The organism is Pseudoalteromonas aquimarina (assembly GCF_049257255.1).
Taxonomy (GTDB): domain Bacteria; phylum Pseudomonadota; class Gammaproteobacteria; order Enterobacterales; family Alteromonadaceae; genus Pseudoalteromonas.
This window is the reverse complement of the sequence record NZ_JBMMUG010000005.1, coordinates 1-115343: the sequence shown is the minus strand read 5'-3', so window position 1 is coordinate 115343 and position 115343 is coordinate 1. Positions and strand designations below refer to the sequence as shown.

The following is a 115343-nucleotide window of genomic DNA, read 5'->3' as shown; positions in this document are numbered from 1 at the left end:
ATTTCATTTATCGCAAGATTGGCGTCCGTTAATCTTGCATTTCACTCCTCCTACCAATTATTTCTATCTAAAATGATTGAAAATTGCCCTTTGAAGTATGAAATAAGCGATTAGTCACTGATATTTATTGCTTAAATTGTAAATAACTGTAAATGGAATTTTTTAACTGTAAATTTAGATTTACTGTTGTAACGCTATAACCTATTGTTTTTAATTGTTTATTTTTTTTGTTTTTATCCTGCATTTAATTTAGTTTGTTTTTTATAAAAATGTTGTTTGTCGATAACGGCTCACCTTTTGTAATTTTTGTGTTAAAACAATGGTGTTCAAATTACATTTTGAAATAATTTGAAATACATTTGTGTAATTTGTAACGCATAACATTTAGAAAACTTCAGGGAAATCTCATTTTGAAAAACTTAAGCTTATTAGCGCTTGGTATAAAAGGCGCGTTATTTGCTGGTGCAGTGACTAGTTTTGCTGCAACAGCTGCTGAAGAAGCAAATCAAGGCGAAGAAGTAGAACGTATTACCGTTACTGGTTCTAAAATCAAGCGTATTGGTGAACTTTCAGCTACTCCTGTTACAGTAATCACTGGTGATACACTAACTGATGCTGGTATTACAAACGTTGCAGACTTACTTCAAGATTTACCATCGGCGACGACAGGTCTTTCTCCAGAAACAACAAATAATACTATTTTCGCAAGCGGTCTTAACAATACAGACCTTCGTGGTTTAGGTCCTAACCGTACTCTTGTTCTTGTTAACGGTCGTCGTTTCGTTTCAGGTTCACCTACATCAAGTGCTGTGGACTTAAACAACATTCCAACAGCAATGATTGAGCGTATCGAAGTAACAACTGGTGGTGCATCTGCTGTTTATGGTTCTGATGCTATTGCTGGTGTTGTAAACATTGTAACTAAGCAATCATTTGATGGTATTGAGTTTGACGCATCTACACGTCAACCTTCTCAAGAAGGTGGTGAATCAAGTTATGCATCATTAACATTTGGTGGTGAAGCAGACAAAATTAGTTTTATCACTAATATTTCATACACTAAAGATGAGCAGTTACGTGGTGACCAACGTGATTTCATCAAAAATGGTGTTATTGCTATTGACCACCCAGATAACGTAAATGACGAAGATGGCATCCCTCGTCGTATTATCTATGATCAAGAAGGTTCAACTTCATTACGTTTCTACAGCAAGACTGGTGATTTCTTTGCTCCAGATGGTCACTTCATTTTTGCTGATGATGGTTCTATCCGTCCATTTGTTGAAGGTGAGCGTTTACCAGCGAGTTCAACACCTGGTAGCCGAAACACTAACTACTACACTGGTGACGGTGACGGTTATAACTTCTTAGAGCATAAGTATGTTCGTACGCCGCTTGAGCGTATTAATGTGAACACGCAAGTAAATATGGAACTTGCTGACGATCACAATATGACATTTGAAATGCTTTATTCAAATACGTCTGCTTTTGGTGAAAGCTCACCAGCATTCTTCTACCTACCAGGAATGAGAGCTGATAACGCATTCTTCAGTGACGAAACTAAACAGTTCTTTGCTGATCGTGGTATGTCTTCATATGGTTCTTATTACCTAGCAGATATGTTTGGCCACCGTAAGTATGACCAAAAACGTCAAACTGTTCGTGGTGCATTAGGCTTTGACGGTATGATTACTGATAACTGGAGCTACGATGCGTATGCTCAAATCGGTTACGTACAGCAAGACACAACTTGGTTTGGTGAGTTACTTGTAGATAACTTCTTCAACGCACTTGATGCAGTAGAATTTAATGGTCAAATCGTGTGTGCTGACCGTAATGATGCTGGTGAAGTTGTTGGTGGTTTGTCTGGTTGTGCACCATTAAATATTTGGGGTAAAGGCTTAGCATCTCAAGAAGCTCTTGATTATGTAGGTACTGATGCAACTCGTCGTGCAAGCATCAAGCAAACAGTTGTTGGTGGTACTGTTAGCGGTGATTTATTTGAATTACCAGCAGGTCCTCTAGCATCAGCATTCACTCTTGAATATCGTGAAGAACGTGCTGAGACACTACCAGATCCAGCGATGCGTAAAGGTCTAATCTTTAACAACCAATCAGATGCACTATTCGGTGAGTTTGATGTTAAAGAAGCGGCTGCAGAATTCTCAATTCCAGTATTATCTGACATGCCGTTTGTTCAAGATTTATATGTTGAACTAGCATACCGTTACATGGATTACTCATCTACAGGTACTGATGACGCGTGGAAAGTAAGTCTTAACTATGTAATGAACGATGATTTACGTTTCCGTTTGAACCGCTCTAAGTCAGTTCGTGCACCAAACATCGATGAGTTATACAGTCCTCCAGGCCAAACTTACGCGAGCTTCAATGATCCTTGTGAACAAGGCCAAATTGACAATGCTGGTGAATACAAAGCAAACATTGAGCGTAACTGTCGTGCAGCTGGTATCCCAGTTGGTTGGGCGCCTTCTGATCTTTGGAAGCAAACAACTCACCCAGGTTACGTTGTAGGTAATGATGACTTAACAAACGAAACAGCATATGACATTACATATGGTTTCATTTATACGCCAGCATACCTTGAAGGCTTCAGTGTAACGTTAGATTACTGGAAGTTTGAGCTAGAAGACATGATTACACGTCCTAGCGCTGCTAACATTGTTCGTGGTTGTTATGAACTAGATTCACTAGATAACCCTTACTGTAATCTTGTTGAGCGTGATCCTACATCACTTGAGATCACTGCGTTCTATCAGTCTCCAGTAAATGCTGCAACAAGTACTATTTCAGGTACTGATATTGAGCTTAACTACGGCTTTGAATCTGGTTTTGGTGATTTCGATTTCCGTTTAATCACAACTTACCTAGAAGAGCGTGAGCAAAACACAACAGGTAAAGAAGAAGATAGCCGTCAATATCAAGGTGAAGTACACCGTCCTCGTTGGAAAGGTCGTTTCACTCTTAACTATGGCTACGAAGATTTATCAGTTGCAGCAACGTCTACATACAGACATGCAACAGTTGCTGACCGTGATTGGATCCCTGAAGATAACAATTATAACGATATCCCTTCTTACATTAAGTGGGACTTAACAGCACGTTATAATATCACTAATGATCTTCAAGTTCGTGGTGGTATCTTAAATGTGTTCGACAGAACACCACCTCGTCATCCTTCATACTATGATGACGGTGAGTTCTTCGATCTAGATGGTCGTACTTACACAGTAGGTGTGAACTACAAGTTCTAATCTCTGGAAATAATAAAAATGCCGCTTTAAAGCGGCATTTTTTTATTTAAAAAATAAGAAAACTCTTCTACTTATTCATCTGCGCAATAAACTGATTTGAATCTGCAATCGATTTATTCATTTCACTCATTAAGGTTTGAATATCGCGCTTTAAGCTTGAAAACTCACCTTTTATTGCGGCTATAGCTTGTGCATTTAGGTTGTGTTTGAGGTATAAAACGTTGTCGTTTAATGCGGTTAATACTGGCTCCATTTTACTCTCAGAGCGGCGCATTGAACGTAATAACTGTTCAAACTGGCGTTTAGTTGCAGAAAGTTTCTTTTGGCTGTCGCGTTTTAGCTTGGCGTTTGAATATTGCTCTAATTCTTCTTCCCACTCATCAAACAGCGCTTCAGCTACGTCTTCCACGGCATTGATTTTACTTGAAACATCTTCAGCCGATTTTTTACTCGCTAAATAATCATCATTCAGTTGGTCGTAAACTTTTTGCAGCTCGCCACCGTCAAAATTAATTAATGTAGTTAAGCGCTCATAGGCAGATTGGAATTCTTCTTGCGATTCCTGTTGCGACTCTTTTGCTTCTTCTACTCGGTCAATCAGAATATCTCGTTTATGAACACCCACGCTTTCCATTGCCGAATAATAGGCTGTTTGACAGCCTGAAAGGGTTAATAAGCTTGTGGTTGCGACAGCTAACAGTAATTTTTTCATAGTGTGTGCAATTCTCTTTATGCTTTTCATTATCTTGTTATTATATGGCAATAATTTTTTATTAGTAGCGCTTAATATGCAGAAGAAAATCGATTATTCACAGATGTTTCAGCACTTAGGTAACGGAGTGAGCTACATTGCCTTTTGGTTTAAAGGGTATGGAAAACGTTGTTTAGATGATCAAATTACCGTAAATGCAGGCTATTTGGCCTATGTTACATTGTTATCATTGGTGCCTATGTTGGCTGTGGTATTTGCTATTTTCTCTGCGTTTCCTGTGTTTCAAGAGTTTCGAGCGATGATTGAAAATTTTATTTTCAATAATTTTGTTCCTACCTCTTCTGAAACAATTAAAGAACATATCGGTGCGTTTACCGGTAATGCCAACAAAATGACAGCGATGGGTATTGGTTTTTTAATTGTGGTTGCACTCTTTTTGATACGCAATGTTGATGCCACGCTAAATCGTATTTGGCGTACGCAAAAAAAGCGCCCTGTGGTTATTTCGTTTGCTATTTACTGGATGGTGTTAACGTTAGGGCCGGTTTTATTAGGTGCTAGCCTAGGTGTTACATCATATATCGTAGGCCTTGCTGCCTATGCTGATGAAGGTATTCCGGGATTTAGTGGTTTTTTACTGGGGTTATTGCCCTATGTAATTTCAACCGCAGGTTTTATGTTGATTTATACCTTGGTACCAAATACCCGTGTGCCAATTAAAGCATCACTGCCAGGTGCAATGTTTGCCGCATTACTATTTGAACTTAGCAAAAAAGGCTTTGCTGCATATGTGAGTAACTTCCCATCATATGAAGTAATTTATGGTGCCCTGGCAACAATTCCAATTCTATTTGTATGGGTATATTTATCTTGGATTGTGGTGTTGTTAGGAGCAGAGTTTACAGTGTCGTTGCAGCAAACGTTTGGGAATAGAAATAAACCACTAGTTGTTGAAAAAGAGGAAAAGTAGTATGCAAGGGTTAATTCAACGGGTGAGTGAAGCCAAAGTAGTCGTTGAAGGTGAAGTCGTCGGTGAAATTAAACAGGGAATTTTATTATTGCTTGGTGTAGAGAAAGGGGATGACCAGCAAAAAGCGGATAAGCTTTTGCATAAAGTGTCAGGTTACCGCATCTTTTCTGACAGTGAAGGTAAAATGAATTTAAGTTTAAAAGACATTGGCTGCGATTTGCTTGTTGTATCGCAATTTACTCTCGCTGCAGATACCAAAAAAGGCATGCGCCCGAGTTTTTCATCCGCCGCAGTACCAGCGCTAGGTGAAGAGCTTTATGAGTACTTTGTTAAGCAGGCTAGAGCAAGTTTAGCTAAGGTGCAAACTGGGCAATTTGGTGCTGATATGAAAGTGCATTTAGTAAATGATGGACCAGTGACATTTCGCTTAGAAGTGTAAATGGACTATTTTATTGTTGTAGTCTTTAATTGGGTAGACAGTTGCATCTACTTCAAACACCTCTTTTAATACTTCTTCCAGTAGCTTTATTTGTTGCGTATTTTCGCAAATAAAATTGATAAACAAATGGCGCTCTTTATTTGATATAAAGAGCTCTTTTATTTTTAAATAAAAATCTTGGTGAAAAAGAAAGATAGGGCAATCTTGTTGGCTGAATAAGTCGAGTACGAGCCATTCGAACTTTTCCGTTAAATCGAGTGAAGTAATATCTGAGTTTACTATTTTAGGGTTAGTTTCTTTGGTAAAAAATTGTTGATATAGCTCGATAATTTCAGGGCTCTTTTCAATGGTAATTACCTCACAGAGAGGATATTTAACCTGCAAATAGTTACGAATAACACCACCACCAAGCCCTACTTCTAATACTTTATTTGGCTTATCTAGTTGTTGCCATAAATTTGCAAGTTGTTGTAAATGGGGCAACAAAAAGCTTTCAGGGTGATCTAAATTACATATAGATTGTAAGGTGTTGTTTATTAATAACCAGCGAAGGTTATTGAGTTGCCTTATGGTGCATGTGCCAATAGCTGTTTTCTGTAAACAAACTAGGTTTCCTAATTCATTTGAATGGTTTACAAATTCGGTATTTATCAAGGTAAGCTCTTGTAATGTCTATGCACTAACAAGCTTAGATTAATACCAAAGTGTTTACCATGGAATGATTTTATATTCTCCGGTTTTAGGTTAATCTGTTGCCAATTAAAATAATAAGGAGTCGCCATGTTACAAGTAACGACACCCCAGAGCAGTCAAGATTGGCAGGATTATTATCAACTTAGATGGCAAGTATTACGTGCACCTTGGCAGCAGCCGAGAGGCTCTGAGCAAGATGAATTTGAGCAAGAAGCTGAACATCGTTTTATTAAAAATGAGCAAGGACAAGTTCTCGGCGTAGCGCGTTTGCATTGGAATACAGGTGAGCAAGCACAAGTGCGCTATATGGCGGTCAATAAAGATCATCGTGGGCATCACCTCGGCAGTCGTTTATTACATGAACTAGAAAAAATTGCATGGCAGCAAGGTGCCAAAGAGCTACTTCTGTTTGCCAGAGACCGCGCTGTTGATTTTTACAAACGGCATGGTTATGTGGTGATTGAAAAAGCACATTTAATGTATGGTGATATTCAGCACTGGAAAATGGTTAAAGTATGTCCTTCATGCCCTGGTTGGTTTCGCCGTCCAGAATGGACCAAAGTGTTGCAAAATACGTGGCGTGAAGATATTCCAATCAGTGATGCTATGGGCATTAAGGTTGAGAGTTATACCGATTGGCAGTTTACAACTACAGCTGAATTTAGTGCTAACCAAAACCTTCACGGTACAATGTTTGCGGGCTCAATTTATAGCTTGGCAACCTTAACGGGTTGGGGCGCTACATACCTTCATTTAAAAGAAATTGGTGTAGATGCAGCAATTGTGCTTTCAGATGCAAGTATTAAGTATTTGAAGCCGTTAAAGCAAGATCCACGCGGTAATGTTGATTTACAAAAATGCAGTGGTGATTTAACGTCTCTTGAGCAAGGTGAAAAGGCTATTTATAAAGTACCAGTTAGTATCTTTGATGGTGAGCAGCTTGTGGCAGAATTTGTTGGTGAATACACCCTGCTACCAAAGAAGTAGAAATAAGGTGATATAAGCAATAATGCTTATATCACGGTAAAAGGAAGTAGGTTGCTGTGCCAAGGAAGGCAAAAATACCAACAACATCCGTCACAGTCGTTAAGATAACCCCTCCAGCAAGGGCAGGATCAATGTCCAGCTTTTTAAGGAGCAGCGGGATAGTTACGCCAGCGCAGCCAGCAGCGAATAAGTTCATAAACATCGCAAAGGCGATCACTAAACCAAGCGTGAAGTTCCATTGCCAAAGTGCCACGACGGATGCAATCAGCAAGGCCCAAATCACACCATTAAGCATGCCTATGGCAATCTCTTTACCTATTAGCCAGCGTTGGTTGGCATCATTAATGTGGCCAACAGCAATACCACGAATAACGAGCGTCAGGGTTTGACTGCCTGCAATACCGCCCATTGAAGGTACGATACCATTAAGAACCGCTAAAATAGGCAAAATACCAAGCGTAGATTCAAACAACCCGGCGACAAATGCAGCCAAAATGGCAGTAATTAAATTAACACCAAGCCAAACCGAGCGTCGCTTTGTACTTTTAACAACAGGTGCAAAGGTATCTTCTTCATCATCAAGACCGGCCATGCTCATCATGCTGTGCTCGGCTTCTTCACGAATAACATCAACAATGTCATCGATAGTGATACGACCAAGCAATTGGCTGTCTGCATCGACAACCGGTGCAGAAATCCAATTATGACGTTCGAATAGCTGTGCAACTTCAGACTCACCCATACTCACTGGGATGGCCTCAGATTCGTTATCCATCACTTCGCGCACTGTAAGACTAGGATTTTTAGTCAGAAGCGTGGCTAGTTGTATATCACCTAAAAACTTATTTTCTTTATCAACAACGTAAAGTTCATCGGTACCTTCAGGCAGCTCCCCCTTTAAACGCAAATAACGCAAAACAACATCTAGTGTTACATCAGGGCGAATGGTTATGGTATCGGTGCTCATTAGTGCACCGGCAGTTTCCTCTTCATACGAGAGAACTACTGTTGCACGTTCTTGGTCGGTTTTATCCATTGAGCCCAATACTTCTTGGTAGACAGTATCAGGTAAGCTACGCAGTACTTCTGCAAAATCATCGTCGTCCATTTCCTCTGTTGCAGCAGCAACAAGAGCAGGATCCATTTGCGCGATGATGCCGTTACGTACATCTTCTGAAAGTTCTTCTAAGGTTTCGCCCTGTAAATCAGGATCTACAAGCTGCCAAAGAACGGTACGACTTTTATGCGGCGATGACTCCAAAAGCAAGGCAATATCACAGGGTGGCATATGTGCTAACATGCGGCGAACGTGCACAAACATGCCGCTACTTAGGGCTTTTGTGACCTCATGTAGTTGTGTTTGTGAATAATCCTGTTCTAGTGCTTCTGGCATGTTCACCCTATTATTTGTTGATGGTTGGAGTGAATGGTTGCAACTCTTTGATTTATAGAGTTAACTTGATTTTAACTTATTGTAGCATTATTGCAGATAAAAGTTTTAGTTAAGTTAGCAGTTTATTCGTCTTCGTTAAACTTAGCTTGAATTAAATCACCAATGGCGAGTAACGCTTGATCTTGGTCTGGACCATCACAGCGAACTAACACTTCTTTCCCTTGGGAACTTTCTAATAACATCAATCCTAAAACACTATCGGCATCCGCCGTTTTCTCACCTTGAGTTAGGCTTATCTTGGCATCAAATGCCATGGCAAGTTTAGCCAACTGGGTTGCAGCGCGAGCATGTAAGCCAAGCTTATTTTCTATCAAAAAGTGTTTTTCGATGGCCATGCTCTTCCCTTACGATGACTTGGTTTGTTCTCTATGATGCGCTTTTACATTTTTATGATGCTTGGCGAAGCTTTCTGCAAGGGTTTGAGCCAAATACACTGAGCGATGTTGTCCACCAGTACAACCAATTGCAACCGTTAAATAACTGCGATTGTTACGTTCTAAATGGGGCAACCAAGTTTCAATAAATGTTTGTATTTGCCAAGCAAACTTATGTACAACGGGTTGATTAGCAAGAAAATCGATTACTGGCTGATCAAGCCCTGTTAGCGGTTTTAAGTGTGGCTCCCAATGCGGGTTCGGTAAGAATCGTGCATCAAAAACATAGTCAGCATGTTTAGGTATGCCGTGTTTATAACCAAAAGATTCAAAGGTAATAATCAGCTGATTTGATTTTTTACCAAGTACCTTTTCACGAATGCTATCAGCTAATTGATGAACACTTAAATCAGTTGTATCAATAAAAATATCGGCCTTAGATGCAATCGGGTCAAGCAGCTTCTTCTCGGCTTCAATTGCTTCTTCAAGAGAGATATTGTTTAGCGAAAGCGGGTGTAAGCGACGTGTTTCAGAGAAACGTCTAATCAGAGTGTTATCATCACTGTCGAGATAAAAGAGTGTTGGCGTAGCAAAGCCAGGCAGGTAGTCTAATACCTCTTCAATTTCCTCTGGCTCTTTTGTCATATTACGAGCATCAACACTGACGGCAATTTTGTCGTATTTGTCGGAGACTGAGCGAATTAACGATGGCAGTAAATTAACCGGAATATTATCAACAACATAGTAGCCAAGATCTTCAAGCACCCTAAGTGCGACAGTTTTTCCTGACCCTGAGCGACCACTGATTAAAATAAGCTGCACTTAAGTCTCCTAACTTTAGTTACTCGCTTCACTACTAATGATTTGATATAGCTGATGATTATTCTCAGCATGACGTAGCTGACGGCAAAATTGCTTGTCTTTTAGTTTATCAGCGATAGTGGCTAAAGTCTGCAAATGTTGTTGGCACTTTTGCTCTGGTATGAGCAGTACAACGAAAATATCGACGTCTTTGTCATCAATTGCATCAAATGGGATAGGAGATTGATTTACAATTAAAAAACCGATGGTATCTTGTAAGCCATCAATGCGGCCATGGGGAATGGCGAGGCCTTTACCAATACCTGTACTACCAAGCTTTTCACGCTGTAATAAGGCATCTAAAAATTCTTGAGAAGTGATGTCAGGTGCTTGTTGATGCGCAAGATCACTTATAAATTCAAATAGTCGTTTTTTGCTATTAAAAAGGACCGCGGTTTTAGCGCAGTCCTCAGCAATAATATCTGTAAGTTTCATTTTAGTGGCGAGATAACTTCTCTTTGTGTTTAATTACTTGACGGTCAAGTTTATCAACTAGGCCATCAATTGCTGCATACATATCTTCATGTGCGGTTGATGCGAAGAGTTCGCCACCATTAACATGCATTGTTGCTTCTGCTTTTTGTGATAATTTTTCAATATCTAGAATAACGTGCACGTTATTAATGTGATCAAAATGCCTCTCTAGTTTTGCAAATTTGTTAGTGACATAGTCTCTTAAAGAATCAGTAATTTCTACGTGACGACCTGTTAAGTTTAATTGCATAAGCATTTTCCTTCTAAATGGTCTAAATCAGGCTCTTGCGCTGATTAGACGGTGGTATGGATAGCGACTCACGATATTTTGCAATTGTGCGTCGCGCCACTTTAATTCCTTGTTCTGCTAGTAGATCGGTTATCTTGCTATCGCTTAATGGCTTGGCAGGATTTTCCGCTGCTACTAACTTTTTGATCAGTGCTCGAATCGCGGTAGATGAGCACTCACCCCCATTTTCCGTGCTAACGTGGCTAGAGAAAAAGTATTTTAATTCGTAAATGCCACGTGGTGTATGCATGTATTTTTGCGTTGTAACACGCGAGATAGTCGATTCATGCATTTCAACCATTTCGGCGACATCATTTAAAACCATCGGTTTCATTGCTTCATCGCCATATTCAAAGAATGCCTGTTGTTGTTCAACAATGCAATTGGCTACTTTTAATAAAGTGTCATTGCGGCTTTCTAAGCTTTTAATAAACCATTTAGCCTCTTGCAAATGGTTGCGTATAAACTGGCTATCACTGCCTGACTTCATAGAGCGGGTAAGTGATGCATACTGCTCGTTTACACGAATTTTCGGCATACTGTCGTTGTTTAACTCAACACGCCAACGGCCTTTAATCTTTTTCACTGAAACATCAGGAACAACATACTCAGGCTCTTCATGAATGATGCTTTCAGCTGGCTTTGGATTAAGGCTATGTATTAATGTTAAGACTTCTTTTAACTCAGGTTCTTTGAGTTTGGCCTTCTTCATTATGGTACGATAGTCTCTTAACCCCAAAAGTTCCATATGGTTTGAGATTACGCTTTTTGTTTCGCTTAGCCAAGGGGTATTTTTGTCATACTGGTTGAGCTGGATCAATAAACATTCTTGTAGTGAACGTGCAGCAATACCAACAGGATCAAAGAGTTGAATGCGTTTTAGTACAGCTTCAACTTCATCAAGTTCAATTTGTTCCTGATCTTCTGATTTTTGCACCGCTTCTAAAATTTCTTCGGCACTTTGCGTTAAATAACCAGAATCATCAACCGCTTCAACAATGGTTGTTGCAATCATTTCGTCGGTGTCGCTAAACGGCGTTAAACGTAATTGCCACATTAAGTAATCTTGCAAAGATTCGCTGGTAGAGCCTTGGTAAACCGTGTCATTTTCAGGGGCGGGTGCATTGCTAACCGATACTGGTGCTGCACTAATATAATCATCCCACGACACGTCCATAGCTAAATCATCAGAGAGATTTTCATTATTTAAGGCGTCGCTAGATTCAATTTCTGATTGGCTTACAGGCGTGTCATATTCATCGTGAGAAGATGAATCATCTTTGCTGGTTTCAGTGCTTTCATTGTTTTGATTGTCATCACTGAAATCAATGTCTTCTTCAAGTAAAGGATTGGCATCAAGGGCTTCTTGAATTTCTTGCTGCAAATCTAACGTACTCAACTGCAATAGGCGAATTGCCTGCTGCAATTGGGGTGTCATTGTTAGTTGCTGCCCAAGGCGAAGCTGTAGCGATTGCTTCATGTAATTATTCTAATCCTTCTTTATTTCTCAAGCTGTTGGTTAACAATTCAACTCCAGTAAAAAAGTACACTCATTATTACTATAGTCTGAATTGTTCACCTAGGTATACATCGCGAACTTTTTGGTTGTTTAAAACCTCTTCTGCAGTACCTGATGCTATCAATTCACCGTGAGAAACAATATAGGCTTTCTCACATACATCAAGGGTTTCGCGCACATTATGGTCAGTGATTAAAACACCAATTCCGCGATTTTTTAAATGCTCAATTATTTTCTTTATATCTATCACTGAAATAGGATCAACACCAGCAAAAGGTTCATCTAACAGGATAAATTTCGGATTTGCGGCTAATGCGCGAGCGATTTCTACTCGGCGACGCTCACCACCAGAAAGAGCCATACCTTGCGAATCTCGAATATGACCAATATTAAATTCTTCGAGCAAATCATCGAGCGCTTCTTCGCGCTGAACACGATTAAGATCTTTTCGAGTTTCGAGGATCGCCATGATGTTTTGGTATACCGTAAGCTTTCTAAAAATCGAAGATTCTTGTGGTAAATAACCAATTCCTAAACGGGCACGACTATGCATTGGTTGTAATGTAATGTCATTATCATCAATACGAATAGTGCCTCTGTCACTCGGCACTAAACCGACAATCATGTAAAACGTGGTTGTTTTACCTGCGCCATTTGGGCCAAGCAAACCTACGATACTGCCGGCTTTAACTTCTAAACCAACATTTTTAACAACTTGACGTGATTTGTAACTTTTTGCCAGCTTTTCGGCAATTAATGTGCTCATTTTTCGCCTTGTTTATTTTGCGTATTAATGATGGTTTTTACTTGGTTATTTGAGTTTTCTGACTTTTTAGATGTCACTGTTTCATTTGCGCGATCGTAAATGATGGTATCTGCTGACATCATGTCGCCATTTTGTTGGAACTTGGCACCACCAGACATGGTAAACAATGATTTAGCCACATCGTATGTAATGTTTTCTGCACTTGCAACTATCGTAGAGCCATCTTCTTGCTTGGCAGAGAATTTAACGGGCTTTCCACTTGCGATCAGTAATTGTTGATTATCACCAAGCTCGGTGCGCTTATGTGCTTCTAAATAATCGGCAGTGATAGACATATTGCCATGCTTAATTTGAACATTGTTGCGGAAAATACCCACATTTTCTTTAAGACGAGCAGACTGCTCATCAGCATCAATTTCCAATGGAAACTTCAGTTTAATTTGTTCAGCCATTACTTGGACACTGGAGATGCACAAAGTGAAAGCCAGTCCGGCGATTGACATTAATTTAGTCATTTTATTGGTCATAATAAGTGGTCTTTGTATGGTTGATTAACTGTATAACTTGTTCTTCTAAATTAGCATTGAGGCCTTGGCCTTTGATTTCAAGTCCAGGACCTGTCATTTTCACTTCTGATTCGGAAGTCATCACCTTTGTTGAAATCAGGTATTCAATGCTGGCGGCTTCTATAGTGTCGAGCATAACATCAGTTGTCAGACTTTTAGCAACAACGTTTTGTTCCAGAATAAGTTTTTCATTGTTATAAAGTGTGGCTTCATCGGCGGTCAGTTGCCACACCCCTTGTTCTGAAAAAATGGTAAATTGCGGTTTTTCAAAATGGGTAAAACCTAAGTCTTGGTACATCGACATCTTTTTCGCCATAACTTTATGGCTAACTGCACCTGCGTCATTAAAATTTGTTTGTTTTAAATCAGTAGCAATATAGTCAGGAATACTGGCTATTTGCTCGATCACAGGGGCTTGCTCTTTTGTCTCAAAAAAGTAAGGAAGCCATAGCCACACCATGGCAATGGTAAAGAGTATTGTAAGGGCGATGCGCGCAGACATTAGCTACTGGTACCAGAGTGACTAAGAGGTTTATTTTGACTCAACATAATTAAGTCTGTGAGTTCGCGTACGGCACCAAAACCACCAAGCATAGTGGTTGTATAGTGGGCTGTGCGTTTAACTAGTGGGTGTGCATCATTGGTTGCCACGGCAAAGCCAACAAGCTCCATAACGGGCAGGTCAGGGCTGTCATCACCAATGTAGGCGATTTCGTTGTTACTGAGTGATAGCGATTCTTTTAATTGATTAAAGGCAACAATTTTATCTTCTTGACCTTGATAAATATGCTGAACCGTTAGGCTCTTCATGCGGTTTTCTACAATCTTTGAATTGCGCCCAGTAATTACCGCCACTTGCACGCCACTATTTATAAGAGATTTAATACCAAAACCGTCTTTCGTGTGGAACGCTTTAAGTTCTTCGCCATCATTGCCAAGGTAGATACGGCCATCTGAAAATACGCCATCAATATCGCAAATTAGCAGTTTGATGTTGCGTGCTTTGCTAAATACTTCATTTGTTGTTTCAGCATACAATTCGTTAAAGAGCTGTTGTGAGGGCGTTAAACTCATAAAACACCTGCTTTTAGTAAATCTTGCATATTGAGCGCACCAATTGGCCTTTGCTGATGATCTACCACAATTAAGCCATTAATTTTCTTTTGTTCCATTATATTAAGTGCCTCAGCAGCTAACATAGTTTCGCATGCGGTAGTGCATTGCTTAGTCATGACATCTGAAATAGCTGTCGCGTGTATATCAATGCGTTGCTCTAAGATACGACGCAAGTCACCGTCAGTAAAAATCCCTTGAAGCACCTTATCTTGATTGATAACAGCAGTCATACCAAGACCTTTAGCTGTCATTTCAAGCAATGCATTTTTTATGGTGGTACCTTCGGTCACAATCGGTAAAGCATCGTCTTGGTGCATAATGTCTTTTAACATTAATAGTAAACGCTTACCTAAACTGCCACCAGGATGAGATAACGCAAAGTCATCAGCGGTAAAGCCTTTTTCTTCTAAAAGTGCCACAGCAATAGCATCACCCATAGCGAGCGTAGCCGTGGTGCTGGCTGTAGGTGCCAGTCCGAGAGGGCATGCTTCTTCTGATATTGCGATGCAAATATGTACATTGGATTGTTGGGCAAGGGTTGAGTTTTGCTTGCCACTCATACCAACAATTTTAGCGCCAATACGTTTAATAACGGGGATCAGGTTTATGACTTCTGCTGTTTCACCCGAATTTGAAATCATTAACAGTACATCGTCTTTGGTGATCATGCCTAAATCACCATGGCTTGCTTCGCCTGGGTGCACAAAAAATGCGGGTGTGCCAGTACTTGCTAACGTGGCAGCTATTTTATTACCAATATGACCTGATTTGCCCATGCCAATCACAATAACGCGACCTTTGCAGTCATACATTAATTGGCAGGCATTGCTAAAATCGTCATTGATATACTGAGCGAGTTGTTCAATCGCGTTCTTTTCAATTTCTAGTACACGTTTTCCGCGAGCAATAAAGTTCATGTGTTGGCCTTAAGCGCTTACTGATGAAAAAAGAAGGTATTGATAAGCAACAAATGCGACTAGTAGTAAGCCACCTTCTATTCGGTTTATTCGACGTGAGCCACGAATACTTAAACTCATGGCGATTAATGCCACGGTTGCGCCAAGCATAATTAAAATATCACGCGATGATACTGCAGGGTCAACACTTGAAGGGTTAATGATACCGGCAAGAGAGAGCACTGCGAGCAGGTTAAAAATATTAGATCCAATAATATTACCCAGTGCTAAGTCATCTTCATTTTTCAACACGCCAGCAACACATGCTGCCAATTCAGGCAAGCTCGTGCCAATCGCTATTATGGTTAAGCCGATAACTAAATCGCTTATACCGAATAATTTAGCAATATCGGTAGCTGAATCAATAATAAAATGAGAACTGACAGGCAGTACGGCCATGCCAATAACAAGCCACATTAATGCGATAGGAGTACTGACATTGTCAGGCACTTCATCACAAGCTTCGTCAACAAACGGATCATGTTCGGCATTGGCTGCTTTACTTTGTTTTACTGAAATAACAGTAACGGCAGCAATAAAGATTACAAACCCAGCCATCAGGGCAATACCTTCACCAAAGCCTAAGTAGTTATCTGATAAAATATACCAAGCTGCTAGTGATACGAACATCACAACCGGCATTTCGCGTTTTAAGGTAGTTGAAGAGACATTCAGTGGGCGCAGTAATGCTGTAATACCCAAAACTAAAAGAATGTTAGTTATGTTCGAACCAATAGCATTACCAACCGCTGTGTCCGTTTGCTGCGCTAATGCGGCTTGAGCCGATACCATCATTTCAGGGGCTGAAGAGCCCATAGCAACAATCGTTAAACCAATGATTAATGTTGGAATTCCGTAATTCTTCGCCAGTGCTGCAGCACCAAAAACAAAGCGGTCCGCACTCCACACTAAGCCGACAAATCCTGCAATTAAAATAGCAATTGATAACAACATTCTTGAATAAAAACCAAAATTTAGATAACACCAAATAATATCAAATCTTGATTTAAAACACAGCTTTTGTAACCGTTATTACAAATATTTACTTTTTCATAGGTTTCACAACAATTTCAAAAGGCTTAGAATACACTGCGCAATTAATTCTAGGAGAGCGACTTGTCGCAAAATTTAGTTGAAATAAAGGATGTTACCTTTTCTCGTGGCGATAGAATTATCTATCAAAACATGAGCTTTAGCGTCCCGACAGGAAAAATAACCGCCATAATGGGCCCAAGCGGTATTGGTAAAACAACCATGCTACGCTTAATTGGTGGACAACTAAAACCGGATTCTGGCGACATTCTTTTTGCTAACGAAAGCATTCCAAATATGTCACGCAGCGAGTTATATCAAGCGCGTGAGCGCATGAGTATGCTATTTCAAAGCGGTGCTTTGTTCACCGATATGAGCGTATTTGACAATATCGCTTTTCCGTTACGTGAACACACTAAACTATCCGAAGAGATTATTCGTATTATCGTGCTGATGAAGCTCGAAGCGGTTGGCCTGCGTGGCGCACGTGACCTGATGCCTTCTGAGCTTTCGGGTGGTATGGCTAGGCGTGCAGCATTGGCCCGTGCAATCGCACTCGACCCTGAACTAATCATGTATGACGAGCCTTTCGCAGGACAAGACCCGATTTCAATGGGCGTGTTGGTTAAGCTAATAAAATCGCTAAACCAAACCCTTAATATTACGTCGCTTGTTGTGACGCACGATGTGGCAGAGGTTATGAGTATTGCCGATCACGTTGTGATATTGGCAGATAAGGGCGTAATTGGCGAAGGAACACCAGAGCAGGTATCTCAATCTGAATCGCCGTTAGTACAACAATTTTTACAGGGGCTATCTGATGGTCCTGTACCATTCCACTTTGATGCTGCGCCATACAATCAAGATTTATTAATGGGAAGCGAACGTGGTTAATACTATTCAAACAATCGGCCGCAATACGTTAGATACATTAGCAGGCATCGGTCGCGCGCTACTTATGTTGCTAGGTGCCATTTTTAGTGTGCCAAATTTCAAAAAAGGTACGCCCCTATTAATAAAACAGCTCTACATGGTGGGCTTTTTATCATTAATTATTATTTTGGTATCAGGTCTTTTTATCGGCATGGTACTGGCCTTACAAGGCTATACGGTATTAGTGGATTATGGTGCAGAAGACAGTTTAGGGCCGCTAGTAGCGCTTAGCTTATTACGTGAGTTAGGTCCGGTGGTTACCGCACTGCTATTTGCGGGCCGAGCAGGCAGTGCATTAACTGCTGAAATAGGCTTAATGAAAGCGACAGAACAGTTAACAAGCTTAGAAATGATGGCCGTTGACCCCCTTAAGCGTGTTATTGCGCCACGTTTTTGGGCTGGAATGATTAGTATGCCATTGCTTGCAATGATCTTCTCTGCGGTCGCGATTTTAGGTGCTCACATTGTCGGGGTAGATTGGCTTGGTGTTGATTCAGGCAGTTTTTGGTCAATTATGCAGGCACAGGTGTCGTTCGAAAAAGATATTTTAAATGGGGCAATTAAAGCGGTGGTATTCGCATTTGTTGTCACATGGATTGCACTCTATAAAGGCTACGATTGTGTACCAACCTCAGAAGGTATCAGTAAAGCTACAACAGAAACTGTAGTGCAGTCATCATTGGCAGTATTGGGATTAGATTTTGTGCTAACAGCAATTATGTTTGGCGCGTAAAGGGTAAAAAATGAATTCAAAGAAAATAGAAATTTTAGTGGGATTTTTTGTATCACTAGGTATTGCTGCAATTGTGATGCTTGCACTTAAAGTAGCCAATGCAGGCATGAGTGGAAACGGTGATACGTATAGCCTTTATGCAAAATTCGACAACATAGGCTCACTTAAAGTACGTTCGCCGATTAAAGTAGGCGGTGTTGTGGTTGGTCGTGTTGAAGCAATAAATTTAGATCCAACGGACTATGTGCCTGTAGTACACATGAAAATTGCGACAGAATATAGCAATTTTACCGAGACAACGTCGGTCAATATATTAACGTCAGGTATTTTGGGTGAGCAATATTTGGGAATTAACCCCGGTGTTCTTGCTCATAAAGATATGAACGGTGAGGATGAACTAAGCGAAATGTTTGGCCTCGAAGAAGTGAAAGTTTTAAAAGATGGTGACTTTATTACTGATACAAAATCAGCTCTGGTACTTGAAGAGTTAATTGGTCAGTTCTTATTTAACCAAAGCAACGATTAATTGGGATTGTGATAATTAAGATGATGAAATTTTTAATTGCGACTTTACTAGTACTTACGTCATGTGTGTCTTTTGCGAAAGAAGTGGACGAAAGTAATCCGTATTTAATGGTGAGAACAGTTGCAGAAAATACCTTTGCACGAATCACTCAAGATAAAGCGATTATTGAACAAGATAAAAACCATTTAAAAGTGGTTGTTGAAGAAGAGCTACTGCCTTATATCGACTATCGCTATGCGGCGCAGCGTGTACTTGGTAGTTATATTTCTAAAGTACGAAATATCAAAGATAAAGAAGAGCAAAAAGCAGAAATCGAAAACCTTAAGCGTTTTATCGATGTATTTCGCGAGTATTTGATTACATCATACGCAGGTATTTTTACGCAATACCGTGGTCAAGAAGTTGAATTTGCCCCAGCTCTAGATTTTTCAGACGATAAATTAGTATTGGTTAAAACCAAAATCGTTGAATCAGGTAAGCCTGATATCAACATCGACTTCAAAGTACGCAAAACTAAATCAGGTGAGTGGAAAGGCTTTGATATGCTGCCAGAAGGCATTAGCTTACTTGATGCTAAACAGTCAGAATTTCATGGTATTCTTCGTACTGAAGGTTTAGGCTACGTAATTGATATGCTAGATAAAAAGAGCAAGTTGCCAGTGCAATTTGCTGGTGAATAAACAATGTCAAAGTTATCGCTAACAACAGTAGATGACGCAAATTACATATTGAGTGGCGAGTTAAATCGCTACTCAGTTGCCAATCTGCAATTACCAAAAAATAGCTCTAAAACCACCCTGACACTTGACCTCAGTGAAATAACCAAAGTCGATACCGCAGGACTCGCTTGGTTAATCTATAGTTTGTCGCAATTGCAACGGAACAATATAAGCCTTAAACTTGTCCACTTACCTGAGCAGCTCAAAAAGCTAATGCAATTGGGTCACGTAGAGAATTTATTTGAGTAGAGTTAATGGATCCTAAACAAGTCGAAGACATTTTATCGCAAGCGTTATCGCTAGATTTTATTAAAGTAAAAGCCGAAGGCAGTCACTATGAACTGATTGTTGTTGGCGAGTGTTTTGCTGACGTTTCACGCGTTAAGCAACAACAAATGGTTTATGCACCATTAATGGAAAAAATTTCTGACGGCACAATGCATGCCGTATCAATCAAAGCTTACACGCCAGCACAGTGGGAACGTGATCGCAAATTGATGATGCTATAAGGTGGCATAAATGGATCAATTTGTTATTCAAGGTGGCAGCACAATTGCCGGAGAAGTGACCATTTCTGGCGCGAAAAACGCCGCACTGCCAATTTTATTTGCAGCGATTCTCGCGAACAGCAAAAGTCGTTTTACCAATGTGCCACGTTTACGTGATATCAATACCACGGAAGCATTACTTGCAACACTTGGTGCGCAGGTTGAATGGCAACAAGATGACTTAATTGTTGACGGTAGCACAATCGATAAAGTACTAGCACCTTACGATTTAGTAAAACAAATGCGTGCCTCTGTTCTAGCTTTAGGGCCATTGTTAGCACGTTTTGGTGAAGCACAAGTATCTTTACCAGGCGGTTGCGCAATCGGCGCACGTCCTGTTGACCTTCACATTTCAGGCCTTGAAAAAATGGGCGCTGATATTACTGTGGAAGGCGGTTATATCAATGCCAAAGTAAATGGTCGCTTAAAAGGCGCACATATCTTTATGGATGTAGTGAGCGTTGGTGCAACTGAAAACTTACTTATGGCAGCCACATTAGCTGACGGTGTAACTGTATTAGAAAACGCTGCACGTGAACCAGAGATCGCTGATTTAGCTAAATACCTTACTGCCATGGGCGCAAAAATTTCTGGTGCAGGTTCTGATCGCATAGAAATTACAGGTGTGGAATCACTTATCGGTTGCGAACATCGCATTTTGCCAGATCGCATTGAAACAGGTACTTACCTTGTTGCTGCAGCAATGGCAAAAGGTGAAGTCTTATGTCTTGGTACAGATCACTTTAGTCTAGAACCTGTTATTGAAAAATTACGTGATGCTAATGCACATATCGAATTAAGCGATAACAGCATTTATCTCGATATGCGTGGTCGTATGCCAAATGCGGTTAATATTAAAACATCACCGCACCCAGGTTTCCCTACGGATATGCAAGCGCAATTTACCGCACTTAATGTAGTGGCTGAGGGCAGTGCAACCATCACCGAAACGATTTTTGAAAACCGTTTTATGCATGTGCCTGAACTAAAGCGTATGGGCGCAAATATTCGCTTAGAAGGTAATACTGCAATTTGTGGGCATACAGAGCAGCTTAGTGGCGCTCAAGTAATGGCAACAGACCTACGTGCTTCTGCAAGCTTAATTCTGACAGGCGCTATTGCACAAGGCGAAACAGTTGTAGATCGAATTTATCACGTTGATAGAGGTTATCAGCGCATTGAAGATAAACTAGGTGGTTTAGGCGTAAAAATAGCTCGCCGTAAAGCTTAGTGTAACTCAACATTAAAAAAGGCCGCATTTGCGGCCTTTTTATTAAATAACCTAAGCTCGGGATAATAAATTACTTTCTAGCAGCTATTTTTACTTATTACTGCGTTAAATTTGCTTGCAATAGACTCGCTATTGACGCACAAATTTGCCTTGTTACTGTGAAAAACTATCAAGCTACAAGGTATGAAACAACATAGCTTATATATTTCAAATACCTAGTTAACTTCTTAACCCGAGTTCAGGTTAGCTAATTTTTTAGAACTGAAGTTCACCTACTTCAACCTGAAGTTCAATTGCTTTACCTGCTCGAATAATTGAAAAGTTGAGTACATTACCTGGTGGTGTATTGGTAATAAGCTCTAATGTGGTATTGGTATTAACTACCTTTTGTCCATCAATTTTTGTCACTATATCATTAATTTCAAAACCAGCGCGCCATGCAGGCCCTAAAGGATCTAAGCGAGCAACACGCATGCCGTATACCGGTGTGTGATTGTTTCTAACTAAGCGACCCGAACTATCAACAGGATCAGCATCAAAACCGATATAACCGCGAATAACTCGACCGTATTTGATGATTTTATCCATTACCTCTTTTGCAAGAGAATATGGCACCGCAAAGAAAATGCCTTGCACCTCTAAATTACGGGCATGCTTAAATTTAGCTGAGGTAATACCAACCAAGGTACCATTGGTATTAATTACCGCACCACCAGAGTTACCTGTATTAACTGCCGCATCCATTTGTAAAAAGCGCGTATGACGGGTTTGAGCAATGTTGGTCTTGTCGGTGGCGCTAATAATACCTTGGGTAATTGTTTGACCTAAATTCAGTGGGTTACCAATGGCTAAGATCACATCTCCTACCTGCGGAATAAAGTCGTTATTAGTTGGGATCTCGGGTAAGTGCTCAGCAGTAATCTTCAATAATGCTAAGTCGGTTGGTACATCAAAACCAATCAGCTGAACATCTGTAAATTGGCGGCCATCGTTCAGTACTACCAAAATTTGGTCTGCATTATTGATAACGTGGTAGTTGGTAAGAATATACCCTTTTTTAGACATAATAATGCCAGAACCTAGTTCGCGTACAGGGCTCGCTGGGCGCAGGCTACGAGGGCGGTTACTAATGGATTCTGAGTAAATGTTCACTACTGCTGGTGATGCAGCTTTAACAGCGTTAGCAAAGCTTAAATGACTGGCATTTAAAGGTGCTTTAGTGGGAGAAAACTGCTCACGCAGTAACTCTGGTGAAAACACCATAAGATATATAAAAGCAAAACCAAGTCCTAACAGAATAGGAGTGAGCAAAAACTGTAGCTTTTTTAACACGCTGAGCCGTTTAATTATTATTTTCAAAGGACGTTTATTGTGGCAAGAATATGACTGTTCGGCAAGCTAGCTGATTTTTACTTACTAATATAAAAAACGCCCACAGCATTGTAGGCGTTTGGTTTTAGCAAGTTGTATGATTTTGCGTAATTTTAAAACTACTGAATTTGTACGTTAAAGATACGTGTACCACGTTGAACACGAAGGAAAATATAACCACCTTCACTGTCTTCAACTGCTTTCGTTAATTCGCGCACTGAATCTACACGTGTACGGTTAACCATTAGGATGACATCACCTTCTTCTAATCCCACGCGAGCAGCTGGTGCACGATTAGAATCAATCGATTTAACTACAACACCCTCTTTACCATCTTCTGTTTTTCCGGCTTCAAGAGTTGCACCTGTTAGGTTGCGATGTAATTTATCAGCGGCAGTTGCGGTATCAGAAGTACCACCAAGTTTTACTTTAACAGTTTTACTCTTACCGTCACGAATAATACCTAATTTAACGGTTTTTCCTTCGCCAGCAGTGGCAATTTTGCTGCGCAATTCCATAAAGCTGTGAATTTTCTTACCGTCAATGCTAACAATAACATCGTTAACTTTAAGGCCAGCTTTTTCTGCGGCACTATCTTCGATAATCTCGTTAACAAGTGCACCTTGTTTGGTTTCTAAATCAAATGCTTTAGCAACACCAGCGTTAACATTGCCGCCTAAAATACCTAGGCTACCGCGGCGAACTTCACCAAACTCTAAAATTTGGTCTACAAGGCTTTTCATCATGTTAGATGGAATAGCAAAACCAATGCCTACATTGCCGCCCGAAGCGCCTAAAATAGCCGTGTTAATACCAATTAGTTCGCCTTTAAGGTTTACAAGTGCGCCACCTGAGTTACCTTGGTTAATTGCAGCGTCGGTTTGAATAAAGTCCTCATAGCCTTCAATATTTAGGCCTGAACGACCAAGCGCACTAACAATACCAGAGGTTACAGTATGGCTAAGCCCAAACGGGTTACCAATCGCTACTGAAAAGTCACCTACACGTAATTCATCAGAATCAGCTAGTTTAACTTCAGTTAAGTCATCGCCTTTAACTTCTAATAACGCGATGTCTGATTGCGGATCGCTGCCCACTAACTTGGCCTCGAATTCACGGCCGTCTTGTAAAGTGACGATAATTTTTTCCGCATCTTGAATAACGTGGTTATTGGTAACGATGTGGCCGTCGCCAGCATTAATGATTACACCAGAACCTAAGCCACTAAATGGGCGCTTTTCAGCACGAGGTTGGCGTTGAGGGTTACCAAAAAAGAAATCAAACGGGTCAACGCGTTGTCGAACTTCTTTCGAACCAGAGACACGAATGCTCACAACACCAGGGGTGACTTTTTCGAGCATGGGGGCAAGAGTTGGAAGTTGTTGTCCGTTAACCGAAACAGGCAATTTTGCGTGGCTTGTAGCCGGAGAAATTAATAGTGTGGCTGAAAGAATCGCTGCGCTTAATACTGTTAATTTTGTTTTCATAGTCAAAATAACGCTCCTTAAATCAAAAGGGTAGCTAATTTGCTCCTTTTCAGGGAGGAGCAAACCAGCCAGTTACTTATAATGACTATGGGGTCAAAAAAAAGTTCATCAAGATGCGATTAAGCACTTTCTGTTTGCTTATTTTCTGAACTATTACCTCTAAAAATACCCGTTTCACCGGTTACAAAGTCGGCTGGCGCGGCTTGTAATTCGGCATTACGCGCTAAAATTTCGGTGCGCGTTACATCATTACTGCGGGTTTCAGGTAAAATTTCGGTAGCTTCTTGAGAGAAGAAAGGCACAACTTCAGCATCGTTTTTAGCGACTAATAACTTGTTAGTTTCTTCCATATGCTTAACTAGTTGGGTGTAACTATCTTGCATTTTCCCTACTAGTTTATTGGTGTGCGCAACGTGGTCGGCCACGTCTTGTCTAAACTGTTCGAGATCGTTTTGTGCTTTTTCAACTTCTTTTTCTAACTCGTCATGTTCATATTGACGCTTTGTGATTAGGCTTCCAATAAAAAAACTAGCAACGGCAGTGGCGACTAATAAGGTGATCCAAATGGCTGTACTCATACTATTAAGCCTTATAATTTTTGAAAATAGATACTTTAAATATACGCTTTGATTGCGCTCGTGTTAATATTTTACATCAAAATTTAAGTAACTCTTTGTATTTATCATGACCCCTTGGCAAAAATATCAACAAGACTTAATTCGCGACGATTTTCATCATGATGCAGCGCAAGAAAATGCGGTGCGTCACCTACAGCGTTTGTATGATGATTTAACGGCACAACCTCCAGTTAAAACAGGTTTTTTTGCAAAGCTTTTCTCAAAGCCTGAAAAACGTGAAATTAAAGGCTTATATTTTTGGGGTGGCGTAGGGCGTGGCAAAACGTATCTTGTTGATACTTTTTTTGAAGCTTTGCCGTTTGAGCGCAAAATGCGAGTGCACTTTCACCGCTTTATGCACCGTGTTCATGATGAGCTGAAACTACTTAAAGACGTTCAAGATCCACTTGAAAAGGTTGCTGATAAATTTAAAAGCGAAGCGGATATCATCTGTTTTGATGAATTTTTTGTGCAAGATATTACTGATGCCATGTTACTTGGCGGTTTAATGCAAGAGCTGTTTAAGCGCGGCATTGTGTTGGTTGCAACATCAAATATTGTACCTGACGAGCTCTACCGAAACGGTTTACAGCGCGCGCGTTTTTTACCTGCTATTGATCTTGTTAAAGCAAATACAGAGGTTGTAAACGTCGATTCGGGTATTGATTATCGACTGCGTACTCTTGAGCAAGCAGAGATTTACCACAGCCCATTGGATGAACAAGCGGATAAAAACCTATTTGAATACTTTGACAAATTATCCCCTGAGGTTGGCTGTTTAGATAAAATAATTGAAGTAGAAGGCCGCAAGCTTAAAACTCGTAAAGAAGCCGATAGCATCGTAATGTTTGATTTTACAGAGTTATGTGAAACTGCACGAAGCCAAGTTGATTACATGGAGCTAAGTCGTGTTTATCATACTGTATTGCTTTCGAACGTGAAGCATATGGGGGCAGAGCACGCGAATGATGATGCGGCGCGCCGCTTTATTGCCCTCGTCGATGAGTTTTATGAGCGCAATGTTACGTTAATTATTTCTGCGGTTGCGCCACTAGAACAGTTGTACACTGGCGGTATTTTAGACTTTGAATTTAAGCGTTGTATTAGCCGCTTACAAGAAATGCAAAGCTTAGAGTATTTAGGGCGCGAGCATTTAGCTTAATCTGCAAAAAGAAACGAGATCTGACGATCTCGTTTCCTATACTATTTATTCTTGATTCAATTTAATGTTTTTAATCTTTAGCCACGCTTTACCGCCTTTTTCATCGGTAAGGTCTGGCACTAAATAAAGTGCAGAAACATTGGCTTTTATAATGCCTTTATCTTTTGACCAGCTAGGCGTCCACTCTGGGCGGTTGAAATTATCAAAGGTTAAGGTGTGCGTTTGCCACTTATTCGCGCTTGGTAAAAGAGCTTGATAGTGGGCATAGCTTTTATCACCTTTTCCACCATAATCTTTCTGAGATAACTTAACCACTAACGGTTTATCGCTTTGATAAGTGAGCTCAATACTATTAATGCCGTTTAATGATTTTTTAGGCAGATCGTAAATTAACTCAACCCACGAATTATTCTGAGCATCAACGCGAGGTACACGGTTGAACGCTATACCCACATACTCTTCTTTAACTAAGGGCTTTTCATAGCTTGCAGTACTGCCATGTGGGTCTACTGCGTAACGCCATTGTTTCGCATCGAGTGTTTGTGCCGCGTAAAGCGCAGAGCTTGAAAATAGTATTGCTGTAAGCAGTGATTTTAAATACATGATCTTTTTCTTATGGTGACTATTGTATGTTAGTAGCAATACAGGGGAGGTTGCTGGATGAGAGGTTGATTGTAGGGTAGTTTTTTTTGTTGTGGAAGTGGGCGTTTAGTCTTACTTTGTTGTGTTGTTCTGAACTTGTTTCATAGCAATGGGCTAAAGAATCACGTCTGGGCAATTGAGTTTACTGAAACCATGTCTGTCGCGCTGGCGACGGCAGCCAAAGGGAGGCTAACGCCGGCCTCCCCTTGGAACCCCTCGGCGCCCCGAAATCAAACAAATCTTCAAATAAGTTTTAAATGTGAACATAAACGCCATCAAGCAACATCCCTGTCGCTACATGGCTTGCTCGACCGCTTCGCTCCCTGACTCGCATTATTCATTTAAAGCTCACTATGTAACTAATTGACAATATTGAAAATAAAAATGAATATATTGCAAAGGATTTAAATTATACGGACATGTAAAATGAAGTGGTTGATAGTTTTATACTCGATATTTCTATCCGGATGTTCTTCAATGATTGCGAATAAAATAACTCAGTCAGAAGATATCCAAGGAAACATAAACCTTTCAGCGAAAGAGATTGAAGTATGTGGAAACACAAACAATTGTACAAAGGTTTATCAAGCTGATGGGTATTCTCACACTATGGTTTTCAACCTTGATTTAGGTAGCAGTAAGCAAACTTGGTTATATCAATCAAAGTTTGCTGAAAAAGTTGAGGAAAAGCCTCTAAAAGGTGAGATTGTTTATGTATTTGCTGGTTACAGTCAGCCTTTTAAATTGCTGACACAGTTTCAGGACTGGTTAACGCAAGTAACAGGAGCGCAAGTCTTTATTGTGCCAAGTGCAAATAATGAGAGTAGATTTCGTTTTGGCATGAGTTATGTTGAACCTCTAGTTCAGCACATTAAGAAAGAAAACAAAAAAGTTCATTTAATCGGCTTTTCTATGGGAGCTATCCCTGCACAACAAATTGCAATGCAAATTGAAAACTCGTCACTACACCTCATAGCGCCTATGACTAATTTTGAAACTAGTCTCAATGCTTTTCGTGAATACTATTTGTCTAGTGTTGATAGATACTTTGTAGGGCAAGAAGAAGTGAAAGAAGCTGCAAATATTGTTATCGAACGAGCTGAACTCAAAGGAGGTGAGTTAGATATAATAGGCAATTTGAAAGAGTCACATAACAAGGCTTTTGTTTACATCTCACCTGAAGATATTGTTGTTGCTGATAATAGATGGAATAAGTTCGATAATTCGAATGTGCAGATTCATCGATACCAGAATATGATGCATGAGGTGATTGTTATGTTGATGAATCAGCAATTAAAGTTTGATTTAATAAGTAACCTTACAAGCGAAGAATACATATCTAAAAATAATAAGTTCTTAGGTACTATTTGCGAGGATAAGGATAGAAGCTGTATCAACAATTACACACAATTAGAAAGCGAACTTTCTGAATAATATTGTTGTTATGTTCTTCCTTAAATCAAACCTGAAATAGGGATTTAAATGAATAATGCGAGATAGGGAGCGAAGCGGTCGAGTAAGCCATGCTGAAGGTGGATGAACAGCGTCTTGAAGCGAATGGAGTTTGGCTTGGGGGAAGGACTTCGAGCAGGAAAACGTGCCGGGTGATTTAGCGCGTCGCTTCATGGAGTTTATGTTGATACTTTAATTCATTTTGAAGAAACAGTTTGATTTCATGGGGCTAAAAACGGCACAGAATAATGATTACCTTTAATGTGGCTAATCAGATTGACTCACTAATTGATTAATAATTTGATTATTTTAAATAAGTAGTTAAGATTTTGCGGTTAAAAATTAGAAAGGGATTGAAATTCAATGAATCGTTATTTACTCGCTAGTATCTGCTTATTAATTTTATCTGGATGTAAGTCTAATAACTCAGCAAGTATTCAAACGGAATCACAGTTATCACTTGAGTTGATGGAAATAAACGGCATTCAAAGTTACCAGAAGGGTGATTATGAAAATGCTTTGAGATTACTAAAAAAGCCTGCGACTTGGGGATATAAAGGTTCACAATACACTCTAGCTTTTATGTTTCTCAAGGGGCAACATGTACCTCAATCAACACTTATTGGAATGGGGTGGTTAGGTGTAGCAACTGAAGTTGAGACTGAAGAATGGTCAGAGCAATATCGACAGTTTTACGCAGCGGCTCCCGTTCAAATGAAAAGTGAAATTGATTCTATTGTTAGCGAATATATTCGACGATACGGTATGAAAGCGCAAAATATTACTTGTAACAAAGGTCCCACGATTCATACAAGAGCAGTAAGACATGTTTGTACTAAGTCTGATGCAATAAGCACAGTGTATGACATAGATTTAAAAGAAGAAGATGTAATAATTAAACAATAATTCTGAGGCTATTTTAAACTTGAATTCCTTTTATTTAACTTCAGCTTTTTATGTCAACATAAATCCTATGTATCGAGATTTCTGTCGTCATATGTTCATGCTCAAACTTTTTGAACGTTTTTTGCTGGTAATTCATTTAAGGTCAATGCCTTGTTGTTGAGCTCTTTTTCTTAGTGTTAATTATAATTGCAAATAAAAAGTAATTAGATGAGAACTTTACTGATACTTTTTTTGTCGTTGTTGGCTTCTTGTAAGTCTAGCTCTGATATAGATTTACTTGAGTTTACAATGTCTAAAGAGATTCTAAATAAAGCAAAAAATGAATTTAGAATGTCTGATAATGAGCTTCTGTTTTTATTGATGGTTGATAAAAGTGGCGGGGTAGTGAAAGTAAAGCTAGTTGCCAATAAACTTCAAGATAAACAGGCTGCTAACATGTTTAAACACCAAATGTACAAAGCAACTTACCCTGTTGCTAAGCCAAATGAACCTAGTTATAGAGAATATTTCTTCCCTTTAAATGTTAAAACAACGGTGAATGGGAATTGAGAATAAAAATAATATAACCGCCTTGGATGAGGTTAATTAAAATACAAGGAGTTAAATGCTGAAATTTTGCTCAATGTTTCAAAATCCTACTACCCCCCTTGCTCGCAGCCAAAAACCTTTATTTTCCTCAAATTATTAGTAGAAAAACTATCCAGGCCTTGCTATACTCCGCGTCCGCCACTTACCGTTCTACCTCGGTTAGTTTAGCCACAGCTGAGGGTTTTAAGTCTTGAGCTCGAAGGGGTTGAAGCAAGTGTAATAGAGCAGCAGAAGAATTTCTGCTTGTGGTTTTTAAATTGTAAACATTGGATTTTTAATAAATGAAAACGTTTGTTGCTAAGCCAGAATCTGTAAAACGTGACTGGTACGTAGTTGACGCTGAAGGCAAAACTTTAGGTCGTATCGCTACTGAAATCGCTCGCCGTCTACGCGGTAAGCATAAAGCTGAGTACACTCCTCACGTTGATACTGGTGATTACATCATCGTAGTAAACGCTGAGAAAGTTGTTGTTACTGGTAACAAAACTCAGGACAAAATGTACTATGCTCACACTGGTTTCCCAGGTGGCCTTAAGTCTATTAACTTCGAAAAACTTCAAGCTAAAAAGCCTGAAATGATTATCGAAAAAGCAGTTAAAGGTATGTTACCAAAAGGCCCTCTAGGTCGTGAAATGTACCGTAAACTAAAAGTATATGCTGGTGCAGAGCACGCTCACGTAGCTCAGCAGCCTCAAGTACTGGACATTTAAGGAGCTAACACATGGCAAATCAATACTACGGTACAGGTCGTCGTAAAAGTTCAAGTGCTCGCGTATTCTTACGCCCAGGTACTGGCAACATCGTAATCAATCAACGTTCTATCGAAGAATACTTCGGTCGTGAAACTTCTCGCATGGTTGTTCGTCAGCCATTAGAACTAGTTGAAATGACTGAAAAGTTTGACCTTTACATCACTGTTGCTGGTGGTGGTTCTACTGGTCAAGCGGGTGCTATCCGTCACGGTATTACTCGTGCGCTTATGGAGTTTGACGAGACACTTCGTTCACCACTTCGTAAAGCTGGCTTTGTTACTCGCGACGCTCGTAAAGTTGAGCGTAAGAAAGTGGGTCTTAAGAAAGCACGTAAGAACACTCAATTCTCAAAACGTTAATTTTTTACGTTTACAAGAATTACAAAACCCGGGTTTTTACTCGGGTTTTTTATTGCCTAAAATTCCTTCTTTTCAGTTGTTATCAACTTTCTAAAAGCCTTGTTACGCCAGGCTACATTTATCAACAATTTCCCACAGTCACTTACAGTGTAAAGCAGTAAGATTCTCACGTTACATACTTTACTGACAAAATTGTATCAAGGAAATGATATGACTTCTTTTAAACGCGTGTCTCTGGTGGCAATGGCTGTTGCTATGGCTTTTGCTAATTGTGCTGTTGCAAAACAAGCGGAAACAACAGAAATCGAACGTATTCAAGTAGTTTCAAAACGTTCAAGTGTACTTACCGAAATTACCGAAGATGCTGAAAAGTTAATTAATATGCCCGGTGCTTTGGGCGATCCATTACTTGCTGTGTATGCATTGCCAGGTGTCGTTGCCGCAGGCGGTTCAATGGGGGAGCCTGCGGTGCGTGGTTCTTCGCCAGATGATAACTACTTTGAAGTTGATTTTATGCCTGCGGGTTATATTTTTCATGATTTTGGTAGTTCGATTTTTAACAAATACTTAGTACAAGACTTCAGGCTTTATTCTGCAGGTTATGGCACCAGCTTTAGTGATGCGACCGGTGCAGTTTTTGATGTAACACTGCGTAACCCAAAGAATCAGAATATTAAAACCACGCTTGACTTTACCATGTTTAAGGCCGGTGTATTTGTAGAGGGGGCGATAACTGATGATATCGCTTTTTATCTTTCTGGGCGCAAAAGTACACTGCCGTTATTTTTCTCTGAAGGGGATGAAATTGAAGACGAGGATGGTGAAAGCACAGGCATTACAGTAAACGATGCGCCTGATGATTACGATTACCAAAGCAAATTTGTTTGGGATATTAATGCTAATAATGTGCTAAGCGTGCTGTTTACAGGTGCTGAAGACAGTGCTGCTGCAAGCTTTAGTGAGCGGGCTGATTTGTCACTCAAAAATCCTGACTTTCAAGGTGATGCGGAGTTTGCACGGGCATTTGATAGCCAAAATATTATTTGGGATCATTATGGTAAAGGTTATCAAGCTAAGTTTGGTGTTGGCTCGTTAACGCATTCAGAACGCTTAGATTATGGCCGGAGTTCAATAACTCCCAAAGGGTATTTTGAGGAAGAAAAAGAAGATTTAATCACTTATAAAGGACGATTAAATTTCACGTTTGCAGGTGATGACTTACTTACTTTAGATGCAGCGTATTTTGATAAAACGATTAGTTATGAATACGATACTTTCTTATATGTATGTACCGAACTTGACCCAGATTGCGAACTTGCTAAGGGAGAGCGCATAACAGGGATAAGAGAGGTGGATATTGGTAGTTATTTTGTTGGAGCAAATTATCAATACACAATAACCGACTCGTTAATTGCAGATATTGGTGTGCAGCATCAAAAAAATGATTATAGCGACGAGTCGTTTACTCATCCTCGTTTAGGGTTAACTTATTATATCAATCAAGATCAGTCTGTTTGGGTAAAATATGGTGGTTATAACCGCTTACAAGATATCGGCACGATATTAGAAGATACAGGAAACCCAAACTTAAAATCACAAACAGCAAATCAGTCGGTTTTAGGATATCAGCAGTTTTTGGCCGATGATTGGAGTTGGTCAATAGAAACCTATTACAAAACCATGGATGACTTGCCGTTAGCACTGACTGAAAAAGATACGGATCAAGACTTACGTTATAGTAATGATGTAACAGGGCGAGCTTATGGTGTTGATTTACTGATAAATAAAAACAAAACCGATCGCTGGTACGGTTGGATGAGTTTAAGTTATGGCAAAAGTGAGCGCACCGATGAGCGCCGTAACATCACCCGTGATTATTATGCAGATACACCGTTGGTGTTTAACATGGTGTTTAATTATCAAATTAGTGAGCGTTGGAATGGTGGTTTTAACTTCACAGCACGCAGTGGCCAATCTTACACACCTATTGTAGGGGTTCGTGAAAATCCTGAATTTGAAGGGAATTTCTTACCTGAATACGGCGAACCATTTTCAGAACGTTTCGACACATATCATCGTTTAGATGTGCGATTTGAACGCAAAACAGACTTCTTTGGTCTAGATGCGTTACTCATTTTGGAAGTAATGAACTTATATGCCAAAGACAATACCGCGTACATTGATCTTGATTACAGCAAAGTAAAATCGACCGATGATTTGATTTTAAAAGAAGAGAGCGATGACTTTGAAATGCGTCCTTCCGTTGGATTTAGTTTCACTTTTTAGTCACAAATTAGTCTAAAGCGAGGAATTTCCTCGCTTATTTCATTGGTTAATCCTCCCGCAGGTTGCTATACTCTGGCTTGCATCAAATGTGGCCAGAAAAGCATAATTTAGCGACTAATACCAATTCACTTAAGTAGCTGATCATCCTAGCGGATTAAATATCATGCTAACTGCGTTAGAATTTATCAATGTAGAACAACTACATAAGAAAAATTCCGCCTTGTTATCATTGCATTTATCCTGCGCTATCCCTGATCACATACTTAACAGAATTGGTATAATAACTTTGAATTTCACACTTACTTTTGCAGAGTTTTGATCTCTATCAGGACGCGCTCACTCATTTTTGGGTAAGCTCTGCAAAAGCACAGAATTTTCACAGTTTTAGGCTGTGTGTTCGTGATTTCAAATAAATCGAACTAAAATACAATTTAATTGTGCTTGAAGACCCGTATAACCTTGTTTTAATCAAGGGTTTTATTTATGATCGCACCTATTTTGTAAAGTCAAAATTTAAACTGCTGTAACTGATGTTCTCAATATGGCAAGTGTTGAGAATCATAGTGGAGATGAGTGGATGAGCAATGCGCCAGTAGACAATAGCCGCCGTCGCTTTCTAACTATCGCAACTTCTGTTGTTGGTGGTGTGGGAGCTGTAGGGGCTGCTGTTCCTTTTATCGCGTCGTGGAACCCAAGTGAGAGAGCAAAATCTGCAGGCGCGCCTGTAGAAGTTGATATCTCAAAGCTTGAGCCAGGGCAATTAATTCGTGTTGAGTGGCGAGGTAAGCCTGTTTGGGTTATCAATCGTACACCAAAAATGCTTGAGCAGATGAAAGCTCACGAAGGTCAACTTCGTGATCCTAACTCTGAAGAGCCACAACAACCTGAGTTCGCTAAAAATGCGTACCGTTCGCAAAAAGAGAATATCTTTGTTGCTGTTGGTATTTGTACTCACCTGGGTTGTTCACCAACTTTCCTTAACGGTGGTTTTGGTGAAAAGGTTGAAGGTACTGAAGATGGTTTCTTCTGTCCTTGTCATGGTTCTAAGTTTGATATGGCTGGCCGTGTTTTCCAAGCTGTACCAGCGCCATTAAACCTAGAAATCCCTCCTTACTCATTCATTGATGACACCACTATTATTGTTGGTGTGGAAGAAGGGGCTGCGTAATGTTTGCAAATATTATCGATTGGATTGATCAACGTATTCCGATGACTCGCGTATGGAATATGCACATTGCTCAATATCCTGCGCCAAAAAACTTTAACTTCTGGTACTTCTTTGGCTCACTAGCCATGTTAGTACTTGTTAACCAAATCGTAACGGGTATTTGGTTAACAATGAACTTCGTACCATCAGCTGAAGGTGCATTTGCATCAGTTGAATACATCATGCGTGATGTAGAATACGGCTGGTTACTGCGTTATTTACACTCTACAGGTGCATCAGCATTCTTCGTTGTTGTTTACCTGCATATGTTCCGTGGCATGATCTACGGTTCTTACCAAAAACCACGTGAATTACTGTGGTTATTCGGTATGTTTATCTTCTTAGCGCTAATGGCTGAAGCATTTATGGGTTACTTACTACCTTGGGGACAAATGTCTTTCTGGGGTGCTCAGGTAATCATTTCACTATTCGGTGCGATTCCGGTAATTGGTGATGACTTAACGCTTTGGATCCGTGGTGACTACGTAATTTCAGGTGCAACGCTTAACCGCTTCTTCGCACTTCACGTTATTGCACTACCTTTAGTACTTGTTATCTTAATTTTCTTACACATTATTGCACTTCACGAAGTGGGTTCAAACAACCCTGACGGTGTTGAAATCAAGCGTAAGAAAGGCACTGTTGCTGAAGAAGATAAAGCTAAATTCAAGTTCCATGAATATTACACAGACAAGAAAGATATCGTTGATGCGATTCCGTTCCACCCTTACTACACAGTAAAAGATATTGTGGGTGTGGTTGGTTTCTTAATCTTGTTCTGTTGGGTTGTTTTCTTTGCGCCAGAAATGGGTGGTTTCTTCCTTGAAGCACCAAACTTTGAAGCGGCAAACCCGTTGAAAACACCTGAACATATTTTCCCAGTTTGGTACTTCACACCATTCTACGCAATCCTACGTGCTATCCCTGATAAGCTACTAGGTGTAATCGCGATGGGTGCATCAATTGTTGTGCTTGCGCTATTACCTTGGATTGACCGTGGTAAAGTGAAATCAATTCGTTACCGTTGTGGTTTCCACAAGTTAAACATTGCTCAGTTTGTTGTTACTTTCGTTATCCTAGGTTGGGTTGGCGCAACACCACAAACAGACTTTAAAACTGTGTTATCACAAATTACGACTGTAACTTACTTCATGTTCTTCGTATTACTGTTCTTCTACAGTAAAAACGAAAAGACTAAGCCAGTGCCAGAGAGGTTAACGAAATGATGAAAAAGCTAATTATCGGTTTATTCGCTTTGTTGCCTTCATTAACAATGGCAGCAGGCCCGTCGGTTCCTCTTTTAGAAGCGAACCATGATTTAACGGATAAAGCGTCTTTACAACGTGGTGCTCAATTATTCATGAACTACTGCTTAGGTTGTCACCAAATGCAGTACCAACGTTATGAGCGCACATTCCGTGATATCGGTATCCCAACAAAACTGGGTGAAGAACAGCTTATTTTTGATGGTTCAAAAGTAGGTAGTCACATTCTTAACGCAATCGAAAAAGACGATGCAGCTAAATGGTTTGGTGCTGCGCCACCAGATCTAACATTAGTAGCACGTGTTCGTGGTGCAGATTGGATTTACACTTATTTGAAGTCTTTCTATGTTGATGAAAGCCGTCCATTTGGTGTAAACAACACTGTATTCCCATCAGTGGGTATGCCACATGTACTGCAAGAGTTACAAGGTGTTCCTACTGCACGCTTCGAAGAAGTTGAAGAGCACGGTGTTAAGGTTAATAAAGTTGTTGAAATTACGACTGATGGTTCAGGCGAAATGAGCGACGACGAATATGACCACGCTGTTCGTGACTTAACTAATTTCTTAGCGTATGTTGGTGAACCAACACGTCTACAGTCAGAAGCAATTGGTTATAAGGTATTAGGTTTCCTAGTTATCCTATTTATCCTTGCGTTCTTACTGAAGAAAGAATACTGGAGAGATGTGCATTAATTTGCACACTTTTTAGCACAAAATTTGTAATAGGGGCTTAAGCCCCTATTGCTGTTTTTAATATACTGGAGGAAAGCATGGCTGTAGCTGCCAATAAGCGCCCTGTGATGACACTGTTTTCAGGTGAAAACTGTATGTATAGCCACCAAGTACGTATCGTACTTGCAGAGAAAGGCGTGAGTGTTGATATTCACCTAGCAGAAAAGGACAATTTGCCAGAAGCGTTACACGAAATTAACCCTTATGGCACAGTACCGACCCTGATTGATCGTGAGCTTGGTTTATACGAAGCAAACATCATCATGGAATATCTAGACGAGCGTTTTCCTCATCCACCATTAATGCCTGTATACCCAGTGATGCGTGGCCGTAGTCGTTTAATGATGCACCGCATCGAAAATGACTGGTATAGCCTTGCAAAGAAAATCACAGCAGGTGTTGATGTTGAAACTTCACGTCGTGAATTAACTGAAGGCCTACTAGCAGTAGCACCTATTTTTGGTGAAGCGCCTTACTTTATGAGCGAAGAATTCAGCTTAATTGATTGTTACTTAGCACCATTATTATGGCGTTTACCTGAGATTGGTATCGAGCTTACAGGTCAAGGTAGCAAAGAAATGAAAGACTATATGATGCGTTTATTTGAGCGTGAGTCGTTCCAAGCATCATTAACTGAAGCTGAGCGCGAGATTCGACTTTAATGACTTCAAATCGCCCTTATTTACTTCGCGCTTTTTTTGATTGGATTGTAGACAATCAATGTACGCCGCATTTAGTTGTAAATGCTGACTTTCCAAATGTGATTGTGCCAATGCAATTTGTACAAGATGGACAAATTGTACTGAACATCAACCCAACTGCGGTTGCGCAATTTCATATGGATAATCACGAAGTGAGTTTTAATGCTCGCTTTGGTGGTCAGCCGATGCGTGTTGTTGTACCTGTTGGTGCAGTACTTGCCATTTACGCACGCGAAAATGGTGAAGGTACGGTGTTTACACCTGAAGACTTTTCAGAGTATGAAGAGCATGAGGAAAATCCATTAGAAGAAGTGTCGACTGAGGGCGACAATAATGATGAGCCGCCGAAAAAACGTGGTTCACATTTGAAAGTGATAAAGTAAAAAACGCTACAAAAAAACCGGCAATTGCCGGTTTTTTTACATCAACCAATCAATAACATCATACTTATTTGGTAATGATTTGTGGGAACATCACCAACAGACAAAGCATCATAAGCATTATTAAAAAGTAAGGTATACAAGCGCGTGCAAGCTGTGAGAGTGATGCATTGGTAAGCGACTTCAATACAAATAAGTTAAAACCTATTGGCGGCGTGATTTGTGATATCTCCACAACAATGACTAGATAAATACCAAACCAAATAAGGTCGATGCCAGCAAGTTCAACAATCGGTAATAAAATGGCTGCTGTTAGCACGATTATTGAAATCCCATCTAAAAAGAGCCCCAAGATAATAAATGCCAAAGTAAGGCAAAGCAGCAATTGATAAGTACTGAGTTCTAAACTTGCAATCCAAGTGGCAAGCGTTGCTGGTAATTGTAAAAAGCCCATAGCAATTGTGACAAAGCTTGCTCCAAGTAAAATCAATAATATCATTGCGCTAGTCATGGCTGCATCTATAAGACTTTCTTTTATCAAGCTAAACGACAGTTTCTTCTTAGCTTTTATCAAAATAAAACTACCAATAATTCCGAGTGCTGCAGATTCACTTGGCGTGGCAATACCAAAGTAAATCGCAGATATAACAAACACAATCAGTGAAATAATGGGTAAAAGCTGCCAAGGGCTGCCCTTAGATGTTGCTTGAAAGGTCGCTTTTGGCTGTTTAAAACCACGAATAGCAATATAGCTTGAAAACATTAACAGCAAGATTAAGCCAGGTAAAATACCCGCGATAAACAGATCCGCGATTGAGATATCGGCTGCGACACCGTAAACAATCAGAATAATAGAAGGTGGGATCAAAAGGCCAAGTGTGGCAGAACCTGCGAGGGAACCATAAATATCTTGCTCGTTATAGCCGCGCTTTTTTAGTTCGGGAATTGTCATACGGCCAATTGTTGCGGCAGTTGCCGCAGAAGAGCCTGACAGAGCAGCAAAAATACCTGAGCCAAACACATTAATATGTAGATGCCCACCCGGTAGTTTCTCGAGTAATGGGCTTAAGCCATTAAATAGATCATCGGCAACTTTCGCTTTATAAAGTAATTCACCCATCCAAATAAATAAGGGCAGTGCGATAAGTGACCAAGGTGTTAAATGGGCAAATGCAGTGCCTGCAAAAATCAATTCAATAGCAGTGTTGTTATTAAGCATTAGCGCGATCAGTGCAACACCAATTAGGCTAAAGCCAATCCAAACACCGGTGAGTAGTAATAGGGAAAAAACAATCGCTAAAATCGCGCTCAAACTAACGATGTCCACGAAGCACCTCCCATCCTTTAAAACCTATGGTCACTGTCATTAGCACGCTGGCATAAACTAATATAGCCTGAATAGGCCATTCTAAAATTGCGATTTCACCACTAGATACTTCTTTAAATTGATAAGAATCGAGCGTGAGTTTTAAAAGTGCATACGAGATAAAGCAACTCACCACAGTGGCAAGCGCATAGCTTATTAGTTCTGCTAAATGACTTAGTTTGGGGTTGTTAAGCTCAAAAATTAGCGAAACGCGAATATGCTTGGCTTGTTCAAAGCTGTACCCCAATGCCAAAAAGAAACTGCAGATCAATAAATACCCTGAAATCTCATTAAGCGAAGGAATATATAAATTAACTATTCTCAAAATGACTTGCAGTAAGACAAGGGTAAAAATAGCAAAAATACACAGCACACTTAGCAGCGCATTAAAGCGATTAATTTGGCTGAACATGTTGCGCCTCCATGTATCGCTTGAAAGTTAAGTTTTCGCTATCGCTTGCACTTACTTGCCACGCTTGTGCCATTTTTTTACCTACACTACTCAGTGCTTGGCTAAGTTGCGGTGTCACAGGAACTATTTGCATGCCCTGCTGTTGTAGATGATTTGTCATTAGTGTGGTTTGTTGCTCTGCTCGTTGCCAAGCAAGCTTTTGAAATTTACTAGCAATCGCTTTTAGTTTGTCTTTGTCTTGCGGTGACAAACTGGCATAAAGCTGATGATTCATTATCACCATATTTTTGGGGATCCAAGCATTGATTGGTGTGTAGAATTGACTAAATTGCCATGCGCGGCTTGAAACGCCTGTTGCAGGAGAGGTGATCATTGCTTCAATCATGCCTGTGGCAAATGCTTGCGCAATCTCTGCGCTTGATACACTGGTAGGGATCATCTCTAAGTGATCGGTTAACTTTGCAGTGATTGCGCTGTAGCTTCTTACTTTTAAACCCGCTAATTGTTCGCTTGAAGTGATAGCTTTTTGTGTGAATAAACCTTGAGTTGGCCATGGGTTTGCAAATAATAAGTGTAAGCCGTCTTTAGCTAAACGGGTTTTCAACTCTTGTTGCTGAACTTGCCAAAGCTCCTTCGCGTCGTTAAAACTGGAAGCAATAAAGGGCAGATTATCCAGCTGGAAAATTGCGGCATGATTACTAAGTTGCGCAATAAAAATTTCGCCAAACTGGATTTGATTAGTGCGAACTGCACGATAGATTTCGTTGTGCTTATAAAGGCTTTCACCGCCATGAAAGACAATGTCTAAAGAGAGTCCATTATTTAGCTCAGAGATAAACTCTTTAGTTGTTTGAGTAACGTAAACTCGTTCACTGTAAGGTGTGGCAATATGTAGCTTGGCATGCAGCAAATATGGTGAGAAAAACAGTATAAAAAGTAAGATGATGCGCATTTTTTTGTTCTTATTTTATTAAAAAAGGCGCATTAAGCGCCTTTCGTTTTATAGGTATTCAAATACTTTTATGACCTTTTCGACACCAGAAACATGACGAGCAACGTCTGCTGCTAAATTAGCTTCTTTTTCGGTTACCAAGCCCATTAAAAATACTTCACCATTTTCAGTTATGACTTTAATGTCATTTGCACTTACATTTTCTTCAGAAACTAACATGGTTTTCACTTTTGACGTTAACCACGTATCGTGTGTTTTAGTGCTCATACCGGTGATATTGCCAATCCGAATTTGATTATGGATTTTTTCAACACCTTGAATTGGTTTTACAATAGCTTCAGCTTTTGCGCGCATCTCAGTAGTAGGTGTTTGACCAATCAACAGTACACGGCCATTTAAACTTACCACAATGATGTTGCTAAACTTAGCCAGCTGTTCGTCATCTTTTAATGCCAAAGTTGCTTTGATTTCAAGGTTATTATCATCAATTTGCGTGCCTAAGGTACGGCGGTCGGTCGCTGAGGTTACAGCGCCCGCAGTGCCAGCAACAATTGCAGCACTACAACCTTGTAATAGTAATACTGACGCAATAAATGCGAGTTTAAACTTCATTAACTATCATCCTGTGGAAATAGGGTTAGATCGATTAATTCACTTAAACAATGAATGTTAAATAAGTGAGATTCGATAATTCTGCTCGGTCTTTTTGATGGTACGCGAATTTCAACGTCGTTAGGGCCCAGCAAGCCGGCTAATTCACCACCATCATTGCCACTAAGTACAATCACTTGCATATCTTTTGTTAGCGCAGCTTCAACGGCACTGATAATTTCTTTTTCATTACCAGTTACGGTAATTACCACTAAAAGGTCGCCAGGTTGGCCGTAAGCGCGAACTTGACGTGAAAAACTATCGTTTATTGCAGGTGTTGCATAACTTGATAGGTGCGTAAGCTCGCTGCTAAGTGCGATGGCAGGTAAACAAGGACGCTCTGTTTCGTAAAAATTTACCAGTAAATTGGCAAAATGAGCAGCTAACATATAGTTATTACTGCCACCACAGCAAAGTACCTTATTGCCATTAATTAGGCTTTGTACAATTGTAAAAGCAGCTGATTCTAGTGCGCTAGGCAGCGCTTCACCGGCAGCTATTTGGGCTTGAATACTTTCAGTGTAAATTTCTTTAACGAGTTCTTGCATACTAGAATGCGCTTTTTATCCAAGTAAATTGATTAGAATTTTGCCCATTTATGGCAACAAAGTCGACTCTAAATGAACAATCTTCTAGGCTATTTTGTTTCAAATAATAATAAACAGTACGCGTTAATTTTTGCTGTTTTGTTTCAGATAACGCGTTAATTGCACCACCAAAAGCGTTTGATTTGCGAAATTTCACTTCCACAAACACCAGAGTGTCACCGTCTTTCATTACTAAATCTAGTTCACCATAACGGCAACTATAATTGCGTGTAACAGCCTGCAAGCCCTGTTGTTTTAAGTATTGCTCTGCTTGCAGCTCAAAAAAATTACCTTTTTCTTTACTGTTTTTGAATAACTTTGAGGTCCATCCCATAGTATTCCTTTCGCTTTATAATGATGCTTCCTGCGTTTCTTGCTGATGGTTTTTAATAAATAGTGGTGTTGGCTTTTCTGACTTAATATCCAGTGTCACTATTTGCTTTTCTTGATACTGCGCCCACTTTAATTGTCGCTCAACATCACCATCTTGATTTACAGTAAGGTTGCCGGTTAGCCCCGTTAAGGTTTTTCCGGGAACCATTTGTAATTGCCTTAAATGTGGGATCAGTTTTACAGCATCAAAACCCATGGCAAATAACTGTTGCTCTAATGTTGATTGCTCAGGCCAAATTTCATCAAAATCGCTACGCAATGCTTGTTGCTCGCCAGCTAAAGGCAGCATCCAAGGAATTTCAGAAAAGTATAAACCAGCTAAGTCTTTCTTATCTGTTTTATCAGATTTTATATCGTGGCTACGTGAGCTGGCAAAAATAGGAATGCGTTTGGCAAATGGCGAAATATTCACATCAAATGAAGGCTTTAGTAAACGTGTCTGAGTGGCGTCTGCGATGATGTAAATAGCATCAATATCGCGGCGCGAACGTGGCTCATCATGTAACTGGCCTTTAAACATCAGGCTGATTTCTTTAATGCGCTGCTTGCTTTTATCAACTTCCAAAAGTTCTTGCACCATTTTTTGAACATCACGTTTATTGGCATAAAAACCAACCTGAGGTTCATTTTCAGAGAACTCTAACCATTGATTAGTAAAGTGATTAGCTAAGCGTTGTCCTAATCGATTGCCTGGAGCGATTACTAAAGGCTTCTTAAACTCTTGATTTACAAAATGGTAAACAGCTTGCGTTACTTCATGTTCCGGATTTAGTGCAAATGCAAAGTGGTCAATCGACTCAAGCGCTTGCGGTGTAGTATTTAGGAACATGGTTGGGTAAGCATCTAGCGTACCGGCTTGTTGTAGTTTATCGATATTCGCTTTAAGCAATGGCCCAATCACAAAATCTGGGTTGAGTTGAGATAGCTGTTCAGCAATTAGCTCTGCACTTTGTGCGGAATTAATAAAATGTAATTCGCGATCTGGATGGTTTTCTGAAGCGGCTAATACACCTGCTTTTAATGCCTGAGCAAGTGCTTTTTGTTTACTTTGATTGCTCGGTAAAATCACCGCTACTTTATTAACGCGTATTGGCTCAACATCAATGATTTTTTGTAGGTTATCTGGCAGTGCAAAACTTGCTGGATGATTAGCATAGGCATAATTCCATTTGTTTAATGCTGCCTGCAATGAAGTTGCATCGCCAATATAAAGCTGAGTATACAGTGCCAGGCTAACCCAGCCGCGCTGTATACTGCTGCCAGTGTTTAAAGCTTCGAGTTGTTTAATTGATAGCTGGTTAAGTACTTGCCACAACGCTTTATTTACTTTATCGGCGTTAAATTCGTGCTTATTGGCGGTTTCTGACGCGCGAATTAGATACGGAGCAGCTTGATGTGGCAGTGTTTGTGCAGCGTAAATATTGCCGTAAATTTCTTGGTGCAGATAAAAATGCATAGGGGAAGAAAGCTTTGCATTTAGTGATTCAAGTGTGCGTAATGCTGCGTGGTAATCTTTTTGCTGAGTGTAAGCTAATGCGATATATAACTGATTACGCACAGAGTCTGGGCCATCTGAAGCAATTAGTAATTCACAAATGGTGATAACTAATTGCCAATCTTGTTCTTCTATAGCGCGATCTCGAGCGGTATAAAGCAATTGAATTTTATCAAAATCTCTTTTTGTTAACGCTTTTTGATATAAACTTTGCGCATTGAGATCGGCCTCAACGCTAGGCTGAGTTTTGACCTGTTCAACAACAGGTGTTTTTTCAGTTGTACTACACGCTGATAACAAGGAAAATAGAGCTGTTAACCCTAATAGTTTTAGTCGCACGCTGATCTCAGTCTTTTTCTATCCAATTAGGTCATATATTACAAACTGTTGTAGGAGAGCTCAATGACAAATAATCAGAAACTAAGCAATTTAGGAACATCAGACCAAGATAACAGCCAAGGTCAGTTATTTGTCGTAGCAACTCCAATTGGTAATTTAGAGGATATAACGCAGCGCGCACTAAATGTTTTGCAAAGTGTTGATATTATTGCTGCTGAAGATACCCGTCATACCAATAAATTATTAAGCCACTTTTCAATTAAAGCAAAAGTGATCGCCGTGCATGATCACAATGAAAAACAAAAGGCCAGTGAGCTGTTAGGTTGGTTAGAACAAGGTTTAAATGTTGCATTGGTATCAGATGCAGGCACACCGCTAATTAGTGACCCTGGCTATGCTGTTGTGAATTTATGTCGTGAGCAAGGCGCATCGGTAAGTCCGATTCCAGGTGCGTGTGCGGCAATTGCTGCGGTATCGTGTTCAGGCTTACCGACAGATCGCTTTCAGTTTATAGGTTTTACTCCAGCTAAAAGCAAAGCCCGTCAGGAGTTCTTTGTTGATGCTCATAATTCAGGCATGACCAGTATTATGTACGAAAGTACTCATCGAATTATGGCAAGCTTGGAGGATTTAAAGGCGGCTCTTGGGGATGAACAAAAAGTTGTGTTGGCAAAAGAGCTAACTAAAAGCTTTGAAACGTTTTTTAGTGGTACCGTCTTAGAATTAATCGCATTTTTAACTGAAGATCCAGTTCGCCAAAAGGGCGAAATTGTACTTATGTTGCCAGGTAAACAAGTCAGTAAAAGCGAAGTTTCACCAGAGGCAATTAAGCTAATTGAGTTATTACAAAGCGAAATGCCACTTAAAAAAGCCTGTGGCATTGCAGCTGATTACTTTAATTTAAAGAAGAATGCGCTGTATAAAGCGATGTTAGAGCAAGAATAACTAGCAGCAAAGCGTTAAATCCGTATAATAGCGCCTGAGTCAGCCAGATAATCGCTGCTTTATCGTTGTACTTTCGGGTATACGGGTAAAGGGGAGGAAAGTCCGGGCTCCATAGGGCAGGGTGCCAGCTAACGGCTGGGGGGCGCGAGCCTACGACAAGTGCAGCAGAGAGGAGACCGCCAACTTCGGTTGGTAAGGGTGAAAGGGTGCGGTAAGAGCGCACCGGGCCACTGGTAACAGTTGGTTGCAAGGTAAACTCCACCCGGAGCAAGACCAAATAGGGTTCCTTATGGTGTGGCCCACATCGGAACCGGGTAGGTTGCTTGAGCTTAAGAGTGATTTTAAGCCTAGACGAATGATTATCCACGACAGAACCCGGCTTACCGGCTGACTCAACAAATTCAATAAAAAAGCCCAAGCGTTTAGCTTGGGCTTTTTTATATCTACATTTGAAAGCTTTAGATATCTAACGCTCTATTTAAGCGCTGAATAAACTTTATTTTATAATTGCTTCCTAAAGAAGTTCATTCAAAAAAATCTGAGTAAAATTTTATCATCAAAGATTAATTCAAATTCTAGAATTTGGGCCATGAGGCAACATAGTCTTCGATTTTGTATGAATATATTTTTAAAGTTTAAAATTCAACAATCACTCTAGCTGATAAAGCATAAAAAAAAAGGCCCAATGTGAGCCTTTTGTATTGCATAAGAAATAACTAATTAACGTTTACGTCTAAATAACGCTAATGGACTTAGCAATAATAACCATACAAATGAACCTGAACTTGATTTTTTAGGCTTCTCAATTTCTTGAACAGGGGCATCTTTACCATCAGAAAGTACCGTCAGATTAAAGTTGCTTGATACAGCATCAGACGTGTTTTCAATGTCTCGAACAGTTACTGTTACTTCGATCTCTCCATAAAAGTATTGTTCAGGTTTGATAGTTACATTGTTTCCGTTAACTTCTGCAGTCATATGATCACCAGTTACAATGATTTCATTTGCAGAGTTGTGCTCATCTACATAAGTTACATCGAATGAGATTGCTTGATTTTCATCTGTTGTCATATCGTCAAGCTCTACCATCACAATATTGCTTGGCACTGAAAGTGTATGTGACTTAACAATGGTTTCCATGCCATCAACTTCAATTGTTGCTGTGAATTCCATATCACGTCCAGCTGATGTTGATGAGATATCAGCCCATGCAGTTACTTCAAATCGTGATGATTCAGGACCTACATAATCCATACAGATCACCATGTCATCTTTAACAACATCATCAACTTCATTAAAGCTAATTTGCTTGCCAAGGTAAGCACCTAGTGGACCACGTGAGTATGATTGTCCCTTAAATCCTTGAATACCAATACTACCGCGCGCATCTGTTGAACCGAAATCAATATTGTCGTATGCCAAGTAGATCTCATGTTGGTTCTCACCGAAGCGAGTAAATGGTGTGAAAATTACTTCAAAGTCGAATGAATTGTCGCGTTTAGTCCATTCGTATGAGCGCGTAGCACGATCATAAATTGGGTCGCCATAGTCAGCTGCATTATCCCATTCTATGATGGCCCAAGTTCCGGTTGTTGCAAGAGTAATACCTTCTTGTGCACTTAAGCCAACACTCATTACATCATTTACGAAACCAGGGAAATAACCACGCCATAGTGGACCAATGCTCTCATACGGGAATGATTCGTAAGGGAATTGGAAACTATAAGGTGCAAAGTGACGAGTTGGACCGAATGATATCTTACCATTACCATGCACAGACATAGTGCCATAGCTTACATTTGATGCATCTGCATTGTTGTACAAATGTACATCATCAATACCATTAAATAGTGTGTTAACTGGTAGGCTATAACCACGGTCGAATGTGATTAGATTATTCTCATCGAAGCCTGATAAGAGAGGCATCAATCCAAATCTTGAGAGGTCAACATAACCCCCTGGGTTATTGTTGCCAAAGTCTGGTGTTCGACAAAATTCATCAGTAATATTGTTGGTTACGATGTAATCAGGTTTCACATCGCGAGTATCTTCTTGTATACCTGATACAATCAGCTTACCATCGGCTACTTCAATGCTCACATCGCTACGCGAGCTCAACACATTTTGTGCATTTATATTCATCCCTTCAGGGATATTTGCAGTGAAGGTAAAGTTACGATCACTACCTGTGTTGTTAGCTAATACTTCAAAGGTAAATGGTACTTGCTCACCTGTTTTTGCTTTGGTTTGCGGTACATCCAAGTGAACACGGTCAACACCACGCTCTAGTTTGAATGGAATAGAACCAATGTTATTTGGGTTTACACTCGATGTACCAACATCAATCAGGCTGTAATAAACATCATCCAGATCCATATTCATGTTCCAAGAAACATGCATATCTACTGTGTTAATACCATCACTTGAAGGAAGTGACGCTGTGATAGCACTATCAACTTCATCGTTCACAACTGCAACTGCATAATCGAATGTTTCTTCTACACCTTCATAACCTCTGTCATTGTGGTTATATAATATGTACCAGTATTCACCCTCTTCAGGATTATTGATGTTACAGAAGTTGTCATAGATAACGTGGCTAGATGCACATAAAATTTCATCCTGAGGCTGAATTTTTCCATCACCATTGTAGTCTTTACCTACATAAACGCCTGGGTTACCAACAGCTAATGTCTTTTCAAGCTCAGACTCCACACCTAGAACTTCAACAATTAAGCGCTTAGCATTTGGTCCAACCGATATCATACCGGTATGTACCGCTTCATCTAGAATATCGGTTTCGTCTGCTTCAGTTGTACGGTTAAGCGCCCATGGGAAAGTACGATCGTCATCTTTTGGAATTGTAGCTGTTTTTATGTCAGCTTTTACTGGCTTGTATGCACGCGCTACAGGGCTATCTACTAGCGGCATAACTATATCTTTCGCTACGTAGCTCTCGTTATTAGCATGGGCAACAGCGTTAAGGCGTGAAGGTAAATCGCCACGGTCGTATTTGAATGCCATTGGCCAGTGTGCGTCAGGAATATTATCTTCTTGCGCTTGGAAAATAAGGTTGGTATGTAACTCCACTTCAGAATTAGAGAACCAATCTTGCGTGTCCATTACGGATGCTTTAACAACAATTGTTTGTGTTTCGCCTGCTTTTAGTGAAAACGTTTTTGGTGTTATTTCGATATTTACGCCGTTTTGTGCCGATTGCGAACGCATATCAAATGCCCAATTGACAACATCTTCGTGACTCACGGTCCATGTGCCATCTTTGGTTGCTTTAACAGTTCTTACCCATTGACACTCAGGAGCACAAGAAAAATCAACTAGATTAGGCATGTTTAACTGATGTGGTGTACCACCGTTAAAAGGATCAGCCGCTAAAAAGTTTGCGGCAGTTTCATCCATAACAAGGCCTGATTTTACTGCGTTTTCAACATTGATGCGGCCTGTGCCTGCACGATAGATTTGTGCTTTATCAGATTCACTGTTTTCTTGATTAAGACGCCAATATTGAACTTCATTGTCAGTTGTCATCATTAATGCTGATTGCACTTCAGAGGCAGTCCAATCAGGATTTGCTTGACGAATTAGCGCCATAGCACCTGCTACGTGAGGAGACGCCATAGAGGTACCACTACTCATGGAATAATCCATACCATAAGGTGTCGAAGCGAAAGGATGTTCATCAGAGTATGCGGCATAGATATCAACACCTGGCGCTGCGACTGTAGGTGCTAAAATTTCAACATTGGAGTATGATGGGCCACGTGAAGAGAAATTAGCCAACCAATCAGCCTTCGACTCATCAATGCGGCGGACGGTAACCGTTGGTTTAATAGAGATCATGTGGCCTTGCTCGCTGAAACTATCCACCCAATCTTCTAATCCGTCATTTGGATAAACCCCATTCCATTGGTCATACGTTAAGTGAACTCCTGGAATTGAGTAACTTTCTGGAACAGTACCTTGATTGCGATCTCGGTTATACATAATAAAACCATCAGCGCCTCCAGCTTTAACATTATCAACTTTAGCTGTTCGTGCGTTGGCATTAGGATCGGTAGCATCATGGCGCTGACAAATTACAATAACATTGGTGTCACCAGCTGCTGCTCCAGGGATCTCACTTCCGTCTTTAAAGAAGTCAAATGTTCCAGCAGGATATTCATTTACGCAGTATCCATTTGAATCTTTATCACCATTGATGTCTTCGTAGTCTTTGGCCCAAACGACTACCCCAGTGATTTCTTCATTATTGATTGCGCCGCCTATTAAACCTATGTCGGACCAGCTTGGTACTTCTGAGCCCATTTCAGGGTCGATAAAGCCTGCGTATTCAATACTCGTTTCAATTTCTACTTCGCGGCCATGTGTTGTTGCTGCAACTTGTGCTAACCAAGGTGAGGAGTTATCTAGGTAACCCATGCACTCAGAACCACCACATACACCTGTACCTGAATTACCCGCAGCTGCCGCAACATTAATACCAGCCTCACGAGCTGATAAAAATGCCAGTTGAACAGGGTCAGCCCATACATTAGAGTCAGCACCGCCGATTGAGAAGTTGATAACATCAACACCGTCTGAAATTGCATCTTCTATACCAGCAACAAGAGCTTCGCCCGGACAGCCCCTATAACCTGAATCATTTGAAGAATGGCACACCTGATAAGATATAATATTTGCATGTGGAGCTACACCAGAGATTTCAGGAAACAAGGCTTCTTTGATGATTTTTCCATCAAGTTCATTTCCTGTACCTGCCACCATATACGGAACATCTTTAACCACGTTACCTGCAGCAGTAGAAGCAACGTGTGAACCATGGCCTTGGTAATCTTCACCGATTGCTGGCCAACCAGGGATCATCGCTGAGAAACTATCTGTAATTATATCGTATGATCGCACGCCGATAAGTTTGTCATTACACTGAATATGTTCTTTATCTTCAACGCAATCACCCACATATTGATTTGGACCCCAAGGGTTAGTGTGGTCATAACCATCACCGCCTAAATCTGCGAAAGATGGGTGATCAGAATTAACACCAGTATCAATTATGCCGATAATTTGACCTTCACCTTTGTGCTTGATGCCTGCTGTAGCAGCGCCAGACCATACTTTATCAGCATGAATAGTCTTAGGACCTTCATCGCTTAGAAGATCGTAATGCTTTGAGCGCATTACTGAAGCTATGCTACCTAAGTTGGCTATACGCTGAGCTTCTTGTTCAGTCATTTTGACTGAGAAGCCGTTAATCGCTTTTGTAAATTGACGACGGATTTCTGTACGCCCTGTTAGGGCGGTCACTTCCTGCATAACACTTTGTTGCTTTTTACGCAGTTCCTGTTCATACATCGAAACAGCTTTTGAAGTTGTTTGTCCGCGCTCAAAAAGTTTACCTTTGTTGAGATTCATTGTGCGAGTGAGGGCTGAACTTGGATCTTTTGCAGCAACAGCGACAGACGCATCACGAAGGCGAACGATGTAAATGTGTTCACCCTCAATATTTTCTTTAACAAATTTATTTGCTTGTGCATTTAATTGTACGTTAACACCATTATTAGCTGCGTCAGTTGTACTTTGTTCGTTTAATTGCTTTTGTAGTTCTTGAATGCTTTCAAAGTTGAAGCTAGGAGCTTTTAATTTGTTGTTATCATAATGACTTTTTAAATCTTCCTGCACAGCTGCATATAGTGATGTTGCGCTAAATAACGCGACACCAACAGCAGTTGCTATTGTTGTTTTTTTCATAATAAACCCTAATTAGCTTTGTTATTGAATTTGATGAATCCGAAATAATCGGAATTTTTAAACGACTCGATTCAATCACATTACTGAAGTGGGTCACTAACAACTCTATGTACATTTTTGTACATCTTGGTTACAAAAATTTAACTGTTTAAACATCTTGGTTTTATTTATAAAAATTTTATTTTTTGTAGCAATTTGTACTGCTTGTAGAGTTGTCTTAAATAAAATGCTATACAAATTAAAGTGTTATATTTTTGTGTTGCAAAAGTCTTTTTTTGCTATGAAAGATTTCAAATACCCATCTTGCACTCTTGTGTTAAGTAATTAAGATTTAATCACTACTTTATGTGAAGACTATAAAATCATGAGAAAAAACATACTCTTTGTATGTGCGTTGCTATTTATTTCAAAAATTGCGCATAGTAAAGAAGTAGATAATGGACAATACATTGAGGTTGGCGCATTAGAAGCGTCTTTAACTTTTGGTTATGGTGGTATTGAAAACCCTATTCATGGTGCTGAAGATATAGTTTCTTTTGTTCTGCCACATCTCGCTTACTATGGTGAAAATTGGTATTTCGATGATTTTTCTCTAGGCTACAGTGTTTACCAAAATAGGTCTGTTTATTTTGATGTAGTTGGAACATTTAATGAAGATGGCTTTTTCTTTGAACTTGATGGGATCGATAAGCTATTTGCTATAAATGGGTTGCGAGATTTAAATCGACCAGGTCGACCGCCGGTAATTCCTGATTACCTAACGCCTATTGAGCGTAGTATTTCGTATCAAGCTGGATTTGCCTTTGGCTATGCAAATCGAGGTGTGGGTATCGAATTAACTACATTGCACGATATAAGCAGTGTTCATAATGGTTCTGAAAATAAATTGGTTGTTTATTATGCTAACACTCTTTTCGGTGGGCAATTTTTAGCCGAGGCGGGAGCTACGCACAAAAGCAATGAGTTAATAGAATATTATTATCGCATCAGGCCGTCAGAGTCAGTATCTCGAATAGTTAATAGCTCCTTAGGTGGAAGTGCTATTAACTATCATCTAAAACTAGAGTATCGATATCCTATAAACGAGCATTTCAGCTTTATGTTGCGCATTTCAAATACATGGATTGATAAAGATTTAAGTAATACTCCAATGTTTGGTGCAGACCAATACTTATCTGGGTTTTCTGGAATAACGTTTGAATTTTAACTATTTAAATATCACATGCTATTAGAACATTTTGTAGCTTTACTTTTTATACCAACAGCTGTGCTTGGACCAAGCCTAGAGGTAACTCCGCACACCTGTATTTATGAGGGTAAAGTACCTAAGTGTGAAATGAACGTGAAAGTTACAGCATCTGCACCTGGTAACTCTTCATTATGTATACTTATCGAGTTACCAGAATTCGTACCAAGATGTTTTAATGAAAGTAAACTGTCAACAAACTACCACATAACGTTAGAGTCAACAGTCAATGTTATTCTAACAAATGAATCTGGCAATATTCTTGTGCAAAAGAAATTAGTGGTTGGAAAATTGAATCCTAAAAACTATCGTGTTAGAAGACGTTTTGGATGGGGGATATAGCATTGAGTCATCAAGTTCTATTAATTGAAGATGATAAAGAATTAGCCAGCTTAATAAGCCGCTTTTTACAAAAAAATGGACTTGATGTTACCATCGTAAATACATGCTCTCAATTTATGGCAAGTTATAGTCATTTTAACCCCGACCTTATTTTATGTGATGTGATGCTACCAGATGGCAATGGCTTTGAGTTGTTTCCATTTATTAAAAAGCATTTCACCTGCCCAGTGTTGTTTTTGACAGCTTTAGACTCTGATAGCTCCCAGATTAAAGGTTTAAATCTTGGTGCCCATGATTACTTAATAAAACCAGTTCGCCCTGAGTTACTACTTGCGAGAGTGAATAGTTGTTTGCGCCTTAGTGGTAAAGGAGAAGCATTCAAAGTTATTGGCTCTTTGCAGCTTGAAACAATTCAACGTCAGTTAATATACAACAGCCACCACATTAGCTTGAATGAGGATGAAATTAGTTTAATAAAGCTATTGATTGAAAGTTATCCGACACCGTTGTCGCGAGAAACCTTATTTAAAGAAATTATCGGGCGAGAGTATGATGGTCTTGATAGGGCCGCAGATCTTAAGATTAGCCGATTAAGACGAAAAATAAGAGAGCATGATATAGAGGAGCTCGATATTATTTCAATTCGTGGAGAAGGCTACTTGTTGCAGGTACCTTCTTAGTATTATGCGTAAGCAATTTTTCCGCCTTTATGCGTTTATTATATTTAGTGTTATTGCGGTGCTTACTGCTTTTGGGCAGATATATCAAAATTATTTGAATGAACAATCTCCGGTTATTGCTCTCCCTATTTCACAAATATCTACTTTGATAGAAAATAAAGATAAAACGATGAGCGTACTGCAGCAAAACGAGCTTGTTCTTCCGTTATCACTGCAACAGCAATTGATCGACTCAAGAATGCTGACTGTCAGTCAAGATGAGGGGAATTATGTTTATTTCTTAGATGACCAAGATAATAGCAATAAAGTGTTTCGTTTAGGACCAATCACAGTTGCTCCACCGCAAGATGAGCACAATATTTATTTTTTACTAGCCTACAGCACAATTGCTTTGTTAGTAATGTCGTTAATTTGGCCTGTTTTTAGAGACTTAGCATTGCTTAAAAGAGCTGCCCGACAATTCGCAAAAGAAAAAAGGGCTTTTCAGACAGCGGTTAAACCAAGCTCAACAGTTTTTCCTCTTGCGCAAAGCCTCACAGAAATGTCCGAAAAAATAAGTAAGTTTATTCAATTGCATGAAGACTTATCTCGTATTATTTCCCACGAAATCCGTACACCGCTATCGCGAATGCGCTTTATGATGTCATTACAAACTGATATTGATAAAGAGTTGGAACGCACTATTCTCAATAATATAGACGAAATTGAAAATCGGTTAGGTCAGTATTTAGACTTTGCGCGAGTTGAATATCTCAGTAAACCATTAGCAATTGAGAGCATTGATGCGTTTGAGTTTTTAAGTGGGGAAGTTACCAAAAACCAAGTGTTTACAGATGTTAAGATCGAAATACAGGTTTTTGAAAAATGGCTTAATTGCGAACCTACAAGCTTTGCTATTTTGGTTCAAAACCTATTGTTTAATGGTGTTAAGTACGCTCAAAATAAAGTTGTTTTAAGTTTACAAAATCAAGGTAAAAAGCAGGTTTTACAGGTATACGATGATGGTCCTGGACTACCAAATGATGCTGATTTGTTACTGGCTCCATTTTCATCATCTAAAGAAAGTGCTGTAGCTAGTGGTTATGGCCTTGGTTTGTATATTGTGGAGCGAATTTGTCACTGGCATGGCGGAAATTTAATACTTAGTACTCACCCAGAAACTGGGGGCGCTCTGATTACCGTAGAGTTGCCAACAAAAAATTAATATTCTTGTTATCTGTTTTTAAGTTAAATCTAATTTATAGTTTAATTGAGAGCTAATTAACGCTTAATAATGTCTGCACGGTGTGATGCTAGTTTGGCAAGTACTCGGTTTTGTACTGGGTAGCTTACGTTGTTATCTTCCATTGCTTTAACTAGTAGCTCAACAATACGATTGAAGTCAGCTTCGTTGATATTCATGCCAGTGTGAATGTCGACCATATTATCGCCTTTATACTCGCAAGGCCCGTCTGCGGCATCGCATAAATGGGTAATGAATCCAGCACGGAAATGGCTTACGCTGGCTTTAGCAAAATAGTGAAAGACTTGCTTGTCTTGGGCAATGTGTTTAATAAAACTATCTACAATATTTTCGATGCCTTGCTGACCATCAAGCTGCTGATAAAGGGTTTGATTTTGGTTTAGGTGAGCGCAACCTGTAAGCAGCAAAGCCATGAGGAAAAAAGGAATTATCGTCTTCATTAAAAATACCCCATTAATGAAATGTACCATCCTTGTTGTTTCTCGATGCCGGCAATGGTACCTAAATTGATATAGGCTGCGGTAATGCTGAGATGTTTATTGGGAAACCACGCAACAAATATATCATGCCAGTTATCTTCTTTTAGCCCCAAGTTATTTGGTTTTTGGCGATATTCAGTGCCAAAAGCAAGATGTTTATTTATTAAAATTGCAGTAGATGCCTCAACTTGTAGCCAACTATTTTGCTGTGAACCACCGAAGCCAAGTAGTCCCATTTCATTGGCTGAGGTGTGGCGCAGCGTGGCATTCCAAAGTAAGTTGTAGCCAGCAAGCGCGCCTAAATGCAGCTTACTGGCTGCAAGGTATAAATCGGTACCGGAGTCATCTTCTGCTCCAAGGGCAAAAGCAATATCGGCGTTATCTAGTTGTTTGTGCTGAATACCAAATGAAAGTTGCGGATAACGGCTATATACAAGATCGCCATAAAGCCTTACTTTGGTACCAATAATATTTTGTTTTAAGGTGGTTGAAAGCGGGAGTACATCAAACTTTTGCTCAGCATAAGAAAATTCAACGCGGTCAAATAAGTTTGCTTGAAAACCACATGTACTGAGTTCAAAGTCATCGACATTGGCTTGCGTACAAAACCCTGAAAGTGCCCATTCATCTTCGGTGGCATATCCCGCAAGTTGCGCCCATGGCACTAAGCCTCCGCCAGCTGCGCCTTCTACTTGAGATACACCAGGCGTTGCGAGAATTTTGCCATTTGCAGAGCAATAAAATGCTGAAAAAAATAAGAAACAACTAAGAAGCCGAAACATAGTCAAAATACCATTGAGTTAATTGCTCAGCCTTGAGCGGCTTTGCAAGGTAATATCCTTGAATATAGTCACAGTTAAATTGTTTGAGTAATTCAAGGCTTGCCAAATTCTCAACCCCCTCAGCGACCACTCTGAGACCCAGCTTATGGCCAAGGGCGATTGTTGATGCGACGATATCTTGATCTTCTTGAGATTCATCAAGTTTAAGAATAAAGCATTTATCAATTTTTAGTTCATCAACAGGCAGGCTTTTGAGCTTTGCTAGTGAGGATTGACCGATGCCATAATCGTCAACAGAAATTTCAAAACCTAATGATTTTAAATGTGTTAAGCGCGACACAACCAATGCTTCATTATCGGCGATATCACGTTCTGTTAATTCGAGAATGATGCTGGATGGATCAACTCCATATTCTGCGGTCGTCTCAAGCAAAAAATATACAAATTGTTCATGTTGAATATCTTGCGCAGATAAGTTAATTGAAACATTAAGACTAAACTGTTGTTCATTCCAAAGTGAAATCTGCATTACTGCTTGGCGAATCACCCATTGCGTTAATGTAACGATTAATCCTGATTGTTCTGCAAGCGCAACAAATAGCTCAGGGTTAACAAACTCTCCCTCTTTGTTTATCCAACGAATAAGCGCCTCTGCTTTATCCACTTTTTTGGTTTTTAAATTGAGTTTGGGTTGATAGCTTAAAAAAAGATTGGAACCATCTTGTTCGAGCGCATCTTTAAGTTCTTCAATTAAATTAAGCTTATAAAGATAGGCTTCATCTTCACCGTCTTGGTAAAAAAGTAAGGTGTTATTATTTTTTACCGCATTGGATGCTGCCATAGAGGCTCTTCGAATTAACTTTTCGCTGTTATTTCCATGCTCAATCGAATTAGCAATGCCATAGTAGAGCTGTAGTGAAAGTACAATTTCATCGATATAGAAAGGGCGCTCGAGTTCATTACGCAGCTGTGTAATGATGTTATTTATTTGTTTTACATTGGAAATGTTGATAGCAATTAAAAATTCATCTGCATGCAATCGCGAAAGTAAGGTGCATTCACTCGATTGAGAAAGCTTTTTGTATTGGGTTAAGCGTTTGGCTATTTCTTGTAAAATCTTATCCCCATTAACCGTACCTATTGTGTCATTTAATGTTTTAAAGCCTTTAATATTAAAGTTAATAACTGCTATTTGGATATTTTGAGAAAACAGTAAATTAAGGTCGCTCAGTGTTTTATAACGATTATTAAGGCCGGTTAATAAATCTCTTTCTGCTTGGTACGTTATTTTTTGCTCTCTTTGCTTAATGGCATTGCTCATCACTTCAAAATCTTGATAGAGCTTGGCAAGTTCATTTGGGAAGCTAGCTTCCACTTTTGGCACCACAAAATTGCCTGCACTAATACCTTTAGTTAGCCCCATAAGCTTTTTCAAAGGGTGAGTCACGCGTTTAGATAGAACCCGCGAAAAGCTGATAGCAAAAATTAAAATTAACAGTGTAGCGATAATCGTTGCCACTACTAAGCGTTTAAAGTCGCTATGAATTTGTTGTAAAGACGCTGAAAGTACCACACTGATATTTTGGGTATTTGTCAGTTCAATAGTTTGATGAAAAAATTTCGCTGACGAAAGTAATAATTGTATTCCTTGTTGATTTGGCGCCATAAGATTTTCATTGGCAAGGCTGCTTTCAGACAAGCTAGACTGAAAAATTGTCTCACCTGAAATAAAGCTGATATCTAATGATAGAAGCTCCCGTAATTGACGTAGTGTCGATTGGTCAAATCGAAAGCCAATAATTGCATATCCAATTGTTCTAGGTGCTTTTACAGGCACTAAAATAATTTGATAAACATTGTCTTGAATACTTAATATTTGAGCTTGTGCGGTTTTAAACGGCATTGACTTTATATGCTCTTGCACTAGTTTCGATGTATAGTGAGTTTGATCATTGCTCGCTATAAACTCCCCATTAAGGTCAATCAAAACCATTAAATCAGCTTTAATTCGTTGGCTATGATTAAGTAAGGCGCTTTGTAGGGTTTTAGTGTCTTGTGTTGCTACAGCTTGTTTAAAGCCAAAGTCAGCAGTAAGCACGTTGGCACTGGTGATGAGAACTTGCTCTTGTTGTTTTAAATTCTGCTGCAACACATTCTGAGCAAAATGGATCTGCTGTTTGAGTTGTTGTTCCACATAATCAGCCGTTGTCAGCCAATAATTGGCTGTTAATAAAGTGGCTGTAATAATGATTAAAAAAGCAGAAAGCCAAGTTATTTGTGACTTTAACCCGAGTTTATTGAGCTGATTTAAAAACATCTTCGAAGCTTTCTCTAGTTTCGGGCGGCATAATAGTTAGTTTTATTACAGGGCTTTCATTTTGAGTTAGGGTATTTACGTCGATTATTTCCTTTTGGTTTACCCCTTTGCTGTTTCTTGGATGCCAAAGCCACGCGTTAGCAATTGAATTGATGGGAGCTTCGAGATTTATTATGCCGCTACTATCGCTTTGGTAGATTAGATTGTTATCGTGAATATAAATATATCCCACCATTGAATCATGAATATTGCACCCTAAAACGGCAACACCTAATTGGTCAAATGAAATAGGTGATTTAGGTTTTCCTGCGTATAGCTTTAACTCAAAGGGCTTAACTTTTGAAAACGAGTAAACATGGTGACGAATATCATCACTATTGGGAAAATTTACCAAAGCATGTTGTGGAATAGCTAAAATATGCGGTTTGAATGTTTTGTTAATTTGGTCCATTACATAAAGGGTTTTGTCAGCTTGTTGTTGTGCACTTTTTTGCTTGAGCTCTATTTCAATAAGTGCATTTTCCAGAGGTTGGTTGTGCTGATCCGTAACTAAAAGAGTAACACTGGCTTTTGCCTCAAAAAGAGTAAATAGGGTTAAGCTTAACAAGAGATGTTTTAGAAAAGAGGACAATATAATATTCCCGAATGTAAATTGTATTACCTAAACAATATTAGTTAGCTTAAATGCTATCGTCCACTTACTGAGACAAAAGTCGACAGAAATATATTATTTAATTTCAATTTGTTATGTTTTTGCGGCTTTTGCTTATTGGATGATTGCAAAGTAAAACTATGAATTCACAACACTGACTAAGGTACTTTCAACATCATCAATTGAGATAGGCTTAGAGATGTACTCATTCATTCCAGCGTTGAGGCATTTTTCTTTATCGCCTTCCATTGCATTCGCTGTCATTGCGATGATGGTTGTGTTTTGATGTAGTTCACCGACTTGCCCTTGGCGAATCGCTTGCGTGGCTTGAAAACCGTCCATTTCAGGCATTTGTATATCCATAAAAATAACGTCGAATGGCGTTTTTGCTTGTTTCAGTGTGGCAAGTGCTTCAAGGCCATTTTCAGCCAGCTCACATTGTTGATTAAGCTTTGCTAATATGCCTTTAGCAACCAATTGATTCACTTTGTTATCTTCGACCAGCAAAATATTTAATTTAGGTAGAACTGAGTCTTTTAAATTGTTTTCTGGTGTACTCAGTTCGTTAATATAATGCCTTGTTAGTAATGGCTGTGCTTGTTTCAGTGGTTCGCCGTTATCTACAATAATTTGCAGTGCTGCGAGTAAATCTGCGCTGGTGGCAGGTTTTGGGAAATACCCGCTAAAGCCAATATTTGCAAAATATTTAGCATCACCTTTATGTTGCATCGACGTCATCATAATTAGTTTAATATTGGCAAGCTTAGGATCGGCTTGCATTTCTTTAGCGAGCATATCACCACTCATCTGTGGCATTTGCATATCGAGTATGGCTACATCAAACTTAGTAGTTTCATCTGCTTGGGCGCGACATAGGCTTAGTGCCTCTTGTGCGCTGTTACATGAACTGACCTGTGCACCCCAGTTTACAAGCTGCTTGGTCAGGATTTCACAGTTAGTTTGATTATCATCAACCACCAAAATATTTAGGTTTTTTATAGAAGTAGTGGGTTGTAATAGCTTGTTCTGTTTAGCTTTAGTAACACGAATATCACAGGTAAACGTGCTGCCTTTATTTTGCTGGCTTTCTAATGAAACATCGCCATTCATGCGATTACAGAGCTTTTTAACTATGGCTAAGCCTAACCCTGTGCCGCCGTAATTGCGCGTAGTAGAAGAATCTTCTTGGCTAAATAGTTCAAATACTTGTTGCTGTTTATTAGGTGCAATACCAATACCTGTGTCTTTAACAGCGAGTTTAAGTTGCCAGTGCTCTGTGCTTTCATTTTCAAGTGAAGCACTAATCACGATTTCTCCCTGATGGGTAAATTTAATGGCGTTACCAATCAGGTTAGAGAGAATTTGACGAATCCGACTTGGGTCGCCAATAATGCTGTGTTCGCTTAAATTTAATGTGTCTAAAATCAATTCAAGCCCTCTTTTCTCGGCACGCGTGGCGAAGAGTTCGGCTAATTCTGAAAGCAATAAATGCAAATCAAATTGAATATTTTCAAGCTCTAACTTATCTGCTTCTATTTTTGAAAAATCGAGAATGTCATTGATCAGGTTAAGTAGCGAATTTGCACTATTTTTCGCTATTGATACACGGTGATTTTGTTCATCATCAAGAGGGCTGTCATGAAGTAGGTCTAGCATGCCAATGACACCATTCATTGGTGTGCGAATCTCATGGCTCATACTTGCTAAAAATTCATCTTTTGCGATAACAGCAGCTTCAGCATCAATCTTGGCTTTTGTAAGTGCTAACTCATTTTCAACACGCTCTGTAATATCGTAGTTCACACCTATCATGTTCGATACTTTGCCAGTGTTATCAAGTTTGTTGAAAGCAGCTGCTTTGATGTAACGTACTTTTCCCTCGGGTGTAATGATCCTAAATTCAGTATCAAATTTTGAATTGGTTTCGAGCGCATGTTCTAATGCTGCTACGGCTTTTGCTTTATCGTCGGGGTGCAGGCCTTTTTCCCACGCTTCATATGCACCCATAAAGTCAGTATGTTCAACACCATATAGTTTGAACATCCACTCATCCCACTTTAGCTCTTGGGTTTGCACGTTGTAATCCCAAATACCAATACCAGCGGAATCAGCAGCGAGCGCCATTCGTTCGTTTTTGTCCTGAATTTCAATTTCGGCTTGTTTTGATTGGTGAATATCAAGGTGGGTACCTATCATTCGCTTCGGAGTGCCATCTGCATGCCATTCTACAATTTTACCGGTGTCGAGTACCCATACCCAATTGCCGTTTTTATGCTTCATGCGGGTCTCACAACTGTAATGTTCCGCTTCACCTTGCCAGTGCAGCTGGAGCTGTTGCTCTGCTTTTGCTAAATCTTCAGGATGCAGAAGACTCATCCAGGTATCAACTGAAGTAGGGGTTAATTCATCAAGCGTATAGCCAATCATTGTTGCCCAGCGCTCATTAAATGTGGTTTTACCGCTTTCAACATCCCAATCCCAAATGCCTACACTGGTTGATGCAAGCACAAACTGTAAGCGTTGGTTGGTATCTTTTAGTGTGTTTTGCGCTGCTATCCGGTCGGTAATATCTTGGAATGAACCAAAAACGCGTAAACATTGGCCGTTTAGCATTTCAGGTTGGGCGCGTGCTGCAACCCAAATTTCGTTTCCTTTTGCGGTGATAAGCTCTAATTCTTCTTGGAAAGGTTTGCCTTCTTCAATTGCCAAGCGCATTAACTCGGCAATGCGTTCGCGGTTTTCACCTTCTTTGTAATAATCAATGGCAGTTTCTACAACAGGCTCAAACTCTTCGTCTACTTCATGTATACGTTTGGTCATACTTGACCAATAAAGCGAGTTATTAGGCACGTTATATTCCCAAGCACCAATTTGTGCCTGCTCACTCATTTCTTCCATTAATTGTTGTTGTGACAGCAGTTTTTCTTGCTGTTTAATGCGCATCATCTCAAAACCTATCCAGTGCGCAAATAATCGAATTATTTCGAGATCGCTATTTGTAAATGGATGAGGTGATGTTTCGGGGCTAGAAAAGTTAAGCGTTCCAAAGCGTTTATTTTCAACAAAAATAGGGCAGCCAATGTAACTTTCTAAACCAAAGTTTTTATAGCAGGGGTGTGCTGCAATGTCGCTTTTTGCGACATGATTGTATGCTATTGCTTTATTGGCATTAAAAGTGTGGAAGCAGTAGGTATGTTCAAATTCAAACTCTTGATTTGGTAAAATCTCATCGTTTGGACAAACGCTATAAAGCACTTTGTAGTAGTCTGTAATTTCACTCACAATACCAAAAGGCAGCTGAAAAATATCACAGCCAAGTTGCAGCATTGCGTTAATTTTATCGTCTAGTGAACTTGTAAGGTTGCTGGTGATTTCATGAAGTCGTTTTAAGGCAAACTCAGCGTGTTTTTGCTCAGTAATATCATTTTGAATAATAATCGATTTTCTATTTTTTTCGTCATCACTTCGTAATGGCACTATGGTGGTACTAAACCAGCAAAGTTGGCCATTTTTAGCTTTATTACAGATCTCCCCATGCCACACTTTGTGATTTTTAAGCGCATCGGTTATTTCATTGTAATAGCTTTCATCATGGTGGTTACTGCGTAATACCTGAGTGACTTGATTGATTAGTTCACCTTGCTCGTAACCATAAAAGTGGCTGAACATTTTGTTGTAATAAAGAATATTAGTATGTTGATCAACTTGGATTACGACAGAGTGTTTATTAAGTGCAAATTCAAAATCAGCGGCACGATTGCGTTCTATAAGTAATTTAGTATAGGTATCTGCTAACCAAGACTGGGCTGGTTTAAGAAGAATAAATGCAAGTCCGAGTAAACAAATTAACGCACCTAGCCAAGTGAGGTAAATGAGCTTGTTCTGGGCTTGTTTGTCTTTTATAACAGCCTTTTCAAATAAGGTAACCACCAAGTGCAAATCGGCAAGTAGTTTGTCGCTATTTTCGAGCTCAAATAAAGCGCGTTGTGATTCTGAAAGTGTTTGTTTTTGCGTAAGTAAAAGCGCGCTATTTATATACTCTTCAAGGCGCGAAGAAAGATGCTTGTCGTTTTGATAAACCGCAGTGATTTCAGTTTGAGATTGTTCATCGAAAAGATTTAATTGCTGCAATAATTGCGTTTGGTTGCTACGTAATTTAGTAGCAGCTTGCGTTAAAAGTTGATGATGTGCTTGTTCATCATCATGAGCAAGAATATGCGTGGCTAATAACGCAATACGTTGAGAAAGCATGCGTTGCTCGCCTGCTTTATTAATAATATTGGCATAGCTTTCTTGTTGTTTTTGCTCTAGCGTAATAATGAAGAATGAGCACGAAATTAAAATCGCGATAGCAAAAAGCGCTAAGTTATAGCGCTTGGAAAAGCTCGTTACTAGAGATTCCGTGCTTATCATATAATTTCCTGCTGCATTCTCTAATTAATTAGAGCTTTAAATATTGCACTTAAACTGAACTACCGCCACTGTAAAATAAGATAAAACAGGCGGTTAATTCAGTTTAATAGATTTAGCGCTATTGCTCTATATTAAGCTCTTTTAATTTTCGAGTGAGCGTATTTCGCCCCCAACCAATTAAATGCGCAGCATCTTGCTTGTGGCCATTACTATGTTTTAACGCACTTTTAATAATTTGGCTTTCTATTTTATTTTGAATATCTGGCCAAATATTGTGCTTACCTTGTTTTAGCTCACTTTCAAACCAAGTTTGAAATTGTTGTTGCCAGTCTGAATCTTGACTGCTTTCGCTATGCTTTTGTTGATCTGTGATTTCGTTTGGTAGATCCTCGATGCTGATAAGTTGCCCTGGAGTCATTACGGTAAGCCAGCGGCAGGTGTTTTCTAACTGACGCACATTACCTGGCCAAGCAAATCCCATCATTTTTTTAGCCGCTTCTTTGGAGAGTATTTTGCTGTCTACTTTGAGCTCTTTGGCACTTCTATCTAAAAAGTAGTTAGCGAGTTGTTCGATATCTTCACTTCGTTCTCGCAGAGGAGGTAACTTTAAACGCACCACGTTTAAGCGATGAAATAAATCTTCGCGGAATTTACCTTCACGGGCGAGCTTTTCTAAGTCTTGGTGGGTAGCAGCTATAATACGTACATCGACCTTAATACTTTGGTGCCCGCCAACACGATAAAACTCACCATCAGCCAACACCCGTAAAAGACGTGTTTGCACATCAAGCGGCATATCGCCAATTTCATCGAGGAATAACGTACCACCGTTGGCTTGCTCGAAACGCCCTTTTCGCACGCTATCGGCTCCGGTGAAAGCGCCTTTTTCATGACCAAATAGTTCAGATTCAACTAAATCTTTTGGAATTGCCGCCATATTCAAGGCGATAAAGGTTTTTTCGCGGCGCGGACTATGGTTGTGTAAGGCACCTGCGACAAGCTCTTTACCTGTACCTGATTCACCATTAATCAGTACGCTCATACTTGATGCGCTGAGCTTACCAATGGCGCGAAACACCTCCTGCATTGCAGGTGCTTCACCAATAATATCAGGCGCTTTCTTTTCCATTTTACTGGGTTTGATTTTAACCCGTGTATTTGCTCGACAGGCGCTTTCAACAAGTGAAACAGCTTCATTTAAATCAAATGGCTTGGCTAAATATTCAAACGCCCCTTTTTGGAAAGCCTGTACAGCAGAATCGAGGTCAGAATGCGCCGTCATAATAATTACGGGTAATCCAGGGTTCTGCTCAACGATATTTTCAAGTAATGACATGCCATCTTGCCCTGGCATTCTGACATCAGAAATAAGCACTGTTGGTTGGTCGTATTCTAGTGCTGATGCTGCCGCTTCTGCGCTGGCGAATGATTCGGTACTAAAGCCTGCACGTTTAAGGGCTTTTTCCAGTACAAAGCGAATCGAAGCATCATCATCAACTATCCAAACAGTTTTCATTCTGGCTTCTCCATTGAAAGGGGTAAATAGATATTAAATTCGGTATGGCCAGGCCAGCTATCGCATTCGATATAGCCCTTGTGTTGATCAATAAGGGTTTGAGCAATGGCAAGCCCCAGGCCTGAGCCGCCATCTTTATTGGTAACCATTGGAAAGAATAGAGTTTCTTTCAATGAATCATCGATACCAGGGCCGTTATCGATAATTTGAATTAACAAAGCATTTTTAAAGGCTTTGTTGTGCAGCCTAATATGATGTTTAACCCGAGTTTTAAGTGTAATAGTGCCAAGCTCAGCTAATTTGTTAAGTGCATGCTGCGCATTTTTAACAATATTTAGTAGTACTTGCTGGATTTTGCCATTATCGATGTAAACATCGGGAATACTCGGGTCGTAATCTTTAATTAATTTAATTTTATGCTGGTTGTCGAGCAGGCTAAGTTTAATAACTGATTCCAACGTTTGGTGAATGTTGATCCACTCTTTTTTGGGAAGTTGATTTGGCCCAAGTAGCCTGTCAACAAGCTCTGTAAGGCGATCGGCTTGTTCAATAATTAAGTTTGCACATTGTACGCGTTCTTGTTGGTCACTTTCGTACTGTAACAGCTGCGCCGCACCCCGTATGCCACCCAGAGGATTTTTAATCTCATGGGCGAGGCCGCGGATTAAATTTCGTGCTGCACTTTGTTGGTGCATCTGATGAGAGGCTTGATCATGCTTGAGTTCTTGGTTTAAAGAGCGGCATTCAAGTAACATTAAAAGTTGATTATCCAGTTCGATTCGACGCGCCGAAATGCTGATAGTTGCGTGCCTGCCATCATTAAAAACTACATTGGCGCGATGTTGAACACAGTCGTTTCCGCTGTCGTAAGTGTTCTCAAGAATCTTTTTTAAATCAATGGAGTGATAATGAAACAGTTGCTTAAAATTAGTTGCAACAATGCGTTTGGTGCTAATACCAAATAATTCACTTGCGCTGGTATTGGCATAATAAAGTTTAAACTTGCCATCAACCAACAAAACGCAACTTGTAAGGTGTTCTAGTAACTTAATATAGTTAGATATGTCTTTAAGCATCATTGCACCATTTTAGTGCGCTATTTTAACTAAAATCAATCGAAATTGAGACTTACTAGTAAAAAGCAAGAAGCGTTCCGTAATTCGCCTGATAAGTTAGTTATTTTGCGATGCTGCTAGCGCGGTGCATAAAGAAGGTTATTTGCTCGCTAGTTGCAACAGCTTCGCCTTTTTCATCAAAGAGTTGCGCTTGAATTGTATGTGCACCACGATCAACATTACGCATTACAAAAACCGCTTTTGATTGTGGCGGGTTATTGCGCTTACCGTTAAATAGTAGCTGTACTTTAAATTTAGGGTTGAAGCTTGGTGTTATGCGAGTGGAAACATGGAGTGAGCCGGTATTATCGCGGATGGTGTCTTCATGGCTCGGTGAAACGATTTCGATACCATATTTGATGGCTTGAGTTTGCGAATTATCTTTGTCAAAAACAGAGGTATCCGCCTTTTTCATACTGGTTACTTTATCATCGGCGAGCGAAATCACCTTTGCGCCAGGACGCTTAGTATCAGAAAAAACGAGCACACCGTTTTCATCACGCCACATATAAATTTCTTTCGCGGCAATATCTGCTACAGGCAGTAACAGTAGAAAAATTAATAGTGATAGCAGATAGCCTTTAAAAGCCACATCGAATCCTTGCTTATATATATTGTTTTTATTCTAGTACTGAACCGGAAAGTTCGCCTGTTACCAAGTAAAACTTGCTATAAAAACCATCAGCTAAACAATACGATAAGGCACAGGTAGTATAAATGTATAATATATATATTCGTTTTTCCACAAAAAAAGCCCGCAGAACGGGCTTAGGAACACACATTGAAACAATAAATTGAATCTGGAGGCGTGTAATAATTACACGCTGTAGTACATTTCAAACTCAACTGGGTGAGTTGTCATGTTTAATTTTTCTACTTCTTTCGACTTAAGAGCGATGTATGCATCGATTAGGTCGTCAGTAAATACACCACCTTGAGTTAAGAACTCACGGTCAGCGTCTAGACATGCTAGTGCTTCGTCAAGTGATGCTGCAACAGTTGGGATTTCAGCTGCTTCTTCAGCTGGCAGATCGTAAAGATCTTTATCCATTGCTTCACCTGGGTGGATCTTATTCTTAATACCGTCAAGGCCAGCCATAAGCATTGCTGAGAATGCTAAGTATGGGTTAGCTGTTGGATCTGGGAAGCGAACTTCGATACGACGCGCTTTTGCTGATGGTACTACTGGAATACGGATTGATGCAGAACGGTTACGTGCTGAGTAAGCAAGCATAACTGGCGCTTCAAAACCTGGTACTAAACGCTTGTATGAGTTAGTTGATGCATTCGCAAACGCGTTGATTGCTTTAGCATGCTTGATAATACCACCGATGTAGTAAAGTGCTTCTTCAGAAAGACCGCCGTACTTGTCGCCAGCAAAGATGTTTTGACCATCTTTAGCAAGAGATTGGTGACAGTGCATACCAGAACCGTTATCACCAACGATTGGCTTAGGCATGAAAGTAGCCGTTTTACCGTAAAGGTGCGCCATGTTGTGGATAACATATTTCATTTCTTGAATTTCGTCAGCTTTAATTACCATTGTATTAAAGCGAGTAGCAATCTCGTTTTGACCTGCAGTTGCTACTTCGTGGTGGTGTGCTTCTACTACGTGGCCTAGTTCTTCTAGTACTAGACATGTAGCTGAACGCCAGTCTTGAGATGAATCAACTGGTGCTACTGGGAAGTAACCGCCTTTTACGCCTGGACGGTGACCTGAGTTGCCGCCTTCGTAATCTTTATCAGAGTTCCATGATGCTTCTTCTGCATCAATTTTGTACATAGAACCAGACATGTCAGTTTTAAATTTAACATCGTCAAATAGGAAGAATTCTGGCTCTGGACCGAAAAGTACAGTATCCGCGATACCTGTTGAACGCATGTACTCTTCAGCGCGCTTAGCTACTGAACGAGGGTCACGCTCGTAACCTTGAAGTGTTGAAGGCTCTACAACATCACAACGTACGATTAAAGTTGTTTCTTCAGCGAAAGGGTCAAGCTTAGCTGAGTCTGCATCTGGCATTAATACCATGTCAGATTCGTTAATGCCTTTCCAACCAGCAATTGAAGAACCATCGAACATTTTACCATCTTCAAAGAAATCTTCGTCAGCTTGGTGGTGAGGAATAGAAACGTGCTGCTCTTTACCTTTTGTGTCTGTGAAACGTAGGTCAACAAACTTAACGTCGTTTTCCTTAATAAATTGTAAAACCGTGTGTGACATATAGTCCTCCAACCGTGTGTTGTTTTTTAATTTTGAAATCGCTGTCTATAAAGCGGATTTTGTGCCAATTTTATAACTTATTGAATTAAATCGATTTTGGTGTTTTCAGCTTTGTGTTGCACCAATTTGATGCACCAAAAAGATCCCTGATCGCACCATGGTGGTGCGCGATAAAGTCTAGAAAATACGGCTAAAATCGCAAGGCCAAAATTGTTTTTTTAAAATAAACCATCAATGTGACAAAAATATCGCAAAAATCAGCTATTTTTATTCTGTCTAAACTTTCATCTGTCACAGTAATAGGGGATAATATGCCACTTTTTTGCAGGCGCAGACCCTTTTGTGGTCATCATTAAGGTGACATAAAAGGTGTTTAGCTTAGATTTTTAGCGGGCTTTGGTAGGTATTGTGCTTATCAGATAATCCGTAGCTTTTATCCAGAGCACTAACTTGAGTAAAAATATGAGTATCGAAAAATTACGTAATATTGCGATTATCGCGCACGTTGACCACGGTAAAACAACACTAGTTGATAAGCTACTTGAGCAATCAGGTACATTAGAAACACGTGGCGGTAATGAAGAACGTGTTATGGATTCAAATGATATCGAGAAAGAGCGCGGTATTACAATCCTAGCTAAAAACACTGCAATTGAATGGAATGACTACCACATTAACATCGTAGACACTCCGGGACACGCCGACTTCGGTGGTGAAGTAGAACGTGTACTTTCAATGGTTGATTCAGTATTACTACTTGTTGATGCGCAAGAAGGTCCAATGCCGCAAACGCGTTTCGTAACGCAAAAAGCATTCGCATTAGGTCTTAAGCCTATCGTTGTTATCAACAAAATCGACAAGCCAGGCGCGCGCCCTGATTGGGTAATGGACCAAGTATTTGATCTATTCGACAACTTAGGTGCAACTGACGAGCAGTTAGATTTCCAAGTTATTTATGCGTCAGCAATCAATGGTTGGGCAACGTTAGATCTAGACTCACCGTCAGACAACATGCAGCCAATGTTTGAAGCAATCGTTGAGCAAGTTGAAAAACCAGATGCAGATCCAGCTGGTGCTTTCCAAATGCAGATTTCACAGCTTGACTATAACTCGTACATCGGTGTTATCGGTGTTGGTCGTATTAAGCGCGGTACAGTTAAAGTTAACCAGCAAGTAACTGTTATTGGTGCGGATGGTAAAACACGTAACGGTAAAGTTGGCCAAGTATTAACGTATTTAGGTCTTGACCGTCACGAAGCTCAAGAAGCACAAGCGGGCGACATTATTGCTATTACAGGTCTTGGTGAGCTTAAAATCTCAGACACAATTTGTGATGTTAACCAAGTTGAAGCGCTTCCGGCACTTTCTGTAGATGAACCTACAGTAACAATGACGTTCTCTGTAAACACGTCACCATTCTCAGGTCAAGAAGGTAAGTTCGTTACTTCACGTAATATTCTTGAGCGTTTACAAGCTGAACTAGTTCACAACGTAGCATTACGCGTTGAAGAAACTGACAACCCTGATAGCTTCCGTGTATCTGGTCGTGGTGAACTTCACTTAGGTATCTTAATCGAGAACATGCGTCGTGAAGGTTACGAGTTAGCAGTATCTCGTCCTGAAGTAATCTTACGTGAAGTAGATGGTCAATTAGAAGAACCATACGAAACAGTAACAGTTGACGTTGAAGAAGAGCACCAAGGTTCAATCATGGAACAGCTTGGTTTACGTAAAGCTGAAATGACTGATATGGCACCAGATGGTAAAGGCCGTATCCGTATGGACTTCATCATGCCTTCACGTGGTCTGATTGGTTTCCAAACTGACTTTATGACGCTTACTTCAGGTTCAGGTCTTCTTTATCATACATTCGATCACTACGGTCCTCACAAAGGCGGTAAAATTGGTCTGCGTAAGAACGGTGTACTAATCGCTAATGCTACAGGTAAAGCATTAACGAACGCACTATTCAACTTACAAGACCGTGGTAAGTTATTCATCGGTCACGGTGTTGAAGTTTACGAAGGTATGATCATCGGTATTCACAGCCGTGATAACGACTTAACGGTTAATGCGCTTAAAGGTAAGCAATTAACAAACGTTCGTGCATCAGGTACTGATGAAGCACAAAACCTTGTGCCACCAATCATTATGTCGCTTGAGCAAGCGCTTGAGTTCATTGATGACGATGAGCTAGTAGAAGTAACGCCAGAGAGCATCCGTATTCGTAAGAAATTACTAACGGAAAGCGATCGTAAGCGTGCAAGCCGTGAAGCGAAAAAGTAATTTTTTGCAAATCGCTTAAATAAAAAAACCAGCCTAGGCTGGTTTTTTTATTTCTGTATTTTAAGCAGCTAAATTAGAGAAAGTCAGTTAATAGAATGCCCACACCAAAGCGTTCAATGTGTTGGTTGTAATCAATCAAACTTTCGCCATAACCGTTATAGTATTGTGCATAACCACGCAAACGCCCCCATGCAGGGAATGACCAATCAAGCTGCACAGCGCCTTTGTTATCGGATTTTAAGTTATTACGTAACATCACCGTAAACTCATGCTCTTCATAGCGATACACGCTGGCAAACTCAAAATGACCCATATATTCATGAATATCAGGGTTGTCGTCACCGGTTGGATCTTCTGGGCTACGTTTTTCTTCTTCGGGAATGCGATACCAAGGCTTAAAGCTAAAAACTAAACCATTATGCTCCCAAAATAGGTTGGCATAAATACGGTTCCAAGAGCGTGAAAGGGGTATATTTCGCCCGTTTGATTGGTGTTCAAAGCCAATGGCAATACCCATTTCATCACCCCACAAGCGATTTTCATCATCGAGCAAATTCATCCAGAAAACTTCTGGTTGGTAGTTTGTTTCGCGAAATGGCGATGAAATATCGTTATTATAAAGTTGCCAATAAGATTGCATGGTGAAGCCAAAGTAAAAGGCTTGGTCAATATCTGACTTACTTTGGTACAAAGGCACTTTTAAAGATAGTTGGAATTTCGCCTCTAAATCATCAAGTGGAGCACCTTTTAAATTTGGATCGCGTGCAGCGGGTGTATTTTTAGGCCTGTCCATATACGTAACGGGTAAAATGTAGTTACGCTTATGGGGAGTGATCACATTTGGGTTGTTTGTTGTGACCTTTTCGCGAATAACACGTTTATCAATAGCAGACATTTTTTCCATATCGGCTATTTGAATACACTTTTTCTTCACTTCTGCGAGTGTCTGAGATTCATCGCCAGCTGCAAGTTCATTTAAGATACATTGTTTAGCTAATTGATTTTCGGAAGGTTCATCATTTGCAAAGGCAAATAGGGGAGCTAGTGAGAGTAGTAAGCCAGGAGCTAAAAGGCGCATTAATTTTATCCCTAAAGTGAGTGGGCTTATATTATAACCAAAATCGAAACATAAAAAAGGCGGCATAAATGCCGCCTTGTGCCCCAGAGGGGACTTCTCACGCAACTGTTACAATTCAAAATAATTTGTGAAAAACTTATAAAGCTCAGTGCCTTGATTTACGCTAGCTGAGGCAAAATGCAAAATAGTGATAGCATCTTTATCTAGCGTGATGTGATTAAGCGGTTGCTCTGAAAGATAGCGCTCCATACGTAAAATTTTGGCAATGGTATCACCAGCTTTAATATGGCTACCTAATGCTGCTGTATATTCAACCATGCCACCCATAGGTGCATAAAACGCAAGGTAATCATTCAGATAGCATGCGTAACGTGTTATCGGCTTAGGCTTAAAATGCGAATCAAGTAACGCTTCTTTATAAGTTAAATAGCTCAAAATGCTATTTGCATCGTTTTCCGCTTCGGTTAAATCAATCTTTTCTTGCGACCCTAGCTCTACGGTAAATGCTTCAACTAATACTGGAATCTCTCTACCAATTGATTTGTATGCTTCACTTAATTGCCACCATGGACAAAAGTTAGCTTCGTCCATGGCACCATCAAACTCATTTGGAATAAGTAACACATGCTCAATATCAAAATAGCGCGCACTGTCTTTGGCATAGTCAGGGCAATATAAATGCTTCGCAGAAATTGGCCCTGTATGTAAATCGAGCACAATGTCTGCTTGATGAGCTAACTTTTGTAGATTAAGCGCAATACGTTTACCTGTATTTAGGGTGTAACTTGGGCCATCTAAAATAGCAGCTGTTGCTGCAACCAAACGTTTTTTAAATTCGGCTTTAATGGTATCCACGCTGGCATCACTAAATTCAGCCACAAAGTTTTCTACCAAATGTGCATGGTTTTGATACATGCGATTCCAGTTGGTACCGGTAATTGGATCAAAACGGCCTAATGTAAATTCACCTGATTTCTGGTTGCAACCAATTGGGTTGGCATACGGTACTAAGGTAATACTTGATGCTAAGGTTTGTTGCTTTAATTTTTCAAGCAGTTGGTAAATAACAGCATTACCTTGCACTTCAGCGCCATGCATATTTGCTTGAATGTAAACACTTGGCCCAGTGCCATTGCCTGTAAGGCGATAAACCGGAATAGTCAGTGGTAAGCCGTTAGCAATTTCACCAACTTGAATGTTTTCTTGGGTAATTTGGTTCATGGTTATCTCAAGTAATAATCAGCGCTTTCAGCACGTCTAACACAGCTTACTTGCCCTTGTTTAACAGTGTATTCTGCAGGTAATTCATGGCATAAAAAGTACGGCATACTTTCAGTAAAACCATATGCTCCGCACTGTGAGAAAATCAGCCAGTCAGTTTCATTGATATCTGCTGCAAGCGAAAACTCACCTAAACTATCTAGCGCAGTACACAGTGGTCCGTGCACTAAAAACGACTTAGTTTCAGCATTTGAGTGGCGAAGTAATTCTGCTGGGAAGGCTTGATTAGTGACTGCAGGGCGTAAAATGTGATTAATACCGCCTGCAACAATCAGTTGATTAGCGCCATAGTTTTGTTTTTGCTCAACGACAGGGTTGGCATAAAAACCAATTTCACCTACAGCATAACGGCCGAGTTCCATCCAAAGTTCATCACAACCAACTGCCTGCTTGATGTTATCAAGAGCATCTAATAATTGCGGCCACACTAAACGCTCTGCTTGTTCGGTATAAGGGATGCCTAAGCCTCCGCCTAAATCCAAAATACGTAATTTAAAACCAAGCTGAGCACTTAACGTTTGAAGTGGTGCAATCATGGCGCGCCATAGCTCGGCAAGTTTGTCACTGCTTAACATATTGCCCCACTGGAAAATATGTAAACCGGCAAAATCGAGCGCAGGGAAGTCTGAAATATTAAGTGAAGCCCAATCATCACAGCCAAGCCCAAACGGTGTTAAGCTGTCGCCACCAAGTGGATTTTTTTCACTGTCTGGCCAACGCAATTGAACACGCAATAATATGCGAAGCCTAATATCATGTTCGCTTGCTGCTTGGTTTAACCAAACCACTTGATTATGACTTTCGGCAACAAAGGTGCGAACACCTTTGTTTAGAAAGTGTTGGATCTGCTTTTTAGATTTGGCAGGTCCAGTGTTGAGCACACGTTTAGCATCAATACCCTGAGCGAGCACTTGATTAAGTTCGCCACTACTGGCGACATCAAAGTCAAAGCCGCATTTATCTAACGTTTGAATAATCTCAGATAGCGGGTTGGCTTTAACGGCATACCATAGTTTCACCACATTTTGTGATGTTAAGGTGGTTAAATGCGCTGCCAGTTTATCAAGATCATAAACATAGAACGGAGTATCGTTTTGCTGGCATAGTTCAGCCAGCACTTGACGCTGTTGTGTGCTCAAGAAGCTCATTAACGTAAAGCCTCTTCCAATTCTAATGATGCATCGCTTTGTTCATCACGATATTTAACAATAAGCGCACAAGACATGCTTAACCCTTGCTCACGACCCCACTGGTTAGATGCTGGACGAGAACCCGGAATAACAATCGCGTTTTCAGGAATAGGCTCGCCTTTCTCTAATACGCGCTCATTAACACAGTCATAAACAGGGATCGTTGCAGACAGGCGAACACCTGGAGCAAGTACTGCACCTTTTTTAACTACAACGCCTTCAACAATTACACAGCCTGCACCAATAAATGCATCGTCTTCAATAACAACTGGGCTTGCGCCAACAGGTTCTAATACGCCGCCAATTTGTACCGCTGCACTTAAATGTACGTTTTTACCAATTTGTGCACATGAGCCAACTAAAGCATGGCTATCTACCATCGTACCTGTGTCGATGTAAGCACCAATATTAACGTACGCTGGTGGCATGATTACTGTGCCGCTTGCAACATACGCACCTGGGCGAACACTCGTACCACCTGGCACCATACGTACACCTTCTTCAGCAGAAAAACCACGTACTGCAAGGTTATCTTTATCTACAAATCCACCTGGGAATTCGGTGTTAGTACCATTTTTAAAAACGTCTAAAATGCCTTTTTTAACTTCTACATTTGCGTGCCAGTTACCATTTTCATCTTGGTTTGCTGCACGTACAGAGCCATTTTCTAGGTTTTTTAATAGTTCTTGCCAGTTCATAGTACTTCTCTCTTAATTCCAGGATAATATTTTTTGATTCGCAGCGAGAATTGCCGCAGGTGATTCCAGCTCATGATGAGTAAGCGGTGGACGTAAATTAGGGGTATTGAGTTTGCCTTGTTGATGCATTAGCACTTTTACAGGCACAGGATTAGCCACTTCAAATAAGCTATTTACAGCCTCACTCCATGTAGTAAATAAGTTTGGCGTACCAGAAAGCGATCTGCGAACAAACTCTGCGGTTTGTTTAGGCCATGCGTTTGCCGCAACTGAGACTAATCCTTTGGCGCCTGCTTGGGCAAAGTAAGGCATTAAGGCATCATCGCCACTGTAAATAGCCACATTCGGATTGCTGGTTCTAAAGACTTCGAACTTGCTAATATCACCACTGGCTTCTTTTAATGCCCAAAGATTTTTGTGGTGCCCTAATGCAGATAAAAGCTCTGGTGCAAGTGCCACAGCACTTCGTCCTGGCACGTTATAAAGCATGCAAGGTAGTTCAGTTGCACTAAGTAATGCATCAAACCATTGTATTTGACCTTTTAATCCCGGCTTTGCGTATAGCGGTGAGCCCAATAAAAGCGCATCAATAGGTTGTTGATTACAAAAATCTAACCATGAAAGTTGCTCAGGTAAGTTGATACCTCCAACCGCAACCATCAAAGGGACGTTTGGCGATAAATCGCAAACAAAGCTGACAACAGCTTGTTGCTCTGAAGTGGTTAATGCTAAGCCTTCACCAGTGCTGCCGAGTAATAAAATGCCATTGTTAGCATCTTGCTGCTCGTTAACAAGTTGAGCTAAGTTATCAAAATCAATCTCACCATTTTCATTAAACGGTGTGACTAATGCAGTCCACAGTGGGTACTGCGCTAAATTAAATTGTGATTTCATCTCTAGCGAACTTAATGTGTGTTCGGAGATAGGCTAAGGGAAGGCTCAGTCCACTTCGAACAACTAAAAATTCGAAGAGCAATGGACTTAAAAAATAGATAAGGCAAATGGCCTTATTTTTCTAAGACCAGAAGCTCTCCACCAAACTTATTTACTTGTAATCAAGTAATTGGTGACAGTCGCTGGGATTCAGCCCAGTCGCCCGAGAATAAGTATTAGCAAAAACATTATTCTCTCGGCGTTAATTCCCCTCATTCAGTGTCTTTGGAGTTTGCTCTCCTCAACTGAACTACCTGAATAACGCACCTCTTCCAGCCCTTGAGCAAGTTGCTTAATGACAAGCAACTTGCTTTAAATAGGGTGATTGAGCGGCAATTGAAACATTTTGGACGTCTAAATGTCAATAAAATTTATTTTTGCTCGCTGCAATCTACTTATGTTTAATGGTATAACTACCGCTAATTGTCTCTAATTAAAATAAAAAACGTTTGTTGTGAGAAAGTTAGGATTATTGTTTTTTGTCTTGTTTTGCGTGCCATCGTATGCGACGGTAAAGAAAGCTTATGAAGAGTCGTTTGCATCGTCTGTGGTGCTCAGTGATTCAGACGTGGTGCGATTTGGTTTTGGTAACTTTGATCCTGTTAATATTTTAGAGCAGCTGGGTGATGATAATAATGATCAAAGCTTGGATTTACGTAAGCAGTTACAGGTTTTTGCCCTTCCGTATACATATCAATTAGATGAGAAGTCTCGTATCAATACCCATTTTTCTTATATCTCACAATCACAAGAAGTGCTATTTGATAATTTAATTATCCCTGATGATAGCCATGATCAAATTTTTACTGCATACGGTGATTACGAAAGCGAACTTTATCGCTATGAAAATTGGTTATTAGAGTGGAATGCCGGTGCTCACATAATGCATTATGACAATATTCATGATTATAAAAGCCCTGAAAGCCGCGCTATAAAATCGGAAGTGGAAGGAATTTATTTTAATACCACAGCTAATTCTTTGTTAGCGGATTTTGGTTTAACGCTGAGCAGAAAAAAAGAAAGTCGCTGGGGACATTGGCTCGTTAAATCAAGTTATAACCACTTCTTTGGTAAAGGATTTGGCGGTGATGAGCCAACACGAGAAGCTACGCCGTCAGGTTGGTATTTTGCAAATAGTGTGCGTGCTACCGTCAAGTTAGATCAAAAACTAAAACACACCGAATCGATATATTTGAAATTCCAACGCGTTGATTTAGGCGGTGATGCGCGCAGTGCTTTTAGCACAGGTCATTACTATGAATATGGGGGTGGTCTGCTTATCGACACACGGCCTTGGACATCATGGTTTGACAATATTGGCATTGGCTTGCATTACAACGAAGGCAGTGTACTTAGCGGTGGCAGCATTGTAATTTACTTCAATGAAGAGTAACGTATTGAGAATTATTTACCTAAAAGGATTTAAGTATGATTGCCTTTTCACTTCTTGTGTTTTCAGCTAGCGCGCTAAGTGCAGCTGAGAATAATCCTGTAATCAATAAAACTGAGCAGCTACATTTAAATACCATCGTTAATGCTGAGGCGATTAAACGTGTGCCACCAAAATACCCAATTAGTGCTGCTAAAGAGGGTAAAGAAGGGTGGGTACAATTGAGTTTTGTAGTTGAGCCTGATGGCACAACATCTAATGTGATTGTGGAAAATTCATCTAACCCAGTATTTGAGTCATACGCACTTAAATCCATTAAAAAGTGGCAATATTCACCTGCGACAATGGATGGTAAAGCGATTCAGCAGTGTCGCAATCAAGTGCAAATGGACTTCAAATTAAGCGACACCCCTAAAGGTGCGTCAAAGTGGTTCTTTAAACAATACCGTTTAGCAAATCGTTATCTTGAAGAAAATAAACTAGAAGATGCAAAAGAAATTGCTAAAAAAATTGAAGAAAAAGGGCGCTGGAATGCCTATGAAGATATGTATTATGCAATTCTTAACTCATTGATTGCAGAACAATCAAAAGATAACGAAGCCGAACTTAACGCGATTAAGAATGTATTGGGCTATCGCGAGTTGCAAAAAGAAGAGCAATACAGTGCCTTTGCTACGCGCGCGTTTAGTTTAGCTGTTGAGCGTCAGCTTTATGGTGATGCAAAGTCGATATTTGAAAACTTGCAAACGCATTATTCTGAAAACCCGAATGTAGCGAAATTAACACCTTACTACGAACAAATAACCGCTTATTTAGCTAGTGATAAGCCATTAGTGATTGATGCCAAAATAGGTGAGCGCGATTTTTGGAGTTATCAGTTAGAGCGCAGTGGTTTCGTGATTGATAATGTGAGTGGTAACTTAACGAATCTTGAAGTGCGTTGCGATAATTATCATTCCCAATTTTTGGTTGAGTCAGGGAATAAGTGGCAAATTCCAGAGTCTTGGGGCAGATGTTCGGTTTATGTTTTTGGCGATGCAAACGCCAAATTTAGATTGGCAGATGTGCACCATGGTGAACAAAAAATCTAAATAAAAAAGGCGCTCTAAGCGCCTTTTTTAATCTTCAGTTCTGGGTGATTATTTACGAACCTTGATATCACCTACACCCACTTCCGCTTCGATGCTGTGTTCACCGTTACCTCTGTAACGTGTTTCTGAACTAACAATGTTGCGTGAGCTTTCTAAATCGCCACTAAAGCCTTTAATGCTAGTATCACCAACACCAGTTGATAATTCGATGCGCTTAAAGTCATCAAGTACGGTATCGATACGAATTGAGCCTACACCTACTTCAGCTTCTACTGAGTTTTCAAGTTTCTGAATTTCAATGCTGCCAACACCCACCTCAATATCAATGGCTGCTGATTTTGGCACTTTAATTACCCACTCTTGGTTTAGGTTATCTTCATCAATTTCTAATGAAATGCGATTATCACGAACACGTTTGCTTAGCTCAATGTTTGATACATCGCGATTTTTTGAAAACCAACCTTCGTCTTTACCTTCGATTTCAATTTCAATGCTAAGCTCATTGCTATCAACAGTGATGATTTCAATGCTGCCAACCGGGAAATCGATTTCTAGGTTTTGACCTTGAGTCATTGTAAGAGTTTCGGTAATGCGTTTTTCGTCAGCGGCATAAAGATTAGTTGAAATGCTTGCTGCGATTAAAGTCATTGCTAACGCTAATTTTTTCATAGTTTGTATTCCTTTTGATGACTGCGCTTTAATCAGTTTTATCTGTTAGTTATTTAGTAAGTCGCAACCATCGTTTAAAAAGGTTTAAAAAATTATTTATTTTTTTTCGAAAGTTTAAAACCTTCTTTTTTAAGTAGCTCTAATAAGCCCTCAGGGCCATGTAAATGCAAGGCGCCAACAGCAATAAAATGCGGTTGTTTGGTGAGTTTTGATTTTAGTTGCTTCACCCAATCTTTATTACGGTTGGTTAGTAGTACTTTTTCAGTTAAGGCGCTATAGCTGTCGCCTGTAAAGGTTTCGCGGTAATAACTCTCAAGGGCTGCATCATCTCCGCGCTTCCAGCTGCCTATTAGACGATTAAAGTATTTATCCATATCCGCTAATTCTTTCAAACCGTCTTCAATCATTTTGTTGTTGTGTTTGTTAAAGCTTTTAAACATGCCCATTTGTTGCTCTAGGGTTTCTAATTGCATTATTGGGATTTGTAAACGCTGAGCAACATTCATTACTTGCTTATCAATACCATAGGTATCTTGATAACCTGCTTTTTTATATTCCATTAAGGTAATTTGTAACATAACAGCAAAGGGTTGCATTGGCTGGAATAACTCCATACTTAAACCTTGCTTGGTCAGGTAGTTACTTAGGGCTTTGTAATTTTTAGCTGATATTTCTGATTTCAGGGTTTTGCCTGGAGGTAACATCATGTAGCTAATCATGATTTGTTGTTGCTCAAGGGGATTTATTTTAGATAAATCGACTTCAACAACGAGCTTTTCTGTTTTTTCAATTGCCTTTTTTACATAGCTCGGCAGGCCTGCCATTTGTTGATCACCAAGGTGAACTGTGCCAAGTAAGTAAGATGTCACACCATTTTTTTCAACTTGCCAGAGAGAGGGGGTAATTTTGCTATTTGCAAAAACTGGTTGAGCAAAGCTAAGTAAAAAGAAAGGTAATAAAAGGATTTTGAGTAGTAAGAAAAATCGCATTGCGGATCCTTGCTGTGAGCTTTTAATTTTAATAAGCAGTGTACTTGATAGCACAATATTAGTCTTTGCTTATTTTTTAACAAAAAAGTTATAAGCTTTGCAAAATTAAACTGATATTCAAATAACTATCTTACTTCGCATACATAATCTCGAAAATTGTATAAAATGGATTTTTTATCCAATTTTATGGTTTTTGGTTGTTTATTTTGATTTTAAATGGTTTTTCTTAATTTAAATTTGCATAGATTTCTTGATTGACTTTTTGGCCTATAAACGATACTAATAAAAAAGAAGCCAAGCACGAAGGTGTTTGGCTATTTTTGTAAAGAATTTATGGTTGCTTAAACACATGTTTAAAACAGTAAACGTACTAGTCCTAATTATTAACGTGGTGATTATTATTACCGCGGGGGCTTCGTAGTGCTGTAGCAAAAGTTAAGCATTGAGAGAGCCCCCGAACTGAAAAGTCCGGGGGCTTTTTTTTGGCAGTAAGAAAATGAGCAAGTAGTAAACATCACAGGGTAGAGAAAATGACAGGTGCAGAGTTAACAATCGATTTATTAGCCAAACATGGCGTGAAAGAGGTATTTGGTTACCCTGGTGGTGCCATTATGCCGATTTACGATGCTTTGTACGGCTCGCCTGTTAAACACTATCTTACCCGTCATGAACAAGGCGCGGGTTTTGCCGCTGTAGGTTATGCCAGAAGCACTGGTAAATTAGGAGTTTGTTTTGCAACTTCAGGCCCAGGTGCAACAAACCTTATCACTGCACTTGCTGATGCCATGATGGACTCTGTGCCGCTACTTGCAATTACAGGACAAGTACCTACAGCAGCAATTGGTTCAGATGCCTTCCAAGAAGTTGATGTACTCGGTATGTCATTGAGCTGCACTAAGCACAGTTACATGGTAGAACGTGCAGAAGATTTAGCTGAAATACTGCAAGAAGCAATGCACTTGGCGCAGTCGGGTCGCCCTGGCCCAGTACTTGTTGATATTCCAAAAGACATTCAAATGGGCGCTGTAACTTACCAGCCTTGGTTAGCAGCAGATGACTACAAGCCTGAATTTAAACAGTCAGAACTCGCCAAGGCCAATGAGTTACTAGGCCAAGCGAAGAAGCCATTGGCATATATTGGTGGTGGCGTGCAAATGGCTGATGCGCAAGAAGAGCTTATGCAATTCTTAACAGCGACCAATATGCCTGCGGTAAGCACATTAAAGGCGCTAGGTTCAGTAACACCTGATTATTCTTATGACTTAGGTATGTTAGGTATGCATGGTGGTCAAGCGGCTAACTTAGCTGTGCAAGAATGTGATTTATTGCTGTGTATTGGTGCTCGTTTTGACGACCGTGTTACGGGTAACCTTGCTAAATTTGCCAGTAAAGCTAAGGTTATCCATTTAGATGTTGATGCTGCTGAGGTCGGTAAGCGTAAACCTGTTAATGCATCGTTAGTTGCTGATTTAAAAGATTCATTACCGCATTTAGCAACACATAAAACTAACCCTGAGTGGTTGGCGCATATCAGCAGCATGCAACAACAATATGCATGGCGCTATGATTACCCAGGTGAAAAAGTATATGCACCTTATTTACTAAATCGTTTAAGCCAGTTAATGCCTAATAATGGTGTAGTGTGCTGCGATGTTGGTCAGCACCAAATGTGGGTAGCGCAACATATGAAGTTTTCGCACCCGAGTAATCACTTAAGCAGCGGTGGTGCAGGCACAATGGGCTTTGGTTTACCTGCTGCAATCGGTGCGCAAATAGCACGTCCTAACGACTTTGTTTTAACGGTTTCTGGCGATGGTTCAATCATGATGAACATTCAAGAGCTTGCCACAATTCGCCGTAACAATTTACCCGTTAAACTACTTATTTTAGATAACCAGCGTTTAGGTATGGTTAGACAATGGCAGCAACTTTTCTTTGATGGTCGCTACAGTGAAACAAATCTTTCGGATAATCCTGATTTCGTTCAATTGGCCGCTGTTTTTGGTATTCCTGGTGAAACCATCACGCATGCAAATCAGGTAGATGCTGCGATAGATAAATTAGTGGCGAGTGAAGGCCCTTATATTCTTCACGCATGTATAGATGATAAAGAAAATGTTTGGCCATTAGTACCGCCAGGCGCCGCAAACGATCAAATGCTAACTGAGGTGGCAAAATGAAGCACAACTTATCAATAGAAGTGAAACAACAAAGCATTGCATTGGAAAGATTTTTACGTGTAACACGTCACCGCGGGTTTAATTTAACCTCAATGAATATTGAGAGTAGCGAAGAAAAGTATATTGTAAATATGATGGTAGACAGTGACCGACCTATTTATTTATTAACACAACAATTAAAAAAGTTAGTTGAAGTGAACCAAGTTGAAATACTGGATACGCGCACACTAGCAGCAACTAACTAATTACTATTTATAAAGGTTTAATAGAATGTCAGATTTAATTTGGTTCAATGGCAAAATCGTTCCACAAGAGCAAGCAACAACGCATGTACTGAGTCATGCAATCCATTATGGTAGCTCAGTATTTGAAGGTGTGCGCGCATACGATACGCCAAATGGTCCGGCTATTTTCCGTTTGCAAGATCATACAAAACGTTTATTTGATTCAGCAAAAATTTATCGCATGCAAATTCCTTACACTGCAGATGAAATTAATGAAGCATGTAAAGCAGCGGTACGTGAAAATGGTTTAAAAAATGCGTATCTACGTCCGTTTGCGTTTTTAGGTAATGTAGGTTTAGGCGTTAATCCAAAATCTCATAAAGCAGATGTTGCAGTAGCGGCAATGGAGTGGGGCACGTATTTAGGTGATGGCGCATTAGAAGCGGGTGTTGATGCTTGTGTATCATCATGGAACCGTTTAGCACCAAACACTATGCCAACAGCAGCAAAAGCAGGTGGTAACTACTTATCGTCACAGCTTATTTCGGGTGAAGCAAAACGTAATGGCTACGTTGAAGGTATTGCACTTGATGTAAATGGTTACCTAAGTGAAGGTGCCGGTGAAAACCTATTTATTGTTAAAAACGGCGTAATTTATACACCACCAACAACTGCGGCAATTCTACCGGGTTTGACACGCGATACTATGATGTATTTAGCACGTAAAGCGGGTTTTGAAGTACGTGAAGAGCCTATCTCTCGTGAAGCGCTTTACCTTGCAGATGAGTTCTTTATGACGGGCACTGCAGCAGAAGTAACACCAGTGCGTAGCGTAGATCAAATTGAGATTGGTACAGGTAAACGCGGTGAAATTACTGAGCAACTGCAACAAGCGTATTTTGATTTAGTAAAAGGCCAAACAGAAGATGAAAATGGCTGGTTAACACTAATCAACGAATAATACGAAAACGACAAATTTATTGGGAATGAGGAGTAGGGCATAGCCCTAAAAAGAGGTAAACCATGGCTAAATTAAGAAGTGCAACAACAACTGAAGGTCGTAAACGTGCTGGTGCTCGTGCACTGTGGCGTGCAACTGGAATGACAGATAAAGACTTTGGTAAACCAATTATTGCTGTGGTGAACTCGTATACCCAGTTTGTACCGGGTCACGTTCACTTAAATCAACTCAGTGAAATGATGGCTGAAACCATTCGTGATGCAGGTGGTGTACCACGTGAATTTAATACTATTGCGATTGATGATGGTATCGCTATGGGTCATGGCGGCATGCTTTACTCACTGCCTTCACGCGACCTAATTGCAGACTCTGTTGAATATATGGTTAATGCGCACTGTGCGGATGCTATGGTGTGTATTTCAAACTGTGACAAAATCACGCCAGGAATGTTGTTAGCTGCACTTCGCTTAAATATTCCGGTGATCTTTGTTTCTGGCGGTCCAATGGAAGCAGGTAAAACACGTCTTGCAGAAATTGATATCAAGCTCGATTTGGTTGATGCCATGGTAAAAGGTGCTGATCCTTCGGTAAGTGATGAAGATTCAGATAAAGTTGAGCGTAGTGCTTGCCCAACCTGTGGTTCGTGCTCAGGTATGTTCACCGCTAACTCAATGAACTGTTTATTGGAAGCGCTTGGATTAGCACTGCCTGGTAACGGTACCACATTAGCAACACATAAAGACCGTAAACAACTTTATGTCGAAGCAGGTCGCCGTATTGTCGATTTATGTCGTAGCTATTATCGCGACGAAGACGATTCAGTATTACCGCGCAACATCGCTGATCGCAGTGCATTTATGAATGCCATGACACTCGATATTGCAATGGGTGGTTCATCAAATACGGTGTTACACATCATAGGCGCAGCGCAAGAGGCGGGTGTTGATTTTGATATGACCCATATTGATCAGCTTTCACGTCAAACCCCATTCTTATGTAAAGTAGCGCCAGCAACACCTGAATATCATATTGAAGATGTACACCGCGCTGGTGGCATTATGGGTATTCTTAATGAGCTTGGTAAAGCAGGAAAATTAGAACTAAATGCAGGCCATGTAGCTGGTGGTACTTTAGGTGAATTAATTGAAAAGTGGGATGCCACTAACCCTGATAATAGCGCCGCGCAAAAATTCTATAAAGCGGGCCCAGCAGGTATTCGTACCACCAAAGCTATGAGCCAAGAAACGCGTTGGCCTGAACTCGACCTAGACCGTGAAAATGGCTGTATCCGCAGTGTTGAACATGCGTTTAGTCAAGATGGCGGTTTAGCGGTGCTTTACGGCAACCTTGCGCCAGACGGTTGTATTGTTAAAACAGCCGGTGTTGCTGATGGCATGTTGGTTTTTAAAGGGACTGCAAAAGTTTTCGAATCTCAAGATGATGCAGTTGACGGCATCTTAGGTGGCCAAATTGAAAAAGGGGATGTGGTTATCATCCGCTACGAAGGGCCAAAAGGTGGCCCAGGTATGCAAGAAATGTTGTATCCGACCAGCTACCTAAAATCGATGGGATTAGATAAAGATTGTGCGCTATTAACGGATGGTCGTTTTTCTGGTGGTACATCGGGCTTATCAATTGGCCATGCTTCGCCAGAAGCTGCTAGCCAAGGTGCAATCGCGCTGGTTGAAAACGGCGATGAAATCGTCATTGATATCACCAAGCGCAGCATTGATATGATGGTTAGCGATGAAGAACTTGCCACGCGTCATGAAAAGCAATTAGCCCGCGGTAAAGATGCCTACAAACCAGTAGATCGTGTACGCAGTGTAACGCCAGCATTAAAAGCCTATGCATTACTTGCAACCAGTGCTGATAAAGGCGCGGTACGCGACCTTAAAAAGTTAGAGGAGCTCAGTTAATGGTCTCCCAAGAGCTCGATTATTTTCGCGCTATTATCCAAGCCAATATGGAGCCCTTGGCAAAAGTAACGGAGGTCAGCCCGGTTACTAGCCTTGAGCAGAAACTTGGCAATCATATTTGGTTAAAGCGTGAAGATCAGCAGCCGGTATATTCGTTTAAACTTCGCGGTGCGTATAACAAATTAAAGCAGTTACCAAAAGGCTCGCAAGTAGTCACAGCATCGGCGGGTAACCATGCTCAGGGTGTGGCACTTAGTGCAAGTCACCTTGGTCATACAGCACGTATTGTAATGCCAGTGACTACACCAGAAATCAAAGTAAATGCGGTGCGCAATCTAGGTGGTGAAGTTATTTTACATGGCCATCACTTTGATGCTGCGAATGCCTATGCACTGGAAATTGCTGAAAAAGAAGGCGCAGTATTTGTACCACCGTTCGATGATAAAGATGTGATCATCGGGCAAGGCACCATTGCGCGCGAACTGATGCAGCAGTTGCCACTACTTGATGCGGTATTTATTCCGGTAGGCGGCGGTGGCTTATTGGCGGGTATGTCGATTTACTTAAAATCACTGCGCCCAGATATTAAAGTGATCGGTGTTGAAGCTGAAGACAGTGCCTGTTTAAAGGCCGCAATGGAAGCAGGCGAACCGGTTGAACTAGAGCGCGTTGGCAGTTTTGCTGATGGTGTTGCAGTTAAAATCATTGGTAAAGAAACTTTTCGCTTAGCACAAAAATACTGTGATGAGGTGATTACCGTTTCGAGTGATGAAATCTGTGCCGCGATGCAAGATATTTTTGTCTCAACCCGCGCTGTTGCTGAGCCCTCAGGTGGTTTGTCACTCGCAGGGCTTAAAAAATGGGTTGCGCAAACAGGCACTAAAGGTAAAAACCTTGCGGCAATTTTATCAGGTGCAAACCTTAACTTTGATAGATTACGTTATGTCGCAGAGCGTACAGCGCTAGGTGAGCATAACGAAGCTTTGTTATCGGTGACTATTAAAGAAGAGAAAGGCAGTTTTAAAAGTTTCTGTAAGGCACTCAATGGTCGCTCGATTACTGAGTTTAACTACCGCTACACAGGCCCTGGTGATGCTGAAATCTTTGTTGGTGTCGGCTTACGCAATGGTGAGGCGGAACTGGTGAGCTTAAAACAAGAGTTGACTGAAAAAGGCTATGCTTTTGTTGATATGACCAATAACGAGCTGGCTAAATTGCACGTGCGTTATATGGTTGGCGGTAAACCAGGTGAGCAGTTATCAGAGCGCTTATTTCGTTTTGAGTTTCCTGAATATCCAGGTGCGCTAGAGCGTTTTCTTGATACTTTAGGCGCAAATTGGAATATCAGCTTATTCCACTATCGCAATCATGGTGCTGCAACCGGAAATGTATTGGCTGCATTTGAAGTGCCTGAGCAAGATAACGCGGCCTTTAGCGAACACTTACAGCGCTTAGCTTATGCTTATCAAGAAGAAACTGACAATCCGTGTTATTTGCAATTTTTGTCGAGTAAAGCACAAAAGCTTGCTCAGGTAGCAAACAGCTAACGTAAACAACTTATTTAAATGCCCCAATAATTGGGGCATTTTCTATTCTGAACATCACAGCAAGATTTGCTATCATAGCGCTATTCAAATTTAGCCTGTGTTGAAGATGTCTCACACCGCACTTTTTACCGCAATCGATACGCTATTAACTAAAACGCAAGCCTATTGGCAATGTGTTGCTTTTGCGTCGCGCGAAATACCTTGGCCGCATTTAACAGAAATCCTGCTAGCGTTATCTGATGATGATGTTGAACAGCTCGAAAGTAATCAAGTTGAGTTACAGCGTTACTTGGCAAACCTTATTCCTGAGTTAGATAATGTTGAAAGCTTGTTGCAACTGCCAAGCGCAAATAAGCAAACAGCTCAGTTTCCGTTTTGGCTTACCAATGGTATTAAAGGCAGTAAAATTGCTCAGTTAGAAAGCTTTGTGATGCAAACTGCAGAGCAAAACTTACCGCTGCTGGAGTGGTGCGCAGGTAAAGGGCATTTAGGGCGGTTATATCATTTTGCCCACAAGGTGCCAGTACAGAGCGTTGAAATACAGCCTCAGTTAGTTGCTGAAGGGCAGCAGTTAGCGCAGCAATTTGGCTTGGATATTAAACTGGCTGAATTGGATGTTTTATCCGAAGGTGCTGCAGATTATCTACACAAAGAGCAGCATGCGGTGGCACTTCATGCCTGTGGTGGGCTGCACCAAGCACTTATTAAACATGGTGTTGCCAAAGGCACTAAATTAATGAGCATTTCACCCTGTTGTTATCATTTATTTCAGCAATCTGAGCAGTATGTTGCAATGAGTGAGGTTGCCAAGCAGTCTCAGGTTGCTTTTACTGCCAGTGATTTAAAGCTTGCACTGCAAGAGACGGTTACCTCAGGTAAACGTATTTCACGTTTACGTGAAACTGAAACAGTATGGCGTTTAGCCTTTGACTGTTTGCTTGATGATGTACTTGATAAAGACAGCTATCTTCCAGTGCCGTCAGCCAAAAAAGCGCTGTTCTCTGGTGAGTTTAGTGATTTTTGTACATGGGCTGCTAAGCAAAAGAATATTACTTTACCAGCACAGATAGATTACGCAGCTTATTTAGCACAAGGCAAACTACGACGTCAGATTACCCAGCGCATTGAGTTAGTACGTCATGGCTTTAGGCGTTTGATTGAGCTTTGGTTAGTGCTTGACCGTGTTTTATATTTGGAGCAATTTGGCTACCGCGTTACACTCAGTGAGTTTTGTGAAAAACAAATCACACCAAGAAATATACTAATTCAGGCAAAAGCCTAAAAAACTATCAGGAACGCAAATACTGATGAATAAATTAGCGCATCTTTTTGTTAAGAATCGCTCGTGGGCAAAAGAAACAACGGATCGGGATCCTGAGTTTTTTAAGATTCTTTCAATGCAGCAAAATCCCGAATATTTATGGATAGGCTGTGCCGACTCCCGTGTACCAGCCAATGAGATAGTTGGCTTATTACCTGGCGAATTATTTGTTCATAGAAATGTAGCAAATATGGTGGTACACACTGATCATAACTGTCTCTCTGTACTACAATATGCAGTAGAGGTTTTAAAAGTAAAACACATTATGGTGGTGGGGCATTATGGTTGTGGCGGTGTTAAAGCCGCACTTGACGGTGTGCGATTAGGGTTAATCGATAATTGGCTAAGACACGTTGTAGATGCGCGCGATAAGTATGAAGTTGAACTTAATAGTTCTGCCAGTGAGCAGCAAAAGTTTGACCGTTTATGTGAAATTAACGTCATCGAACAAGTTAAAAATGTGTGCCAGACAAATATCGTGATGGATGCGTGGGAAAGAGGGCAAGCATTAGAAGTCCATGGCTGGATTTATGGGTTGGCTGATGGCCATATTAGAGATTTAGAAACCAGCATAAATGGGGCGAACAATGTGGCAAAAATTTATAACAGTGCCGTTCAAGGTGTGTTTAGTCGTTAGTATTTGCCTAGCGTTATTAGGTTTTGATGCATTTGCCGAAGCGCAAGAATCCACAACTTCGGATAAAATACATTTACGTTTCGCGGTGCCTAACTTTCCGCCATATATCTATCTAGATGAAAACAAACAGCTAGCAGGTCAAGGTATAGAGCGTGTCACCAAAGTGCTTAATAACATGGAACTCAATTATGAATTTGAGCTGGTGGCTAATTATGGCATTGCACTTAGAGAGTTACGTGGTGGCAAAATAGATGGCTTCTTTTTAGCAACACAAAATCATTATCGGGATCGTATCGCTAAAATCAGTGACGCTGTTCTTATTAATAATTGGAGTTGGTTTTACAAAGAGAGTAACCCAATTGATTTACAAGCACCGCAGTTTAAAGCACAGGCCAGAATTGGCACTTTGTTAAATACTAATACTCAAGTGTGGTTACAAGATAATAACTACGTAATTACCACGTTAAGTAATGATGTAGAAACTTTGGTGGAAATGTTATTGGCCGACAGATTAGATGCTGTTTTTCTTTCAGAGAGTGTCTTTTTACATGCTCTGTCAAACAATGTTGCAAATAACGCAAAAATAGCCAGTACAACCGAAGCAAGTCGTGACTTTTCGGTTTACTTTTCAAATGACTTCTTAGCTCAGCACCGTTGGTTTTTAGATGCTTTTAATAGTGAACTGGCGAAACTAAAGGCAAAAGAAAAAGAAGCGCTTTAGCTTCTTTTTTATTCTGCGTCTTTATTTGCAAGCTTTGCTTCAAGTTCAGATACACGCTGCTCAAGAATAGCTAGTTTCTCACGTGTTCTTAGTAATACTTGGCTCTGCACTTCAAAATCTTCACGACTAACAAAGTCCATTTCGCTTAATTTATTTTGAATCGCTTGTTTGGTTTTACCTTCAATTGTGTCAGCAAGATTTTTAACACCTTGTGGCATGTTTTCAGTAATTTGCTTTGCAATTTCTTCAAGTTTGGCTGGGTTAATCATAGTCAAAATCTATTATTAAAAACTGCACATAGTTTAACGCATCATGACGAGCCAGCAAAGACAATCCTTGCGCCTGGCATAGTGGCATTTTAAAATCCCTTTCTTTGTTGTGTTAACGCAAGCGATTTTAATGAAACTCAACCCTAAACAAGATGAAGCGGTTAAATATATTAGCGGGCCCTGCTTGGTTCTCGCTGGTGCTGGTTCAGGCAAAACCCGTGTAATTACCAATAAAATTGCCTACTTAGTGCAAAAATGTGAATACAAAGCGCGTAATATCGCTGCGGTAACCTTTACCAATAAAGCCGCAAAAGAAATGCGTGAGCGTGTGGCACAAACACTTGGTAAGCATGAAGCGAAAGGGCTTTGGGTATCAACGTTTCACACCTTAGGGTTAGAAATCATTAAAAAAGAGCTTAATACCTTAGGTTTTAAACCGGGTTTTTCGCTGTTTGATGATCAAGATACCAATCAGTTGCTTGCTGAATTGACCGAACCTGAATTGAAAGGCGATAAAGATCTGCTTAATTTATTAAAAATGCAGATCTCCAATTGGAAGAACGACCTTATCGTACCTCAACAAGCAATTGCTGAAGCGCGCGAGCAACAAAAAGTCTTATTTGCCCAATTATATGCGCGTTTTCAAAATCAGTTGCGTGCATATAACGCACTCGACTTTGACGACTTAATTATGATCCCAACACTGCTTCTGGCTGCTAATCCTGATGTGCGCGATCGTTGGCAGGATCGTTTTCGTTATTTATTAGTGGATGAATATCAAGATACTAATACCAGCCAATATCAATTAGTTAAGCTATTGGTAGGTGAACGTGCGCGCTTTACAGTGGTAGGTGATGATGACCAAAGTATTTATTCTTGGCGTGGTGCAAAGCCGCAAAACTTGGTGTTATTAAGTAAAGACTTTCCTGGGTTACGTTTGATTAAGCTTGAACAAAACTACCGAAGCGCGGGGCGTATTCTTAAATCAGCTAATATTCTGATTGCTAATAACCCACATGTGTTTGATAAAAAACTGTTTAGTGAATTGGCATACGGTGAACAAATTAAGGTCATTGCCACTAAAGATGAAGAGCATGAAGCCGAACGAGTTGTTGCTGAGATTATTTCGCACAAATTTATGAAGCGTACCAGCTTTAAAGACTATGCGATTTTGTACCGTGGTAATCACCAAGCTCGGGTGTTTGAAAAAGCACTGATGGGAAGCCATATTCCTTATAAAATAAGTGGCGGTATGTCGTTTTTCTCTCGTGCAGAAATTAAAGACATTATGGCTTACTTGCGCTTGTTGGTGAATCAAGATGACGATAACGCTTTTTTACGTATCGTAAATACACCAAGACGTGAAATTGGGCCTGTTACTCTAGAAAAGTTAGGTTCACTGGCAAATGAAAAACACATTAGTTTATTTGCTGCGTGTTTTGAGCCTGAGCTGTCGTCGCGCTTAACGGGGCGTGGTTACAATGCCTTAATGGGCTTTGCACGCTGGGTTGTTGAGCTTTCTGACCGTGCCACTCGCGGTGATACCCTTGAAGCAGTTAAAGATATGGTGCGTGAGATTAACTACGAAGACTATTTGTATGAAACCTCAACCAGCGCCAAAGCTGCTGAAATGCGTATGAAAAACGTGTCGGAATTGTATCGCTGGATTACTGATATGTTAGTTGGCAGTAGTGAAAACCCACCGCTAACATTACCAGAAGTAGTAATGAAGCTGACACTACGCGACATGCTTGAACGCAACGAAGAAGAGGATGAATCTGATGCAGTGCAATTACTGACATTGCACGCGTCAAAAGGTCTCGAATATCCATATGTATTTATGGTGGGGATGGAAGAAGGTTTACTGCCGCATCAAACTAGCATAGATGAAGATAACGTTGAGGAAGAAAGGCGTTTAGCCTATGTAGGCATTACTCGTGCGCAGCAAGAGCTAATTTTAACCTACGCCAAAGAGCGTAGAATGTTTGGTGAGACAATTACGCCTGAGCTAAGCCGTTTTGTCGCAGAAATGCCGCAAGACGACCTTGCATACGAAATGCGAAAACAGCCGCAAAACCAACAACAACGTATGGAAAAAGGCCAAGCAAGGGTTGCTAACTTACGCGCAATGCTTAAAAAATAAGTTATTGCTCTGCCGATTTACTGTGTGGCTTTTGTTTAGTTTCAACTGACGAAAGCTGCTCAGTTTCCTGCGTTAATGGGCTTAAAAATAAATTAACCCCAAGTTTTTTCAGTGTCGATTGGAAGTTCACAATTGCAGGGCCTGTAGCAACAATATTGCAGGTTGTATTTTGGGTTAGTGCAATAAGTGCTGCTAATTGCTGTTGAGCAAGTTTTTCATTAATTAACTTGCGGCAAAAACTTAAATCCAATAGCAAATAATCAAATTCAATGCAGGTTAGTTTTACTAGGTCAATTTGTTGTCGTGCTACCTCAATAACACCAATCTTGAATCCCATTTTTTTAAGCTGTTGTAGGTTTTCAATTTGCTTTGTTGACAGTTCTGCTAGGTTACTGTCATTAATTAACCAACAAATATCATGGCGTGACTTAGCCAGCTGTTGGCTAAAATGTTCAAATTCATTTGCCAAGATACTCGCATGCAGTTGTAAAAACACCGTATCATGTTGAACAACATGAGGTAATACTTGATTTAACAAGTAGTCGCAATAATCAATGGCTGGGTGCTGTTCTTGCAGCAAATGATTTAAGGCAATTATGGCACCAGATTCCAGCGTTAAATGAGGGTTAAAATAGGTAGCGACACCTGTTTCTTTTTGTAGGTTGATGATGTTTGATTTCACAAAGCTCAACTGACCGGTATTAATCTCATTTGCGATAACTAAGTTATTTCTAGGTATATGCTCTGAAGATGCCAGTTTAATAGTGCCTTTACCTGATTTTTTCGCTTGATACATTGCACTATCAGCATCGCGAATAATTTCATCAGTGCTGGCATAGGCTTTATTGCTATATGCAATGCCAATACTTGCACCACTTTTGATGCATTGCTCATTGATACAAAACGGTTTATTCATAATTTTGATAATACGTTTTGCAATTTGTTTTGCTTCATCTTTATGTTGAAGGTGCGTTAATAAAATTACAAACTCATCACCACCGAAACGCGCCAACAGATCATGTTCGCGAATACAGGTAGAAAACTCGTTGGCGGTTGATTTTAAAAACTTATCTCCAGCGTGGTGCCCAAGAGTATCGTTGATATCTTTAAAGTTATCTAAGTCGATAAACATTACTGCAAAACAATGAGATTTATCGCGTTTGTTGCGCTGTAACGTTTTATCAAGCTGAGATATAAACAAGCTGCGATTGGCAAGGCCGGTTAAATTATCATGGTGAGCATCATGAAATAACTGACGTTCAATCTTTTTGCGCTCTTCAATTTGCAATTGCAGGTGAATATTTGCCTGTTGTAGCTCTGCGGTTTTTTCTTTAACTCTTTGTTCTAATTGGTTGTCGGCTAAATGCTTAACCACAACATTTGATATTTGCTCAGAGACGAATGAAATTAGCTCTATATCAGATTGTTTATAATGGTATTCGCCATTAAATGCTTGGCACGCCAAAACACCAATGACCTGTTGGCGGTGATATAAGGGCACACCAATCCACGAGGTAGGTAAAGGTGAATTGTTAAATTTTGCAGGTAACTCGACGTTGCCTTTGGCAACTTCGTTTAAGATCCGATTTTGATCAAATAGCTCGGTTTTACCAGAATTAATAACAAATTCAGTAAGCCCTTTTGAAAAAGTACGGGGCTTATAATCTGATGACATTTCATCAACCGCATAAGGGCAACTAATAATATTTTCAGCTCGGTCATACAAGGCTATAAACAGGTTTTTAGCAAAAACTTCTTCATTAATAATGCTGTGAACTCGTTTAAAAAAATCCTGATTGTTAAGACTTTTTGTAGCAAGTTTAGAAATCGCGTAGAGAATATTTTGTTTGCGAATGGTCTCTTGATTTCGCGCTACTTCTAAGCGTAGTTGCTCAGTACGTTCTTCCACTTGCTGCGCCATATATTGGCGTTTTTTAACACGTTCAACAGCGGTACTGAAATAGAATGCAATGGTTTCAAATAAGGCTATTTGGCTTTCATCAAATGGCTGATTAACATCATAACTTTGTGTTGCCATTACGCCGATAACTTTACCATCATGATGAATTGGAACACCTAACCAATACTCACAAGGCGTGCCCATAACACGACAAATACCTTTAATTTCGCACTCAGCAATTTGTTCTTTGTTAAATAGTTTGGCACGGCCTGTTTTAAAAACTAACCCAGTTAGTGAGTTATCTAACATGCCTGTTTGCTGTGCTTGAATAGGCAAATGGATGCCATCGACTTCATCGACAAAATAGGTTAGCTCTAATTCGCCAATACAGGGGTTAAAAAGCACCACATAAAAATTACGACATGGCAGGCTGTTTTCAAGAATTTGTTGAATAGCAGGGTAGAGAAGCGTTAGCTCAGATACTTTACTCGCTTGTTCAGAAAGCTGTAAAAGGGCATTTTGTGTTTGCAAAGAGGTTTGGTACTTCTTTACTAAACTTGTTAAGCGCTTTATTTTTCTTTGCTGTGAAGCACTGTAAGTGGGAGCATCTTCCATTGCAATTTCTTATTATTTTTTAATTGTGAAACAGTAAGGCAAACTTTTGAAGCGTCGAAAGTTACCCTTGTTTATTTTTTAACCTTATTTTTCCATTTTTAAAGTTAAATAGCAATGCTGTAGGTGATTTAGGTAAAGCTATAAGTAACTGAAATATAAAGTTAAATAATTGTCAGTATATTCCATTTTTTTCTAATATTAAGTTGAACTGTTATATATGTTTTAACCAATAAAAAAGCCGCTATAGAAAGCGGCTTTTTTAGTACATTAAATTTGGCTTAGTTACCTTGTGCCATAAATTCAATTGCACCTTTAATTTCATCATCTGAACAGTTCATACATGTACCGCGAGGTGGCATTGCATTAAAACCATTAATAGCGTGTTGCATAAGTACATCCATACCTTTTGCTAAACGCGCGTCCCAATCAGCTTTTGTTTTTGGAGCACCTAATGCGCCAGTGCCATGACAACCAAAACAGCTTGCTTGATATACTTGTTGACCTGTACGAGGGCCTGTTGGTTCAGCAACAACTGGTTCTGCACCTGCTAAATAAACAGAGCCAACTGGCGCGATACGTTTTTTAATCGCTTCTTCAGTTAACGAGTTATCAAAAGGTGCTGCAACTGCAACAGTTGCACTCATCATTAGTAATGCTGCTGTTAATTTTTTCATTTTTTTACTTGCTCACAAATTGAGGTGATCAATCACAATAGACGGAAATTAGCACAATTATAACGTCTGCTGCCAATTTATAAAATGGTTAGTTATGGCTAATTAGTCTTAAAATATTAAAAAGTTGCGCTAGCGCAACTTTTTGTTGCTGATCAAAGTTAGCTCATTTTGATTAATTCAGCGATTGCTTTTTCAATGCCACTTGCTGCTTCACGGATATTGGTTGCAAGCATATAAGCTGGTGTACTTATTACCTTAGCGTGTGCGTCCACTACAATATCATTTACATCACAATCTTGGTGGGTTGCGCCAAGGGTGCTAAGAGCTGAGGCCGTATCAGCATCGTTACCTATTGTTGCTACTGTGCCTTTTGCGTAAATTTGGGGAATAAGTGCAGGAGCTATACAAATATAAGCAGCTGGTTTTTGAGCTTCGGCAAATGCGCGACATGCGTTTGCAACATCAGCATTAATTTCACACTCAGCTCCTTTAAAAGCAAAGTCACATAGGTTCTTTGCTGCGCCAAAACCGCCAGGTAATGCAAGTGCATCAAATTCATTGATATTCAGTTCATTAAGATCTTTGATTTCACCTCGGGCAATTCGTGCTGCTTCAATTAGCACGTTACGCTTTTCAGGCATTTCTTCGCCTGTAAGGTGATTAATTACATGATGTTGATTAATGTTGGGTGCAAAGCATTGATAGCTTGCGCCTTGTAACTCAATATTAAGTAGCGTTAATACTGCTTCATGTATTTCAGCACCGTCAAAAACACCACATCCACTTAAAATTACAGCTACTTTTTTCATTGTTTGTTTCACTCCACATCAATATTTTAGTTGTCGCTATATTCTAGCTATAAAGAAACGATGTAAATAAAAAAAAATTATAAAAAGATCGCTAGGATCTTTGATCTTTTATTGGTAGAGTAACTGCCCTGCTAGAGATTAGGACGTTCCTTTCTAAGTTTTAAGGATAAAAGTTTAGCAGTTTCCACATCTTGGAAAATTAATAATAATAACAATAAGCTAGTTTTTAGCCTTGTTAAACCATTAATAAATAAACATATTTTTAGATTCTCTCTTTGTTTTTTCAAAGTCTGGGAAGGCTCTGTTACATCTTTACTAACAAACTTATCCACAGCTTATGCTTACCTTGCTTGTTTTATCTTTGCTCGCTCCGTTTAATGTTTAATCAGAAAGCTTATTTCTCTTGCTTAATGAAGTTGAATTCTCGTTTTCTTATCGGGGATATGGCATGCTATCGGCAATTTATTTTTAAATCGTTTTAAGGCGAGTGCTTATGGCTCAGATCTCTGAAAATCCGTTGATCTTGGTTGATGGTTCATCATATTTATTCCGTGCTTATCATGCTCCACCGCATTTAACAAACTCTAAAGGCGAAGCAACCGGCGCAATTTATGGTGTTATAAACATGCTTAAAAGTCTTGTTAAGCAGTATTCACCAAGTCATATGGTTGTGATCTTTGATGCAAAAGGGCCGACTTTCCGCAATGAAATGTATTCTGAATACAAAGCAAATCGCCCACCAATGCCTGATGATTTACGCAGTCAAATTGAGCCAATTCATAACATTATCAAAGCAATGGGATTACCACTGATTAGTATTCCTGGTGTTGAAGCCGATGATGTTATTGGTACACTTGCCAAACAAGCCTCAGAGCAAAAACGTGATGTACTTATTAGTACAGGCGATAAGGATATGGCGCAGTTAGTTGATGAGCATGTAACGCTTATTAACACCATGACCAATACTATTTTAGACCCAGAAGGTGTGGTAAATAAATTTGGTATTGGCCCAGAACTTATTATCGACTTTTTAGCTTTAATGGGTGACAAGGTTGATAACATTCCGGGTGTACCTGGTGTTGGTGAGAAAACCGCACTAGCGATGTTACAAGGGCTAGGTTCTATTGACTCGCTTTATGACAATCTAGATAAGATTGCTGATCTTGGTTTCCGTGGTTCCAAAACCATGGCTAAAAAACTGGAAGATAATAAAGAGCAATTACAGTTATCTTATGAACTTGCAACCATCAAGCTTGATGTTGAAATTGAACAAGATATTGAATCATTTAAAGTTGCAGAAGCTAATACTGATGAGTTAATCAAACTGTATGGTGAATGTGAATTTAAACGCTGGTTAAGCGAGCTGCTTGATGGAAATACCGCACCAGCGGCAGAAGTTGAAAGCACAATACCAGCTAAGCAAATTGAAGCTAACTATGAAACGATTTTAACTGAAGCGCAGCTTGATAGTTGGATTTCAAAGTTAGAAAAAGCCGAGTTATTTGCATTCGATACAGAAACTACCAGTCTTGATTATATGCAAGCCGATTTAGTCGGTATGAGCTTTGCTGTAACTGAAGGTGAAGCAGCTTATTTACCATTAAAACATGATTACTTAGGTGCACCTGTACAGCTAGATCTTGATTTGGTATTGAGCAAGCTGAGACCGATCTTAGCTGATCATAATAAAGCAAAAGTAGGCCAAAACCTTAAATACGATAAAAGTGTACTCGCGCGAGCGGGTATTGAACTTAATGGTATTCGCTTTGATACCATGCTTGAGTCATATGTGCTTAATAGTGTTGGCACACGACATGATATGGACTCACTGGCGCTAAAATATCTCGGCCATAAAAACATTAGTTTTGAAGAAATTGCAGGTAAAGGCAAAGCGCAGCTAACCTTCAATCAAATTGAGCTAGAAAAAGCGGCACCTTACGCAGCTGAAGATGCCGACATTACGCTACGTTTACATAATACACTTTGGCCAATGCTAGAAAAAGAAGCTGACTTGGTTGAAGTATTTAACACCATAGAGCTGCCTTTAGTTAGCGTATTATCAAATATGGAACGCACCGGTGTTCATATTAATAGCCAAATGCTGGCACAGCAAAGTGTTGAAATTGCGGCACGTCTTGAAGAGTTGGAAAAAGAGGCCTATGAGATTGCCGGTGAAGAGTTTAATTTAAGTTCGACCAAGCAGTTACAAGGTATTCTGTTTGAAAAGCTTGGCTTGCCAGTGCTTAAGAAAACACCAAAAGGTGCGCCATCGACAGCGGAAGAAGTGTTACAAGAATTAGCACATGATTATCCGTTGCCTAAGTTGATTATTGAGCATCGCGGTTTAGCAAAACTCAAATCAACGTATACTGATAAATTACCAAAGATGGTTGATGAAGTTACACAGCGTGTGCACACTTCTTATCATCAAGCGGTTACCGCGACAGGGCGTTTAAGTTCAAGCGATCCTAATTTACAGAATATTCCAATTCGCAATGAAGCAGGTCGCCGCATTCGTCAGGCCTTTGTTGCTGCACCTGGTAAGTTAATTATGGCTGCCGATTATAGCCAAATTGAGTTACGTATTATGGCGCACTTGTCACAAGATAAAGGATTACTCAGTGCGTTTGCTGAAGGCAAAGATGTTCACAGTGCGACCGCTGCGGAAGTGTTTGGCGTACCACTTGAAACTGTCACATCTGACATGCGACGTAAAGCAAAAGCAGTAAACTTCGGCTTAATTTATGGCATGAGTGCCTTTGGCCTGTCGCGTCAATTAGATATCCCGCGTAATGAAGCGCAACACTATATGGATACCTACTTTGAGCGTTTCCCTGGTGTACTTGAGTATATGGAGCGCACGCGCGAAGCGGCAGCCGACAAAGGCTATGTAAGTACCTTATTTGGTCGCCGTTTATATTTACCTGATATTAATGCGCGAAATGGTGCGCGTCGTAAAGCTGCAGAGCGCGCTGCGATTAACGCACCGATGCAAGGCACTGCGGCTGATATTATTAAACGTGCAATGATAAATGTTGCTGGTTGGCTAAAAACACAATCACAAGATGATATTGAAATGATCATGCAGGTTCACGATGAATTGGTGTTTGAAATCAAAGCTGAAAAGGTAGATGAATTTAGCAATAAGATTTGTTCACTGATGAGTGAGGCTGCTGAGCTTGATGTGCCATTACTAGTTGAAGCTGATTCGGGTGACAATTGGGAACAAGCGCATTAAATATTGATGTTTTAATATGATTTTTAAATAGCCAATAATATATATTGGCTATTTTTTTATCTTAAATTTAAGTTTGCTTGATTTTAATGCAGTTCGTTACATTTCTTTGCATTTTAGCGCGATATAGCTTTATTTTGCGTACCTGCTTTGTTAAAGTGCGCGCCGTCCTATAAGGACATCCTGTTGATGATGTATCTCTTACGGGGTACAGCGTTTTAATAGCTTCTCCCCAGATTGCTATACCCGGTTGGTTTTTGCCAACCGGTTTTTTCTTCCATCTTCTTAGTTTGCTTCTTCGTCGCTTTCTTGCTCTGGCGCAATTGCTTCAATTTCACCTAAATACCAAACATCTAATGTTTTAGCGAGTTCTGATAAGCCAATCCCTTTTAGTGATGAAAAGGCATGAACGGTTATTTTGTCGCTTAGTTCTTTCAGCTCACGGCGAACTTTTAAAACTTCACTTTTACGCTTGCCTTGTTTTAATTTGTCAGCTTTAGTTAGCAGCGCAAGGATTTCTAAATCACTGTCTACGGCCCAGTTAATTAGGTCCATATCAAGATCTTTTAATGGATGACGGATATCCATTAAAACCACAATACCTTTTAAGCTTTCGCGCTTTTGCAAGTACTCACCAAGTGATTTCTGCCACTTCTTTTTCATTTCAAGTGGAACTTTAGCAAAACCATAACCGGGTAAATCGATAATGCGCATATCTTCACCAAGTGCGAAGGTGTTGATTAGCTGAGTACGTCCAGGTGTTTTACTGGTACGAGCCAATTTTTGATCAGTTAATGTGTTTAGAGCACTTGATTTACCGGCATTAGAACGCCCTGCAAACGCAACTTCAACACCCGTATCAGCAGGCAGTTTAGTGATATCTGGTGCACTTGTAATAAAGCTCGCTTTTGAATATTGAACCCGTGACTTTAGCAAGGTTAGCTCCTTAAAACGCTGTTTAGATTAAAGGCTAATCCCTGTTAAGGAGATTTTTTGCTACATTGCCTTTAACAAATCTTTTCTTTCTGGGCGCTTATTTTATACTAACAAGAGCTAAATAAGTAATGCTTTGTCTTTTTTAATAGGCTTATTTAACCTTGAGAAAGATCAAAGAAATGCGCCTTTCGGGAGTTTTTTTAATAAAACCCCTATATTTTATATGTTTTATAAAGGCATAAGACGTGCCAGATAAAATTTAATCGTGTAGAATATGGCTACTTTAGCTGGTATTCATTCCTGCTTGTCAGGTTTTAACAGGGTCGAAACAGAGAAATAGCATGAAAAAAATAGCTTTATCTTTAATGATGGTTGCTGGTGCGTTCAGCGTTAATCAAGCTGCTGCTTTTGAAGGCGATATAGAAGCTGGTAAAACGAAAGCTGCGACATGTGTTGCTTGTCACGGTGTAGATGGAAACAAACCACTTCCTAATCACCCTAAACTTGCAGGTCAACACGCTGAATACTTATTCAAGCAATTGAAAGATTTTAAATTAGGCATGACATCAGGTGGTGCAGAAGGTCGTATGGACCCTGTAATGAGCGGTATGGCTATGCCGTTATCTGAGCAAGACATGCGTGATATCGCTGCATTCTTCTCAAGCTTAAACATGGAAGCAGGCAGCACGCCTGAAGAAGTGATTGCTGAAGGCGGTAAACTTTACAAAGCAGGTGATGCTGAGCGCGGTATTCCAGCATGTGCAGCATGTCATGGACCTCGTGGTAACGGTACTTCGCTTGCAGGCTTCCCGAAAGTATCTTTCCAAAATGCTGATTACGTAAAAGCACAACTTGAAAAGTTCCGCTCAGGTGATCGCAATAATGATCTTAACGGTATGATGCAAGATTTAGCTAAAAAGCTAACAGATAAAGATATTGAGCTTCTTTCTAAGTATGTTTCAGGTCTTCACTAATTATACTGATTTGTGTAATAGATAAAAAAAGCAGCGTAAGCTGCTTTTTTTATACTTAAGTCTGTGAGATATATCTTACAAACAGTGTAGGAAAGTGACTAATGTTAACTGTAAGTTAATTCGCTATTTTGCTTTTAGATTATACTTAAGTATATGTTTTTTATTGTTAACGCCTTTTTTGAAGAAAACTTTTTTTATTTATTTTAGTTAAATTAGTTGTAACAAAATTATTAACAAGTAAATTATTCACCTGTCGCAAGGGACAAAAAAATAACAGGGAAAGCAGTAAAATACGGAAGTGCAGCGACAATTATGTGCGTAGGGGAAAGTAACCAATGGTTACATTAAGGGATTGCTAAGAAAGCGTTAGGAAGACCGAAAATAAAAAAGCACGGAAGAAAATAATAAAAATACGGATAGTAAAATAATAATAAAATTAGACTTGTTGGTTAAAACAGTCGAAGGGAGAAGTGTCATAGACACTCAGATTAGTAGGCGGCAGAGTTTCTCTGTCGCCTTTTTATTTGTCTTGTTAAAATTGCTACCATACACCAAATCAATTTTATGCATTGTCAATGACCGAACCTTGCCCGTTATGCCACCATCAACATATATCGCTTTTCAGTGAAGATAAGCGCCGCGCTTATTATCAGTGTCAATTTTGTCAGCTTGTTTTTGTAGCTCGTAGTCAGCTTATTTCTCTGACAGAAGAAAAACAAATTTATGATAGTCATCAAAATGATGTAAATGACGCCGGTTACCAGCAATTTCTGAGCAGAGCTCTTAATCCATTATTAGCCGCTTTAGATAAGCCCTGCAGCGGTTTAGACTTCGGGTGTGGTCCAGGTCCTGCACTTGCCAAAATGTTGGAAGAAAAAGGCCATACGGCAGCACTCTACGATATTTTTTATTACCCTCATCAGGAAGTATTAAATCAGCAGTACGATTTTGTCACGTGCACAGAAGTGATCGAGCATTTGGCAAAACCTGCAGAAGTGTGGCAACAACTGCTGGGTTTATTAAAACCGCAAGGCGTTTTAGTGGTGATGACTAAATTGGTTATTAATCAAGAACGCTTTAAAAACTGGCATTACAAGAATGATATTACCCATATCAACTTTTTCTCGCAGGAAACGTTTAGTTATTTAGCCAAACAAAGTGATTTATCCCTGACATTTCATGGAGATGATGTGATGCTATTTAAAAAGTCAGCAATGGTGTAAAATAGTCTTAGTTTTGAAAATTATTTAGATGTAGTTATGACCAGAAAGAAAAAGTCACGCAAAATCGGTAGCGGTGGTAACGGTAGCTTCCGTTTGAGCAAAGAGAAACTTGCCGAGTTACGCGCTTTAAAAGAACAGCGTGTTAAAAAGCGTACTGGTAATAAAGCGGGTACGCGTAATGCGCAAGAAGTTATGGATGAACATAATACTTCAGGTAAGCAACGCAAAGATACGCGTCTTGGTAGTAAAAAGCCTATTAGCCTTGTACCTGAAGCTGCGGCTATTGAGCAGCAACCAGAGTTTAAACGTCATTTACAGCCTCAAGTAGAGCTGCGTAAAGTTGTTGAACCTGAGCTTACGCAAGAGCAAGAGCTTGAGCAAATTGAAAATGATCAAAAGCTAATGTCATTACTTGAACGTCAAAATGCGGGCGAAGTGCTAGTTGGTAAAGATGCTAAATACCTGAATGCAAAAGTGGCACGCCATCAAACGTTATGTGAACTACTCGGTATTGAAGATGAAGACGAATTTGACGACGAAGATATGTTAGACCAGTTTATGTCGAACGACCTTGCCGATGAATGGCTAAACGATGATGACGAGGAGGAGCTTAAGTAGTGAGTCCTCTTTGGGTAATTGCCATTATTGTTGCTGTAGCGATTGTCGCTGGCCTTGCTTTTTACGCCGGTAAATTGTTATTCCAATTGAAAGTACAAAAAGAGCAGCAACAAGCTCAACTAGAAAAGCTAAAAGCCAAAGCGCTTGAACGCAATGCCAAGATTGCCGACAGCATTAACTTGATTGCTCGCGCAATGAAAGAGAAGCAGTGTGAATATTCAGAAGGCTGTTTACGTATCTGGGTATTGATGTCGCAATATCAATTTGCTGAAAAAGTTGATCCTGAAACGGAATATGAGCATGTGTTTAAGATGTATGAGGTGGTAAAAGAAATGCCAACTCATGATGCTCGCAAAAAATACAGCAAGAAAGAAATCTTCCAAATGGATAGTAAACGTTGGCGCGCTGAACAGGAACTCGAAGAGGGTATTCTTGCTGAAGCAGCAAAACTAGAAGCTTACTTCCCTGCGGATCCTAAAACAAAGCATGTTTTTGCTAGTTAACCTTAGATTTCTTTAAAAAGAGAATAAAGCCAGCACTCGCTGGCTTTATTGTTTTGGATCAAAACCTCATTTTGCTTACTTTTGTACACTTACTAAACCTTAATATTGTTAGGTTTCAGTCGTGCAAAATTTCGTAGAATGGGATAATTCCCTTATAAAAAAATACAATGTATCAGGTCCTCGTTATACGTCGTACCCGACAGCATTATCATTTGAGTCGGGATTCTCAGTAGAATCTGTCATAAACGCCATTGCAAAAAGTGATAACACGCGTTTGTCGCTTTATATTCACGTGCCATTTTGTCATCAACTTTGCTACTACTGCGGTTGTAATAAAATAATTACCCGTCACCAGCATAAAGCAGATGTATACCTAGACTTTTTAGAGCAAGAGGCAAAGGCACAAGCAGCGCTTTATAAAGGTTACAATATTGAGCAGCTTCATTTAGGTGGCGGCACGCCAACCTTTTTAACAAAAGAGCAAATGAGTCGTCTGATAGCGATTGTTAAAGCGCATTTTCATTTTTCCGATGAAGTGCAATCGAGCATTGAAATCGATCCCCGCTCCTTACCTGACGATATGCTTGGTCATTTACGTTCGCTTGGATTCAATCGAGTGTCTTTTGGTATTCAAGATTTTAATGATGAAGTGCAAAAAGCGGTAAACCGTGAGCAGTGCGCCGATAACGTTGCAAACCTTGTAAGCGAAGCTCGCGCACTGGGTTTTTCATCGGTTAATGCTGATATGATTTATGGCTTACCGTTGCAAACACCTGAGAGCTTTAAAGAGAGCATGGCGCGATTAATCGCACTCTCGCCTGATCGTGTTTCGGTATTTAACTATGCTCATTTGCCAGACCGTTTTGCTGCACAACGTAAAATTAAAGACGAGCAATTACCAAGTCCAGAGCAAAAGCTAACAATGTTTAAAAATACTCTGGCGCAAATGATGGAAGCTGGATACGTAAATATCGGCATGGACCACTTTGCTAAAAACACTGATTCACTCGCAATTGCGCAGCAGCAAGGGAAATTACACCGTAACTTCCAAGGGTATACTACCCATGGCGATTGTGATTTATTAGGGTTAGGTGCGTCCTCAATTTCACAAGTGGGCGATAGTATCTTCCAAAATCCGAAAGATCTTAAAGACTATTATCAAACCGTTGAAGCAGCAGGTGTGCCAGTTGTTAAAGGGCTAACTTTAACCAAGGATGATAAAATTCGCGCGTTTGTTATTAAAGAAATTATTTGCCACTTTAGGCTAAATTTTGCAGATGTTGAGCGCAAGTTTGCAATTAACTTTGCAGATTACTTTGCTGATGAACTAGCTGGACTTACGTGTTTTGCTGAAGATGGCATGATTTCGCTGGATGAGAGTAAGCTTATCGTAGAGAACAAAGGCCGTTTGTTTATACGTAATATATGTATGACCTTTGATGCGTATTTAAAACAACAAGCAAAATTAACGCGATTCTCTCGCGTAATCTAACGATTTAACCAATAAAGAAGTCTTGGCCGCCAGAGCATATTGCAAAGCGGCCTTTTTTTTCATTTGCTATTTCAGCCCATTGATAAAACACATTGCGCGACACTTTTGCTAAAACACCATGATGTAAATGCAAATAAGGCACATCGCTTTTAAGTTCCAGCGGATGATTATCACCTAAAATATATTCTCTATTTAGGTTGTCGCAGCAAATTATAAACTCTTCTTTTTCATACCAGTGGGTAATTAAAAAAGGCGCATCTTCAACACGGATGCGCATTTTTTCAATGGGTGTTTTTAAGTAGTAATGGTCTTGCTCTTTGGTGAGTACTCGAGCAAATAATTTAACCATTTTAATTCGATCAATTTTAGTTGCTTGAAAGTACCAATCGCCGTTTGCTTTTATTTCAATATCAATCTCACCACAGCTTTCAGGTTGCCATGATTCAAATGGCGCAACGCTAGTTTCAATTTGCTTTGTCAGCATTGATAAATTCATAAAACAACAAAACCGCTTTAATAAATGCTATTGAGTGAAGTGAAGTACAAAGGTAACAGGCACTGCACGGGCAATATTTGGTAAGCCTGCTACTTTTTGTAATGCAGCAACACCAGCATCTAAATTGAAGTCACTTGCATTAATAATGATAGGTGACATTGCTGTAACTAATAATGAATCATTGTTAGTTCGCGCTGCAAACACATCAATAGTGAGCGATTTTTCAACACCATTTAAAGATAACGTTGCTGGCACAGAAAACACATTGCTGGTTCCATCAGTAAGTTGCGCTAACTCTTTATTGACTTTGGCATTCAAGCTTAATTTAGCAAACGATTTGGTATTGAATAACATGTTTTGCATGCGTTCATTACGAATTGGAATGTTGGTTTCTACGGTAGTTAAATCAATTTCAACTGAAAAATCGCCGTTATCAGTAATCGAACCTGACAGGGTTTTAAAGTGATGAACTTCACCGATAGTGTCTTTTTTAATAGAAACAAAGCTAACTTTTGAGCTGTTATTTTGTAATTGCCAAGCTGCGGCTGAGTTAAAGCTGACCGCTAATAACGCCAAAGAAACAAATTGTTTAAGCATAACGCATACCTTCTATGGTAAATAATTTAATTGCTCGTCAATAATAGCAATTATTTAGCGTTATAAAAAAACATTATCTGTCAGCAAGTTTCGCAAGACGCTTTAGCTTTTCTTTAAGTGCATCGGGGGCGTGCTCGGCCACTTCAAGTAATGATTGTTGTGCGTTTTTTGTTAAACGCTTTTTCTCTTGGTTTTGCGAATTGTCAGCTGTTTTGCTAATGGCACTGCGCGGTGAGGTTTGTATTTTTATTTGGCAAAGTTCAGGTAAACCCATGCGGCGAAAATCGCTGAGTAAACTCATTTTCATATAGTTTAAACGCATTGCAACAGCAGCTGATTGGGCGTTAAGTACTAATGTACCGTCTTCGTAATTTGCAATTGCGCACTTTGCCAGCATATTACTATCTAGAATTTGCTCTAGCAGCGTTTGCAGTTGTTTATTTTCTTGATTTTTATTTGAAAATTGCTGAAGCCGATTTGGCAGATTGGTGAGGACATCGCCAAGTGGTTTAGGTGCAAACCTGTTTTTTGCCATGCTTAAAACCCTCTTTTTTCTTATTGTATTGGGCATCAAAAGTTACAGCAAGTAAAAAGCTGTAAATAAAGCTGAACAAACGGCAAATTAAACTTGGCTCAGTGAGATTAAATGAATAAAATATCGCCCTTGAATTAGGCAGATTTGTCTCAATATATAGAAAAACATAGCTGTATCACTCAAGGCTATATTGCTAGTTATCTCAAATAATACTGTTTGCATAGTGTGAACGAGCCATCTTTGGTCGGGTTAACTAGCAATATCGGTGCTCTGCTGATACTGTACGCACAATTAATTTGAAAAGTGACATGGGTTTTGTCACTAAACTAAGGTTGTAACGGTTTTATCATGATAGCTAACTTACTTACCAAAATATTTGGTAGTCGCAATGATCGAATAATTAAAAATTTACGAAAAACGGTCGAGCAAATTAATGGATTAGAACAGCAGTACGAAGCGCTTTCGGATGAAGAGCTAAAAGCAAAAACAGCAGAGTTTCGTGAGCGTTATGATAATGGTGAAACCTTAGACTCTTTCCTAGCTGAAGCATTTGCAGTTGTTCGTGAAGCCTCTAAGCGTGTTTACGGTATGCGTCACTTCGATGTGCAGCTTATCGGTGGTATGGTTTTACACCAAGGTAAAATCTCAGAAATGCGTACCGGTGAAGGTAAAACCCTTACAGCAACCTTACCTGCGTATTTACACGGTTTAACAGGTAAAGGTGTTCACGTTATTACGGTGAATGACTACCTAGCAAAACGTGATGCAGAAACAAACCGTGCCCTTTTTGAATTCTTAGGTTTAACAGTTGGCTGTAACGTGCCAGGTATGATGCCACAGCAAAAGAAAGTGGCTTATGCAGCAGACATTACTTACGGTACAAACAACGAATTTGGTTTTGATTATCTTCGTGACAATATGGCGTTTTCGCCAGAAGAACGTGTTCAGCGTCCTCTATACTACGCAGTAGTGGATGAGGTTGACTCAATCTTAATCGATGAAGCACGTACGCCGCTAATCATCTCTGGCCCTGCAGAAGATAGCTCTGAGCTTTACCAACAAATTGACAAATTGGTACCACAGCTTGAGCAGCAAGAAAAAGAAGATGAAGAAGGTGTTGAAGGTGATGGCGATTTCACAATTGATGAAAAAGCAAAGCAAGTTCACCTTACCGAGCGTGGTCAAGTTCGTGTAGAAGAAATTTTAACAGAATTAGGTTTAATTGAAGATGGTGATTCGCTTTACTCAGCAAATAACATCACACTATTAAGCCATGTTTATGCAGCACTTCGTGCTCACAAGCTTTATCAAAAAGACGTAGATTACGTTGTTAAAGATGACGAAGTTATCATTGTTGACGAACATACAGGTCGTACAATGGAAGGTCGTCGTTGGTCTGAAGGTTTACACCAAGCGGTTGAAGCAAAAGAAGGTGTTAACATTCAAAACGAAAACCAAACACTTGCATCAATCACGTTCCAAAACTATTTCCGTCTTTACGACATTCTTGCTGGTATGACAGGTACAGCGGATACTGAAGCATTTGAATTCCAGTCAATCTACGGTTTAGAAACAGTTGTTATTCCAACTAACAAACCGATGATCCGTGATGACCGTGCCGATTTAGTTTATTTAACGCAAGAAGAAAAGTACGAAGCAATCTTAGCGGATATCCGTGATTGCCAAGAGCGCGGTCAGCCTGTGCTTGTGGGTACAATTTCAATTGAAAGCTCAGAGTACTTATCGCAGTTTTTACGTAAAGAAAAAATTAAGCACAATGTACTTAATGCGAAATTCCACCAACAAGAAGCGGAAATTGTTGCAAATGCTGGTCTTGCAGGTGCAGTAACTATCGCAACTAACATGGCCGGTCGTGGTACTGATATCGTGTTAGGTGGCAACTGGAAGATGGAAGCTGAAAAGCTTGAAAATCCAACAGATGAGCAAATCGCAAAGCTGAAAGAAGAATGGCAAAAACGTCATGATGCAGTACTAGAAGCAGGTGGTTTACACATTATTGCTACCGAGCGTCATGAATCACGTCGTATCGATAACCAGTTACGTGGTCGTTCAGGTCGTCAAGGTGATGCGGGTTCAAGCCGTTTCTACCTATCAATGGAAGATGCACTAATGCGTATTTTCGCTGGCGAGCGTATGATGAACATGATGCGTAAATTAGGTATGCAGCGTGGTGAAGCAATTGAACACCCGTGGGTAAACCGTGCAATTGAAAATGCACAACGTAAAGTTGAGGCGCGTAACTTTGATATTCGTAAGCAATTACTTGAGTACGATGATGTAGCAAATGATCAGCGTCGCGTAGTTTATACGCAGCGTAATGAGCTATTAGAAGAAGGCGATATTTCAGAAACAATCACTGCAATTCGTTCAGACGTGCTTAACGGTATTATCGATCAGTACATTCCACCGCAATCACTTGCTGATATGTGGGATATTGCCGGTCTTGAAGATCGTTTACGTGCAGATTTCCTAGTTGAAATGCCTCTACAACAATGGCTTGATGAAGATAATAAACTTTACGAAGAAAAACTTCGTGAGCGTATTGAACAAGGTGTTACTGCGGCTTACAAACATAAAGAAGATCAAGTGGGTGCAGATGTTCTGCGTCACTTTGAAAAAGCGATTATGTTACAAACGCTTGACCAACATTGGAAAGATCACCTTGCAGCGATGGATCACTTACGTCAAGGGATTGGTCTACGTGGTTATGCACAGAAAAATCCGAAGCAAGAATATAAGCGTGAGTCATTTGAATTGTTCTCTAGCATGCTAGAAGCACTGAAAGTGGAAGTGGTTAGCATTCTTGCAAAAGTACAAGTACGTGCAGAAGAAGATGTTGAAGCGGTTGAAGAGCGTCGTCGTCAACAAGCTGAAAATACACCAAAACAATATCAACATGAAGAAGCTGAGCATGTTGGTGGTGAAACACCACAAGGTGCACATGTAACTGTTCGCAATGACGCAAAAGTAGGTCGTAATGATCCTTGCCCATGTGGTTCAGGTAAAAAATATAAGCAATGTCACGGTAAACTTTCTTAATAGTGAGCCGTACAAAGAAAAGCGACACAGTGTGTCGCTTTTTTTATGATTTTAAGAAGAATACAAAATGAAAAAACAAGTACATGTTGCAGTTGGTGTAATTAAAAAAGATGATTTAATTTTTATTGCTAAACGTCATGAGTCACAACATCAAGGCGGTAAATGGGAATTTCCGGGCGGTAAAGTGGAAGCGGGCGAAACAGTAACGCAAGCGTTAGCAAGAGAATTAAAAGAAGAAATTGGTATTGAAGTAAAATCATCAACGCCATTTTTAGAAATTCACCATGATTACCCAGATAAATCAGTGCATCTAGATATTCACTTAGTTGAAGCGTTTGATGGTGAAGCAAAACACCAAGAAGGACAAGACCACAAATGGGTGGCTATTAGTGATTTAAATAATTATGAATTCCCAGCGGCTAACGTTGTGATTATCGAAAAGCTGCAAACAAACTAGTACCCAAGTTAGTAGCAAAGCGTCTACGGCTTTGCTACTTACCTGCATTTTATCTACAGAACTTCTCTATTTACCTCGAATTATTGTTTCCTGTTCAGAAAAAGCGCTATGTTAGCTATAACCAGAACAACAGGATAATAATAATGAAATGGCTTAAACCTTCTTTACTGATTATCAGTTTGGCAATTCCGTCAATCGCCAGTGCTTACGATCGCATTACAGGTGAAATGTTTGCCAGTCGCTCAGAAGTCTTTGCTGAAAATGGCATGGCTGCAACGTCGCAGCCGTTAGCAACGCAAGTTGCGCTCGATATTTTAAAAAAAGGGGGTAGTGCTGTGGATGCTGCAATTGCAGCAAATGCGGTATTGGGATTAGTTGAGCCAACAGGTTGCGGTATTGGTGGCGATTTATATGCCATTGTATGGCAACAAAAAGAGCAAAAACTGCATGGGCTTAATGCATCTGGCCGTTCGCCGGCATCATTAACACTTGATATATTAAAAGGGCAGGGCGATAAAATACCTAGTTATGGTCCATTACCGGTTTCGGTGCCTGGTGCTGTCGACGGTTGGTTTGAATTGCACAATAAATTTGGCAAATTGCCAATGGCTGAATTATTAGCGCCTGCAATCAATTATGCTGAAAATGGTTTTCCAGTATCAGAGCTCATTGCTTACTACCTCGATAAAAGTGTTTCTGTTCGTGGAAAGTACCCGGGCTTTAAAGAAGTCTTTATGCCAAATGGCCAGATGCCAAAAAAAGGTGAAATTTTTAAAAACCCTGCACTTGCACAAACTTACCGCAAAATTGCAAAAGGCGGTCGCGATGCATTCTATAAAGGTGATATTGCAAAAGAAATCGACCGTTATATGAAAGCCAATGGCGGTTATTTGAGTTACGACGATTTAGCATCGCATAAAAGTAACTGGGTAGCACCAGTAAGTACTAACTATCGTGGTTATGATTTATGGGAGCTGCCACCTAATGGCCAAGGTATTGCCGCGCTACAAATTTTAAATATTCTTGAAGACTATGATATTGCAAGTATGGGGTTTGATAGCCCTGAATATGTTCATACTTTTGTTGAAGCGAAAAAATTAGCTTTTGCTGATCGCGCTAAATACTACGCTGACTCATCATTCAATGACATTCCAGTAAAACAATTAATTAGCAAAGAATATGCAGCAAAGCGTCGCAAGCTTATTGATGAAAATAAAGCGAGTAAGCAAGTGGATGCGGGGCCAGTAGAAGGAGATACTATTTATTTAACCACGGCTGATAAAGATGGCAACATGGTATCACTTATTCAAAGTAACTATCGCGGTATGGGTTCTGGCATGACGCCAGAAAAGCTAGGGTTTGTGTTGCAAAATCGTGGTGAGCTATTTGCCCTTGAAGAAGGCCACTTCAACGTTTATGCACCGAAGAAACGACCTTTTCATACTATTATTCCTGCCTTTGTCACCAAAGATGGCAAACCTTATATCAGCTTTGGCGTGATGGGTGGCGCTACACAACCGCAAATGCATGCGCAAATTCTAATTAATATGATTGATTTTGGTATGAACCTGCAAGAGGCAGGTGATGCACCACGCATTTTACATACGGGTTCGTCACAGCCTACCGGTGAAAAAATGACAAATGGCGGCTATGTTAGCTTGGAAGCTGGTTTTTCAGAAAAGACAAAACGTGAGCTGGTGAAAAAAGGACACACACTTCAACATGCTGTTGGCCCCTACGGTGGTTATCAAGCAATTATGAAGCAGCTCTCAAATGGCGTTTATGTTGGCGCATCAGAGACGCGAAAAGACGGTATGGCTGCAGGCTATTAATAATCTCAACATGTTAGAGGTATTTTGTAATACCTCTAACTTACTGATATTAAATGTTTTCAGATAAAATTAAGGTTTTTTTTAAGTTGTTTTGATAGCGCTGTCATTAAATAGTCATTATGATTCCTAATAACAAAAACTAAAATTAACGCTTTCGTTGCTCTATGGTTAGAAAGCGCATAATTAACAAGTAAAGGAAGTCTTATGTATTTGAGAAAAACCATACTTGCTACAGCTTTATTGGCAACGCCGTTATTTGCTAATGCCAAGCTATCGCAATCTGACATTAAAGAATTTGCAGCACAAGCGGATCTAAAATTTGGTGTCGTTGATAATTTTCATAACAACGATGGCGGTTACATCGGTAAAATCCAACTTAAAAACACTTCAAAAGTTGCACTACCAAAAGGTGAAAGTAACTGGCAGCTGTATTTCCACAGTATTCGTAAAGTAAAAACCTCTGAAGTAAAAGGTATTGCAATTGAGCATGTAAACGGTGACTTACATCGTTTAGTGCCGACTAAAGCATTTGCTGGTTTAGCCGTTGGTGAAACGTTAGCACTTGAGTATGAAGCAGCAGCTTATATTGTGTCTTATTCAGATGTGATGCCACGTGCATTTATCTCACTCAATAATAAAGACGCAGAAGTATTTGCCAGCACAGATACTGAAGATTTAAAACAGTTTGTACTGCCAATTGTTGAAGAGCGCCAATTAAAGAAATTTAATACGCCAAAAGATTTAAGTGTGATTGCCGATGCACAAAACCGTCATGCACTTAATATCAAAAATGAAAAATACACGCCAAGCCAAGAGGAAGCCCTTAAGCGAATTATTCCAAAGCCGCAAAGCGTTGATTTTTCTCGTGGTGAAGTAACGCTTTCGTCAGATTGGGTTGTTAGCTATCAAGGTAGCCTAAAGCAAGAAGTAAATGTATTGCTTGATGATTTATCGAAATTATATGGCCTTAAGCTAGAAGCGAATGCTGACCATATCTCAGTAGGTAAAAAACCGCATTTATCTTTAAAAGTAGATAACTCAATTCAAAATGGTGACGCTGAAAGCTATCACTTAGAAATTAATAAAAACAAAATTACGGTTGTTGGTAGTGATAATGCAGGTGTGTTTTATGGTTTGCAGTCATTATTGGCACTTTTCCCAGCTGACACCAACGGCAGCGTTGAATTACCACGTGTAGAAATTAAAGATTCGCCGCGCTTTAGTTACCGCGGTATGCATTATGACAACGCACGTAACTTCCATGGTAAAGACGCAATGTTTAAGCTGGTTGAGCAAATGGCCAAATATAAGCTTAATACATTGCATTGGCACTTTTCAGATGATGAAGGTTGGCGTTTAGAGATCCCATCGTTACCTGAACTTGCAGAAATTGGTGGTGTACGTTGTTTTGATTTGTCTGAAGATTCTTGCTTACTGACTCAGTTAGGTACAGGTCCACACAAAGACGGTTCAGGTAATGGCTATCTTACGAAAGATGATTTTGTTGAATTATTAAAATTTGCCGCTGCACGTCATATCAAGATCATTCCTGAGGTAGAGTCGCCCGGTCACGCGCGTGCATCAATTATTGCGATGGAAGCACGTTATCGTAAATTGATGAAAGCAGGTGATGAAGTAGGTGCGAAAGCATACTTGCTGAGTGACCCTGAAGATAAGTCAGAATACATCACAGTACAGAATTATACCGATAATTCTATCAATGCTTGTATGGACTCAAGTTATAACTTTATGGAGAAAGTGACATACGAGCTTCAACAAATGTATCGTGAAGCGGGTGTACGTTTAGAAAATCTGCATTTTGGTGGTGATGAAGTAGGTGCTGGTTCTTGGACTAATTCACCAGCGTGTCAAAAAATGTTTGAAGAGGCCGGTAATGGTGTTGCAGGTCCTGCCGATCTTAAGCCTTACTTTACCCAGCGCGTAGCAAAAATGCTTGCTAAACGTGGTATTGCTCCTGGCGCATGGGAAGATGGTTTAATGTATGACCGCGTGAATACATTTAATCGTCAAGAATTCCCAAATCCTGTATTTACAGCCAATGCTTGGGATAATATTTGGGAGTGGGGTGTAGCAGATCGTGCTTACCGCTTAGCAAACAATGACTATCAAGTTGTTTTATCGCATGGTACACATCTTTATTTTGACCACCCGTATGAAGCTCATCCAGAAGAACGTGGCTATTATTGGGCAACGCGCTTTATCAGTAATGAAAAAGCATTTGGTTATATGCCAGACAATGTATATGCCAATGCTGACTTCACCCGCACTGGTGAAGTGATCAAAAACCTAGAAGACTTAGTTGGCCGTCCATTACCTCAGCTTGAAAAGCCTGAAAACATTTTAGGTATGCAAGGTCAGGTATGGTCTGAAACAATCCGTACTGAAGATCAAGTATTGGCTATGTTGTTCCCACGCGTGTTAGCAGTAGCTGAGCGTTCATGGCACAAAGCTTCTTGGGAAGGTGAAAAACCAAATGCAGAAAAACGTGCTAAAGATTGGATGACTTTCTCTGCTGCACTAGGTACCAAGGAACTTGCAAAACTGGCGAAGTCAGGTGTGAAAGCTAATTTAGATGTCCCTGGTGGTGAAGTTAATAATGGTACGTTAACAACCAGTGTTGCGACGGCATACTTAGATGTTGAATACAGTATTGACCAAGGGAAATCGTGGCAAACATATCAAAAACCTGTTGCTGTGGGTAATGCCCAAGTGTGGTTGAGAAGTTCATTAAACGACCAAGTTAAGAGTCGTATTACTACGATTAATTAACTAATTGTTATTAAAACTAAAGGGAGCATTTGCTCCTTTTTTGTTCTAATTAATTCAAAATTCAAACTGGCAATATTTATTCAATTGCATTAAAGTAAAATGACAGCGCTATCATTTTATGGCTTAGGGGAAGCGCTAACTTCCGAAAATTGCCGTATACAAAGTGATTAGTGCTAATAATAAAACCAAGAAATAAAACCGGGTGCGTTAACTATTTATTAGTGCGTCTGAAAGATAGGTTGTTTAACGCAAATGGTATTTTCATAGTTTAAAACTATGGCATAAGATTAACCTGCAACAAGAAGAAGTTTATGGAAGCAACAGTGGAAAACGAACAAAATTCCCAGCAAAGCGTCATTTTACCAATGGTACTTGCTGGCTCAATGTTTTTTATACTAGGTTGTATTACCTGGTTAAACGGTGCAATCACACCTTTCTTACAACAAATGCTTGAGCTGTCACCGCTGCAAGCTTCATTTATTATTTCATCTTTCTATATTGCAGTAACCATTGCTGGTATTCCATCGGCAATGTTAATCAAGAAAGTGGGCTATAAGAATGGCATGGCAATAGGTTGTGCAATCATGGCAAGTTCTGCGTTGCTATACATTCCAGCAGCGAAATTGCAAATGATTGAAATTTTCTTATTTGCACAATTGCTGATTGGTGTAGGTCAAACTGTATTACAAACGGCAGTTAACCCTTATGTTGTAAAAATGGGTTCAGAAAAGTCAGCTGCTGTTCGTGTTTGTATTATGGGTTTGCTAAATAAGTTTGCTGGTGTAGTTGTTCCTATTGTATTTGCAATGGTAACGGTTGCCGCAGTTGCAGGTGAGGGTGAAGTACTTTCACAAGCGCAAAAAGATGCAATGGCAAATAGCTTGGTTGCACCTTATATAGCAATTGCAGGTTTAATCTTCGCGTTTGCAGCATTCGCAAAATTCTCCCCATTACCTGATTTAGTATTTGAAGATGAAAACCCAAATGCAAAAGGTGAAGTGCGTGAAGCTCTTAGTCACCCTCATTTAGTATTAGGTGTAGTTGGTATCGCACTTTATGTAGCAGTAGAAGTAATCGCTGCAGATACCATTGGCTCATACGCATTAGCGATTGGTGTTGCTGATTTCTCTATGATGACATCCTACACAATGGCGTGCATGCTAGTTGGTTACGCAATCGGTATTGCACTTATACCTAAATATATGTCACAACAAAATGCGTTGGTTATGTCGGGTGTTGCAGGTTTAATTACAGTTGCTGCAGTAGTATTCGGTAGCAACGAATCGACAGCTATCTCAAATATACTACTTGTTCCATTTGGTGGTCCTGAATTACCTGATCCATTAGTATGTATTGCGCTATTAGGTTTTGCTAATGCAATGGTATGGCCTGCAATCTGGCCTCTAGCATTAAGTGGTTTAGGTCGACTAACTGGAACTGCATCAGGTCTACTTATTATGGGTATTGCAGGTGGTGCGCTTGGCCCATTACTTATTGGTCTAGGTAATGTAGCTGGTTTAGGTGCACAAGGTGCATACGCATTAATGGTACCTAGTTATCTATTTATTATCTTCTACGCAGTTAAAGGTCACAAAATGCGTAGTTGGAAATAAACAAATTTTCATTAGTATTACACTCCCTAAAACGCCAAACATAAGTTTGGCGTTTTTTTATGCGTAAATGTAGCTTTTGCGTTAATGAAATAGGCGTATTGAATACTTAATAATCAAACGATCAAAAAAGATCGTTTTTTTTGAAAAAAGGGGTTGATCTGATTTTCGATCTGCCTATAATGCGCATCCACCGACACGGAGCACAGCAACAACAAACGCTGAGTTAAGTGACCGGGAGTCAAACGGAAAGTTACTTTGAAAAATAAATTAATTTTCTAGTTGACTTTAAAAGTGAAGCGGTTAATATAGCGCTCCACTTCGCAGCGAGAGAGGCTGCAGCAAACACAAGGTTGTTTGCACTGTTCTTTAAAAATTTAAGCAATCATCTGTGTGGGCACTCGTACAGATTAAGTTCTAACATACGCTTTTAGCGTAACAAAATTTAGACTTAATTAAACTGA

At 40.0% G+C, this 115343-nt stretch carries 101 protein-coding genes, 1 other RNA gene and 1 riboswitch; of the genes, 52 read left to right on the top strand and 50 right to left on the bottom strand.

Annotated elements, in window-relative coordinates:
• The first annotated feature begins 410 nt into the window (after window positions 1-410).
• Window positions 411-3275, top strand: coding sequence for a TonB-dependent receptor plug domain-containing protein (locus AAEU29_RS13745; protein WP_421973873.1), 2865 nt, complete (start codon window positions 411-413; stop codon window positions 3273-3275).
• A gap of 67 nt (window positions 3276-3342) precedes the next feature.
• On the opposite strand, the gene AAEU29_RS13740 is transcribed toward AAEU29_RS13745, so the two are convergent.
• Window positions 3343-3987 carry a DUF2959 domain-containing protein gene (locus AAEU29_RS13740; RefSeq protein ID WP_372767295.1) on the bottom strand — a complete coding sequence of 215 codons (645 nt, stop codon included), beginning with the start codon at window positions 3985-3987 and terminating at the stop codon, window positions 3343-3345.
• A 103-nt stretch (window positions 3988-4090) separates the two neighbouring features.
• Between AAEU29_RS13740 and AAEU29_RS13735 the strand changes: the two genes are divergently transcribed.
• Both AAEU29_RS13735 and dtd read left to right on the top strand, forming a co-directional pair.
• Entirely contained in the window at window positions 4091-4957 is an 867-nt protein-coding gene (locus AAEU29_RS13735) for a virulence factor BrkB family protein (RefSeq protein ID WP_421974104.1), read from the top strand.
• 1 nt (window position 4958) lies between these two features.
• Window positions 4959-5396, top strand: coding sequence for a D-aminoacyl-tRNA deacylase (dtd, locus tag AAEU29_RS13730; RefSeq protein ID WP_274760959.1), 438 nt, complete (start codon window positions 4959-4961; stop codon window positions 5394-5396).
• On the opposite strand, the gene AAEU29_RS13725 is transcribed toward dtd, so the two are convergent.
• Window positions 5385-6050, bottom strand: a complete 666-nt coding sequence (locus tag AAEU29_RS13725; protein WP_274760960.1) for a polyamine aminopropyltransferase — start codon at window positions 6048-6050, stop codon at window positions 5385-5387. The genes dtd and AAEU29_RS13725 overlap by 12 nt on opposite strands.
• A 126-nt stretch (window positions 6051-6176) precedes the next feature.
• Here AAEU29_RS13725 and AAEU29_RS13720 point away from each other — a divergent pair, with 126 nt between their 5' ends.
• Complete coding sequence (locus AAEU29_RS13720) at window positions 6177-7076, top strand: bifunctional GNAT family N-acetyltransferase/hotdog fold thioesterase (RefSeq protein ID WP_274760961.1); 900 nt, start codon at window positions 6177-6179, stop codon at window positions 7074-7076.
• A gap of 31 nt (window positions 7077-7107) precedes the next feature.
• On the opposite strand, the gene mgtE is transcribed toward AAEU29_RS13720, so the two are convergent.
• The 12 genes from mgtE to AAEU29_RS13660 form a co-directional block, all read right to left on the bottom strand.
• Window positions 7108-8469: a magnesium transporter gene (gene mgtE, locus AAEU29_RS13715; protein WP_274760962.1), complete on the bottom strand. Its 1362-nt coding sequence runs from the start codon at window positions 8467-8469 to the stop codon at window positions 7108-7110.
• A gap of 122 nt (window positions 8470-8591) precedes the next feature.
• A complete protein-coding gene (locus tag AAEU29_RS13710) occupies window positions 8592-8864 on the bottom strand; it encodes an HPr family phosphocarrier protein (protein ID WP_274760963.1) in 273 nt (90 codons plus the stop codon).
• Between the two features lie 9 nt (window positions 8865-8873).
• Window positions 8874-9725: an RNase adapter RapZ gene (gene rapZ, locus AAEU29_RS13705; protein ID WP_274760964.1), complete on the bottom strand. Its 852-nt coding sequence runs from the start codon at window positions 9723-9725 to the stop codon at window positions 8874-8876.
• A gap of 15 nt (window positions 9726-9740) precedes the next feature.
• The gene (gene ptsN / locus AAEU29_RS13700; RefSeq protein WP_274760965.1) at window positions 9741-10199 is read right to left on the bottom strand and encodes a PTS IIA-like nitrogen regulatory protein PtsN; all 459 of its coding nucleotides are present in this window, start codon (window positions 10197-10199) and stop codon (window positions 9741-9743) included.
• Window position 10200: 1 nt separating this feature from the next.
• Entirely contained in the window at window positions 10201-10488 is a 288-nt protein-coding gene (gene hpf / locus AAEU29_RS13695; RefSeq protein ID WP_274760966.1) for a ribosome hibernation promoting factor, read from the bottom strand.
• A gap of 22 nt (window positions 10489-10510) precedes the next feature.
• Window positions 10511-12007, bottom strand: coding sequence for an RNA polymerase factor sigma-54 (locus tag AAEU29_RS13690; RefSeq protein ID WP_421973872.1), 1497 nt, complete (start codon window positions 12005-12007; stop codon window positions 10511-10513).
• Window positions 12008-12086: 79 nt separating this feature from the next.
• On the bottom strand, window positions 12087-12812 hold the full coding sequence (lptB, locus tag AAEU29_RS13685) for an LPS export ABC transporter ATP-binding protein (protein WP_274760968.1): 726 nt from the start codon (window positions 12810-12812) through the stop codon (window positions 12087-12089).
• Entirely contained in the window at window positions 12809-13264 is a 456-nt protein-coding gene (lptA, locus tag AAEU29_RS13680; protein ID WP_274760969.1) for a lipopolysaccharide transport periplasmic protein LptA, read from the bottom strand. Before lptA ends, lptB begins: the two co-directional genes overlap by 4 nt.
• Before the next feature lie 64 nt (window positions 13265-13328).
• A complete protein-coding gene (lptC, locus tag AAEU29_RS13675; RefSeq protein ID WP_274760970.1) occupies window positions 13329-13880 on the bottom strand; it encodes an LPS export ABC transporter periplasmic protein LptC in 552 nt (183 codons plus the stop codon).
• Window positions 13880-14452: a 3-deoxy-manno-octulosonate-8-phosphatase KdsC gene (gene kdsC / locus AAEU29_RS13670; protein ID WP_274760971.1), complete on the bottom strand. Its 573-nt coding sequence runs from the start codon at window positions 14450-14452 to the stop codon at window positions 13880-13882. Before kdsC ends, lptC begins: the two co-directional genes overlap by 1 nt.
• Complete coding sequence (locus AAEU29_RS13665) at window positions 14449-15411, bottom strand: KpsF/GutQ family sugar-phosphate isomerase (RefSeq protein ID WP_274760972.1); 963 nt, start codon at window positions 15409-15411, stop codon at window positions 14449-14451. The genes kdsC and AAEU29_RS13665 overlap by 4 nt, the downstream gene beginning before the upstream one ends.
• A 9-nt stretch (window positions 15412-15420) precedes the next feature.
• Window positions 15421-16404: a calcium/sodium antiporter gene (locus AAEU29_RS13660; RefSeq protein WP_421973871.1), complete on the bottom strand. Its 984-nt coding sequence runs from the start codon at window positions 16402-16404 to the stop codon at window positions 15421-15423.
• Window positions 16405-16566: 162 nt separating this feature from the next.
• Between AAEU29_RS13660 and mlaF the strand changes: the two genes are divergently transcribed.
• Genes mlaF through murA form a run of 7 tightly spaced genes read left to right on the top strand, consistent with a single transcriptional unit; the run spans window position 16567 to window position 21172 of the window.
• Complete coding sequence (gene mlaF, locus AAEU29_RS13655; protein WP_038638055.1) at window positions 16567-17376, top strand: phospholipid ABC transporter ATP-binding protein MlaF; 810 nt, start codon at window positions 16567-16569, stop codon at window positions 17374-17376.
• Window positions 17369-18148, top strand: coding sequence for a lipid asymmetry maintenance ABC transporter permease subunit MlaE (mlaE, locus tag AAEU29_RS13650; protein WP_038638052.1), 780 nt, complete (start codon window positions 17369-17371; stop codon window positions 18146-18148). Before mlaF ends, mlaE begins: the two co-directional genes overlap by 8 nt.
• Before the next feature lie 10 nt (window positions 18149-18158).
• The gene (gene mlaD / locus AAEU29_RS13645) at window positions 18159-18674 is read left to right on the top strand and encodes an outer membrane lipid asymmetry maintenance protein MlaD (RefSeq protein ID WP_274760976.1); all 516 of its coding nucleotides are present in this window, start codon (window positions 18159-18161) and stop codon (window positions 18672-18674) included.
• 20 nt (window positions 18675-18694) lie between these two features.
• Window positions 18695-19354 carry an MlaC/ttg2D family ABC transporter substrate-binding protein gene (locus tag AAEU29_RS13640; RefSeq protein WP_274760977.1) on the top strand — a complete coding sequence of 220 codons (660 nt, stop codon included), beginning with the start codon at window positions 18695-18697 and terminating at the stop codon, window positions 19352-19354.
• Window positions 19355-19357: 3 nt separating this feature from the next.
• Window positions 19358-19642, top strand: a complete 285-nt coding sequence (locus tag AAEU29_RS13635) for an STAS domain-containing protein (protein WP_421973870.1) — start codon at window positions 19358-19360, stop codon at window positions 19640-19642.
• A 5-nt stretch (window positions 19643-19647) separates the two neighbouring features.
• Window positions 19648-19902, top strand: coding sequence for a BolA family protein (locus tag AAEU29_RS13630; RefSeq protein ID WP_274760979.1), 255 nt, complete (start codon window positions 19648-19650; stop codon window positions 19900-19902).
• A gap of 10 nt (window positions 19903-19912) precedes the next feature.
• Window positions 19913-21172: a UDP-N-acetylglucosamine 1-carboxyvinyltransferase gene (gene murA / locus AAEU29_RS13625; RefSeq protein ID WP_421973869.1), complete on the top strand. Its 1260-nt coding sequence runs from the start codon at window positions 19913-19915 to the stop codon at window positions 21170-21172.
• Between the two features lie 255 nt (window positions 21173-21427).
• On the opposite strand, the gene AAEU29_RS13620 is transcribed toward murA, so the two are convergent.
• The 3 genes from AAEU29_RS13620 to AAEU29_RS13610 all read right to left on the bottom strand — a co-directional run bounded on the left by AAEU29_RS13620 (window position 21428) and on the right by AAEU29_RS13610 (window position 24608).
• The gene (locus AAEU29_RS13620) at window positions 21428-22504 is read right to left on the bottom strand and encodes a trypsin-like peptidase domain-containing protein (RefSeq protein ID WP_421973868.1); all 1077 of its coding nucleotides are present in this window, start codon (window positions 22502-22504) and stop codon (window positions 21428-21430) included.
• Window positions 22505-22662: 158 nt separating this feature from the next.
• A complete protein-coding gene (locus AAEU29_RS13615) occupies window positions 22663-24030 on the bottom strand; it encodes a DegQ family serine endoprotease (protein WP_421973867.1) in 1368 nt (455 codons plus the stop codon).
• 119 nt (window positions 24031-24149) lie between these two features.
• On the bottom strand, window positions 24150-24608 hold the full coding sequence (locus AAEU29_RS13610; protein ID WP_421973866.1) for a ZapG family protein: 459 nt from the start codon (window positions 24606-24608) through the stop codon (window positions 24150-24152).
• A 106-nt stretch (window positions 24609-24714) separates the two neighbouring features.
• Between AAEU29_RS13610 and zapE the strand changes: the two genes are divergently transcribed.
• Window positions 24715-25809 (top strand): cell division protein ZapE, encoded by a 1095-nt coding sequence (zapE, locus tag AAEU29_RS13605; RefSeq protein WP_421973865.1) that lies wholly within the window; start codon window positions 24715-24717, stop codon window positions 25807-25809.
• A 45-nt stretch (window positions 25810-25854) separates the two neighbouring features.
• Here the strand turns inward: zapE and AAEU29_RS13600 are convergent, their stop codons facing one another.
• Window positions 25855-26412, bottom strand: coding sequence for a hypothetical protein (locus AAEU29_RS13600; RefSeq protein WP_421973864.1), 558 nt, complete (start codon window positions 26410-26412; stop codon window positions 25855-25857).
• A 516-nt stretch (window positions 26413-26928) separates the two neighbouring features.
• On the opposite strand from AAEU29_RS13600, the gene AAEU29_RS13595 reads away from it, so the two are divergent.
• The 11 genes from AAEU29_RS13595 (at window position 26929) to AAEU29_RS13545 (ending at window position 37084) form a co-directional block, all read left to right on the top strand.
• Window positions 26929-27885 carry a hypothetical protein gene (locus AAEU29_RS13595; RefSeq protein WP_421973863.1) on the top strand — a complete coding sequence of 319 codons (957 nt, stop codon included), beginning with the start codon at window positions 26929-26931 and terminating at the stop codon, window positions 27883-27885.
• A 381-nt stretch (window positions 27886-28266) separates the two neighbouring features.
• The gene (locus tag AAEU29_RS13590; RefSeq protein WP_421973862.1) at window positions 28267-28809 is read left to right on the top strand and encodes a sel1 repeat family protein; all 543 of its coding nucleotides are present in this window, start codon (window positions 28267-28269) and stop codon (window positions 28807-28809) included.
• A gap of 207 nt (window positions 28810-29016) precedes the next feature.
• Window positions 29017-29358: a hypothetical protein gene (locus AAEU29_RS13585; protein ID WP_421973861.1), complete on the top strand. Its 342-nt coding sequence runs from the start codon at window positions 29017-29019 to the stop codon at window positions 29356-29358.
• A 320-nt stretch (window positions 29359-29678) separates the two neighbouring features.
• Window positions 29679-30107: a 50S ribosomal protein L13 gene (rplM, locus tag AAEU29_RS13580; RefSeq protein ID WP_274763356.1), complete on the top strand. Its 429-nt coding sequence runs from the start codon at window positions 29679-29681 to the stop codon at window positions 30105-30107.
• Between the two features lie 11 nt (window positions 30108-30118).
• Window positions 30119-30508, top strand: coding sequence for a 30S ribosomal protein S9 (gene rpsI, locus AAEU29_RS13575; protein WP_372768547.1), 390 nt, complete (start codon window positions 30119-30121; stop codon window positions 30506-30508).
• Between the two features lie 210 nt (window positions 30509-30718).
• Window positions 30719-32794, top strand: a complete 2076-nt coding sequence (locus AAEU29_RS13570; RefSeq protein ID WP_421973860.1) for a TonB-dependent receptor plug domain-containing protein — start codon at window positions 30719-30721, stop codon at window positions 32792-32794.
• 577 nt (window positions 32795-33371) lie between these two features.
• Window positions 33372-33962 carry a ubiquinol-cytochrome c reductase iron-sulfur subunit gene (gene petA / locus AAEU29_RS13565; RefSeq protein ID WP_100914267.1) on the top strand — a complete coding sequence of 197 codons (591 nt, stop codon included), beginning with the start codon at window positions 33372-33374 and terminating at the stop codon, window positions 33960-33962.
• The gene (locus tag AAEU29_RS13560; RefSeq protein ID WP_421973859.1) at window positions 33962-35227 is read left to right on the top strand and encodes a cytochrome b; all 1266 of its coding nucleotides are present in this window, start codon (window positions 33962-33964) and stop codon (window positions 35225-35227) included. Before petA ends, AAEU29_RS13560 begins: the two co-directional genes overlap by 1 nt.
• Window positions 35224-35961 carry a cytochrome c1 gene (locus tag AAEU29_RS13555; protein ID WP_421973858.1) on the top strand — a complete coding sequence of 246 codons (738 nt, stop codon included), beginning with the start codon at window positions 35224-35226 and terminating at the stop codon, window positions 35959-35961. Before AAEU29_RS13560 ends, AAEU29_RS13555 begins: the two co-directional genes overlap by 4 nt.
• A 77-nt stretch (window positions 35962-36038) precedes the next feature.
• Window positions 36039-36662, top strand: coding sequence for a stringent starvation protein SspA (gene sspA / locus AAEU29_RS13550; RefSeq protein ID WP_421973857.1), 624 nt, complete (start codon window positions 36039-36041; stop codon window positions 36660-36662).
• Complete coding sequence (locus tag AAEU29_RS13545) at window positions 36662-37084, top strand: ClpXP protease specificity-enhancing factor (RefSeq protein WP_274763360.1); 423 nt, start codon at window positions 36662-36664, stop codon at window positions 37082-37084. Before sspA ends, AAEU29_RS13545 begins: the two co-directional genes overlap by 1 nt.
• 64 nt (window positions 37085-37148) lie before the next feature.
• On the opposite strand, the gene AAEU29_RS13540 is transcribed toward AAEU29_RS13545, so the two are convergent.
• The 7 genes from AAEU29_RS13540 to AAEU29_RS13510 are packed head-to-tail and all read right to left on the bottom strand — an operon-like array spanning window position 37149 to window position 43276.
• On the bottom strand, window positions 37149-38408 hold the full coding sequence (locus AAEU29_RS13540) for a TRAP transporter large permease (RefSeq protein ID WP_421973856.1): 1260 nt from the start codon (window positions 38406-38408) through the stop codon (window positions 37149-37151).
• The gene (locus AAEU29_RS13535; protein WP_421973855.1) at window positions 38395-38859 is read right to left on the bottom strand and encodes a TRAP transporter small permease; all 465 of its coding nucleotides are present in this window, start codon (window positions 38857-38859) and stop codon (window positions 38395-38397) included. Before AAEU29_RS13535 ends, AAEU29_RS13540 begins: the two co-directional genes overlap by 14 nt.
• Window positions 38843-39811, bottom strand: a complete 969-nt coding sequence (locus tag AAEU29_RS13530) for a TRAP transporter substrate-binding protein (protein WP_421973854.1) — start codon at window positions 39809-39811, stop codon at window positions 38843-38845. Before AAEU29_RS13530 ends, AAEU29_RS13535 begins: the two co-directional genes overlap by 17 nt.
• A 48-nt stretch (window positions 39812-39859) precedes the next feature.
• Window positions 39860-40423 carry a division/outer membrane stress-associated lipid-binding lipoprotein gene (gene dolP / locus AAEU29_RS13525; protein WP_274763365.1) on the bottom strand — a complete coding sequence of 188 codons (564 nt, stop codon included), beginning with the start codon at window positions 40421-40423 and terminating at the stop codon, window positions 39860-39862.
• The gene (locus tag AAEU29_RS13520) at window positions 40423-41010 is read right to left on the bottom strand and encodes an SIS domain-containing protein (RefSeq protein ID WP_421973853.1); all 588 of its coding nucleotides are present in this window, start codon (window positions 41008-41010) and stop codon (window positions 40423-40425) included. The genes dolP and AAEU29_RS13520 overlap by 1 nt, the downstream gene beginning before the upstream one ends.
• A gap of 1 nt (window position 41011) precedes the next feature.
• Window positions 41012-41383: a YraN family protein gene (locus tag AAEU29_RS13515; protein ID WP_421973852.1), complete on the bottom strand. Its 372-nt coding sequence runs from the start codon at window positions 41381-41383 to the stop codon at window positions 41012-41014.
• Between the two features lie 15 nt (window positions 41384-41398).
• Window positions 41399-43276, bottom strand: a complete 1878-nt coding sequence (locus tag AAEU29_RS13510) for a penicillin-binding protein activator (protein ID WP_421973851.1) — start codon at window positions 43274-43276, stop codon at window positions 41399-41401.
• 63 nt (window positions 43277-43339) lie between these two features.
• On the opposite strand from AAEU29_RS13510, the gene rsmI reads away from it, so the two are divergent.
• Together rsmI and rnpB are read left to right on the top strand one after the other, a co-directional pair.
• A complete protein-coding gene (gene rsmI, locus AAEU29_RS13505; protein WP_421973850.1) occupies window positions 43340-44221 on the top strand; it encodes a 16S rRNA (cytidine(1402)-2'-O)-methyltransferase in 882 nt (293 codons plus the stop codon).
• Between the two features lie 35 nt (window positions 44222-44256).
• Window positions 44257-44620: RNase P RNA component class A (gene rnpB, locus AAEU29_RS13500), an RNA gene on the top strand.
• Window positions 44621-44941: 321 nt separating this feature from the next.
• Here rnpB and AAEU29_RS13495 read toward each other — a convergent pair.
• On the bottom strand, window positions 44942-49987 hold the full coding sequence (locus AAEU29_RS13495) for a S8 family serine peptidase (RefSeq protein WP_421973849.1): 5046 nt from the start codon (window positions 49985-49987) through the stop codon (window positions 44942-44944).
• A gap of 364 nt (window positions 49988-50351) precedes the next feature.
• Between AAEU29_RS13495 and AAEU29_RS13490 the strand changes: the two genes are divergently transcribed.
• From AAEU29_RS13490 to AAEU29_RS13475, 4 genes are read left to right on the top strand one after another with little or no spacing between them, the layout of a single operon-like run.
• Window positions 50352-51194, top strand: a complete 843-nt coding sequence (locus tag AAEU29_RS13490) for a MipA/OmpV family protein (protein ID WP_421973848.1) — start codon at window positions 50352-50354, stop codon at window positions 51192-51194.
• A 15-nt stretch (window positions 51195-51209) separates the two neighbouring features.
• Window positions 51210-51575, top strand: a complete 366-nt coding sequence (locus AAEU29_RS13485; RefSeq protein WP_421973847.1) for a DUF3019 domain-containing protein — start codon at window positions 51210-51212, stop codon at window positions 51573-51575.
• A 2-nt stretch (window positions 51576-51577) separates the two neighbouring features.
• Window positions 51578-52255 (top strand): response regulator transcription factor, encoded by a 678-nt coding sequence (locus AAEU29_RS13480; protein WP_421973846.1) that lies wholly within the window; start codon window positions 51578-51580, stop codon window positions 52253-52255.
• A 4-nt stretch (window positions 52256-52259) separates the two neighbouring features.
• Entirely contained in the window at window positions 52260-53459 is a 1200-nt protein-coding gene (locus AAEU29_RS13475; RefSeq protein ID WP_421973845.1) for a sensor histidine kinase, read from the top strand.
• 56 nt (window positions 53460-53515) lie between these two features.
• On the opposite strand, the gene AAEU29_RS13470 is transcribed toward AAEU29_RS13475, so the two are convergent.
• The 9 genes from AAEU29_RS13470 to glnA form a co-directional block, all read right to left on the bottom strand.
• The gene (locus AAEU29_RS13470) at window positions 53516-53938 is read right to left on the bottom strand and encodes a globin domain-containing protein (protein ID WP_421973844.1); all 423 of its coding nucleotides are present in this window, start codon (window positions 53936-53938) and stop codon (window positions 53516-53518) included.
• On the bottom strand, window positions 53938-54759 hold the full coding sequence (locus AAEU29_RS13465; RefSeq protein WP_421973843.1) for a DUF3034 family protein: 822 nt from the start codon (window positions 54757-54759) through the stop codon (window positions 53938-53940). Before AAEU29_RS13465 ends, AAEU29_RS13470 begins: the two co-directional genes overlap by 1 nt.
• Window positions 54743-57076 carry a bifunctional diguanylate cyclase/phosphodiesterase gene (locus AAEU29_RS13460; protein WP_421973842.1) on the bottom strand — a complete coding sequence of 778 codons (2334 nt, stop codon included), beginning with the start codon at window positions 57074-57076 and terminating at the stop codon, window positions 54743-54745. Before AAEU29_RS13460 ends, AAEU29_RS13465 begins: the two co-directional genes overlap by 17 nt.
• Window positions 57054-57707: a cupredoxin domain-containing protein gene (locus AAEU29_RS13455; protein WP_421973841.1), complete on the bottom strand. Its 654-nt coding sequence runs from the start codon at window positions 57705-57707 to the stop codon at window positions 57054-57056. Before AAEU29_RS13455 ends, AAEU29_RS13460 begins: the two co-directional genes overlap by 23 nt.
• 159 nt (window positions 57708-57866) lie before the next feature.
• Window positions 57867-62141, bottom strand: a complete 4275-nt coding sequence (locus AAEU29_RS13450; protein WP_421973840.1) for a PAS domain-containing protein — start codon at window positions 62139-62141, stop codon at window positions 57867-57869.
• Between the two features lie 118 nt (window positions 62142-62259).
• Window positions 62260-63657, bottom strand: a complete 1398-nt coding sequence (glnG, locus tag AAEU29_RS13445; RefSeq protein WP_421973839.1) for a nitrogen regulation protein NR(I) — start codon at window positions 63655-63657, stop codon at window positions 62260-62262.
• The gene (gene glnL / locus AAEU29_RS13440) at window positions 63654-64733 is read right to left on the bottom strand and encodes a nitrogen regulation protein NR(II) (protein WP_421973838.1); all 1080 of its coding nucleotides are present in this window, start codon (window positions 64731-64733) and stop codon (window positions 63654-63656) included. The genes glnG and glnL overlap by 4 nt, the downstream gene beginning before the upstream one ends.
• A 100-nt stretch (window positions 64734-64833) precedes the next feature.
• Window positions 64834-65364, bottom strand: coding sequence for a DUF4124 domain-containing protein (locus tag AAEU29_RS13435; RefSeq protein WP_421973837.1), 531 nt, complete (start codon window positions 65362-65364; stop codon window positions 64834-64836).
• 225 nt (window positions 65365-65589) lie between these two features.
• Complete coding sequence (gene glnA / locus AAEU29_RS13430) at window positions 65590-66996, bottom strand: glutamate--ammonia ligase (RefSeq protein ID WP_421973836.1); 1407 nt, start codon at window positions 66994-66996, stop codon at window positions 65590-65592.
• Between the two features lie 462 nt (window positions 66997-67458).
• On the opposite strand from glnA, the gene typA reads away from it, so the two are divergent.
• A complete protein-coding gene (gene typA, locus AAEU29_RS13425) occupies window positions 67459-69282 on the top strand; it encodes a translational GTPase TypA (RefSeq protein ID WP_421973835.1) in 1824 nt (607 codons plus the stop codon).
• Window positions 69283-69355: 73 nt separating this feature from the next.
• On the opposite strand, the gene AAEU29_RS13420 is transcribed toward typA, so the two are convergent.
• From AAEU29_RS13420 to dapA, 5 genes are all read right to left on the bottom strand, one after another.
• Window positions 69356-70360 (bottom strand): phospholipase A, encoded by a 1005-nt coding sequence (locus tag AAEU29_RS13420; protein WP_421973834.1) that lies wholly within the window; start codon window positions 70358-70360, stop codon window positions 69356-69358.
• A gap of 108 nt (window positions 70361-70468) precedes the next feature.
• The gene (locus AAEU29_RS13415; RefSeq protein WP_421973833.1) at window positions 70469-71581 is read right to left on the bottom strand and encodes a succinylglutamate desuccinylase/aspartoacylase family protein; all 1113 of its coding nucleotides are present in this window, start codon (window positions 71579-71581) and stop codon (window positions 70469-70471) included.
• Window positions 71582-71583: 2 nt separating this feature from the next.
• The gene (locus AAEU29_RS13410; RefSeq protein WP_421973832.1) at window positions 71584-72789 is read right to left on the bottom strand and encodes a PLP-dependent decarboxylase; all 1206 of its coding nucleotides are present in this window, start codon (window positions 72787-72789) and stop codon (window positions 71584-71586) included.
• A complete protein-coding gene (locus AAEU29_RS13405; protein WP_274760894.1) occupies window positions 72789-73529 on the bottom strand; it encodes a 2,3,4,5-tetrahydropyridine-2,6-dicarboxylate N-succinyltransferase in 741 nt (246 codons plus the stop codon). Before AAEU29_RS13405 ends, AAEU29_RS13410 begins: the two co-directional genes overlap by 1 nt.
• 12 nt (window positions 73530-73541) lie before the next feature.
• Window positions 73542-74423 (bottom strand): 4-hydroxy-tetrahydrodipicolinate synthase, encoded by an 882-nt coding sequence (gene dapA / locus AAEU29_RS13400; protein ID WP_421973831.1) that lies wholly within the window; start codon window positions 74421-74423, stop codon window positions 73542-73544.
• Between the two features lie 123 nt (window positions 74424-74546).
• A riboswitch (Lysine riboswitch) is annotated at window positions 74547-74742 on the bottom strand.
• A gap of 174 nt (window positions 74743-74916) precedes the next feature.
• Between dapA and AAEU29_RS13395 the strand changes: the two genes are divergently transcribed.
• Window positions 74917-75855, top strand: coding sequence for a Solitary outer membrane autotransporter beta-barrel domain (locus tag AAEU29_RS13395; protein ID WP_421973830.1), 939 nt, complete (start codon window positions 74917-74919; stop codon window positions 75853-75855).
• Window positions 75856-75890: 35 nt separating this feature from the next.
• The gene (locus AAEU29_RS13390; RefSeq protein WP_421973829.1) at window positions 75891-76943 is read left to right on the top strand and encodes an energy transducer TonB; all 1053 of its coding nucleotides are present in this window, start codon (window positions 75891-75893) and stop codon (window positions 76941-76943) included.
• 48 nt (window positions 76944-76991) lie between these two features.
• Here AAEU29_RS13390 and AAEU29_RS13385 read toward each other — a convergent pair whose 3' ends face one another.
• On the bottom strand, window positions 76992-77612 hold the full coding sequence (locus AAEU29_RS13385; RefSeq protein ID WP_421973828.1) for a DUF4097 family beta strand repeat-containing protein: 621 nt from the start codon (window positions 77610-77612) through the stop codon (window positions 76992-76994).
• Between the two features lie 92 nt (window positions 77613-77704).
• On the bottom strand, window positions 77705-78601 hold the full coding sequence (locus tag AAEU29_RS13380; protein WP_421973827.1) for a TraB/GumN family protein: 897 nt from the start codon (window positions 78599-78601) through the stop codon (window positions 77705-77707).
• A 530-nt stretch (window positions 78602-79131) separates the two neighbouring features.
• Between AAEU29_RS13380 and ilvG the strand changes: the two genes are divergently transcribed.
• From ilvG to AAEU29_RS13340, 8 genes are all read left to right on the top strand, one after another.
• Window positions 79132-80781, top strand: a complete 1650-nt coding sequence (ilvG, locus tag AAEU29_RS13375; RefSeq protein ID WP_421973826.1) for an acetolactate synthase 2 catalytic subunit — start codon at window positions 79132-79134, stop codon at window positions 80779-80781.
• Window positions 80778-81026, top strand: coding sequence for an acetolactate synthase 2 small subunit (gene ilvM / locus AAEU29_RS13370; RefSeq protein ID WP_274760887.1), 249 nt, complete (start codon window positions 80778-80780; stop codon window positions 81024-81026). Before ilvG ends, ilvM begins: the two co-directional genes overlap by 4 nt.
• A gap of 25 nt (window positions 81027-81051) precedes the next feature.
• The gene (locus tag AAEU29_RS13365; protein WP_421973825.1) at window positions 81052-81966 is read left to right on the top strand and encodes a branched-chain amino acid transaminase; all 915 of its coding nucleotides are present in this window, start codon (window positions 81052-81054) and stop codon (window positions 81964-81966) included.
• A gap of 62 nt (window positions 81967-82028) precedes the next feature.
• Window positions 82029-83885: a dihydroxy-acid dehydratase gene (gene ilvD / locus AAEU29_RS13360; protein ID WP_421973824.1), complete on the top strand. Its 1857-nt coding sequence runs from the start codon at window positions 82029-82031 to the stop codon at window positions 83883-83885.
• The gene (ilvA, locus tag AAEU29_RS13355) at window positions 83885-85432 is read left to right on the top strand and encodes a threonine ammonia-lyase, biosynthetic (RefSeq protein WP_421973823.1); all 1548 of its coding nucleotides are present in this window, start codon (window positions 83885-83887) and stop codon (window positions 85430-85432) included. Before ilvD ends, ilvA begins: the two co-directional genes overlap by 1 nt.
• Before the next feature lie 106 nt (window positions 85433-85538).
• On the top strand, window positions 85539-86714 hold the full coding sequence (locus AAEU29_RS13350; protein ID WP_421973822.1) for a methyltransferase: 1176 nt from the start codon (window positions 85539-85541) through the stop codon (window positions 86712-86714).
• Between the two features lie 25 nt (window positions 86715-86739).
• Complete coding sequence (gene can / locus AAEU29_RS13345; RefSeq protein WP_421973821.1) at window positions 86740-87390, top strand: carbonate dehydratase; 651 nt, start codon at window positions 86740-86742, stop codon at window positions 87388-87390.
• Window positions 87341-88111 (top strand): substrate-binding periplasmic protein, encoded by a 771-nt coding sequence (locus tag AAEU29_RS13340; RefSeq protein WP_421973820.1) that lies wholly within the window; start codon window positions 87341-87343, stop codon window positions 88109-88111. Before can ends, AAEU29_RS13340 begins: the two co-directional genes overlap by 50 nt.
• A gap of 8 nt (window positions 88112-88119) precedes the next feature.
• Here the strand turns inward: AAEU29_RS13340 and ubiK are convergent, their stop codons facing one another.
• The gene (gene ubiK, locus AAEU29_RS13335; protein WP_421973819.1) at window positions 88120-88380 is read right to left on the bottom strand and encodes a ubiquinone biosynthesis accessory factor UbiK; all 261 of its coding nucleotides are present in this window, start codon (window positions 88378-88380) and stop codon (window positions 88120-88122) included.
• Between the two features lie 130 nt (window positions 88381-88510).
• Here ubiK and rep point away from each other — a divergent pair, with 130 nt between their 5' ends.
• On the top strand, window positions 88511-90523 hold the full coding sequence (gene rep / locus AAEU29_RS13330) for a DNA helicase Rep (protein WP_421973818.1): 2013 nt from the start codon (window positions 88511-88513) through the stop codon (window positions 90521-90523).
• Between the two features lies 1 nt (window position 90524).
• Here rep and AAEU29_RS13325 read toward each other — a convergent pair whose 3' ends face one another.
• The 3 genes from AAEU29_RS13325 to elbB all read right to left on the bottom strand — a co-directional run bounded on the left by AAEU29_RS13325 (window position 90525) and on the right by elbB (window position 94521).
• Window positions 90525-93038: a bifunctional diguanylate cyclase/phosphodiesterase gene (locus AAEU29_RS13325; RefSeq protein ID WP_421973817.1), complete on the bottom strand. Its 2514-nt coding sequence runs from the start codon at window positions 93036-93038 to the stop codon at window positions 90525-90527.
• A 278-nt stretch (window positions 93039-93316) separates the two neighbouring features.
• Window positions 93317-93712 (bottom strand): c-type cytochrome, encoded by a 396-nt coding sequence (locus tag AAEU29_RS13320; RefSeq protein ID WP_421973816.1) that lies wholly within the window; start codon window positions 93710-93712, stop codon window positions 93317-93319.
• 158 nt (window positions 93713-93870) lie between these two features.
• Entirely contained in the window at window positions 93871-94521 is a 651-nt protein-coding gene (gene elbB, locus AAEU29_RS13315) for an isoprenoid biosynthesis glyoxalase ElbB (protein WP_421973815.1), read from the bottom strand.
• A 493-nt stretch (window positions 94522-95014) separates the two neighbouring features.
• Between elbB and polA the strand changes: the two genes are divergently transcribed.
• Entirely contained in the window at window positions 95015-97759 is a 2745-nt protein-coding gene (polA, locus tag AAEU29_RS13310) for a DNA polymerase I (RefSeq protein ID WP_421973814.1), read from the top strand.
• A gap of 282 nt (window positions 97760-98041) precedes the next feature.
• Here polA and yihA read toward each other — a convergent pair whose 3' ends face one another.
• Window positions 98042-98692 (bottom strand): ribosome biogenesis GTP-binding protein YihA/YsxC, encoded by a 651-nt coding sequence (gene yihA / locus AAEU29_RS13305; protein WP_421973813.1) that lies wholly within the window; start codon window positions 98690-98692, stop codon window positions 98042-98044.
• A 341-nt stretch (window positions 98693-99033) separates the two neighbouring features.
• Here yihA and AAEU29_RS13300 point away from each other — a divergent pair, with 341 nt between their 5' ends.
• The 5 genes from AAEU29_RS13300 (at window position 99034) to hemN (ending at window position 103502) form a co-directional block, all read left to right on the top strand.
• On the top strand, window positions 99034-99666 hold the full coding sequence (locus tag AAEU29_RS13300) for a c-type cytochrome (protein ID WP_421973812.1): 633 nt from the start codon (window positions 99034-99036) through the stop codon (window positions 99664-99666).
• Window positions 99667-100241: 575 nt separating this feature from the next.
• Entirely contained in the window at window positions 100242-100889 is a 648-nt protein-coding gene (locus AAEU29_RS13295; RefSeq protein WP_421973811.1) for a class I SAM-dependent methyltransferase, read from the top strand.
• Between the two features lie 36 nt (window positions 100890-100925).
• Window positions 100926-101507, top strand: a complete 582-nt coding sequence (yihI, locus tag AAEU29_RS13290; RefSeq protein WP_421973810.1) for a Der GTPase-activating protein YihI — start codon at window positions 100926-100928, stop codon at window positions 101505-101507.
• Window positions 101507-102010, top strand: a complete 504-nt coding sequence (locus AAEU29_RS13285) for a DUF2489 domain-containing protein (RefSeq protein WP_421973809.1) — start codon at window positions 101507-101509, stop codon at window positions 102008-102010. The genes yihI and AAEU29_RS13285 overlap by 1 nt, the downstream gene beginning before the upstream one ends.
• Before the next feature lie 121 nt (window positions 102011-102131).
• On the top strand, window positions 102132-103502 hold the full coding sequence (hemN, locus tag AAEU29_RS13280) for an oxygen-independent coproporphyrinogen III oxidase (RefSeq protein ID WP_421973808.1): 1371 nt from the start codon (window positions 102132-102134) through the stop codon (window positions 103500-103502).
• Between the two features lie 4 nt (window positions 103503-103506).
• On the opposite strand, the gene AAEU29_RS13275 is transcribed toward hemN, so the two are convergent.
• The 3 genes from AAEU29_RS13275 to AAEU29_RS13265 all read right to left on the bottom strand — a co-directional run bounded on the left by AAEU29_RS13275 (window position 103507) and on the right by AAEU29_RS13265 (window position 105130).
• Window positions 103507-103998, bottom strand: coding sequence for a DUF1285 domain-containing protein (locus AAEU29_RS13275; protein ID WP_421973807.1), 492 nt, complete (start codon window positions 103996-103998; stop codon window positions 103507-103509).
• 27 nt (window positions 103999-104025) lie between these two features.
• Window positions 104026-104595 (bottom strand): YceI family protein, encoded by a 570-nt coding sequence (locus AAEU29_RS13270; RefSeq protein ID WP_421973806.1) that lies wholly within the window; start codon window positions 104593-104595, stop codon window positions 104026-104028.
• A gap of 73 nt (window positions 104596-104668) precedes the next feature.
• Complete coding sequence (locus AAEU29_RS13265; protein WP_421973805.1) at window positions 104669-105130, bottom strand: DUF721 domain-containing protein; 462 nt, start codon at window positions 105128-105130, stop codon at window positions 104669-104671.
• Between the two features lie 348 nt (window positions 105131-105478).
• Between AAEU29_RS13265 and secA the strand changes: the two genes are divergently transcribed.
• The 5 genes from secA to nagP all read left to right on the top strand — a co-directional run bounded on the left by secA (window position 105479) and on the right by nagP (window position 114882).
• A complete protein-coding gene (gene secA / locus AAEU29_RS13260; protein WP_421973804.1) occupies window positions 105479-108190 on the top strand; it encodes a preprotein translocase subunit SecA in 2712 nt (903 codons plus the stop codon).
• Window positions 108191-108257: 67 nt separating this feature from the next.
• A complete protein-coding gene (gene mutT, locus AAEU29_RS13255) occupies window positions 108258-108647 on the top strand; it encodes an 8-oxo-dGTP diphosphatase MutT (RefSeq protein WP_421973803.1) in 390 nt (129 codons plus the stop codon).
• A gap of 143 nt (window positions 108648-108790) precedes the next feature.
• Window positions 108791-110479: a gamma-glutamyltransferase gene (ggt, locus tag AAEU29_RS13250; protein ID WP_421973802.1), complete on the top strand. Its 1689-nt coding sequence runs from the start codon at window positions 108791-108793 to the stop codon at window positions 110477-110479.
• Between the two features lie 204 nt (window positions 110480-110683).
• Complete coding sequence (locus tag AAEU29_RS13245) at window positions 110684-113269, top strand: family 20 glycosylhydrolase (protein WP_421973801.1); 2586 nt, start codon at window positions 110684-110686, stop codon at window positions 113267-113269.
• A 311-nt stretch (window positions 113270-113580) separates the two neighbouring features.
• Window positions 113581-114882 (top strand): N-acetylglucosamine MFS transporter NagP, encoded by a 1302-nt coding sequence (gene nagP, locus AAEU29_RS13240; RefSeq protein ID WP_421973800.1) that lies wholly within the window; start codon window positions 113581-113583, stop codon window positions 114880-114882.
• Window positions 114883-115343: the final 461 nt, after the last annotated feature.

What these genes read in the sequence shown, in the direction of transcription:
- AAEU29_RS13740 (WP_372767295.1), bottom strand. Translation starts at nt 3,987, where the DNA reads ATGAAAAAATTACTGTTAGCTGTCGCAACCACAAGCTTATTAACCCTT.
- AAEU29_RS13735 (WP_421974104.1), top strand. Translation starts at nt 4,091, where the DNA reads ATGTTTCAGCACTTAGGTAACGGAGTGAGCTACATTGCCTTTTGGTTT.
- dtd (WP_274760959.1), top strand. Translation starts at nt 4,959, where the DNA reads ATGCAAGGGTTAATTCAACGGGTGAGTGAAGCCAAAGTAGTCGTTGAA.
- AAEU29_RS13720 (WP_274760961.1), top strand. Translation starts at nt 6,177, where the DNA reads ATGTTACAAGTAACGACACCCCAGAGCAGTCAAGATTGGCAGGATTAT.
- mgtE (WP_274760962.1), bottom strand. Translation starts at nt 8,469, where the DNA reads ATGCCAGAAGCACTAGAACAGGATTATTCACAAACACAACTACATGAG.
- AAEU29_RS13710 (WP_274760963.1), bottom strand. Translation starts at nt 8,864, where the DNA reads ATGGCCATCGAAAAACACTTTTTGATAGAAAATAAGCTTGGCTTACAT.
- ptsN (WP_274760965.1), bottom strand. Translation starts at nt 10,199, where the DNA reads ATGAAACTTACAGATATTATTGCTGAGGACTGCGCTAAAACCGCGGTC.
- hpf (WP_274760966.1), bottom strand. Translation starts at nt 10,488, where the DNA reads ATGCAATTAAACTTAACAGGTCGTCACGTAGAAATTACTGATTCTTTA.
- AAEU29_RS13690 (WP_421973872.1), bottom strand. Translation starts at nt 12,007, where the DNA reads ATGAAGCAATCGCTACAGCTTCGCCTTGGGCAGCAACTAACAATGACA.
- lptB (WP_274760968.1), bottom strand. Translation starts at nt 12,812, where the DNA reads ATGAGCACATTAATTGCCGAAAAGCTGGCAAAAAGTTACAAATCACGT.
- lptA (WP_274760969.1), bottom strand. Translation starts at nt 13,264, where the DNA reads ATGGCTGAACAAATTAAACTGAAGTTTCCATTGGAAATTGATGCTGAT.
- lptC (WP_274760970.1), bottom strand. Translation starts at nt 13,880, where the DNA reads ATGTCTGCGCGCATCGCCCTTACAATACTCTTTACCATTGCCATGGTG.
- kdsC (WP_274760971.1), bottom strand. Translation starts at nt 14,452, where the DNA reads ATGAGTTTAACGCCCTCACAACAGCTCTTTAACGAATTGTATGCTGAA.
- AAEU29_RS13665 (WP_274760972.1), bottom strand. Translation starts at nt 15,411, where the DNA reads ATGAACTTTATTGCTCGCGGAAAACGTGTACTAGAAATTGAAAAGAAC.
- AAEU29_RS13660 (WP_421973871.1), bottom strand. Translation starts at nt 16,404, where the DNA reads ATGTTGTTATCAATTGCTATTTTAATTGCAGGATTTGTCGGCTTAGTG.
- mlaD (WP_274760976.1), top strand. Translation starts at nt 18,159, where the DNA reads ATGAATTCAAAGAAAATAGAAATTTTAGTGGGATTTTTTGTATCACTA.
- AAEU29_RS13640 (WP_274760977.1), top strand. Translation starts at nt 18,695, where the DNA reads ATGATGAAATTTTTAATTGCGACTTTACTAGTACTTACGTCATGTGTG.
- AAEU29_RS13635 (WP_421973870.1), top strand. Translation starts at nt 19,358, where the DNA reads ATGTCAAAGTTATCGCTAACAACAGTAGATGACGCAAATTACATATTG.
- AAEU29_RS13630 (WP_274760979.1), top strand. Translation starts at nt 19,648, where the DNA reads ATGGATCCTAAACAAGTCGAAGACATTTTATCGCAAGCGTTATCGCTA.
- murA (WP_421973869.1), top strand. Translation starts at nt 19,913, where the DNA reads ATGGATCAATTTGTTATTCAAGGTGGCAGCACAATTGCCGGAGAAGTG.
- AAEU29_RS13615 (WP_421973867.1), bottom strand. Translation starts at nt 24,030, where the DNA reads ATGAAAACAAAATTAACAGTATTAAGCGCAGCGATTCTTTCAGCCACA.
- AAEU29_RS13610 (WP_421973866.1), bottom strand. Translation starts at nt 24,608, where the DNA reads ATGAGTACAGCCATTTGGATCACCTTATTAGTCGCCACTGCCGTTGCT.
- zapE (WP_421973865.1), top strand. Translation starts at nt 24,715, where the DNA reads ATGACCCCTTGGCAAAAATATCAACAAGACTTAATTCGCGACGATTTT.
- AAEU29_RS13600 (WP_421973864.1), bottom strand. Translation starts at nt 26,412, where the DNA reads ATGTATTTAAAATCACTGCTTACAGCAATACTATTTTCAAGCTCTGCG.
- AAEU29_RS13595 (WP_421973863.1), top strand. Translation starts at nt 26,929, where the DNA reads ATGATTGCGAATAAAATAACTCAGTCAGAAGATATCCAAGGAAACATA.
- AAEU29_RS13590 (WP_421973862.1), top strand. Translation starts at nt 28,267, where the DNA reads ATGAATCGTTATTTACTCGCTAGTATCTGCTTATTAATTTTATCTGGA.
- AAEU29_RS13585 (WP_421973861.1), top strand. Translation starts at nt 29,017, where the DNA reads ATGAGAACTTTACTGATACTTTTTTTGTCGTTGTTGGCTTCTTGTAAG.
- rplM (WP_274763356.1), top strand. Translation starts at nt 29,679, where the DNA reads ATGAAAACGTTTGTTGCTAAGCCAGAATCTGTAAAACGTGACTGGTAC.
- rpsI (WP_372768547.1), top strand. Translation starts at nt 30,119, where the DNA reads ATGGCAAATCAATACTACGGTACAGGTCGTCGTAAAAGTTCAAGTGCT.
- AAEU29_RS13570 (WP_421973860.1), top strand. Translation starts at nt 30,719, where the DNA reads ATGACTTCTTTTAAACGCGTGTCTCTGGTGGCAATGGCTGTTGCTATG.
- petA (WP_100914267.1), top strand. Translation starts at nt 33,372, where the DNA reads ATGAGCAATGCGCCAGTAGACAATAGCCGCCGTCGCTTTCTAACTATC.
- AAEU29_RS13560 (WP_421973859.1), top strand. Translation starts at nt 33,962, where the DNA reads ATGTTTGCAAATATTATCGATTGGATTGATCAACGTATTCCGATGACT.
- AAEU29_RS13555 (WP_421973858.1), top strand. Translation starts at nt 35,224, where the DNA reads ATGATGAAAAAGCTAATTATCGGTTTATTCGCTTTGTTGCCTTCATTA.
- sspA (WP_421973857.1), top strand. Translation starts at nt 36,039, where the DNA reads ATGGCTGTAGCTGCCAATAAGCGCCCTGTGATGACACTGTTTTCAGGT.
- AAEU29_RS13545 (WP_274763360.1), top strand. Translation starts at nt 36,662, where the DNA reads ATGACTTCAAATCGCCCTTATTTACTTCGCGCTTTTTTTGATTGGATT.
- AAEU29_RS13535 (WP_421973855.1), bottom strand. Translation starts at nt 38,859, where the DNA reads ATGTTCAGCCAAATTAATCGCTTTAATGCGCTGCTAAGTGTGCTGTGT.
- AAEU29_RS13530 (WP_421973854.1), bottom strand. Translation starts at nt 39,811, where the DNA reads ATGCGCATCATCTTACTTTTTATACTGTTTTTCTCACCATATTTGCTG.
- dolP (WP_274763365.1), bottom strand. Translation starts at nt 40,423, where the DNA reads ATGAAGTTTAAACTCGCATTTATTGCGTCAGTATTACTATTACAAGGT.
- AAEU29_RS13520 (WP_421973853.1), bottom strand. Translation starts at nt 41,010, where the DNA reads ATGCAAGAACTCGTTAAAGAAATTTACACTGAAAGTATTCAAGCCCAA.
- AAEU29_RS13515 (WP_421973852.1), bottom strand. Translation starts at nt 41,383, where the DNA reads ATGGGATGGACCTCAAAGTTATTCAAAAACAGTAAAGAAAAAGGTAAT.
- rsmI (WP_421973850.1), top strand. Translation starts at nt 43,340, where the DNA reads ATGACAAATAATCAGAAACTAAGCAATTTAGGAACATCAGACCAAGAT.
- AAEU29_RS13495 (WP_421973849.1), bottom strand. Translation starts at nt 49,987, where the DNA reads ATGAAAAAAACAACAATAGCAACTGCTGTTGGTGTCGCGTTATTTAGC.
- AAEU29_RS13490 (WP_421973848.1), top strand. Translation starts at nt 50,352, where the DNA reads ATGAGAAAAAACATACTCTTTGTATGTGCGTTGCTATTTATTTCAAAA.
- AAEU29_RS13485 (WP_421973847.1), top strand. Translation starts at nt 51,210, where the DNA reads ATGCTATTAGAACATTTTGTAGCTTTACTTTTTATACCAACAGCTGTG.
- AAEU29_RS13475 (WP_421973845.1), top strand. Translation starts at nt 52,260, where the DNA reads ATGCGTAAGCAATTTTTCCGCCTTTATGCGTTTATTATATTTAGTGTT.
- AAEU29_RS13470 (WP_421973844.1), bottom strand. Translation starts at nt 53,938, where the DNA reads ATGAAGACGATAATTCCTTTTTTCCTCATGGCTTTGCTGCTTACAGGT.
- AAEU29_RS13465 (WP_421973843.1), bottom strand. Translation starts at nt 54,759, where the DNA reads ATGTTTCGGCTTCTTAGTTGTTTCTTATTTTTTTCAGCATTTTATTGC.
- AAEU29_RS13460 (WP_421973842.1), bottom strand. Translation starts at nt 57,076, where the DNA reads ATGTTTTTAAATCAGCTCAATAAACTCGGGTTAAAGTCACAAATAACT.
- AAEU29_RS13450 (WP_421973840.1), bottom strand. Translation starts at nt 62,141, where the DNA reads ATGATAAGCACGGAATCTCTAGTAACGAGCTTTTCCAAGCGCTATAAC.
- glnG (WP_421973839.1), bottom strand. Translation starts at nt 63,657, where the DNA reads ATGAAAACTGTTTGGATAGTTGATGATGATGCTTCGATTCGCTTTGTA.
- glnL (WP_421973838.1), bottom strand. Translation starts at nt 64,733, where the DNA reads ATGCTTAAAGACATATCTAACTATATTAAGTTACTAGAACACCTTACA.
- glnA (WP_421973836.1), bottom strand. Translation starts at nt 66,996, where the DNA reads ATGTCACACACGGTTTTACAATTTATTAAGGAAAACGACGTTAAGTTT.
- typA (WP_421973835.1), top strand. Translation starts at nt 67,459, where the DNA reads ATGAGTATCGAAAAATTACGTAATATTGCGATTATCGCGCACGTTGAC.
- AAEU29_RS13420 (WP_421973834.1), bottom strand. Translation starts at nt 70,360, where the DNA reads ATGCGCCTTTTAGCTCCTGGCTTACTACTCTCACTAGCTCCCCTATTT.
- AAEU29_RS13415 (WP_421973833.1), bottom strand. Translation starts at nt 71,581, where the DNA reads ATGAACCAAATTACCCAAGAAAACATTCAAGTTGGTGAAATTGCTAAC.
- AAEU29_RS13410 (WP_421973832.1), bottom strand. Translation starts at nt 72,789, where the DNA reads ATGAGCTTCTTGAGCACACAACAGCGTCAAGTGCTGGCTGAACTATGC.
- AAEU29_RS13405 (WP_274760894.1), bottom strand. Translation starts at nt 73,529, where the DNA reads ATGAACTGGCAAGAACTATTAAAAAACCTAGAAAATGGCTCTGTACGT.
- dapA (WP_421973831.1), bottom strand. Translation starts at nt 74,423, where the DNA reads ATGAAATCACAATTTAATTTAGCGCAGTACCCACTGTGGACTGCATTA.
- AAEU29_RS13390 (WP_421973829.1), top strand. Translation starts at nt 75,891, where the DNA reads ATGATTGCCTTTTCACTTCTTGTGTTTTCAGCTAGCGCGCTAAGTGCA.
- AAEU29_RS13385 (WP_421973828.1), bottom strand. Translation starts at nt 77,612, where the DNA reads ATGAAAAAATTAGCGTTAGCAATGACTTTAATCGCAGCAAGCATTTCA.
- AAEU29_RS13380 (WP_421973827.1), bottom strand. Translation starts at nt 78,601, where the DNA reads ATGCGATTTTTCTTACTACTCAAAATCCTTTTATTACCTTTCTTTTTA.
- ilvG (WP_421973826.1), top strand. Translation starts at nt 79,132, where the DNA reads ATGACAGGTGCAGAGTTAACAATCGATTTATTAGCCAAACATGGCGTG.
- ilvM (WP_274760887.1), top strand. Translation starts at nt 80,778, where the DNA reads ATGAAGCACAACTTATCAATAGAAGTGAAACAACAAAGCATTGCATTG.
- AAEU29_RS13365 (WP_421973825.1), top strand. Translation starts at nt 81,052, where the DNA reads ATGTCAGATTTAATTTGGTTCAATGGCAAAATCGTTCCACAAGAGCAA.
- ilvD (WP_421973824.1), top strand. Translation starts at nt 82,029, where the DNA reads ATGGCTAAATTAAGAAGTGCAACAACAACTGAAGGTCGTAAACGTGCT.
- ilvA (WP_421973823.1), top strand. Translation starts at nt 83,885, where the DNA reads ATGGTCTCCCAAGAGCTCGATTATTTTCGCGCTATTATCCAAGCCAAT.
- AAEU29_RS13350 (WP_421973822.1), top strand. Translation starts at nt 85,539, where the DNA reads ATGTCTCACACCGCACTTTTTACCGCAATCGATACGCTATTAACTAAA.
- can (WP_421973821.1), top strand. Translation starts at nt 86,740, where the DNA reads ATGAATAAATTAGCGCATCTTTTTGTTAAGAATCGCTCGTGGGCAAAA.
- AAEU29_RS13340 (WP_421973820.1), top strand. Translation starts at nt 87,341, where the DNA reads ATGTGGCAAAAATTTATAACAGTGCCGTTCAAGGTGTGTTTAGTCGTT.
- ubiK (WP_421973819.1), bottom strand. Translation starts at nt 88,380, where the DNA reads ATGATTAACCCAGCCAAACTTGAAGAAATTGCAAAGCAAATTACTGAA.
- rep (WP_421973818.1), top strand. Translation starts at nt 88,511, where the DNA reads ATGAAACTCAACCCTAAACAAGATGAAGCGGTTAAATATATTAGCGGG.
- AAEU29_RS13325 (WP_421973817.1), bottom strand. Translation starts at nt 93,038, where the DNA reads ATGGAAGATGCTCCCACTTACAGTGCTTCACAGCAAAGAAAAATAAAG.
- AAEU29_RS13320 (WP_421973816.1), bottom strand. Translation starts at nt 93,712, where the DNA reads ATGAAAAAATTAACAGCAGCATTACTAATGATGAGTGCAACTGTTGCA.
- elbB (WP_421973815.1), bottom strand. Translation starts at nt 94,521, where the DNA reads ATGAAAAAAGTAGCTGTAATTTTAAGTGGATGTGGTGTTTTTGACGGT.
- polA (WP_421973814.1), top strand. Translation starts at nt 95,015, where the DNA reads ATGGCTCAGATCTCTGAAAATCCGTTGATCTTGGTTGATGGTTCATCA.
- AAEU29_RS13300 (WP_421973812.1), top strand. Translation starts at nt 99,034, where the DNA reads ATGAAAAAAATAGCTTTATCTTTAATGATGGTTGCTGGTGCGTTCAGC.
- AAEU29_RS13295 (WP_421973811.1), top strand. Translation starts at nt 100,242, where the DNA reads ATGACCGAACCTTGCCCGTTATGCCACCATCAACATATATCGCTTTTC.
- yihI (WP_421973810.1), top strand. Translation starts at nt 100,926, where the DNA reads ATGACCAGAAAGAAAAAGTCACGCAAAATCGGTAGCGGTGGTAACGGT.
- AAEU29_RS13275 (WP_421973807.1), bottom strand. Translation starts at nt 103,998, where the DNA reads ATGAATTTATCAATGCTGACAAAGCAAATTGAAACTAGCGTTGCGCCA.
- AAEU29_RS13270 (WP_421973806.1), bottom strand. Translation starts at nt 104,595, where the DNA reads ATGCTTAAACAATTTGTTTCTTTGGCGTTATTAGCGGTCAGCTTTAAC.
- AAEU29_RS13265 (WP_421973805.1), bottom strand. Translation starts at nt 105,130, where the DNA reads ATGGCAAAAAACAGGTTTGCACCTAAACCACTTGGCGATGTCCTCACC.
- secA (WP_421973804.1), top strand. Translation starts at nt 105,479, where the DNA reads ATGATAGCTAACTTACTTACCAAAATATTTGGTAGTCGCAATGATCGA.
- mutT (WP_421973803.1), top strand. Translation starts at nt 108,258, where the DNA reads ATGAAAAAACAAGTACATGTTGCAGTTGGTGTAATTAAAAAAGATGAT.
- ggt (WP_421973802.1), top strand. Translation starts at nt 108,791, where the DNA reads ATGAAATGGCTTAAACCTTCTTTACTGATTATCAGTTTGGCAATTCCG.
- AAEU29_RS13245 (WP_421973801.1), top strand. Translation starts at nt 110,684, where the DNA reads ATGTATTTGAGAAAAACCATACTTGCTACAGCTTTATTGGCAACGCCG.
- nagP (WP_421973800.1), top strand. Translation starts at nt 113,581, where the DNA reads ATGGAAGCAACAGTGGAAAACGAACAAAATTCCCAGCAAAGCGTCATT.